Origin of the sequence: Blautia sp. 1033sp1_1033st1_G9_1033SCRN_220408, assembly GCF_040929965.1 — a bacterium.
In the GTDB taxonomy this organism is placed as follows: domain Bacteria; phylum Bacillota; class Clostridia; order Lachnospirales; family Lachnospiraceae; genus Blautia_A; species Blautia_A ammoniilytica.
In genome coordinates this window covers 57672-173014 of record NZ_JBFKZO010000002.1, presented here as the reverse complement: position 1 = coordinate 173014, position 115343 = coordinate 57672, and the positions used below count along the sequence as shown (strand labels likewise).

General features: G+C 44.6%; 91 protein-coding genes and 2 riboswitches (2 of these 93 cut by a window edge). Of the genes, 83 read left to right on the top strand and 8 right to left on the bottom strand.

Annotated features, from left to right (window positions below; genetic code table 11):
- From pheS to AB5916_RS02515, 5 genes are all read left to right on the top strand, one after another.
- Positions 1–308, top strand: the 3' end of a protein-coding gene (gene pheS / locus AB5916_RS02535; protein ID WP_158420537.1) for a phenylalanine--tRNA ligase subunit alpha. The gene continues 712 nt to the left of window position 1, outside the view; only the last 308 of its 1020 coding nucleotides appear in the window; the start codon falls outside the window, past its left edge; the stop codon is at positions 306–308.
- A gap of 36 nt (positions 309–344) precedes the next feature.
- Positions 345–2762, top strand: coding sequence for a phenylalanine--tRNA ligase subunit beta (pheT, locus tag AB5916_RS02530; protein WP_368189118.1), 2418 nt, complete (start codon positions 345–347; stop codon positions 2760–2762).
- A complete protein-coding gene (locus AB5916_RS02525) occupies positions 2762–3370 on the top strand; it encodes a histidine phosphatase family protein (RefSeq protein WP_173727365.1) in 609 nt (202 codons plus the stop codon). The genes pheT and AB5916_RS02525 overlap by 1 nt, the downstream gene beginning before the upstream one ends.
- A gap of 217 nt (positions 3371–3587) precedes the next feature.
- The gene (locus AB5916_RS02520) at positions 3588–5213 is read left to right on the top strand and encodes a MotA/TolQ/ExbB proton channel family protein (protein ID WP_368189117.1); all 1626 of its coding nucleotides are present in this window, start codon (positions 3588–3590) and stop codon (positions 5211–5213) included.
- A gap of 11 nt (positions 5214–5224) precedes the next feature.
- The gene (locus AB5916_RS02515; protein WP_368189116.1) at positions 5225–6172 is read left to right on the top strand and encodes an OmpA family protein; all 948 of its coding nucleotides are present in this window, start codon (positions 5225–5227) and stop codon (positions 6170–6172) included.
- Here AB5916_RS02515 and AB5916_RS02510 read toward each other — a convergent pair.
- Together AB5916_RS02510 and AB5916_RS02505 are read right to left on the bottom strand one after the other, a co-directional pair.
- Entirely contained in the window at positions 6152–6889 is a 738-nt protein-coding gene (locus AB5916_RS02510) for a 4'-phosphopantetheinyl transferase superfamily protein (RefSeq protein WP_368189115.1), read from the bottom strand. The genes AB5916_RS02515 and AB5916_RS02510 overlap by 21 nt on opposite strands.
- Positions 6868–7743 carry a methionyl aminopeptidase gene (locus AB5916_RS02505; protein ID WP_368189114.1) on the bottom strand — a complete coding sequence of 292 codons (876 nt, stop codon included), beginning with the start codon at positions 7741–7743 and terminating at the stop codon, positions 6868–6870. Before AB5916_RS02505 ends, AB5916_RS02510 begins: the two co-directional genes overlap by 22 nt.
- 221 nt (positions 7744–7964) lie before the next feature.
- Positions 7965–8102, top strand: a riboswitch (TPP riboswitch).
- On the opposite strand from AB5916_RS02505, the gene AB5916_RS02500 reads away from it, so the two are divergent.
- The 8 genes from AB5916_RS02500 (at position 8095) to AB5916_RS02465 (ending at position 14682) form a co-directional block, all read left to right on the top strand.
- The gene (locus AB5916_RS02500; protein ID WP_173727369.1) at positions 8095–8781 is read left to right on the top strand and encodes an energy-coupled thiamine transporter ThiT; all 687 of its coding nucleotides are present in this window, start codon (positions 8095–8097) and stop codon (positions 8779–8781) included. It overlaps the preceding riboswitch by 8 nt.
- 203 nt (positions 8782–8984) lie before the next feature.
- Positions 8985–9332, top strand: coding sequence for a 50S ribosomal protein L19 (gene rplS, locus AB5916_RS02495; protein WP_158420463.1), 348 nt, complete (start codon positions 8985–8987; stop codon positions 9330–9332).
- A 194-nt stretch (positions 9333–9526) separates the two neighbouring features.
- On the top strand, positions 9527–10162 hold the full coding sequence (gene lepB, locus AB5916_RS02490; RefSeq protein WP_158420462.1) for a signal peptidase I: 636 nt from the start codon (positions 9527–9529) through the stop codon (positions 10160–10162).
- Positions 10163–10282: 120 nt separating this feature from the next.
- The gene (ylqF, locus tag AB5916_RS02485; protein WP_368189197.1) at positions 10283–11143 is read left to right on the top strand and encodes a ribosome biogenesis GTPase YlqF; all 861 of its coding nucleotides are present in this window, start codon (positions 10283–10285) and stop codon (positions 11141–11143) included.
- The gene (locus AB5916_RS02480) at positions 11140–11895 is read left to right on the top strand and encodes a ribonuclease HII (RefSeq protein WP_368189113.1); all 756 of its coding nucleotides are present in this window, start codon (positions 11140–11142) and stop codon (positions 11893–11895) included. Before ylqF ends, AB5916_RS02480 begins: the two co-directional genes overlap by 4 nt.
- Before the next feature lie 103 nt (positions 11896–11998).
- A complete protein-coding gene (locus tag AB5916_RS02475; RefSeq protein WP_158420460.1) occupies positions 11999–12358 on the top strand; it encodes a YraN family protein in 360 nt (119 codons plus the stop codon).
- A gap of 30 nt (positions 12359–12388) precedes the next feature.
- Positions 12389–13246 carry a peptidoglycan editing factor PgeF gene (pgeF, locus tag AB5916_RS02470; protein WP_368189112.1) on the top strand — a complete coding sequence of 286 codons (858 nt, stop codon included), beginning with the start codon at positions 12389–12391 and terminating at the stop codon, positions 13244–13246.
- A 14-nt stretch (positions 13247–13260) separates the two neighbouring features.
- Complete coding sequence (locus AB5916_RS02465) at positions 13261–14682, top strand: alanine/glycine:cation symporter family protein (protein ID WP_173727372.1); 1422 nt, start codon at positions 13261–13263, stop codon at positions 14680–14682.
- Between the two features lie 141 nt (positions 14683–14823).
- Here the strand turns inward: AB5916_RS02465 and AB5916_RS02460 are convergent, their stop codons facing one another.
- Positions 14824–15993 (bottom strand): ribose-phosphate pyrophosphokinase, encoded by a 1170-nt coding sequence (locus AB5916_RS02460; RefSeq protein WP_158420457.1) that lies wholly within the window; start codon positions 15991–15993, stop codon positions 14824–14826.
- A 385-nt stretch (positions 15994–16378) separates the two neighbouring features.
- On the opposite strand from AB5916_RS02460, the gene AB5916_RS02455 reads away from it, so the two are divergent.
- The 11 genes from AB5916_RS02455 to AB5916_RS02405 all read left to right on the top strand — a co-directional run bounded on the left by AB5916_RS02455 (position 16379) and on the right by AB5916_RS02405 (position 40040).
- Entirely contained in the window at positions 16379–17032 is a 654-nt protein-coding gene (locus AB5916_RS02455) for a signal peptidase I (protein WP_368189111.1), read from the top strand.
- 169 nt (positions 17033–17201) lie between these two features.
- Positions 17202–17855: a hypothetical protein gene (locus tag AB5916_RS02450; RefSeq protein ID WP_368189110.1), complete on the top strand. Its 654-nt coding sequence runs from the start codon at positions 17202–17204 to the stop codon at positions 17853–17855.
- A 312-nt stretch (positions 17856–18167) separates the two neighbouring features.
- Positions 18168–19175, top strand: a complete 1008-nt coding sequence (locus tag AB5916_RS02445) for a hypothetical protein (RefSeq protein WP_368189109.1) — start codon at positions 18168–18170, stop codon at positions 19173–19175.
- Positions 19172–19924 (top strand): signal peptidase I, encoded by a 753-nt coding sequence (locus AB5916_RS02440; protein WP_368189108.1) that lies wholly within the window; start codon positions 19172–19174, stop codon positions 19922–19924. The genes AB5916_RS02445 and AB5916_RS02440 overlap by 4 nt, the downstream gene beginning before the upstream one ends.
- Positions 19899–20477, top strand: coding sequence for a hypothetical protein (locus AB5916_RS02435; RefSeq protein WP_368189107.1), 579 nt, complete (start codon positions 19899–19901; stop codon positions 20475–20477). The genes AB5916_RS02440 and AB5916_RS02435 overlap by 26 nt, the downstream gene beginning before the upstream one ends.
- Positions 20478–20499: 22 nt before the next feature.
- A complete protein-coding gene (locus tag AB5916_RS02430) occupies positions 20500–21291 on the top strand; it encodes a hypothetical protein (RefSeq protein ID WP_368189106.1) in 792 nt (263 codons plus the stop codon).
- A gap of 39 nt (positions 21292–21330) precedes the next feature.
- Positions 21331–35364, top strand: coding sequence for an InlB B-repeat-containing protein (locus tag AB5916_RS02425; protein ID WP_368189105.1), 14034 nt, complete (start codon positions 21331–21333; stop codon positions 35362–35364).
- Positions 35365–35610: 246 nt separating this feature from the next.
- Positions 35611–36996 carry a DUF512 domain-containing protein gene (locus tag AB5916_RS02420; protein ID WP_368189104.1) on the top strand — a complete coding sequence of 462 codons (1386 nt, stop codon included), beginning with the start codon at positions 35611–35613 and terminating at the stop codon, positions 36994–36996.
- Positions 36959–38284: a ribosome biogenesis GTPase Der gene (gene der, locus AB5916_RS02415; RefSeq protein WP_158420453.1), complete on the top strand. Its 1326-nt coding sequence runs from the start codon at positions 36959–36961 to the stop codon at positions 38282–38284. The genes AB5916_RS02420 and der overlap by 38 nt, the downstream gene beginning before the upstream one ends.
- Before the next feature lie 5 nt (positions 38285–38289).
- Complete coding sequence (plsY, locus tag AB5916_RS02410) at positions 38290–38940, top strand: glycerol-3-phosphate 1-O-acyltransferase PlsY (protein WP_368189103.1); 651 nt, start codon at positions 38290–38292, stop codon at positions 38938–38940.
- 86 nt (positions 38941–39026) lie between these two features.
- Entirely contained in the window at positions 39027–40040 is a 1014-nt protein-coding gene (locus AB5916_RS02405) for an NAD(P)H-dependent glycerol-3-phosphate dehydrogenase (protein ID WP_368189102.1), read from the top strand.
- A 128-nt stretch (positions 40041–40168) separates the two neighbouring features.
- Here the strand turns inward: AB5916_RS02405 and AB5916_RS02400 are convergent, their stop codons facing one another.
- Positions 40169–40993, bottom strand: a complete 825-nt coding sequence (locus tag AB5916_RS02400) for an aldo/keto reductase (protein WP_288219172.1) — start codon at positions 40991–40993, stop codon at positions 40169–40171.
- A gap of 284 nt (positions 40994–41277) precedes the next feature.
- Here AB5916_RS02400 and pckA point away from each other — a divergent pair, with 284 nt between their 5' ends.
- The 18 genes from pckA to spoIVA all read left to right on the top strand — a co-directional run bounded on the left by pckA (position 41278) and on the right by spoIVA (position 64216).
- Complete coding sequence (gene pckA, locus AB5916_RS02395) at positions 41278–42882, top strand: phosphoenolpyruvate carboxykinase (ATP) (RefSeq protein WP_368189101.1); 1605 nt, start codon at positions 41278–41280, stop codon at positions 42880–42882.
- A gap of 348 nt (positions 42883–43230) precedes the next feature.
- Positions 43231–43629: a cobalt transporter gene (locus tag AB5916_RS02390; protein WP_368189099.1), complete on the top strand. Its 399-nt coding sequence runs from the start codon at positions 43231–43233 to the stop codon at positions 43627–43629.
- A gap of 82 nt (positions 43630–43711) precedes the next feature.
- Positions 43712–43894, top strand: a complete 183-nt coding sequence (locus AB5916_RS02385; RefSeq protein WP_158420449.1) for a CooT family nickel-binding protein — start codon at positions 43712–43714, stop codon at positions 43892–43894.
- Positions 43895–44016: 122 nt separating this feature from the next.
- On the top strand, positions 44017–44949 hold the full coding sequence (locus AB5916_RS02380) for a methylenetetrahydrofolate reductase (protein WP_158420448.1): 933 nt from the start codon (positions 44017–44019) through the stop codon (positions 44947–44949).
- 41 nt (positions 44950–44990) lie between these two features.
- Positions 44991–45761, top strand: coding sequence for an AAA family ATPase (locus AB5916_RS02375; protein WP_158420447.1), 771 nt, complete (start codon positions 44991–44993; stop codon positions 45759–45761).
- A 138-nt stretch (positions 45762–45899) separates the two neighbouring features.
- Positions 45900–47792, top strand: a complete 1893-nt coding sequence (gene cooS, locus AB5916_RS02370; RefSeq protein WP_158420446.1) for an anaerobic carbon-monoxide dehydrogenase catalytic subunit — start codon at positions 45900–45902, stop codon at positions 47790–47792.
- A 24-nt stretch (positions 47793–47816) separates the two neighbouring features.
- Entirely contained in the window at positions 47817–48584 is a 768-nt protein-coding gene (locus AB5916_RS02365) for an AAA family ATPase (RefSeq protein ID WP_158420445.1), read from the top strand.
- Positions 48585–48654: 70 nt separating this feature from the next.
- Positions 48655–50784, top strand: coding sequence for an acetyl-CoA decarbonylase/synthase complex subunit alpha/beta (acsB, locus tag AB5916_RS02360; protein WP_368189097.1), 2130 nt, complete (start codon positions 48655–48657; stop codon positions 50782–50784).
- Between the two features lie 259 nt (positions 50785–51043).
- Positions 51044–53170 (top strand): acetyl-CoA decarbonylase/synthase complex subunit alpha/beta, encoded by a 2127-nt coding sequence (acsB, locus tag AB5916_RS02355; RefSeq protein ID WP_368189096.1) that lies wholly within the window; start codon positions 51044–51046, stop codon positions 53168–53170.
- 39 nt (positions 53171–53209) lie between these two features.
- A complete protein-coding gene (gene acsD, locus AB5916_RS02350; RefSeq protein ID WP_158420441.1) occupies positions 53210–54151 on the top strand; it encodes an acetyl-CoA decarbonylase/synthase complex subunit delta in 942 nt (313 codons plus the stop codon).
- Between the two features lie 21 nt (positions 54152–54172).
- A complete protein-coding gene (gene acsC / locus AB5916_RS02345; RefSeq protein ID WP_158420440.1) occupies positions 54173–55519 on the top strand; it encodes an acetyl-CoA decarbonylase/synthase complex subunit gamma in 1347 nt (448 codons plus the stop codon).
- Between the two features lie 44 nt (positions 55520–55563).
- On the top strand, positions 55564–56349 hold the full coding sequence (acsE, locus tag AB5916_RS02340) for a carbon monoxide dehydrogenase/acetyl-CoA synthase methytransferase subunit (RefSeq protein ID WP_158420439.1): 786 nt from the start codon (positions 55564–55566) through the stop codon (positions 56347–56349).
- An 84-nt stretch (positions 56350–56433) separates the two neighbouring features.
- Positions 56434–58377, top strand: a complete 1944-nt coding sequence (gene acsV / locus AB5916_RS02335; protein WP_368189094.1) for a corrinoid activation/regeneration protein AcsV — start codon at positions 56434–56436, stop codon at positions 58375–58377.
- Between the two features lie 19 nt (positions 58378–58396).
- On the top strand, positions 58397–59059 hold the full coding sequence (locus AB5916_RS02330) for a DUF3786 domain-containing protein (protein ID WP_173727391.1): 663 nt from the start codon (positions 58397–58399) through the stop codon (positions 59057–59059).
- An 89-nt stretch (positions 59060–59148) separates the two neighbouring features.
- Complete coding sequence (locus tag AB5916_RS02325) at positions 59149–60834, top strand: formate--tetrahydrofolate ligase (RefSeq protein ID WP_368189093.1); 1686 nt, start codon at positions 59149–59151, stop codon at positions 60832–60834.
- A 52-nt stretch (positions 60835–60886) separates the two neighbouring features.
- Positions 60887–61516 (top strand): cyclodeaminase/cyclohydrolase family protein, encoded by a 630-nt coding sequence (locus tag AB5916_RS02320; protein WP_368189092.1) that lies wholly within the window; start codon positions 60887–60889, stop codon positions 61514–61516.
- A gap of 37 nt (positions 61517–61553) precedes the next feature.
- Positions 61554–62405 carry a bifunctional 5,10-methylenetetrahydrofolate dehydrogenase/5,10-methenyltetrahydrofolate cyclohydrolase gene (locus AB5916_RS02315; RefSeq protein WP_158420435.1) on the top strand — a complete coding sequence of 284 codons (852 nt, stop codon included), beginning with the start codon at positions 61554–61556 and terminating at the stop codon, positions 62403–62405.
- Between the two features lie 344 nt (positions 62406–62749).
- Positions 62750–64216, top strand: a complete 1467-nt coding sequence (gene spoIVA, locus AB5916_RS02310) for a stage IV sporulation protein A (RefSeq protein ID WP_368189091.1) — start codon at positions 62750–62752, stop codon at positions 64214–64216.
- Positions 64217–64241: 25 nt separating this feature from the next.
- On the opposite strand, the gene AB5916_RS02305 is transcribed toward spoIVA, so the two are convergent.
- Positions 64242–64394 (bottom strand): hypothetical protein, encoded by a 153-nt coding sequence (locus tag AB5916_RS02305; protein WP_173727285.1) that lies wholly within the window; start codon positions 64392–64394, stop codon positions 64242–64244.
- A 313-nt stretch (positions 64395–64707) separates the two neighbouring features.
- Between AB5916_RS02305 and AB5916_RS02300 the strand changes: the two genes are divergently transcribed.
- The 8 genes from AB5916_RS02300 to AB5916_RS02265 all read left to right on the top strand — a co-directional run bounded on the left by AB5916_RS02300 (position 64708) and on the right by AB5916_RS02265 (position 73986).
- Positions 64708–65298, top strand: a complete 591-nt coding sequence (locus AB5916_RS02300) for a transglutaminase domain-containing protein (protein ID WP_368189089.1) — start codon at positions 64708–64710, stop codon at positions 65296–65298.
- A 93-nt stretch (positions 65299–65391) separates the two neighbouring features.
- The gene (locus AB5916_RS02295) at positions 65392–66696 is read left to right on the top strand and encodes an MBOAT family protein (RefSeq protein ID WP_368189088.1); all 1305 of its coding nucleotides are present in this window, start codon (positions 65392–65394) and stop codon (positions 66694–66696) included.
- Between the two features lie 13 nt (positions 66697–66709).
- Positions 66710–68122 (top strand): hypothetical protein, encoded by a 1413-nt coding sequence (locus tag AB5916_RS02290; RefSeq protein WP_368189087.1) that lies wholly within the window; start codon positions 66710–66712, stop codon positions 68120–68122.
- 52 nt (positions 68123–68174) lie between these two features.
- A complete protein-coding gene (locus tag AB5916_RS02285) occupies positions 68175–69068 on the top strand; it encodes an SH3 domain-containing protein (protein WP_368189086.1) in 894 nt (297 codons plus the stop codon).
- On the top strand, positions 69055–70014 hold the full coding sequence (locus AB5916_RS02280; RefSeq protein ID WP_368189084.1) for a transglutaminase domain-containing protein: 960 nt from the start codon (positions 69055–69057) through the stop codon (positions 70012–70014). The genes AB5916_RS02285 and AB5916_RS02280 overlap by 14 nt, the downstream gene beginning before the upstream one ends.
- A gap of 361 nt (positions 70015–70375) precedes the next feature.
- Positions 70376–71278 carry a S8 family peptidase gene (locus AB5916_RS02275; RefSeq protein WP_368189083.1) on the top strand — a complete coding sequence of 301 codons (903 nt, stop codon included), beginning with the start codon at positions 70376–70378 and terminating at the stop codon, positions 71276–71278.
- Between the two features lie 88 nt (positions 71279–71366).
- Positions 71367–72758: a 2-isopropylmalate synthase gene (locus tag AB5916_RS02270; RefSeq protein ID WP_158420428.1), complete on the top strand. Its 1392-nt coding sequence runs from the start codon at positions 71367–71369 to the stop codon at positions 72756–72758.
- A gap of 19 nt (positions 72759–72777) precedes the next feature.
- On the top strand, positions 72778–73986 hold the full coding sequence (locus AB5916_RS02265; RefSeq protein WP_368189082.1) for an NADP-dependent isocitrate dehydrogenase: 1209 nt from the start codon (positions 72778–72780) through the stop codon (positions 73984–73986).
- 38 nt (positions 73987–74024) lie between these two features.
- Here AB5916_RS02265 and abc-f read toward each other — a convergent pair whose 3' ends face one another.
- The gene (gene abc-f, locus AB5916_RS02260) at positions 74025–75932 is read right to left on the bottom strand and encodes a ribosomal protection-like ABC-F family protein (RefSeq protein WP_368189081.1); all 1908 of its coding nucleotides are present in this window, start codon (positions 75930–75932) and stop codon (positions 74025–74027) included.
- Between the two features lie 179 nt (positions 75933–76111).
- Between abc-f and AB5916_RS02255 the strand changes: the two genes are divergently transcribed.
- From AB5916_RS02255 to gltA, 9 genes are all read left to right on the top strand, one after another.
- Positions 76112–76777: a redox-sensing transcriptional repressor Rex gene (locus AB5916_RS02255; RefSeq protein WP_158420425.1), complete on the top strand. Its 666-nt coding sequence runs from the start codon at positions 76112–76114 to the stop codon at positions 76775–76777.
- Between the two features lie 107 nt (positions 76778–76884).
- On the top strand, positions 76885–78426 hold the full coding sequence (locus AB5916_RS02250; RefSeq protein WP_368189080.1) for an NAD(P)H-hydrate dehydratase: 1542 nt from the start codon (positions 76885–76887) through the stop codon (positions 78424–78426).
- A complete protein-coding gene (alr, locus tag AB5916_RS02245) occupies positions 78410–79546 on the top strand; it encodes an alanine racemase (RefSeq protein WP_173727303.1) in 1137 nt (378 codons plus the stop codon). Before AB5916_RS02250 ends, alr begins: the two co-directional genes overlap by 17 nt.
- Before the next feature lie 166 nt (positions 79547–79712).
- Entirely contained in the window at positions 79713–80060 is a 348-nt protein-coding gene (locus tag AB5916_RS02240) for a type II toxin-antitoxin system PemK/MazF family toxin (RefSeq protein WP_158420422.1), read from the top strand.
- Positions 80061–80219: 159 nt separating this feature from the next.
- A complete protein-coding gene (locus AB5916_RS02235) occupies positions 80220–81575 on the top strand; it encodes a hemolysin family protein (RefSeq protein WP_368189079.1) in 1356 nt (451 codons plus the stop codon).
- Positions 81545–82273, top strand: a complete 729-nt coding sequence (locus AB5916_RS02230) for a YebC/PmpR family DNA-binding transcriptional regulator (protein WP_158420420.1) — start codon at positions 81545–81547, stop codon at positions 82271–82273. The genes AB5916_RS02235 and AB5916_RS02230 overlap by 31 nt, the downstream gene beginning before the upstream one ends.
- Positions 82274–82330: 57 nt before the next feature.
- Positions 82331–83077, top strand: coding sequence for a ClpP family protease (locus AB5916_RS02225; protein WP_368189078.1), 747 nt, complete (start codon positions 82331–82333; stop codon positions 83075–83077).
- Positions 83078–83263: 186 nt separating this feature from the next.
- Positions 83264–84151, top strand: coding sequence for a sulfide/dihydroorotate dehydrogenase-like FAD/NAD-binding protein (locus AB5916_RS02220; RefSeq protein WP_173727306.1), 888 nt, complete (start codon positions 83264–83266; stop codon positions 84149–84151).
- Positions 84151–85548, top strand: a complete 1398-nt coding sequence (gene gltA, locus AB5916_RS02215; RefSeq protein WP_158420417.1) for an NADPH-dependent glutamate synthase — start codon at positions 84151–84153, stop codon at positions 85546–85548. Before AB5916_RS02220 ends, gltA begins: the two co-directional genes overlap by 1 nt.
- Before the next feature lie 124 nt (positions 85549–85672).
- On the opposite strand, the gene AB5916_RS02210 is transcribed toward gltA, so the two are convergent.
- Positions 85673–86374: a LytTR family transcriptional regulator DNA-binding domain-containing protein gene (locus AB5916_RS02210; RefSeq protein WP_368189077.1), complete on the bottom strand. Its 702-nt coding sequence runs from the start codon at positions 86372–86374 to the stop codon at positions 85673–85675.
- Positions 86375–86863: 489 nt separating this feature from the next.
- Between AB5916_RS02210 and AB5916_RS02205 the strand changes: the two genes are divergently transcribed.
- The 5 genes from AB5916_RS02205 to AB5916_RS02185 all read left to right on the top strand — a co-directional run bounded on the left by AB5916_RS02205 (position 86864) and on the right by AB5916_RS02185 (position 92168).
- Complete coding sequence (locus tag AB5916_RS02205; RefSeq protein WP_368189076.1) at positions 86864–89713, top strand: Ig-like domain-containing protein; 2850 nt, start codon at positions 86864–86866, stop codon at positions 89711–89713.
- Positions 89714–90043: 330 nt separating this feature from the next.
- Positions 90044–90439 carry a methylglyoxal synthase gene (locus tag AB5916_RS02200; protein ID WP_158420414.1) on the top strand — a complete coding sequence of 132 codons (396 nt, stop codon included), beginning with the start codon at positions 90044–90046 and terminating at the stop codon, positions 90437–90439.
- A complete protein-coding gene (gene rsmD, locus AB5916_RS02195) occupies positions 90436–90993 on the top strand; it encodes a 16S rRNA (guanine(966)-N(2))-methyltransferase RsmD (RefSeq protein WP_158420413.1) in 558 nt (185 codons plus the stop codon). The genes AB5916_RS02200 and rsmD overlap by 4 nt, the downstream gene beginning before the upstream one ends.
- 41 nt (positions 90994–91034) lie before the next feature.
- Positions 91035–91532, top strand: a complete 498-nt coding sequence (gene coaD / locus AB5916_RS02190; protein WP_173727309.1) for a pantetheine-phosphate adenylyltransferase — start codon at positions 91035–91037, stop codon at positions 91530–91532.
- Positions 91533–91544: 12 nt separating this feature from the next.
- The gene (locus AB5916_RS02185) at positions 91545–92168 is read left to right on the top strand and encodes an ATPase (RefSeq protein ID WP_158420411.1); all 624 of its coding nucleotides are present in this window, start codon (positions 91545–91547) and stop codon (positions 92166–92168) included.
- A gap of 31 nt (positions 92169–92199) precedes the next feature.
- Here AB5916_RS02185 and AB5916_RS02180 read toward each other — a convergent pair whose 3' ends face one another.
- Positions 92200–93141: a hypothetical protein gene (locus AB5916_RS02180; RefSeq protein WP_368189075.1), complete on the bottom strand. Its 942-nt coding sequence runs from the start codon at positions 93139–93141 to the stop codon at positions 92200–92202.
- A gap of 74 nt (positions 93142–93215) precedes the next feature.
- Between AB5916_RS02180 and AB5916_RS02175 the strand changes: the two genes are divergently transcribed.
- The 19 genes from AB5916_RS02175 to AB5916_RS02085 form a co-directional block, all read left to right on the top strand.
- The gene (locus AB5916_RS02175; RefSeq protein ID WP_368189074.1) at positions 93216–94670 is read left to right on the top strand and encodes an aminoacyl-histidine dipeptidase; all 1455 of its coding nucleotides are present in this window, start codon (positions 93216–93218) and stop codon (positions 94668–94670) included.
- Between the two features lie 155 nt (positions 94671–94825).
- Positions 94826–95632, top strand: a complete 807-nt coding sequence (locus tag AB5916_RS02170; protein WP_368189073.1) for a M23 family metallopeptidase — start codon at positions 94826–94828, stop codon at positions 95630–95632.
- 87 nt (positions 95633–95719) lie between these two features.
- Positions 95720–96532 carry a GTP pyrophosphokinase family protein gene (locus tag AB5916_RS02165; RefSeq protein ID WP_158420408.1) on the top strand — a complete coding sequence of 271 codons (813 nt, stop codon included), beginning with the start codon at positions 95720–95722 and terminating at the stop codon, positions 96530–96532.
- 30 nt (positions 96533–96562) lie between these two features.
- Positions 96563–98422 (top strand): YgiQ family radical SAM protein, encoded by a 1860-nt coding sequence (locus AB5916_RS02160; RefSeq protein ID WP_173727312.1) that lies wholly within the window; start codon positions 96563–96565, stop codon positions 98420–98422.
- The gene (locus AB5916_RS02155; protein WP_173727313.1) at positions 98382–99005 is read left to right on the top strand and encodes a hypothetical protein; all 624 of its coding nucleotides are present in this window, start codon (positions 98382–98384) and stop codon (positions 99003–99005) included. The genes AB5916_RS02160 and AB5916_RS02155 overlap by 41 nt, the downstream gene beginning before the upstream one ends.
- An 8-nt stretch (positions 99006–99013) precedes the next feature.
- On the top strand, positions 99014–100006 hold the full coding sequence (locus AB5916_RS02150; RefSeq protein WP_173727314.1) for an RluA family pseudouridine synthase: 993 nt from the start codon (positions 99014–99016) through the stop codon (positions 100004–100006).
- A complete protein-coding gene (lepB, locus tag AB5916_RS02145) occupies positions 100003–100560 on the top strand; it encodes a signal peptidase I (protein WP_158420404.1) in 558 nt (185 codons plus the stop codon). The genes AB5916_RS02150 and lepB (AB5916_RS02145) overlap by 4 nt, the downstream gene beginning before the upstream one ends.
- A gap of 68 nt (positions 100561–100628) precedes the next feature.
- Positions 100629–101162, top strand: a complete 534-nt coding sequence (locus AB5916_RS02140; RefSeq protein ID WP_158420403.1) for a Holliday junction resolvase RecU — start codon at positions 100629–100631, stop codon at positions 101160–101162.
- Between the two features lie 215 nt (positions 101163–101377).
- Positions 101378–102493, top strand: coding sequence for an ATP phosphoribosyltransferase regulatory subunit (gene hisZ, locus AB5916_RS02135; protein ID WP_158420402.1), 1116 nt, complete (start codon positions 101378–101380; stop codon positions 102491–102493).
- Positions 102494–102497: 4 nt separating this feature from the next.
- The gene (gene hisG / locus AB5916_RS02130; RefSeq protein ID WP_158420401.1) at positions 102498–103133 is read left to right on the top strand and encodes an ATP phosphoribosyltransferase; all 636 of its coding nucleotides are present in this window, start codon (positions 102498–102500) and stop codon (positions 103131–103133) included.
- 22 nt (positions 103134–103155) lie between these two features.
- Positions 103156–104469: a histidinol dehydrogenase gene (gene hisD, locus AB5916_RS02125; RefSeq protein ID WP_173727317.1), complete on the top strand. Its 1314-nt coding sequence runs from the start codon at positions 103156–103158 to the stop codon at positions 104467–104469.
- Positions 104466–105053, top strand: coding sequence for an imidazoleglycerol-phosphate dehydratase HisB (gene hisB / locus AB5916_RS02120; RefSeq protein ID WP_368189072.1), 588 nt, complete (start codon positions 104466–104468; stop codon positions 105051–105053). Before hisD ends, hisB begins: the two co-directional genes overlap by 4 nt.
- A gap of 21 nt (positions 105054–105074) precedes the next feature.
- Positions 105075–106355, top strand: coding sequence for a bifunctional phosphoribosyl-AMP cyclohydrolase/phosphoribosyl-ATP diphosphatase HisIE (gene hisIE, locus AB5916_RS02115; protein WP_173727318.1), 1281 nt, complete (start codon positions 105075–105077; stop codon positions 106353–106355).
- Between the two features lie 7 nt (positions 106356–106362).
- On the top strand, positions 106363–107793 hold the full coding sequence (locus tag AB5916_RS02110; RefSeq protein WP_368189071.1) for a VanW family protein: 1431 nt from the start codon (positions 106363–106365) through the stop codon (positions 107791–107793).
- A gap of 124 nt (positions 107794–107917) precedes the next feature.
- A riboswitch (cobalamin riboswitch) is annotated at positions 107918–108147 on the top strand.
- A gap of 186 nt (positions 108148–108333) precedes the next feature.
- Positions 108334–110103, top strand: a complete 1770-nt coding sequence (locus AB5916_RS02105; RefSeq protein WP_368189070.1) for an Ig domain-containing protein — start codon at positions 108334–108336, stop codon at positions 110101–110103.
- Positions 110104–110233: 130 nt separating this feature from the next.
- Positions 110234–112927, top strand: a complete 2694-nt coding sequence (locus AB5916_RS02100; protein WP_368189069.1) for a hypothetical protein — start codon at positions 110234–110236, stop codon at positions 112925–112927.
- Between the two features lie 23 nt (positions 112928–112950).
- Positions 112951–114138, top strand: a complete 1188-nt coding sequence (locus tag AB5916_RS02095) for an ABC transporter substrate-binding protein (RefSeq protein WP_368189068.1) — start codon at positions 112951–112953, stop codon at positions 114136–114138.
- Complete coding sequence (locus AB5916_RS02090) at positions 114138–115193, top strand: iron ABC transporter permease (RefSeq protein ID WP_244092937.1); 1056 nt, start codon at positions 114138–114140, stop codon at positions 115191–115193. The genes AB5916_RS02095 and AB5916_RS02090 overlap by 1 nt, the downstream gene beginning before the upstream one ends.
- Positions 115190–115343: the 5' end (the start) of an ABC transporter ATP-binding protein gene (locus tag AB5916_RS02085; RefSeq protein WP_368189196.1), read on the top strand. The gene runs 938 nt beyond the window's last position; the window shows 154 of its 1092 coding nt (coding positions 1–154); it begins with the start codon at positions 115190–115192; its stop codon lies beyond the right edge, outside the window. The genes AB5916_RS02090 and AB5916_RS02085 overlap by 4 nt, the downstream gene beginning before the upstream one ends.

Sequence of the window (115343 nt, the reverse complement as noted above, 5' to 3'; positions counted from 1 at the left end):
GGCCGGAAACTAAGACAAAATTCCGTCCTCATCATTTCCCGTTTACAGAGCCAAGTGCAGAGGTAGACGTTTCCTGCTTTAAGTGCGGAGGAAAGGGCTGCCGTTTCTGCAAAGGATCCGGCTGGATAGAGATCCTTGGCTGCGGTACAGTTCATCCAAATGTGCTGCGTATGTGTGGCATTGATCCGGATGAATATACAGGCTTTGCATTTGGGGTAGGTCTGGAACGTATTGCATTGCTGAAATATGAGATCGATGATATGCGTCTGCTGTATGAGAATGATATCCGATTCTTAAAACAGTTCTAAAAAGGGAAACCATAGTAAACGGAGGTTAATATACAGATGAATACTTCATTATCCTGGATAAAAATGTATGTGCCGGATCTGGATGTGACAGCACAGGAATATACAGATGCAATGACTCTTTCAGGAACAAAGGTAGAAGGCTTTGAAGAGCTGGATGCTGACTTGGATAAGATCGTGATCGGACAGATCACAAAGATTGACAGACACCCGGATGCAGATAAACTGATCATCTGCCAGGTGAATATTGGTAATGAAACCATACAGATCGTTACCGGTGCCCCTAATGTAAAAGAAGGGGACAAGGTTCCGGTTGTATTGGACGGAGGAAGAGTGGCCGGAGGTCATGATGGAAAGATGACGCCTGGTGGTATTAAGATCAAAAAAGGCAAGCTTCGCGGGGTAGAGTCCTATGGTATGATGTGCTCTATCGAGGAACTGGGCAGCAGCCGTGAGATGTATCCGGAAGCACCGGAATATGGTATCTATATTTTCCCTGAAGATGCAAAAGTAGGGGAAAGTGCCATCAAAGCTCTTGGCCTTGATGATGTGGTTTTTGAATATGAGATCACATCCAACCGTGTGGACTGCTATGGAGTACTGGGGATTGCAAGAGAAGCAGCAGCTACCTTTGATAAGAAATTCTACCCTCCGGAAGTGAAGGTTACAGGGAATGATGAAAAAGCTTCTGATTATGTAAAAGTAACGGTACAGGATCCGGATCTTTGCACCAGATACTGTGCAAGAGTGGTAAAAAATGTTAAGATCGGACCTTCACCAAAGTGGATGCAGAGATGTCTTGCTTCCAATGGAATCCGTCCTATCAATAATCTGGTAGATATTACAAATTATGTAATGGAAGAATATGGACAGCCAATGCATGCTTACGATCTTGATCACATTGAAGGCAGGGAGATCGTTGTACGCAGAGCTGCAAAAGACGAAAAGTTTGTTACTTTGGATGGACAAGAGCGTACCATGGATGATTCTGTTCTGATGATCTGTGACGGCAAAAAGCCTGTTGGCATTGCAGGTATCATGGGCGGCGAAAATTCCATGATCACAGACAATGTTCACACTGTTCTTTTTGAGGCAGCATGCTTTAACGGAACAAATATCCGTCTGTCCTCTAAGAAGATCGGACTTCGCACAGATGCTTCCGGTAAATTCGAGAAAGGCCTGGATCCAAACAATGCTCAGGCAGCTATCGACCGTGCATGTCAGCTGATGGAAGAACTGGGAGCAGGAGAGGTTGTAGGCGGCATGGTAGATGTATGTAATGAAGTACGTCTTCCTTCCAGAGTTAAATTTGAGCCTGACCGTATTAATGCACTTCTGGGCACCAGCCTTACAAAAGAGGAAATGCTTGGCTATCTCGCAAAAGTGGAACTGACCTATGATGAAGCTTCCGGTGAGATTGTAGCACCTACTTTCCGTCAGGATATCCACTGCATGGCAGATGTGGCTGAGGAGGTTGCAAGATTTTTTGGATATGACAAGATCCCTACTACACTCCCTACCGGAGAAGCTACTACAGGAAGACTTCCATTCAAGCTTCGCATTGAGAACCTTGCAAGGGATATTGCAGAGTACTGTGGATTCTCAGAGGGAATGACATATTCCTTTGAAAGTCCTAAGGTATTTGATAAATTGCGCCTGCCAGAAGATCATATGCTTCGCAGCGCCATTACCATCAGTAATCCGCTGGGCGAGGATTACAGCATTATGCGTACCAGCACCTTAAACGGTATGCTGTCTTCACTGGCTACCAACTATAACCGGCGAAATAAAGATGTAAGACTGTATGAGCTGGGAAATGTTTATCTTCCCAAATCACTTCCTCTTACGGAGCTTCCGGATGAGCGTACACTGTTTACGCTTGGAATGTATGGCAAAGGTGACTTCTTCGATATGAAGGGAGTATGCGAGGAATTTTTTGAAAAAGCAGGCATGAAGAAAAGAGTAGAGTACGATCCAGCAGACAAAAAGCCTTACCTTCATCCAGGACGTCAGGCAGATATGCTTTATGAAGGCAAGAAAGTAGGATATCTGGGTGAGGTGCATCCACTGACAGCAGATGCCTATGGCATTGGAGAGAGAGCATATATTGCAGTGATCGATATCTTAAGTGTACTGGAATTTGCAGGATTTAACCACAAATATACAGGCATTGCCAAATATCCGGCAGTATCCCGTGATTTAAGTCTTGTAGTGCCTCATCAGGTTCTGGCAGGCCAGATCGAGAATGTACTGATCCAGAGAGGCGGAAAGATCCTGGAAAGCTATCAGCTGTTTGATATTTACGAGGGCAGCCAGATCCAAGCAGGGTATAAGTCCATGGCATACTCTCTTGTATTTAGGGCCAATGACAAGACTCTTGAGGAAAGTGAGATCTCTGCAGCAATGAAGAAGATCCTGAACGGACTTGAGGATCTTGGAATCCAGCTGAGAAGCTGATGCTGATGTATATTATCCGCCATGGGGAAACAACATGGAATCATCTTCATAAGATCCAGGGAAGCGCAGATATTTCCCTGGATGAAGCCGGGATTTCCCTGGCCAGGCGGACCGGGGAAGCGCTGAAGGATGTGAAATTTGATCTTTGTTTTTCAAGTCCCCTCCTTCGTGCAAGACAGACGGCTGAGGCTGTGCTTGGAGAACGAAAGATTCCAATGATCCTGGATAAAAGGATTCAGGAGATTGACTTCGGTGTTTTGGAAGGTGTTGTGTGGCTGGATAAAGACGGCCATGCAATCAGCAAGGAGATGGAAGTGTTTTTTAACGATCCTGTTCATTTCCAGAAGCCAAAAGGAGGAGAAAGCCTGGAGGATGTACTTGCAAGAACCAGGGATTTCTGGCTGGAAAAAACAAGTGATCCGCAGCTTTCCGATAAAACCATCCTTGTTTCTTCTCATGGATGTGCAGTAAGGGCTCTTTTACAGAATCTATACAAGGATCCGGAGCATTTCTGGCATGGCTGTGTGCCGCCGAACTGCAGCATCAATCTTGTGGAAGTAAAGGACAAAAAAGCACGTTTTTTGGAAGAAGACAAGGTTTATGCCTGATGGCAGAAATGATTCATGATGCATAAAGAATTAAGACCTGAGAATTAAGAATTGAGAATTAAAAACTGAGAATTAAGAAAAGGGGATTTTTGCCTGAAAAGGCAGAAATTCCTTTTTCGCTGTTATACCTTGTCCTGTTTTGGAATTTGTGATATTATGATAAAAAATGTGGTTTTTAGCATCTTTACCATAAAAAGCAGCCAAAAGGAGGTACAACATGGCAAAAAAGACAACAAATACACTTCTGTTTGTGCTGGTGTTAGCAGCTGCAGCCGGGATGACCGTCTACGTTGCAAAGGGAACACCCAGCGTACTGATCTATAATTTTATTTTTCTTGGTACAATGTCCGTGATCTATATGATCACATTGTTTGGCGGCATGTTTCGTATGGATAATCTGGGAGAAGCTTTTCACAGGGCAGCAGATGAGCTGACAAAAATTTTTAGGACCCCTGGTAAGACAGACACCAAGAATCTGGCATATCTGGACGAGCTGTTTGATGATCGTTACCTTGATAAGAAGATGGGGAATTTCTCCGAAAGCATCAGCCAGAGCAAGGAAGGCATTGGGGATATTGAAGAGTATATCAATGATGATGAGCTGGATATCCATATACATAAAAGACTTCTGGAGATGGTGCCGGATATTTTTACCAGCCTTGGTATTTTAGGTACTTTCATTGGCCTTGTATGGGGACTTAAGAATTTCCAGCCTACCAATTATGAGGCTATGACAACTTCCGTATCTTCACTGGTAGATGGTATTAAGGTAGCATTCCTTACATCTATTTATGGTATTGCATTTTCCATTACTTATTCCTGGGGTATGAAGCGGGAATATTCCTTTATGTCTCAGAATCTTCAGAATTTCCTTGAGAAGTTCCATGCATACGTGATGCCCACTGCTGAGAATGAAGCCAGGAATCTTCTCCTTTCCAGCCAGAAGATGCAGACAAAGGCTATGGCCCAGATGGCAGAGCAGTTCTCTGTGCAGATGGCAGACAGCTTTGAAAAAGTGATCACTCCTACCTTCCAGAAGATGAACGATTCTCTGGATATGCTGGTGGCATCTGTGACAAGATGTCAGCAGGATGCTGTAAGGGATATCCTTCAGGAGTTCCTGAAGCAGATGCGAGGTTCCTTTGATACGGAATTTTCTGGATTTAATGAGGCTCTTGCCAGTCTGAAGCAGGCACAGAAGGAGAATACAGCCTATACCACTGCACTTTATCAGACCATGAGCCAGCAGCTGGGCCAGTCCTATGAGAAGCAGGAAAAGGCTATGCGGGATATGGTTACAGAGCTTGGAGGTATTTCCAGCCGCTATTTGGATACAGCTACAAGGATCACCCAGGAGAACAGGGAGATCCAGAAGATCCAGCAGCAGGATTATCAGCATGTGGTAGATTATATGAAGGATGCAGAGAAGTCTGCAGCCAAGTTCTGGGTAGCATGTAACCAGGCTATGCAAAAATATGTTGAGACAGCAGCAGCCGGCATGGAGAAGGCTTCTGCATCCAACCAGGCAGGTACAGATCTTCTGACATCAAACAGCAGGCTTGTTGAGCAGCTGGGCCAAGAGCTTCAGGAATTTACCAGATATCAGCAGCAGTCCTATAAGACTATGGAACAGGTACGCAGACTGCTTTCTGAGCTTTCGGCAGTAGGTGACAGAAGTGTTTATCTGATGAGCGGCGGCAGCAGCCAGGAGTCCATGGACAGAATGGAGAAGCTGATGGAGCAGCAGGCTGCAGACCAGCAGGCAGTTCTGGAGGAGATTTCCAGGAATATCAAAGAGCTTTCCAAAGGAGCACAGAAAGGAAAATTTGGTTTATTTAAATAAAGGAGAGAATCATGCACAAGAAAAGAAAATCAGAGGATGGAAGCTTTAATATCTGGCGCTCCTATTCCGATATGATGTGTGGTGTATTGCTTCTCTTCGTACTGATTATGTGCGTAACCCTTTTCCAGGCGCAGAAGAGTTATGACGAGAGTATTAAAGAGCAGCAAGAGAAGAATGAGATGCAGGCCAATTATATTGCTGAGATCACTGCACAGCAGAATACCCTGGACGATCAGGATGCAAAGCTGAAGACACAGGATGAGAAGCTGTCTGCCCTGGCACAGCAGCTGGCAGAGCAGGCACAGAAGCTTAAGGAACAGGAAGCAGCCCTGGCACAGCAGCAGGTGGATCTGGATGAGAAAACCCAGCTGATCAGCACCCAGCAGGCCAAGATCGATAATATCATCGGTGTAAAGGCAGAAGTTGTTGAGTCCCTGCAGCAGGAATTTGCCAAGAATAACCTGAATGTAAATATTGATTCCCAGACAGGAGCATTGACACTGGATGCCAGCGTTCTTTTTGCTTATGATGATGCAGAGCTTACTGAAGAGGGAAAAACAGCCCTTCGCAGTGTTCTGCCGATTTACTGCAAGGTGCTTCTGGAAGACAGCTACAAGTCTTATCTGGCAGAGATCATTATTGATGGTTATACTGATACAGATGGAGATTATGCTTATAACCTGGAGCTTTCTCAGCGCAGATCCCTGGCAGTTGCCCAGTATCTGCTGGAAATCCAGGGAGAATTTCTTACATCTGATCAGACAATTGATCTGCAGGATTATCTTACAGTCAACGGTCATTCTATGGCGAATCCTATCCTGGATGCGGATGGCAATGTAGACAAGGATGCTTCCCGCCGTGTAGAAGTTAAGTTCCGTTTGAAGGACGACGAGATGATTGATGAGCTGAGCAACATTATGACTACAGATCAGGCTTCATCAGATAATGCGCAAGAGTGATTCCGTAGAAAGCCGGCAAATATTAGGCTCTGTGGCAAGTGCAGAGCATACAGCGATCCGGTAATCATTAAATGCAAATTCCCGGGCTTGGCAGGTTCTGTCTGTAGAATATATAGTAGAAATACAAGTGGAAAGCCGGCCCCATTCAGAACCATCAGAAAGGATGTCATAAGAACCGGGATAAACCTGAAAGGATTTCAGGGGGAGGGATAAACCCTCCCCTTTATATTTTACATAGCTTTCCTTTAGTGCCCAGATCCGTGTAAACATGGAAACACCATATTTCTGTACAAGGGCATATTCAGATTCAGTAAAGAAAATACGGGCGATATTGGAACGGTCTTCTTTTTCTTTCTGGATATCGATCCCACAGGGGACAGAGCCAAAAGCACAGACTACATACCCATTGCTGTGGGAAAGATTAAAATGAAAATCATGATTTTTCAGGAACGGCTTACCCTTTTCGGAAACAGAAAGAGCCTCCAATGGAAGACTGTTTTCCAGAAGAAGAGTACGGAGCATAAGCCCTGCCACAAGGCTTTCCAGACGGCTTTCCTGGCGGCGCAGCCGGGAAATGGATTCTTTCCGTTCCCTCCAGAAACCGAAATCCGGAAGCAGTGCCAGTCCTTTTTGAAATAACTTTGGATCCTTAAATTCATCAACAGATGTGATCAAACATTGAATCTTATGGTTCATCACCAGCAGATCACCTCGCATCCGTTTTCTGTTACCAGCACGGTGACTTCCCACTGGGCAGAAGGCTGCCCGTCACAGGTGCGCACTGTCCAGTCATCCATCTCATCGGTATAAACTTCATCAGATCCCATATTTACCATTGGCTCAATGGTAAACATCATGCCTGGAACCATCAGTACACCGCTTCCTTCTTCAGAGGTGTAGCTTACCCATGGATCCTCATGGAATTCCAGCCCTATGCCATGGCCGCCGATTTCTTTTACGACTGAGTATCCATTTTCAAGCGCATGCTGGTGAACGGCGTGCCCCATATTTCCAATCGGTGTCCAGGGCTTTACCTGTGAAATGCCGATCTCTACACATTCTTTTACAACCTTTACCAGCTTTTCTTTTTCCGGGCTTACATTTCCGATACAGAACATACGTGAGGAATCAGAAAAATATCCATTATAAATGGTGGAAACATCTACATTGATAATATCTCCTTCTTTCAGGACCACATCTGTGGATGGGATTCCGTGGCAAACCACCTGGTCAATGGAGGTGCATACACTCTTTGGATAGCCTTCATAATTCAGCGGGGCAGGGATCCCGCCATGGCGGATGGTCTCTTCATGTACCCAGTCATCGATCTCCTGGGTAGTAATGCCTGGACGGATGTGCTCAGCCACATAATCCAGCACGGCAATATTGATCTTACAACTTTCTTTGATCTTCTCAATCTGCTCCGGGGTTTTGATCAGGTTGTGGTCAAGTACCGGATAGCCTTTTTGTTTCATTTGTTCCAGCTTTTCGTCAAATGCTTCGTGGCACTTTTTGTATTTTTTTCCGCTTCCGCACCAGCAGGGATCATTTCTTCCTATTTTTAAAGACATTTTACTCGCTCCTTATCCGATGATATATGGTGTAACTGTTCAGTATTCTTACAGTTACCGTATATAATTGTTTTTTCAGCAAATAGAATATCACAATTCAGAGGTAAAGTAAAATCTGATATGAGAGGAAAATATATGATATGAGAGGAAATTTATCGTTTACGGTCTTTTATAGAGGATGAAAATTGTGTTGTGTGAAGTGAAGGGGTGTGCTATACTGTAGAACGAACCAAGGGAGCTTGCAGGCGCAGGCTGAGAGGAAGCAATCACCAGGGAGGACATTCTTCCGGTGACCGGAGGCTTCGACCTTTTAACTTGATTTGGATAATGCCAACGTAAGGAGGAAAACAAATGATGGATTTTCTAGTAACTGCTGATGGTGGGCTGACCACTGCCGGCTATGTAACAAGTATTGCTGCCATGGTGATCCTGGTGGTGATCGCAGCTGTGCTTTTCCATAAGAAAAGCTCTTCAGGAAAGCTGACTACACAGCAGCTTGTAACCTGTGCAGTGGCACTTGCCCTTGCTTATGCCACATCTTACCTTAAGGTATTTTCTCTGCCATTTGGTGGCTCTGTAACCTTATGCAGCATGCTTTTTATCGTACTCATTGGATATTGGTACGGACCTAAGATCGGTATTCTGACAGGTCTTGTTTATGGTATCTTTCAGTTCCTGCAGGAGCCATATGTACTTAGCTTTTTCCAGGTATGCTGTGATTATATCCTGGCATTTGGCGCTATGGGTATTGCAGGCTTTTTCTCAAAATCAAAGAAATACGGTTTGCAGAAAGCATATGTGGCAGCGATTCTTGCCAGAGGTGTATTTCATGTTCTGGGCGGATATCTGTACTGGATGAGCTACATGCCTGAGAATTATCCTAAGTCATTATCTGCTATATATCCTATCGTTTACAACTATAGCTACATTCTTGCTGAGGGAGTTATAACACTGATCCTGATCTCTATTCCGGCTGTTTCAAAAGCACTGGTTCAGGTTCGTAAGATGGTGACTGTACCGGGAGAGCAGAACGCATAAATAAATAATGATATTGAATCTATCCAAATCCATAACAGCCGTCGGAACCCTTGTCCGGCGGCTTATTATAATAGTGAAACCATAGAAAAAACTCTTGCAATGGCAGGAGTTCTATAGTATAATCAATCATGTTGTGAAAAAAGATGGTCCTCTGTTACCTCATGTGTATTAAGAACATCCAATAGAAGAATAGGAGAAAGAACATGAACGACATTATTAAAAACATCGAAGCAGAACAGTTAAAAGCAGATGTTCCTCAGTTCAATGTAGGTGATACTGTAAGAGTACACGCACTGATCAAAGAGGGAAACCGTGAGAGAATCCAGGTTTTCGAGGGAACAGTATTAAAGAAACAGGGCGGAAGCACAAGAGCAACTTTCACAGTAAGAAAGAGCTCCAATGGTGTTGGCGTTGAGAAGACATGGCCGCTTCATTCCCCACACGTAAAGAGTGTAGAAGTTATTCGCCACGGTAAAGTACGTCGTGCAAAACTTAACTACTTAAGAGACCGTGTAGGTAAGGCTGCTAAGGTTAAAGAGCGTATTAAATAATCCATACCTGATTATGAGAATGACTGCCGTCGGATTGATTTCCGGAGGCAGTTATTTTTATGGCCTTACATATTTTGTGGAGATCATGTGGATTTATTTTATGGGTTTATATATTTTGGCGGATTCCTTGCTTCTACAGTTTAAAGTGTGTTATACTGTAACAGCTAATCGAAAAACAGGAGCATTTGAATAATATGTTAAAAAATAGAAGAAAGAAACGATCCAGGGAGCAATGGGAGAACTGGCGGGCTACCTGGAGAGAGAATAAATCTATAGCAGAAGCGAAAGAAAAACTGGAAGATAAGAAGGTCCGGGGTGTATTGCGCCTGGTTTTTGAAATTATTGTAACGCTGGCTTTTGCAGCACTGGTAGGGATCGCCATGTTTCAGTCTGTGACTATGCAGGAAAGTTCCATGGAGCCCACCATCTCTGTAGGAGACAGATATTTTATGAACCGGGTGATTTATCGTGTATCTTCCCCTAAAAGAGGAGATGTGATCGTTTTCCGTACAAACGCCAGTGATGATGCAGCATTGCATATCCGCAGGGTGATCGGGCTTCCGGGAGAGACTGTGCAGATCGTGGATGGACAGATCCTGATCAATGGAGAGACTTACAAAGAGGGCAGGGATTTTCCTGTGATCAGTAATCCGGGGATGGCATCCAGTCCGGTAACACTGGAATCAGGAGAATATTTTGTGCTTGGTGATAACAGGAATAACAGTGAGGACAGCCGGTATGGCAGTATCGGGAAGGTAAATAAGAAATATATTACCGGCAAGCTGTGGTTTAAACTTTTCCCTGTGAAATCCATAGGCTTTTTTGAATGATTTTGCAAGCTTATTTAAGTGATTTTGCAAGCGTATTTGAATGATTTTGAGGACTTATTTAAGTGATTTTGAAGACTAAAATGAATGGAAGTGACAAGAATGGATAATCGTGAAAACAGAATCAATATTAACTGGTATCCTGGTCATATGACCAAGGCAAAAAGGCAGATGCAGGAGGATATCCGTCTGATCGACCTGATCATTGAACTGGTGGATGCAAGAGTGCCTCTTTCTAGCAGAAATCCGGATATTGACCAGTTGGGAATGAACAAAGCCAGACTGATCCTTTTGAATAAAGCAGATCTGGCAGACGACAGGCAGAATGAAAGATGGAAGGAATATTTTCAGGAAAAAGGCTTTCACGTGGTAAAGGTGGATTCCAGAAATGGGGCAGGGATCAAGGCTATTCAGGCTGTGATCCAGGAAGCCTGCAAGGAAAAGATCGAAAGGGACAGAAGGCGCGGGATCAAGAACCGCCCGATCCGTGCCATGGTAGCAGGCATCCCAAATGTGGGCAAATCCACCTTTATTAATACCTTTGCAGGCAAAGCTTGTGCAAAGACCGGCAATAAGCCAGGTGTAACAAAGGGGAAGCAGTGGATCCGTCTGAATAAAGGTGTAGAGCTACTGGATACGCCGGGGATCCTCTGGCCCAAATTTGAGGATCCGGATACAGGAAAAAAACTGGCATTTGTAGGATCTATTAAAGATGATATTCTGAATATGGAAGAGCTTTCCCTGGAACTGATCGGTTTTTTAAGAGAGTATTATCCGGGAGCTATTCATAAAAGATATGATGTACCGGAAGAAGAAAGGGATGTGGAGATCCTGGAAGCTATTGCAAAAGTGCGAGGCTGTTTGAAAAAAGGAGAAGAGTTGGATTATGGAAAAGCATCTGGCATCCTTTTTGATGATTTCCGTTCCGGCAAGCTGGGCAGGATCACAGTAGAGTGGCCGCCGGTGAAAGAGGAAAAAGCATGAGTTCTATCGGGGAGATCAAAGGAGAATTTGAAAATGCCAGCCGGCAGGAATGGCCAGCACTTTATGAGAAATATGGCAGCGACAGCCGCAGTGGTGTGCAGAAGCTTCTGGAGCAATACCATAAAAAAGAGGCTGCTTACCAGGCAGAGCTTGTGCGTACAGAGTCCCTGAAGGTATATGAGCATAAATACGAACATTTGGGATATGTGTGTGGGATTGATGAAGTGGGACGGGGACCGCTTGCCGGTCCGGTAGTAGCCTGTGCCGTGATCCTTCCCAAAGATTGTCAGATCCTGTATCTGAATGATTCCAAGCAGCTTTCTGCAAAGAAAAGAGAAGTTTTGTATCAGCAGATCCTTGACCAGGCAGTGGCAGTGGGGCTTGGCATTGTAGGTCCTGCACGTATTGATGAGATCAACATCTTACAGGCTACTTATGAAGCGATGCGTCAGGCTATCAGCAAATTATCTGTGAAGCCACAGATCCTTCTGAATGATGCAGTAAGGATCCCGGGTGTGGAGATTCCTCAGGTATCTATTATCAAGGGAGATGCCAAAAGTGTATCCATTGCTGCTGCAAGTATTGTGGCAAAAGTTACCAGGGACCGGATGATGGAGGAATATGATCCTGTGATGCCGGAGTATGGCTTTGCTTCCAATAAAGGATATGGTTCCCAGGCACATATTCAGGCTCTTGAAAAGTATGGGCCATCCCCAATACACAGGGCTACCTTTATTAAAAATTTTATCTAGTACAGTGAAAATTAAGGCAAGTCAATATGGTGGTTACTTAATGTTCACTGTGCCAGGCCGGCTTACGTTGGCTGGATTTTTACTGACATCAGGAGAGTGTGTTTTGAAAAGATGTGTAAATCAAAGGAAAATAGGCAGCTGCTATGAAAATCTTGCAGCTGATTTTCTTACAGAACATGGCTTACACATAAGAGAAAGAAATTACAGGTGCCGGATAGGAGAAGTAGATCTGATTGCCATGGATGGGAAATATCTGGTGTTTGTAGAAGTGAAATACAGAAAAAACGGCAGCTATGGAAATCCGCTGGCTGCTGTAAACCTTAAGAAGCAGCAGACTTTGGGGAAAGTGGCAGAGTATTACCTATTGACCCATAAATGTACCGTAAATACGCCCTGCAGGTTTGACGTGATCGGGATCCTGGACGGAAAGGTGCAGTGGGTCCGGGATGCGTTTCAGCTATAAGATATACGACTATGGTGGAGGAAATGGCTTATGAAGATCCGTTGGCATAATGAACAACAGCCTAAAATGAAGATCAATGAAAATAACGGGGTTACGTACCTTACCTGGCCGGTGATCGATAAGATGCCATGGATCTGCCATGGCTTTAGTACCCGGCTTGGGGGAGTGAGCCAGGGATGTTTCTCTTCCATGAATCTGAGTTTTGCCAGAGGCGATGAAAAGGCGAATGTACTAGAGAATTATAACAGGATCACAAAGGCTATAGGATGCAGTATGGAGGATCTTGTGGTGTCGCATCAGACCCATACCACCAATGTGCGGGTGGTAACTGACAAGGACAGGGGGAAGGGTGTGTTATATCCCAGGGATTATCAGGATGTGGACGGTCTGGTGACGGACCAGCCTGGGATTGTACTTACTACATTTTATGCAGATTGTGTGCCCTTGTATTTGATCGATCTTGTACATAAGGCAATCGGATTATCCCATTCCGGGTGGAGAGGGACAAAAGGCAGGATGGGCCAGGCCACGATTAGGAAAATGAGGGAAGTTTATGGGACAAACCCGAAAGATCTGGTCGTTGCCATAGGACCATCCATTTGTCAGGACTGCTATGAGGTCAGTGAAGATGTGATCGAAGAATTTAAAATGGCCTTTCACAGTCGTCACTGGCAAAGCCTGTTCTATAAGAAGGAAAACGGCAAATATCAGCTGAATCTATGGGAGGCAAACCGGATCATATTTATGGAAGCAGGAGTTTTGCCGGAAAATATCCATATGCCTGATCTTTGCACCTGCTGCAATCCGGATTTCCTTTTTTCACACAGGGCTTCCGGCGGAAAAAGAGGGAATCTGGCAGCTTTTCTCGGAATATATAATAACAAATAAAGGGGAATTTACGTATGTTGATTACATTGATCGAAAAGGTATACCAGTTTTTATGGGGGGACCTGGTATATATACCGCTTCCAGGCGGAGGAAGTCTTGGGATTTCCCTTCTCATCTTATTTCTGATACCTGCAGGCATCTATTTTTCTGTACGTACACGGCTTCTGCCTGTTCGGCTGTTTCCGGATATGGTGAAAGCCCTAACAGAGAAAAAGACTCATAAAAGCAGTCTGTCATCCTTTCAGTCATTGTTGATTTCCACTGCTACCCGAGTAGGAATGGGGAATCTGGTAGGCGTTGTGGCGGCTATTTCAGCAGGAGGCGCCGGCGCTGTATTCTGGATGTGGGTGACAGCGATCATTGGTTCTTCCACTGCTTTTGTAGAGGCAACGCTGGCCCAGCTGTACAAAGAAAAAGATCCTCTTTATGGGGGATACCGAGGCGGCCCGGCTTATTATATCCACAGCTATATTGAACGGAAACAGGGGAAAAAGAGAAAGCATGTGGTAATTGCCACACTGTTTGCTATCTCAGGCCTGATCTGCTGGTGCGGGATCAGCCAGGTGATCAGTAATTCTGTGGTATCTTCTTTTAAAAATGCTTTTTCTGTACCGCCGATCGTAACAACCATTCTTCTGGTAGCCCTTGCGGCAGTGATCGTGCTTCGCAAAAATGCTACAGTAAAAGTTTTGGATATGATGGTTCCTTTTATGGCAGTGTGTTATTTTGCCATTACCGTTGTGATCATCCTGATGAATCTGGGAAACCTTCCGGGTGTGTTTTCAAGGATTTTTCAGGAGGCGTTCGGGATCCGACAGGTGGCAGCCGGAGGCTTTGGGGCAGTGCTTATGAATGGAGTAAAAAGAGGGCTTTTTTCTAATGAAGCCGGATCCGGCTCTGCTCCTTGCGCAGCAGCCGCAGTAGAGTGCAGCAGTCCTGTAAAAGCAGGTCTTGTGCAGGCGCTGGGAGTATTTATCGATACAGTTGTGATCTGCAGCTGTACTGCATTCATCATGCTTCTTGCTCCTGAAGACCTGACTGCCGGCCTTACCGGGATGGATCTGATGCAGAAAGCCATGGAGTACCATCTTGGCAGGTTTGGAGTAATATTTATTGCAGTAACCCTGTTCCTGTTCAGCTTTTCCACTTTTCTCGGGATTTTGTTTTATGCAAGAAGTAATGTTGCTTACATTTTCGGAGACAAATGGTGCTGGCAAACTGCTTATAAGGTACTGGCACTGGTAATGCTTTTTATTGGCGGTCTGGCAGCGTATACCTTTGTGTGGGATTTGGGAGATGTGGGAATCGGTTTGATGACGATCTTCAATATTATATTGCTTTATCCGCTGGGTGGGGAAGCATTGGCAGAATTGAAGAAATACGAAAAAGAGAAAAAGACGGAGAAAATATCTGGAGCTTATAAGGCGATGCAGTAACAAAGAACCTGCGTACAAGCAGATTCTTTAAACCAGCATCTGATTTGTTAGGTTTTGGTGGCAGAGGATACATGTAAAAAGGCACAGTCAACGGATTTGGTTACCGCAGACTGTGCCTTTAGTTTTAATCATTATATGGAATCATGCATTGACTCTTTTCATCAGGGACATGATCTTCTCATTGCTGGAACGTACCTTCTCAACGGATACATCATGGTTGATGATATCGATAATGCTTGCAAGGTATTTGCTCATATTTGCTTCTACATAGTATGGCTTTGTGAGAAGCTCTGGAATACGGTAATTCAGGTTGGTGGTGATTACTTTATCGATCCATCCCTTTTCGTAGTATTCATCAAATTTGGCAAGTCCATCTGTGAAAAGACCATAAGTGGTGCATACAAATACACGTTTTGCATGACGCTCCTTGATCTGCTTTGCCACATCCAGCATACTCTCGCCAGAGGAAATCATATCATCGATGATAACAACATCCTTGCCTTCTACAGAATCACCAAGAAATTCGTGGGCTACGATAGGATTCTTGCCGTTTACGATCACAGAATAGTCCCTGCGCTTATAGAACATACCCATGTCAACGCCCAGAATATTGGAGAAATATACGGCTCTTGACATAGCTCCTTCGTCCGGGCTGATGATCATCAGATGATCATTATCAACCTTGAAATCAGGAACACTTTTTACAAGTGCTTTCAGGAACTGATACGTAGGGAAGAAATTATCAAAACCACTTAAAGGAATGGAATTCTGTACTCGGGGATCGTGTGCGTCAAAGGTAATAATATTGGAAACACCCATCTCGCCAAGCTCCCGAAGTGCAAGTGCACAGTCTAAAGACTCTCTCTTGGAACGGCGATGCTGACGTCCTTCATAAAGGAAGGGCATGATCACACTGATACGATGTGCTTTTCCTGTGGCAGCGGAAATGATCCTTTTAAGATCCTGGAAATGATTATCCGGGGACATGTGATTCTCATGGCCGCATACGCTGTAGGTAAGGCTGAAATTAGTAACATCTACCATAACAAAAAGGTCTGTACCGCGGACAGATTCTTTGATGATTCCTTTGCCTTCGCCAGTACCGAAGCGTGGACATTCACAGTCTACAAGAAAAGTTTCTTCGCTGTAACCCTGTGGTATAATACTTAATTTCTTATTTTCCACCAGTTCTTTACGGAATTTTACCAGCTTTTTGTCTACTTCCTCTGCCAGATCCCGGCATCCTGCCAGTGCTGCGATCCGAATCGGGGCAACAGGTATAGATTTTTCAAGCAATTCAATATTGGGCATAATATTCCTCCTAAAGTATTAAGATGCAAAAAGAACGCTCATCTCTTATTTATAACATCAGAGCCAGGTAAGGTCAAGGCATTTGTTGATTTTTGTGCCTGAAAGCAGAAAAAACGGGGCACTGTTTTAAAAAAAGAACAAAACGAAAGACATATAATAAATGCGAATAGAATAATCAAATCTGTAAATAAATGATGTTTTTTGTATTTGCTGTGACGAAGAATTAAAGATAATTGATTATATTCAATGATTCTTATAAATATATGCGTTATAATTATTGAAAAATGGTACATTATATTGTAAAATACAAATAAAAGTGGGTCAGTTTATACTTTTTTAGAAATGGATCTGCTTGCTACAGAGCCACATAACAGGGAGGAATGAAATGAAGCAGACACAGGAAAAAGAGAAAAGTTCTCTTGGACATAAGATACTTACAGGCATTGGCATTATATTATGCGTGATCCTGATTCCTATATTGGTGATCAACTGTACACTGATCATCAAAAGTTATACGAATAAAGATCAGGTTCCCAGTATCAGCGGGATTTTTCCTATGATAATACTTACTGACAGTATGTATCCGGAGTTTGAATCCGGCGATCTGATCATTTGCAATACAGCTGAGCCGGAGGATATTAAGGCCGGTGATGTGATCTGTTTTTATGATCCGGAAGGAAATGGCACTGCCACAGTTACCCACCGTGTGCAGGAAGTTATTACAGATGATGAAGGCAATCTGGCATGGATCACCAAGGGTGATGCCAATAATACAGAGGATCTGCCTACCGTTCCAGCAAAAAATCTGATCGGTGTATATAAGACCCGCTTGAAAGGACTTGGCAATGTGGCCATGTTCATGCAGACTACCCAGGGCCTGATCATTTGTGTGATCTGCCCGATCATCCTTCTGGTGGCTTATGATGTGATTCGCCGCCGGGCATATGAAAAGTCCAAGAAGAAGGATACAGACGCACTTCTTGCTGAGTTGGAAGCATTGCGCGCCGAAAAAGAGAAAAACAATCCAAAGGATATTTGATTCCGGGATGCCACATCGGAATTAGATATAAATTAAATCCTGTTCCGGAAGGTGAGGAATGGTCTTGACCGTTCCGGCATTATCGGAATGGCGAACCGCCTGTTCTGTGGAACGGCGAGGAGCATTCCTGACAACAGGGAACGCGAGAAAGAAGGGAGAAATAAGAGCTATGAGAAAAAACAAAATGATGCGTGCTGCATCCGGTCTTCTGGTTGCAGTTCTTCTGAGCACATGTGCAATCTCCGGTACTTTTGCGAAGTATACTACTTCAGCAAATGGAACTGACAGTGCACGAGTAGCTAAATGGGGATTTACCGGTGGTTCTACCATTACTATCAGTGACTTATTTAAAAATACATATGATACTACAGTTAAGTCATCTACAGATGTGATTGCACCTGGAACAACTGGTTCAGCTGAGTTTGGATTCACATATGGTGGAGATGGTTCAGTTACTGCTCCTGAAGTTGCTTATACATTTAATGTAAGTACTGATGGAAGTTCTTGCGATCAGCCCATTCAGGATAATGCAAATATCCAGTGGAAACTTGATAAGGGTGAGTGGGGAACATGGGATCAGTTGATTGAAGCAATTAAAGCATTGGATGGTAATAATCTTAATGACAGATATGAGCCAAATACACTGCCAACAGCTTTTAATACACCTGGAGCAAATAAACATACTGTTTCCTGGCAGTGGTTGTTTGATACATCAGGAGAAGGCGAGGGCGCTCAGGATACAACCGATACCGATATGGGCAATGCAAATAAGCTTGCTGAAGTGAAACTGAAGATCACCGTTACCGCAACCCAGATCGACTAATCCATTTGTCTGCATTAGTAACAATGCGAAAGTGATTCCTACCAGAGAATCCTCTTCCCAGTGGCAGGGAAGAGGGACTTCTGGTTTTTCAAAGAAGGAGAGACATCTGCTTTTTTGAAAAGCCAAAAGCTACAGGAAAGAGAATAGATAACATAACAGATAATATAACAGATAACATAACAGATAACATAATAGATAACATAGCAGATAACACATAACAGATAATAACAGATACCATATAGAAGCAGCAATAAATCTGAAATAATAACAGAAACTATATAGAATGATCCGGGAACAGGAGGAAGGGACAATATGCCGGAGAGACAATTACAGAGAATAAAATTACATAATCAGGAGCGTATCCTCTGGCCTGCAGTTATTTTACTGGCAGTGATGGTGATCGCTACAGCAGCTCTGGTTGGCACCTATCTATTTCCTTTTACCAGAAAGAGCGATTGTGAGATCAGCCTGTACCAAGGACAGACTTATTCTGAAAAGCAGCAGCTGTCAAAGAATAAAGCAACCACAGGCAGCAGTACCGGAACTTCATCTGGCAGTATGACCGGCAGCGGTGCAGGAACGACTGTGGGAAATACCACTACAGGGAGCACATCTGCAGGCAATACCTCTAACGGCAGCACAGCAGGCAATGCAAATGCTGGTTTTCAGGTTTCAGATGACCAACAGATCTGGAGCACGGATACCTCCATTGATCTTTTTCATATCCGATATACCAATGGATACGGAGAGATTTCTGTGCAAGGTGAAAACGGTGATAAGATCGTAGCACCTGGTACAGATGGACAATATACATTTTCCCTGAAAAACACAGGGAGCAAAGAAGCGGATTATAAGGTCTGGATAGAGGCAGGTACAAGCTCAGGAGACATAGATTTTCCGGTGCTTACAAAAATGAAGAATACAGACGGATGGCTTCTTGGAAGTGATGATGTATGGGAGAATGCAGAAGACCTGAACGGTGTATCTGCCCAGGGACAGATGGAAGCTGGGAAAAGCCAGGATTACACCATTTATTGGCAGTGGCCGTTTGAGCAGGAGGAAGATGAAAGGGATACAGCTCTTGGAAATCTTAATGATGGACAGGAACTTACCTATACAGTAACCATCCACACACAGGCTTCTATGGATACAGACAGCGGCGCAGCAGACAGAAGCCAGGGCACAGCCATAAACTCAGTTAAGACAGGGGACTATACACCGGTTACAAGATGGATCCTGATCCTGACGGCAGCTGCAGCAGTGTTTGGCATGGGACTGTACTTTATATATAAAAGGAAGAAAGAACAGGACAGATCATGAAAAATGCAAAAAGAAAGACAAGTCCGGTTCTGAGAAGGATCCTGCTTGCGGTGATTGGTCTGATCTTGGGAGTGAATGTGTATTTTGCAAATGCATCCGGGATCGGAGGCAATCATCTGCCAATGCCCTTTGGCTATGGAATCGCCAATGTGCTTTCTGGCAGTATGGAGCCTACGTTTTCAAAAGGAGCCTTGCTTTTGGTAAAAGAAGAAAAACAGACAGAACCAGGACAGATCGTTGTATATCAGTCAGGTCAGGAGCTGATCGTCCACCGTGTGATTCAGATCGAGGGAAATCTGGTTACTACAAAGGGCGATGCCAATGAAGCAGCAGATCCGGTTTTTGATGCAAGCCAGATCAAAGGAGTGGTAGTGGGCTGGATCCCCTTTCTTGGAAGCCTGGTCAGTTTTTTGAAAACACCGGCAGGGATCATTTTGCTGCTGATATGTGCAGTGCTTTTGATGGAAGGCTCTTTCAGAAAGCAGAAGGTATCAGATGACCGACAGCTGGAAGGAATCAAGGAAGAGATCCGCAGGCTAAAAGAAGAGATGAACCAGGAAGAAGCAAAAAAAGTTATTCAGCAGGACGGATCAAAAAAAGCTACACAGCAGGAAGAAGCAAAGAAAGCCGTGCTGCAGGACGTACTAAAAAAGACCGTGCTGCAGGGCGAAACAATAAAGACAGAGAACACACAGGAATCCAAGAACAGAAAGGAGAGAGAAGATGGAGAAGGAAAACAGAATCAGTAGCCGGATCTATCAGGCTGTGGCAGTACTTTTGTGTCTGGTCATGCTTTCTCTCTGGATGCTGGGAAATGTATATGCCAGGTATACAACGGAAAGTTCCGGAGGCGATACCGCCAGGGTGGCGGCTTTTGTGTTTCAGCTTGCAGATGGCAGTGGGAGCCAGATGATCGATCTGAAAAACGTGCAAAAGCCAGGAGATACCTGTGAATACCATTTTACAGTAAGTAACGAGAAAGATAGCAAAGTGAATGAGGTCACTACGGAATATACCATCGGGCTGGAGCTGACAGGCAGCATGCCCCTTGAATGCAAAGTAACAGAAGTGGATCCTGAAGGATCCGGGATCAGCAAAGAAATGTGCAAGGTAAAAAGTTTTGGGGACGATGCAGTTCTGGCTCAGGAATCAGCTGCAGTTACCTTTGCACCGGCAGAAGCGTTGGAAAAGAATTATGTGTTAAGTGTAAGCTGGCCCAGTAAAGAAGCAGATGCAAAATACGCAAATACAAGCGGTACATCCTTGCTTGTATTAAATGTGAATGCAAAGCAGACAGACTAGAAGAGAGCGGTGAAGATTCAGAATGATGAAAAGAGAGATCAATACAAGCCGGACAGGCAATCATAAGAAAAGAAACAGATCCGGGAAGAAATGGCTGTGGCTGTTCCTTCTATTGGTTCTTGTGGGTATTCTGGCAGGAGGGGTTCTGGCCAGATACCGGTCAGATAATCAGAAACAGGAAGAAATGAAGTCATCCGATTTTCATATAACCTCCGATCTTTTGGAAGAAGAAGGAGCCTTCTATGATGTTACGGACTGGAGATCCGGAATTGACATTCTTCTATATAATTATGAAAAAGAGAATGTTGCCCTTATTGCAGGGGACGACATCAGCTATACAGTAAAAGTGGATGGAAAATGGGTATATAGTGATCCTAATAAAGGCGTTTTCAAAAAGAGTAAAGACCGCACATCCCAGACCATTCATCTTACTCCTGGTACAGATGTAAAGAAGGGTGATACAGTAACCATTACTGTAAATGTTACAGCACCTTATAAGAAAACACTTTCAGCTACTTTTAAGGTCGTATCGGAGGGCAGCCCATCTTATACAGTAAAGGATCAGTCAGATGGAACGGTACTTCTTACCATCTTGACCAATGACTACAGCGGGAATATTACAGTTAAATGGCAGACCGGGCAGCTGGATCCTGACAGCACCAACCAAGATATGGCAAACTGGTCAGATGCATCCGGACAAGGGATTTTTAAAGCAGAAGATAATACTACATATCAATTGCTATTTTTCAAGAATATTACAGATAACTTTACAGAACGATCCGGTATGGGGACTGAGATCAATCTGACAAAATAAAACGAGGAGGGAAAAGACTTGAACAGAAAAGACAGAAAAATGAACAAATTAATAAGTATCCTCCTCGCATTTGCAATGATCATGCAGAGTGTTTCAGGAACGGTTGTACTGGCTGATGATACCCAGCCGGAAATCATGGAAAGTACTCAGGTCATGGATGTGGAAGATACAGAAGAACCGGAGGAGGTACAGCTGCCACAGGAAGAGCAGCCCCAGGAAGAGCAGCCTCAGGAAACTGAGGGACCAGATGAGGCTGCAAAAGGAGAGGCAGATGCTTCTGCACCTGAGGAACCCCAGATCTCTGGAGAAACCGAGATATCCCAAGAAACCCAGATAGCAGAAGAAGGCCAGACAGAGGAGATTTTTACAGATCATCCGATGGCTGATCCGGTGCCGACTGCAGAGGAGGGACTTACAGAAATTAATTTAAGTACAGTATCTGTGGAACAGGTGTATCTTCTCACCAATGCACAGTTTGTTTCTACTTCTGCAGGCGACATTTTGACAGGTACTGGAAACGGATACCGTCTTACCGGAAGCGGACAGGATGCAGGTACAAGAACCGTTTATGTGGGTGACAACACATATAATGGGAATCCTTATTCCGGACAACAGGATATTTCCGTGGACCTTGCTGGTACAGGAAGTGAACTGTCTGTTTTGCAGATCAATCCCATTGCAAAAGGAGATGGGGGATTTGGCTCCGTCAGGCTTTCGGTAAGTAAAAGCTCCAGGATCGGCACTTTAAAACTGATGGAAAATGCACAGGCTGTGTTGACCCTTTCTGATGCTTTGGAGATCGGGAATATGGAACTGGCAGCAGGCAGCAGTCTGACTATCCAGGCTGGCAGCTATTCATTTACTGTAACAGGAAGTACCACAGGCAGCGGATCCATTGCCCTTTTTGGAAGCAGCCTGGTATTTCATGATCTGGATGTCGGCTCCATTACACTGGATAATGCAGTAATGGATGCCTCAGACTGCAAAGTGGCAGCAACAGACCATCTGATTGTAAATAGCAGTACAGTGCAGAACGCCTCTCTTCTTGGATTTGAAGAAGATGCAACCGGTGCAAAGACTGTGTCCTTTACAGGAAGTGGAAATGCACTTCATAATATAGGAGCTGTTGGAACTACTGAAAATGGAACAGCCAATGTGTCCATCACAGGTGCAGAGACCATTTCCAATGCTTCTGATACTAATTTTATCTGTGATTATGGAATTACTTATTTACATGATAAGGCTGAGCTTACAAAGGAAGACACATGGCCGGATACCTATCGTGTAAAGTATACCGGAACCATCAGCGGCACAGGAGAGATGATCGGATTTCACCAGGCATCCGGTACTTATGTTGGAACAGCAGATCAGATCCAGCTGCCTGTATATGTACAGAAAGGCTATACCTGCAAAGGCTGGACCTGCGGAGAGGATAGTACAGTTAATACGGTGCTACCTGCCGGATATGCCAGCAACCTTACCTTAAATGCAAAGATGGAACCAGCATCGGTAACAGTAAGTGTAGACCTGGGCTATATTCCGGATGAAAACAGCAATGATGACTACCAGACCCTGAATCAGGTGACTACATATGAGAATCGTGTCTGGGGAGAAATGGTAGCACTACCTGCACCTTATCGGTTTGGATACAAGTTCCAGGGATGGAAGATCCTGCCTGGTGATGAAAACAGTGCACTTATTAAGGACAGTTATACAGTATCTTTGGAGGATGCTACAGAATCGGAAGATGGTACTTTTTCTATAGCGCTTACGGCCGTATGGACAGCAGATCACTTTCCTATAAGATTCCTGATCTCCAGTAATGTAGATCTGACCAAACTGAAGGTTCAGACAGATGATACTACAATTTATGATTCGGTTTCTGCTTTTGCACAATCCAATTCATATGTGAAATGGGATGAGGCCAATCATCTGCTGCAATTTGACGATTTAGTATATGGGGAAAAGCTGTCCGATTATCTTACGGGAATCGGTCTTTCACAGCTGCCGATATTATTGGATCAGAGGGAAGGAGCAGAGAAACAGGAGTTTGCAGGCTGGTCTACACCTTCAGGAGCAATGCTTTTAGAAGACATGACCTTCTCTGCGGGAAGCATCCTGGATAATAAAGGAGAAGGGGAGTCCCTTGCTGACTATGAAGCCAAGATCAAAAGTACCCCGGTACTGCTTACAAGCTTATGGGGAACCGGCCAGTATAAGCTGACTGTGGATGTGGTTGATGGATGGGAGCTTCTGGTGAATGGTCAGGTTCAGACACCTAATGGCTCTGAAAAGACCATGACCATTTCTGTTACAACCGGCAGTGAACTGGTTTGGAGATGCAGCGCAACAAATCCGCTGAATTTCAGCAGGTGGACATTTACGGAAGGCTTTTTGCCAGAGGAAACCACCTATGATTCAGGTGCCAGTTATCTCACATGGAAGGCTGTGATGCCTTACAGAAATATTAAGGCAAGCTATACGTCTGATCTTTCCTCTTTATATGTGGATCTGTCTGTAAGTAAGATCACTTTTGAAGAGAAGGTGACTATGCCCAATGGCCGTACAGTGGACGGCTTCTGGTATACGCAGGTGATGATGCCTTCTGAATACGACGGCATGAAGGTAAATGCCTTAAGCCCTGCATTTCAGGCAGACGCTTCTTATGCAGGCCATCAGGACGAGTATTTCTATGTCTGGGATTATACAGATTCATTCCGTATTACAAGTAAAAATAAGGAAACTCAGAATCAGCTGACTCTTGTATCAGCCATGACCATTACCCTGAAAGACTGTAAGATGATTGCTACGGATGCTTACAGGGATCAGGCAGCAGGAACAAAGCTGGGCGGGATCGAACTGGAGAATCTGTATGACGATCAGGGAAAAAATATGAGTCAGGCCCTTGCAAATACAGATCTTACCCAGTATGCCAATGTGGTTCTGGATACAGATAAAACCAATCAGTATACGGTTTATTTGAATCTGAAAGGCGATAACAATGTGATCGCTGATATTTCCACTTCGGGATTTCATGCGGAGGCAAAATTCGGAGGAACCGTCTATGTACAGGGAATTGATACTGGAAACAGTAAAGCTGTACTGGGAACGATTTTCGGCGATTTTAGCTGCATGATTCAGAAGCTGGACGTAACTGCTTATGCGAAGGAAACTCCATTTCGTTATCTTACCTATACCTCACGGGTTGGATCAGTGTATTTCAACCAATCCAGTATTCAGGCAAAAGACAGGATTATATTCACCTACAGCATGTATATGAACGTGGCAGACAGTCAGTTATATGTAAAAGAAGCACGTGGATATTATTATGGCATAAACATAAGCGGTGCCAGCTATGCTCACATTTATGGGGATGTTTTGTCCAACCGTCACTCCATGTCTGTTAAGGGTTCTTCTTCTGTGGTTATTGATGGAAACGTATTGACCACAAATCAGGATCAGTATGCTTCCGGTGATATTAATACCAGTGGATATGTGATCGTAAAGGGTACCGTGTATGATGCATCCAATACCAGATTCACCAATGGAACAGTAATTTGTAATACACTGATTGTTGGTTCTTATATTACCACAAATGGATCTGCACGGCTGATCACCAACCTGATCACCACCAATACCTATTCAAACATCCGGTATGATAAAGAGACAAGCAGGTATTATCCATCTCTAAACAGTAGTGATAGTCGTATTTATTCTATTGCACAGGCAAATCAGAACGAGGATGATTATCCCTTCAGGGTATTCTCTTCCAGTGTTGCTACCACAAGAACCTATAGTTTTGGAGGAGACTCTACCAGGATTTATCTGTTCGGTTATTATAAAACCACAGCTGTAGGCGGAGTGGATTATTATGATCTGTCCATTACAGCCATGGATCAGGAGAACCCGGTTCGGGAGTATGTGCTTCAATGTCTGGATGACAATGGGGATTTGAGATCTCAGGTTTCACTTGATGATACGGCTTTGCAAAATGGGGTAAAAGCAGCTTCCGGTTATGCAAACAATGAATGTGTGATGCTTGGAAACAGTACTTATATACCAGGCACAAACACACCAAGGTTTGTGGCTTTTACCGGGGCACAGGTTTATGCAGCCGGCAATCTTACATTCTTTAATGAAACCACAGTATCTGATGGCTTGATCTGGTGCGACGGAAGCTTTGGTACAAAAAGTGATCTTACAATTTCAGGCGGACAGGTAACGGCAAAAACCGTAGGAAATGTGTATCATCTGAATATGGTTTATGCAGACGGTACCAAGCGCTGGAAAAAAACACTTATTACCGATGGTACCGTGAATGCAGATGAGATCGGCGCAAGAGCCAGTCATGGAACGAAAGGAAGCATTCAGCGAAGCCTGGTAGAAATTACCGGTGGCACGATCCAGAGTAAAACAACCCAGGGTAACACAACACTTCAAAGTGATGAATATATTAACTATATTTATGATAATACAGATTTTCCAGAGGCTTCCAATACATTTGCATCCATGCCGGATAATGTTCGTTTAGCTGCACAGGATACGGATGGAACTACAAAAAGCTGGCTCACAGATCCGATCAGCTTTAAACCGCCAGTGGCAGCCGATGGAACTAAAGGCTCCTGGCAATATGGTTCTCTTTCCGGACCAGAGACAACAGGCATTGATGCAGATGGATCCTTACTTCCTGAAAGCACCAATATTAATGTTAGTCAGAAAGATCAGCTTCTGTTATATGCTGCAAAAGATAAGTATAATCTGACTAAGGTTTATGGTACAGATCTGTATACTTTGACGGCGAAAGGTGATGATGCTGTATTTACATCTAATACCATGACGGATATTTCAAATCTGCAGCAGATTGAGGTACAGACGGCATCAGTATCCGGAGGCACTGAAATCACCATTACTGTACAGGAAGAGTTATACCGTACACGAACAGTAGTGTGGTATATTGATGGAAATGGCCAGTATCACAATGCACTTGCAGGGAAAAACTGGCAGGGGAACAGTATCACCTTTGATATGCCAAAGGGAAATACCTATATCTATGTGGTGGATGATGTACATGCCCTTCCATTAGATCTGTGGGTCAGCAGCTACAGCTTTGACAGCAATGGATTTGTAACTCAGCTTGTGGATGTAGACAGTTCCGGAAAACTGACTGCCACGGATGCGGATAAAAGATTTAATTATTCCGGAAATTATAGGATCGTGCAGTCTAATCTGAAAAATGACCAGATAAAAGATCCTGGTAAGGAAGCTCTTACGGGTGTAAATGCAGCAGATATGACAGGCAATCGGATCCGTTTTGCATCAGATTTTAATAATCAGACCACTTCCAATAATCAGATCATATTGTCCAGGATCTATCAAAAATGTCAGGACGATCAGTTTGGAGTTTTGGTGGAAGGCTCATCAGATGGAAGCCAAGGTGGAAATGTAAAGCTTCAGTTGGATGGGAAAATTGCTCTTTTCCGTTTCCAGCTGAAAGATCCTTCTTCCCTTACGCTTGCCGGGATGAATGGCACAGGTAAAGATGTGCTGTATTTTAACCGTGCACAGACCAATTCGCCTTCTGATTATCTGATCAATGCCGGGACGATCACAGGAAAACCTGGAAATCTGACACTTGAGAATCTTAAGCTTAATTATAAATCTGGTTATGGTGGATATCTGCTGTATGGAACACAAAAAGGCGGTTCCCTTACCATAAAAGACTGTACATTTTATAGTAAAGCATGGGGAGACAGCACCGGATTTGCAAGATATGTTGAAGACATAAAGATCCGGGAAAGTAACATTGATATTACCACCGGATATTCCTATACCACTGAATTGTTTTCCGGTTGTGGGAATGTGACAGTCAGTGATAATAGTAAGATTCAGTGGAAATCCATTGGAAGTGAAAGTACAGGGGGTTATCCTTTTGATTATGGAATTAGCGGCATTTTAACGGTTGATGATTCGGAAATTGTTACGAATTTTGATCCATCAGCTGACACAAGAACCCATACCATCAATGATTATGAAACAAGTAAGGCCAAAGAAGTGATTCTTAAAAACGGCGCTGTGTATACGGCAGACAGCCGCCTTCGCTTTACCAAGGTACGGGTTCTTACGAATGCTGTTTTAACAGTAAAATCTTTTGGAAGTGAAGAAAGCTATTTCTTTTCCAAGGATATTCTGGTGGATGGCGGTACCGTTAATGCAGATTATGTAGTTGTCAGTGGATTTTATTCGCCCCAAAGCAGTAGCTCTTCTAACTGTGCTTCTACAAAGGCTATACTGGATCAAAGAATCAGTAAGCAGACCAACGTAATCAATGGAAATGATTTCCCTGGTCTTGTGATCAGGGCAGGTACTGTAAATGCCAGGAAATTTGCAGGTGGTGACTGGAACGGAAAGGTTACAGTATCCGGTGGAACGTTAAATACGGCAGCAGTAGGTACATCCGGTTATTTGTACGGCTTTATACAGCAGCTTCCTGCGAACAAGCTGGACTACGTATACAAGTATCCCATCTATGATTACAGCAATTATCAACAGTCTGCTGCAGTAACCATAAATGGTGGTACTGTGAATATTAAAAATGGCGGATATCTGGGCGGCGCCAATACCACGGTTCAGGTTTCTGGCGGACAGGTGAATCTGGGAGAAAATGCTGTGCTTGGTATGACCCAGTCGCAGACAAAGGCTCTTTCCGATTACTATTCTGCAAAAGGGGATAGTATTAGAAATCACGTACCTGCAAGCACACTCCAGATTTCAGGAGGCAGCGTAGCCATGGCAAATGATGCTGCCACAGGCAGTATATGTGCACCCTATGGTCAGATCCGGATTTCAGGCAATGACACCAGCATTAAAGCAGCTAATATCAGTGCAGACTATGGGACTGTTGAGATTAAAGAAGCTAAGAATGCATTTGATAATCCATATCAGGGCAATGAGTCAAGTAGATACAAAAGCAATCGTATTGGTGTGTGGGTAACAGATTCCCTGTCAGCCCAGAACCTGACTATCAAAGATGGAGCCCAGGTCTATGCGCCAAATGCTTATGCCCAGATCACAGATGGACAGGGACGGCTGAGTGTGCGGGAGGCAGGTCTTTATTCTGCTGCTTATGGGGAAAAAGGTATTTCCAGAGCTGAGGGTGACAAGCAGTACAATGACAGATCCGGTGCTGAGGATCAGACCGTATTTGGCACCCATCTTGTATCTATTACATATGTGCTGAATCCACAGGGAATCCTTCTGGATGCTGATGAAAAGCTTGTGAATAATGAAAATCCTGAGAACTATACATCCACTGCAACAGATCAGCAGCTTCCTCTTAAGGACGGGTTCTGTGAAGGCTATTATTTCAGAGGCTGGTACAACAATCCGGAGTGTACAGGAAGTCCTTCCACCCAGGTCAATACTACAGTTGCAAATGACTTTACCCTGTATGCAAAGTGGGAAAAAGTCAAGGTGAAATTCCAGCTGAGGATGGATGAGAGCAGTGCTGCCGGGTATTATAACGAAGCAGAATTTGCAGGCAACAGTCATTGGCAAAAGGCAGAGGACGGCAATTCCTATGTGTCTTCTGAAATGGCTTATGTTACATATGGGGACAGGATCCTTACCGCTTCCGGTGTAAACCTGATCAATTATTCCACCAATACCCTTGGTGTGACGGAGGTGGAAATCCAGGAGGACGGCTACACAGGAGATCAGTCCATTAGTGCCAGCAGCACTGTGACAAAGGCACTGGCAGAATATTACAAAACAAAGTATACAAACGGGGATGGCACGGCAGTGATCATTCTTCATGTACATTTGGTACAGAAGAGATATGCAACGGTGATCTTTGATCTGAATCAGAAAAACGGCAGACCTGTGGATGCAGTATTTACTACAGGGGTTTCTGCTATCCGGGAAAATGTTGGAGTAGATAAAAAACTTGGAACAATTCCTGCATTTACAGATACAAGTGTAACACAAGGAAACAGTAAAGGTCTGGTACAGGCAGCAGCCAAAGGATATACCTTCTATGGATGGAATACCGACAAAGACGCTACAAAGGACAGTGCAGATGGCTGGGTAGACAAAGACAGCATTTTTACTGCCAATACCACTATCTATGCCATCTGGCAGGTGAATACCTACAAGGTACAGTTTTTAGCAGGAGAGGGCAGCTGGGTTACTGCAGGTCAGCAGGCACCATCTGCAGGTCAGCCACCAATCACTTCGCTGGAATGCTACTGGGTATATGATACGCCGGTAACAGAGGAACACAGCTTCTGGTATAAAGATGCACAGGGAAATCGTTACATGACAGAACTTCCTTATGCATGGAAAGAAGGAAGTACCTTTGATAATGAAAACGGATGGTTTTATTCGTATGAAGAGAATGGAACAACTGTAAAAGAAAAGATTTCTTCTGCCCAGGCCTTAAGCGCACTGCTGATCCGCACGCTGGATGTAACTCTTGGTTCTCCGGACGGAACCCCGGATCAGATAGCGCTAAGCGTTACAGCGGAATATACGCCGGTAAATGTAACCTATGACCTGAATGGCGGACACTGGACAGACAATACACAGACCAGCACCCAGAATCCGGCATATGGAGCCCCCCTTGCCGGTTATCGTACAGAAGCTTCAGATAACACTACCACGCAGGAACTTGTGAGCACTACCGGTGAGAATGGGACTACTTATCGTGTGCTTGGTACTACAGCAGCATATTATAATACTAACAAGAAGTATGCAGATGCGGACTACAGAACACTGCTTTCCAGAAAGGGCTATACCTTCCTTGGATGGTACACCAGCCTGGAAGATGCTGCAAAAGCAGAGGCAAACCCTTCCAAAGTATCTTCTGTAGGAACAACGCCAAGGTTTACAGATGTGAATCTGTATGCTGCATGGAAAGCCAATACCTATCAGGTGGATCTGTACAGCAAGGATACCAGCAAAACCTATAATTACACCTACTTTAATCAGGTGAATCCTGTAAGAGGGATATCCGTAACCGTTGGCCAGACCATAGATTCTAGTATCTGGCCCAGCAGGGACGGAAACTGGTATGCATATAACAGCAGCACAACAGGAACACCGGAGGAAAACGCCAAAAGATTTTTCCTGGGAGGAACCTTTGCCGCACTGGATCCTGGAACTACAGACCAGGCAATTGCTGCAGGGTATAAAACCTATCAGAATTATGCAGAGGCTGTAACTGCAATATCCAATAGCGGAACCCTGTACCAGGCAGGAAGTTCTTTGTTCTTCCTGCCTGAGGATGATGCTTATTCCAAAGACATTGCCGCAAATTATGGAAACAGTTATTCTGTGCCGGATTATCCGGACGGATCCACCATTTCCATGTACGCAGTTTACAGGGAAAGATCCCTTGTATTCGTGGAACGATATATTGATCCTGCCGGCCAGGAACAGCAGACCATCAAATACAGCGGTCCCTGGAATGTATGGTCTGATTATCCTACAAAGTACGGTACTGCAGGAAATTCACAGGTGACAAAACAGGGATACTCCCTTGTTGGTTGGTATGTAAACGGTCCTACCACAACTGCAGAAATATATCCTTCTACAGCAAAAGATTATGATGCTAAAAGTAGTTCCTTTAAAGAAGTAGCTAAGCAGCGTGGAACCTACGACATTATGGTTTACACTGTCTATGCAGCACAGGTAAACAGGAATGTGACCATGAATTCTAAAACAGATCCGGTTACTTCAGATCTGACAGTGGATTCCTATACACTGCCTGCAAGTATGCAAAATGGCAGAGTTACCATGAGCCTGACCATGGGATCGGCTGCGCTTCAGCTGGTATCCAAAGAAGTGATGGAAGCCCATGCTTATGACCCTGCCTGGACAACCGATGGCAAGCAGTACTGCGCAGAGAATACAGCGGCACTGCTTGTGACCCTTAGTAAAGGTACAGACACAAAGACCCTGGATCTGTCAAAAGCAGTAAATGGCACCCTGGACTTTGAAAAAGAAATCGAAGCAGGATGGCAGGTTACTCTGACCCTATATCACTCAAAGGTGATATCTGCAGATCATACCTACATCTTTGATCTTAAGATGAACTTTGCAAGCAGCGGATCCGGCGAAAACACGCTGAAGGATCAGTTCATCAATAACCATGTATCTGTACGGCTTCAGCCAACCGTTTATACGGTGAATTATTCTGTACAGCTTCCGGAAAAAGCAGGACTGCTTACGATAGGAAGCTGGGGAGACTTTAAACAGCCGGATGATACAGATGCAGTGGAAGTGACCAGACAGGTGAAACAGGCATACGGAAGCGACCTGATCAGCAATCTGATCCAGATCGAAGGCTATAAGCCTGCATCTGATCTGTGGATCTATGGGAATGGTACGACTGCTTACAAAAAAGCAGATATGCAGGTGTCTGCAGCAAATAACGGCCAGATCGATGTGGCGCTTTCTTATCAGGCAAAGATCTGGCGTTTGACAGCAGATGCAGATACTTTAAAATACTGGACCATTACATACGGCGACGGCGTAGGCAGCAGCACTATGAAAGAGCTTACCAGTGCAGGCGCTGATGTGAAATATCACTCTGATATTCGTTTTACACCAAAGGGCATTGGCTATGATTATGCACCGGAATTTGTAACGATTACCCGTACGCCGGATGGTCAGGGCAGTTTGCAGTATAAGCTTCCTGATTATGCACAGAAAGCAGCAGATGGAAGCTATGAGGTGCAGATGAATGCAGCATCCCTTGATGCCACTTATGTAACTGTGATGACCATGTATCTGGAAGAGGGAACCATTACCCTTGCACCGGATAAATATACCCAGGAAAGAGCCGAGGGCACAGTGACAAAGACCTGGCCGGGCACTTATGTAGTTCTCCAGAACAGGCAGAACAGCGGAGCAGCTGCAACCGCAAACCGTCTGATCATTGATGGAAATCTGGAAGGCAGGGAGATTGCTCTTGGAAACCTGAATATCAGCTCCAACAATTCTGTGGAACTGAAAGCAAATACAAAAGCAGCCCTTACACTGGACTATGATGGACAAGCATCTGCCCTTACAGGAAAGAATATTCTGGTACTTGGTGGCTCTGATGTACAGCTGAAAGGAACCAGTACAGCTCACGGAGCCATTACATTAACACCAGGGGTTGGTGATGCGGCCATTGGAGGCACAGCAGCACAGCCGGCAAACGGAAGGATTGCCTTGACCGATCTGGATATATCCTTAAATATGCCAGCAGGCTCTTCTGCCTCCGGCATCGGTGCAGCCGCTGATGGAACAGGTGCAGGAAACATCAGTATTACTGACTGTACCATGAAAGTAAAGGAAGGCTCTGATACGGATGTTTACTCCGGCGCATGGATCGGCGGCAAGGATGTACAGAAGGTGGATCTGAAAAATGTTACACTGTCAAAGATTGAAACCACTCATATGGCAGGCTCATCCATTACAAAAGGAAAGCATGTTACCATTGATTCCTGTAAGCTTGGAAGCGCAGACAGCAGTCTGACAGACCCGGTTTACGGAGAAGATATACTGACGATCACAAATTCTGAGATCTACCTGAACCTTCAGGATAATATTTCAGGAAAAGAAATATCTGCACCTGTGGGAAGCAGCAGTATTGGCAGCGTAACAGTGACCGATTCAAAAGTAAAAGCAATCTGCACCGGTCATGGTATTAATGGTATTTCGGATCTGTATACCGGCATCCTGTACATAAAGGATGCAGTGTCAGACGTAAATGTGGATGGTACCCAGATCCTGGAAATGACCAACGGATCCGTCACGATAGACGGAAACAGCTACACTCAGGCAGAAAAATCTCATGTTGCCGACAATGCAAGAAAAGATTATCTGCTGATCCAGGAAGGCACAAAGACAGCTGCACCTGACCTTACTGTTTCTCAGATCACCGGTACTCTGGAAGTGCGCACACCGAAAAATACAGCAAACACATCTGTGGATGTTGGGGATCTTGCAATTAACACAGATACACAGCTTCAGCTAAAAGGCATGCTCACTGTAAGTGGAACAGCAACAGTGTCAGCTAATACTGCAATCACAGCAACCGCTGATCCGGGTGCAGGCATCACCTTTACAGGTACGAACACCATATTTGCAAATGCAGATGGTTCTTCCTATACACAGGAAGGCGGTGTATTAAATGCAAGTGATGCATCTGCTGCAACAGGAAACTTTGGTGACGGAACTATGGATATCACCCTGAAGGATGTAACCGCAACTGTAACGAACCTGTATGCAAATGACCTGACCATTCAGGGCGGCAGCGCGGCAGCTTCTACAGGCGTTATTGGAAGCAAGCCGGCGGATGGCCAGGTGACTACAGTAACTCTGACAGATACTACAGTCACGGCATCAAAGATCGGTGCACTTGGAACTTATGAAAAGACCTTCACTAAAGTGACAGAAACAAACACCAGCCTGTCCGGCATTCTTGTACAGGATCATTACAGGATCACCTATGATGTAAAGGGTACAGGATTTAACACAGACAAACTTGAAAAAGTACTCCGCACGGAACAGAAGCATATGGCAGACGGCACTTTGGGGACAATCACCATCACACCAGCGTATGGTGTACCTGGAAAACCGGAAAATGATACGTCAAATATTTTTGCCGGTTGGTATATCAACCAAGATGGAAAGCGTACTGCCCTTGTAAAAGAAGGGGAACCACTTCCGGCAGGACTTACTGCCAGAACAACCCTTTTAGGAACAACCATTGAAACGGCTGACACCAAGGATGTTTCTGCTAATGCAGATGGCACAAAAACACTGACTGTACATGTATGGCTTCTGGCAACAGGAATCACATCCATAAAAGAAGGCCGTGTATTTACAGACTTTACAGATGGGAAAGCATCTGTAACCATCCAGACCAATCAGGCTTGGACTACGCGTCTTGCAAGCACAGGAACCTCCATCCAGGGAAGAGATTACATGGCATCATTTGGCCAGCCTCTTCCGGCAGGAACAAAGTTTACACTCACTGTGCCAAAGACAGCTGACAGTGCAGGACAGTATTACTATTACATAGTTCCTGATGGCGGCATATCCAGTGTAAGATTTTCTCAGTTTATTGTGATGGGTGGAACCTCAAAATTCCAGACCAAGGCCTACACAAACGATGCGCCGGATGAGGAAGTATTTCTTCTGTCTGCGGACTTTGCCGGAATGAGTATATCAAATGCAACATCCGGCAGCAGAAACGTAACCTTCACTCTGCTTCCAGACTCTGAAGGAACATCATCCATCAATATGGGAACAGCAGTAAGTTACAGCTACACAACCGTAACACAAGGCGCTGTATCTGCTAAATTATTCAACAAAGATCTGCAGGTAAATGTAACAAAACTGCCCACTGATCCGGCAAAACTGGCAGGACAGAACCTGTACCTGATGGCAGAACTGAAAACAGGAAGCGGAGGAGATGTATCCGTATCCTACAGGACAAAAGCTAGGTGGAACCAACAGGAAGGCATATGGATCAGCAAAGACAAAGTGCTGTTCCCTGTACCAGCAGTCACAAGTAATCAGACAGTGACCTTTACAGACCTGCCTGGCGGAACCTACACCATGAACTGGTGCCTTGTATATGGCAAAGACCCAAGAGGAAACATCGCAGGAAACAAAGTCAGCAACACAGCAAGCTTTACATACACCAACACCGTTCTTACAGACCGGCCACTGCTGGATGTAGTACTGAATCCTAAAGTTGACTCCTACGTGATCCCACAAGGCACCCAGACGAAGCTTCAGTTCCACCTTGAAACATCTTGCAATCAAAGTGAGACAGACAAAGCAGTTTCGATCACTATTGAAAAGCAGGATACACTGTGTAACTTTGTACCTGTTGATGAAATCAGTACGGGCTTCGTGGTATGGAAAGGCTCACTTATCCATCAGGAAACTACATCTACAAGAGAGGATGCTGTTACATTCACATCAGCTGTTGCACCAGGAACCTACAGGATCTGCTTCTCCATGGATCCGGCCTCAACAGAAGACAACGTATACTTTACATTTATTGTAAAATAAGATTTTGATGTTAAAACACCAAACGAAATGCCGCACAGCTAGACGTATACAGTTGTGCGGCGTTTTCGTTCCCTTTTTACTGCCGCCCGAATGCCTCACCCACCCTGGAAAATTTCAGGTTGTTTTTTGCCCTCAAAATTGGTATGATATATCAGATGTAACATGCCACCTACCTGCAAGTGGTGGGCAACAAATTAATATCAGAGATGGCAGCTGGTTCCGGATCTGATATAAACGGAGTTAATAATGAAAAAAAAGAAAAGACATGTGATCTCTCGTGTACTCCCAGGCAGCATTGCCCAGGAACTGGAGCTGGCTCCAGGAGACATCCTGTTATCGGTTAATGGACAGCAGGTAGAAGACGTATTCGATTATCGATATCTGATGAATGAAGAATACGTAGTCCTTCAGGTAGAAAAAGCAGACGGAGAGATTTGGGAACTAGAAGTAGAGAAAGAATACGAAGAAGATCTGGGAGTGGAATTTGAAAATGGTCTGATGGATGATTACAGATCCTGTTCCAATCACTGCGTCTTCTGTTTTATTGATCAGATGCCCCCGGGTATGAGGGAAACACTGTATTTTAAAGATGATGACTCCAGACTGTCTTTTCTCCAGGGAAACTATGTGACCCTTACCAATATGAGCGACCATGACATTGACAGGATCATCCAGTACCATCTGGAGCCTATCAACATATCCTTTCAGACCATGAATCCAGAGCTTCGCTGTAAGATGCTCCATAACCGTTTTGCAGGAGACGCACTAAAGAAAGTAAAGCGGCTGTATGAGGCAGGGATCACCATGAACGGCCAGATTGTACTTTGCAAAGGCTTGAATGACGGCGCAGAACTGGAATATAGCTTATCCAGGCTGGCAGAATACGCCCCGGTACTGCAAAGTGTTTCTGTTGTACCGGTAGGACTTACCAAATACAGGGAAGGACTTTACCCATTGGAACTGTTCGGCAAAAATGAAGCACTGGAAACCCTTAAGATCATTGAAAAATGGCAGGAGAAGATGAAAGAACAGTATAACATTCATTTTGTCCATGCTTCTGACGAATGGTACATCCTGGCAGAAAGAGAACTCCCAAATGAGGATTCCTATGATGGGTATCTTCAGCTAGAGAACGGTGTAGGCATGATACGGCTTCTGGATACAGAAGTACGTCAGGCATTAGACCAGCTTCCTGGTGACGACCGGAAGGTTACGGGTACAGTTGCAACCGGTGCTCTTGCAGCGCCTTTTATTGCCGGATTTGCGGACCTTGTACGGCAGCAATATCCGGGAGTACAGATCCAGGTACGAAAGATCACCAATGAATTTTTTGGGGAGAAGATCACGGTATCCGGCCTGATTACAGGACAAGATCTGCTTAAGCAGCTTAAGGATGTGGAACTTGGAGAAAAGCTATTGCTTCCATGCAGTATGCTTAGAAGTGAGACAGACGTTTTTCTGGATGATATGACTGTGGAGCAGTTATCCCAAAGCTTACAGGTAGAGATCGTAATTGTTGATGAAGGCGGGGCAGATCTTGTATCTGCAATGATCCAACCCCCTGACCATAAAAAACTTAGAAGGAGACAGATGTATGAGCAAACCGGTAGTTGCTATAGTGGGAAGGCCTAATGTAGGCAAATCCACACTTTTTAATGTACTTGCCGGGGGCAGGATTTCCATTGTACAGGATACCCCCGGTGTAACACGAGACAGGATCTACGCAGATGTTACCTGGCTTGATAGGACATTTACCATGATTGATACAGGCGGTATAGAGCCTGACAGCAGTGACCTGATCCTTGCACAGATGCGGGAGCAGGCCCAGATCGCCATTGATACAGCAGATGTGATCATTTTTATTACAGATGTACGCCAGGGACTGGTGGATGCAGATGCTAAGGTGGCAGATATGCTGCGCCGGAGTCACAAGCCGGTAATCCTTGTGGTAAATAAAGTAGACAGCTTCCAGAAGTACATGATGGATGTTTACGAATTTTATAATCTGGGTATTGGAGAACCATTTGCCATATCAGCAGCTAACCGCCAGGGGCTGGGAGATATGCTGGATGAGGTGGTGAAGCATTTTCCTGAAGACAGCACAGATGGTGAGGATGATGATATCCCCAAGATTGCCATTGTAGGAAAGCCCAATGTAGGCAAATCTTCTCTGGTGAATAAGCTTCTTGGAGAAGACCGTGTGATCGTATCGGATATCGCAGGTACCACCAGGGATGCAGTGGACACAAAAGTCACCTGGGAAGGCAGAGATTATGTATTTATTGATACAGCAGGCCTTCGACGAAAGAAGAATATCAAAGAGGAGATCGAGCGCTACAGCGTGATCCGTACAGTGACAGCTGTAGAGCGGGCAGATGTGGTAGTTGTGATGATCGATGCTTCCGAAGGGGTGACAGAGCAGGATGCTAAGATCGCAGGTGTTGCCCATGAAAATGGCAAAGGCGTGATCATTGCAGTGAATAAATGGGATGCTATTGTAAAGGATGACAAGACTATTTACAAGCATACCAACAAGATACGTGAGGTGCTTTCCTTTATGCCTTATGCAGAAATCGTCTTTATTTCTGCAAAAACAGGACTTCGTATTTCCAGACTGTTTGAAACATTGGATGCAGTGATCGAGAACCAGAATATGCGTATCCAGACCGGTGTGCTCAATGAGATTCTGTCCGAGGCAGTGGCTATGCAGCAGCCGCCTTCAGACAGGGGACGCAGGCTGAAGATCTTCTATATGACACAGGTGGCAGTAAAACCGCCTACATTTGTGATTTTTGTAAACGACAAAGAACTGATGCATTTTTCATACACCAGGTACATTGAAAATAAAATCCGGGACGCATTTGATTTTGGCGGGACTCCGCTGAAATTCATTGTACGGGAACGGGGAGAAAAGGAATAAAGATTATGGAACGATTAATTTGTCTGGGGATCGGTTATATATTCGGCATGTTTCAGACCGGCTATCTGGTAGGAAAATCTCATCATATTGACATTCGCCAGTGCGGCAGCGGCAATGCAGGCACCACCAATGCCCTGCGTACACTGGGCAAAAAGGCTGGAGCCATCACTTTGCTGGGAGATATGTTTAAGTGCGTGCTGGCTATCCTTCTGATAGATCATCTGTTTAAGAACAATTATCAGGATATACTTCCTCTGTTGGGAATGTACACAGCAGCAGGCTGTGTACTTGGCCACAATTTCCCTTTTTATCTTCATTTTAAAGGAGGGAAGGGAGTGGCTGCTTCTGCAGGGATGCTCCTTGCCCTTGACTGGAGGGTATTCTTGATCGCAGCTGGTGTTTTTCTTATCTTGTTCTTTACGATTCATTATGTATCAGTAGGTTCTATCAGCGCCTATGTAACTGCATGGATCTGTTTTGTGGTATTTGGAGCAATAGGATGTTATGGCATGGATTTATCCCATACTGTGGAGATGGATGTGGTAATGGGACTGATGACCGTGTTGGCTGTATACCGCCACAGATCCAACATATCCAGACTTCTTTCTGGTAAAGAAAGTAAGGTTTATCTTGGAAAAGCCAGCAAGAATAAATAAGGTTTATATTAGAATATTCGGCAAGAAAGAATAAATAAGGTTTATTTTGATTAAAAACCGGTTAGAAAATAAATGAGGTGAATGCTATGGCAAAAATCAGTGTAATGGGTGCAGGCAGCTGGGGAACTGCTCTTGCAATCCTTCTGAACAATAACGGACATCAGGTGATCCTTTGGTCTGCATTGGGGGATGAGGTTGCTCTTCTTTGTGAAAAAAGAGAAAATCCTGCAAAGCTTCCCGGTGTGAAGATCCCGGAGGGAATACTGATAACAAAGGATGAGAAACTGGCAATGGATCAGCCGGATGTGGTGATACTTGCAGTTCCTTCCCCTTTTACAAGAAGCACATCCAAACGGCTGGCTCCTTATGTGCGCCAGGGACAGATCATTGTGAATGTTGCCAAAGGGGTGGAAGAGAAGACGCTTATGACTTTAAGCGAAATTATTGAACAGGAGATTCCTTGTGCTAATGTATGTGTGCTGTCAGGACCAAGCCATGCAGAAGAGGTAAGCCGTGGTCTTCCCACCACCTGTGTGGTCAGTTCCCATAAAAGGGCGACAGCAGAGTATCTTCAGGAAATCTTTATGAGCCCTGTGTTCCGTGTGTATACTACACCGGATATCCTGGGTGTAGAGCTTGGCGGCGCTTTGAAAAATGTGATCGCTCTTGCAGCAGGTACTGCAGATGGCCTTGGTTATGGTGATAATACAAAGGCTGCTCTCATTACAAGAGGTATCGCTGAGATCGGGCGTCTGGGCGTAAAGATGGGTGCAAAGGCAGAAACCTTTGCTGGTCTTTCCGGGATCGGCGATCTGATCGTTACCTGTGCAAGTGTGCACAGCCGTAACCGTAAAGCCGGTTATCTGATGGGAAAGGGATACACTATGAAACAGGCCATGGACGAAGTGAAGATGGTGGTAGAGGGTGTGTATTCTGCCAAGGCAGCCAAAGAACTTGCAGAAAAGTATGAAGTGGAAATGCCTATTGTAGATGAGGTGAATAAGATCCTTTTTGAAGATAAGCCGGCAGCAGATGCAGTGATCGATCTGATGCTCCGTGATAAAAAGGTAGAGATTTCATCTCTTCCCTGGGTTGAATAAAGCTAAGAATGCCGAGGCATTCTTGAATTGCTATATGATTATTATAAAAACTGCTGTTTCTGGCGACAGTATAAGGTACCAGATAAAAGGCCTTATACCAGCTGCCAAAAAACAGCAGTTCTTTTGTTTTAGAAGATCACATCCCGCAGGTCTTCCGGTACGTGGGAGCTGTGGAAGTCTTCATCTAATGTGTCAATGATAGCCATATCTTCATCTTCAATGGTAAAATCAAAAACATTACCATTGGAAGCGATCCGATCCGGATGAACAGACTTGGGAATCACGCTGATGCCTTTCTGGATGGCCCACCGAAGACCGATCTGCGCTGGGGTGCGGGCATATTTCGTGGCAAGCACACACATCACATCATTGTCAAAATAAGCTCCTCTGGCCAGTGGGGCATAGGCCTGTACCTGTATGCCTTCGGATTCACAATATTCGATCAGCTCTTTGGGATAACATAATGGATGGCATTCGATCTGATTCACTGCCGGGATGATGCCGGAAACCTTCTTAAGCTCTTCCAGATGGTGGATCTGGAAATTGCTTACTCCAATAGAAAGGGCACGTCCGGAATCCAGAATCTTCTCCAAAGCCTGCCAGGTGCCAAGATAGCAGCCGGGTACCGGCCAGTGGATTAGATACAGATCCACATAATCCAGTTTCAGCCTTTCTAGGCTTCTGTAAAAGGCACCGTCAATATCACCCAGGCGCTGGGCAGTATTCCATACTTTACTGGTGATAAAAAGGTCCTTCCTTGGGATGCCGCATTTAGCAATGGCCTTGCCAACACTTTCTTCATTCTTGTATACAGAAGCAGTATCGATCAGTCGGTAGCCGGCCTTTACGGCGGCATTAATGGCAGTTTCTGCTTCTGAATCTTCTGTTTTATAAACGCCAAGCCCAAGAAGGGGCATTTCTCTGTCGTTGTTAAGAAAAACAGTTGTTCTCAAATCAATCAATCCTCCTCAATACATGTGCGGAAGCTGCACTAAATTCATGTATTAGTATAACATAGAAATGTGAAAGAGTTAACTCAATTCTATTAAAAAACTACTACAGTCAAATATAGTTGAAAGAAAAAAATGTATTTTTTGGTTGATTTTATTCTTTTATTATGTATAATAATAACCAAAGAAGGAACAAGGTACTTCTTTGCAATGATATCGTTAAAAAGATATCACATACCTGCGTAACAGGTAAATAAACAATATTTGAAGAAAGAGGTAAATGTAAGATGGCTGGAATCGATTTAACAAAATACGGCATTACAGGAACTACTGAGATTGTGTACAACCCTTCTTATGAGATGTTGTTTGAAGAGGAGACAAAGCCGGAACTTGAAGGCTTTGAAAAAGGTCAGGTCAGCGAGCTTGGGGCAGTGGACGTAATGACCGGTATTTATACAGGACGTTCTCCTAAAGATAAGTATATCGTTATGGATGAGAATTCCAAGGACACTGTATGGTGGACATCCGACGAGTATAAGAATGATAACCATCCTGCAACACAGGAAGCATGGCAGGCAGTTAAAGAGATCGCTCAGAAGGAGCTTTCCAATAAGAAACTGTATGTTGTAGATGCATTCTGCGGCGCAAACAAAGACACACGTATGGCTATCCGTTTTATCGTTGAGGTTGCTTGGCAGGCTCACTTTGTAACAAATATGTTCATTCAGCCAACAGAAGAAGAACTGAAAGATTTCGAGCCTGATTTTGTTGTTTACAATGCTTCCAAGGCAAAGGTTGAGAACTTTAAAGAGCTGGGTCTTAACTCTGAGACAGCTGTTATGTTCAACATCACAAGCCGTGAGCAGGTAATCGTTAATACATGGTACGGCGGAGAGATGAAGAAAGGTATGTTCTCCATGATGAACTATTATCTGCCGCTGAAGGGTATTGCTTCCATGCACTGCTCCGCAAACACAGATATGGACGGTGAGAATACAGCTATCTTCTTCGGACTTTCCGGAACAGGTAAGACTACACTTTCCACAGATCCTAAGCGTCTTCTGATCGGTGATGATGAGCATGGCTGGGATGACAACGGAGTATTCAACTTCGAGGGCGGCTGCTATGCAAAGGTTATCAACCTTGACAAAGAGTCTGAGCCGGATATCTACAATGCGATCAAACGTAACGCTCTTCTTGAGAACGTAACACTTGATAAAGATGGAAAGATTGATTTTGCTGATAAGAGCGTTACAGAGAATACCCGTGTATCTTATCCGATCAACCACATTAAGAATATTGTTCGCCCGGTTTCTTCTGCACCGGCTGCTAAGAATGTGATCTTCCTTTCTGCTGATGCATTTGGTGTACTGCCGCCAGTATCTGTTCTTACACCAGAGCAGACACAGTATTACTTCCTTTCCGGATTTACTGCTAAGCTTGCTGGTACAGAGCGTGGTATCACAGAGCCTACACCTACATTCTCCGCATGCTTCGGCCAGGCATTCCTGGAGCTGCATCCTACCAAATATGCAGAAGAGCTTGTTAAGAAGATGGAGAAGAGCGGCGCTAAAGCATACCTTGTTAACACAGGCTGGAACGGAACAGGTAAACGTATCTCTATTAAAGATACCCGTGGTATCATTGATGCGATCCTGAACGGTGACATCCTGAATGCGCCTACTAAGAAGATCCCATACTTCAACTTTGAGGTTCCTACAGAGCTTCCGGGAGTTGATCCGGCTATCCTTGATCCAAGAGATACCTATGCAGATGCTTCTGAGTGGGAGACAAAGGCAAAAGATCTGGCTGACAGATTTGTTAAGAACTTTGCTAAATATGAAGGAAATGCAGCTGGTAAAGCACTTGTATCTGCAGGTCCTGAGAAATAATGTGATTTCTGAATCGACACAGAATTGATAAAGGCCTTCCTTCCTCTGGCTGTCCTGGATATTTATCCGGGATACCAGTGGGGAAGGCTTTTTTTATGATGCTGCCGAATGCCGAGGCATTCTTGAATATTTTTTTGAAAAAGATTGTTAAAAAGAAAACGAACACATCAGCAAGGTAAAGTGATTAAGCAAAAAAGAATAGAAATGCACATTAAAAAATGCAATATTTGTTTAAAATTCAGTGAATATTCCTTGATAACGGGTTGAAAAGGTTGTATAATGATGATAATTGATAAAATTATGTCATAAGTCTGCCCTTTTGTGGGGCAAAGAGAAAGGAGCATACACATGCACTTGATTAAAGACGAAAATGGCAATCTTGTACAGCATGGACATGAGCATACACATGAGCATACACATGCGGACGGAGTGAGCCATTCCCATACACATACACATGAGCACGGAGAAGAGCATGACCATACACACGGGGAGGGTCAGCAGTGTGGTGACCATTGTACATCTTGCCAGGGAGGCGACTGCAAGAATGAAACAGTTGCACTTCTTACCTATATGCTGCAGCATAATGAACACCATGCAGCAGAGCTGGATCAGATGGCAGACAATTTAGAGAAGATGGGCATGGCTACAGCTGCAAAGACCATCCGCGAGGGAGTTTCTGATTTTCAGAAAGGGAATATGCGTCTTGGACTTGCCCTTACTCTTGTAAAAGAAGAGATCAGCAAATAACAATTATGACAGTGGGTGCATAAGCACGGTTGTTGCAAAGCGGCTGTTTTTGCAGCTGTGAATATTAAGGAGGCGTTTGACTATGTGTCTTGCAACCGTTTACAAACAGAGTGATGATTCAGTGATCTTCAAAAATGTAAGCCGTATTGATGTAGATGGCGATAAGCTTGTTCTTCGTGATATCATGGGGGATGAGCGTATTGTAGAAGGCAGTATCCTTATGGTAGATCTTGCCAACAGTATTGTTAAGGTAAAATGTGATTAGCCAGTCATGGCTTCCACATTCCTACAGGATCGCTGGGGCGAATGCGGATCATAATAACAGGTAATAAGGGCTTTTGGGCCTTTAGTTATATAAAGCAAATAATATACGTGGAGGTATGTAAAATGAAATTATCAGAAGCAATGAAAGAAAAGATGCTGCTGTCCTTCGAACTTTTCCCACCGAAGACGGAAAAAGGAATGGCAAATCTTCCTGGAACGATTGAGCACCTGATGAAATATCATCCGGAGTACATTTCCTGTACATATGGTGCAGGCGGCGGAAATGTAGGCGCCAACAGAGAAGTGTGTCAGATGATCAAGAATGCAGGTACTATCCCTGTAACACATTTTACAGTTATTAAGAATACAAAAGACGGTATCAAAGCTCAGCTGGATCAGTATCTGGAAGAGGGCGTTGATCATATGCTTGCGCTTCGTGGAGATATTCCCCTTGGCGAGACTACTACCTGCGGTGATTTTGATTATGCAACAGACCTTGTTAAGTTTGTTCGTGACCAGTACGGCGATAAATTTGAGATCGCTGTAGCAGGATCTCCGGAAGGACACATTGCATGTCGCAGCCTTGAGAGTGACATTGCAGTCCTCAGACAGAAACAGGACAATGGTGCTGATTATATCATGACTCAGCTTTGCTGGGATATGGAGCAGTTCAAATACTGGCTGGATGCTATCCGTAAAGCCGGTGTTACAATGCCTGTAGATGTTGGAGTAATGCCGATCCTTGATATGTCTGCTACCATTAATATGGCTCTTTCACGTAACGGCTGTGTAATGGATCGTGAGCTTTGCAGACTGATCTCCAGACATTGGCTGTTCCCGAATCCATTTGCAGCAAAAGATGCAGACGGCAAGCCATTTGATATGTTCTATGATGATAAGATCAAAGCATTCAAAGAAGAGGGTATTGAGTATACTATCAAACAGATCGATGAGTATCGTGCACTTGGTGTTGACGGTATCCATCTGTATGCACTTAACAAATGGAAAGATGTTTCTGAGATCATTGACAGATCCGGACTTCGCACACTTGTATAAGATTGCAGCATTATGATAATTGACAGGAGGCATTTAAAGTTATGGCACATGTTATTGCAGTTGCAGGTAAAGGCGGCGTTGGAAAGACCACATTATGCGGAATGCTGATCCAGTATCTCTGCGAACAGGGCAAGGGTCCTGTGCTGGCAGTAGATGCAGATGCCAATTCCAATCTGAATGAGGTTCTTGGCGTAAAGGTGGAGACAACTCTTGGCGATGTAAGGGAAGAGATCGCACAGGCAGAACTGGCGAAGGTTAGCCCGATTCCAGCCGGTATGTCCAAGGCTGACTATGCTGAAATGCGTTTTGAGGATGCACTTGTGGAGGATGATGATTTTGACCTTCTGGTTATGGGCAGGACTCAGGGCAAAGGCTGCTATTGCTATGTAAATGGCCTCCTGCAGACACAGCTGGCAAAATACCAGAACAATTATCCTTACTTTGTAGTAGATAATGAAGCTGGTATGGAACATATCAGCAGAGGCGTACTGCCCAGCATGCAGACGGCTATTCTGGTGAGCGACTGCTCCAGGAGGGGCATCCAGGCAGTAGGACGTATTGCAAAGCTGATCCAGGAGTGCAACATGCATCCTGATACAGTAGGACTGATCGTGAACCGTGCGCCGCAGGGTAAGCTGAATGAGGGGATCCAGGAAGAGATCCGGAATCAGGGTCTTACACTTCTGGGAGTGGTTCCGCAGGATGAGTCTGTTTATGAGTTTGACTGTGAGGGACGTCCCACGGTAGAGCTTCCGGAGGATAATCCTGTAAAGAAAGCACTTCGTGAAATTGCCGGCAAATTAAATCTTTGATTTTTTTTAAATAAAATATCCCATGGGTGGGGATGGGATGCCTGCCCTGGGATCATCTAATATACCCAAGAAGTACATCCATGGTTCTCTTTTGAAAATTGTTCATGCATGGATGTATGATCATTAAGGAGGTTAATAATGAGCGAATTTAAATTGACTACAGTGGAAGAGTTTGAAGCTGCCACAGCCCGTCTTCTTGAGACAGGTGCAAAGGTAGGCGCTGATGCATGGCAGATGCGTGTAAAGAATCAGACTCCTCACTGTAAATTTGGTGAGCAGGGTGTCTGCTGCCGTATCTGTTCCATGGGACCATGCCGTATTACACCAAAGGCATCCAGAGGTATCTGCGGATGTGACGTACACGGTATCGTAGGAAGAAACTTCCTTCGTTTCGTAGCTGGCGGTGCTGCTACCCATTCTGATCACGGCCGTGAGATCTGTATCACACTGAGCCATGCAAAAGAGGGCGGCGATTATCAGGTAAAGGATCCTGAGAAGCTGATCCGTATTGCAAAAGAGTGGGGCGTTGAGACAGAGGGAAGAGATATTTACGATCTTGCTCACGAGATGTCTGAACTTGCTCAGGAAGAATATGGAAAGATCAAAGGCTATTCCAGATGGCTTAAAAGAGCTCCTCAGCATACACAGGATCTGTGGCATGCAGCAGGCATTGAGCCAAGAGCGATCGACCGTGAGGTTTCCTGCGCTCTTCATATGACCCATATGGGTAACACCAGCAAGCCGGAGGCTCTGATCCGTCAGTCCCTTCGTAACGGACTTTCTGATGGATGGGGCGGTTCCATGTGCGGAACTGAGTTCTCTGACGTTCTGTTCGGAACACCAAAGCCAATTGACACAGAAGCAAATCTTGGTGTTATGGTTGAAGAGAATGTAAATATCGTTGTTCATGGTCATGATCCAAGCCTTTCTGAGATGATCTGTGAGTATGCAGACAGCAAGGAAATGATCGATTATGCAAAATCCATGGGCGCTAAGGGAATCACTGTATCCGGTGTATGCTGTACTTCCAATGAGGTTGCTATGCGCCGTGGTATTCCGATGGCAGGTAACTTCCTGCAGCAGGAGAACGTAGTGCTTACAGGCGCATGTGAGGCTATCGTTGTTGACGTTCAGTGTATCTTCCCGGCTCTTGGGCCTCTTTCCAAGTGCTTCCATACCAAGTTCATCACAACTTCTCCGATCTGCCAGATGCCAGACTCTGATTTCATTGAGTTCCATTCTGACAACGCAGGAGAGACAGCTAAGAATATCGTAAAGCTTGCCTGTGAGAACTTCAAGAACAGAAGACCGGAGCTTGTACATATTCCTCAGCTGAAGCATAAAGCAACAGTTGGATATTCTGTAGAAGCTATCGTTAAGACACTTGACGGTGTTACCAACTCTCAGGTTGATGAGACTGGTACAACCAAACCTCTTATTGAGTGCATTACTTCCGGTGTTATCCGTGGAGCAGTTGCTATGGTTGGCTGCAACAACCCGAAAGTAAGACCGGACACAGCACATATTGAACTGATGAAGAAGCTGATCGCAAATGATATCGTGATCATCGCTTCTGGATGTTCCGCACAGGCTGCAGCCCGTGCAGGCCTTATGGACAAAGCTGCAAAGGATCTTTGCGGTGCAGGTCTGAAACGTGTTTGCGAGCTTGCAGATATCCCACCAGTATTACATATGGGCTCCTGTGTTGATATCAGCCGTATGATGATCCTTGCAGCTGAGCTTGCAAAGGATTCCGGACTTAACATTTCCCAGCTTCCTGTTGTAGGATGTGCTCCGGAGTGGATGTCTGAGAAGGCTGTATCCATTGGTAACTATGTAGTAGCTACAGGTCTTGATACCTTCCTTGGTGTAGATCCTTATGTTTCCGGATCTACAGAGGTGGCAGAGCTTCTTACCAGCGGCGTTCGTGATTGGGTAGAGGCTGCTTATACCGTTGAAAAAGACATTGATAAATTAGGCGATCTGATGATCGAGAGAATCGAAGCAAAACGTGACGCTCTCGGAATCTGATAGCAGGAAAGGCGCGATTAACTTATGAAGATAGCAGTAACCGGTAAAGGCGGAGTAGGAAAGACAACTTTTGCGGCAACACTTGCCAGATTATACGCAGATGAGGGGAAGAAGGTTCTTGCAGCAGATGTGGATCCGGATGCCAATCTTGGCCTTGCCCTTGGTTTTGATGAGGATACACTGGATTCCATTGTACCGATATCAAAGATGCGTAAGCTTGTGGAGGAACGTACAGGAGCAAACAGCCGGAATCAGTTCTATACACTGAATCCTAAAGTGGATGATATTCCGGATACCTACGGAAAGACCTGCAACGGAGTAAAACTGCTTGTCCTTGGTACTGTGGAGACAGGGGGAGGCGGATGTGTCTGCCCTGAGCATGTAATGCTTAAAAGGATCATCAGCAATCTTGTGGTTCACAGAGATGATGTGGTGATCATGGACATGGAAGCCGGCCTGGAGCATCTGGGCCGGGGTACCACAGAAAGTATGGATGAGTTTATCGTGGTGATCGAGCCGGGTGCAAGAAGCGTACAGACTTACAAGAATGTTAAGCGTCTTGCAAAAGACCTGGGTGTATCCCAGGTGAAAGTGGTGGCTAACAAAGTGAGAAACTCTGAGGATGAGGAGTTTATCCGCTCCAGGATCCCGGCAGAAGATCTCCTTGGGATGATCCATTACAATACTGAAGTAATGGACGCAGACCGCCAGGGGAAATCCCCCTATGATTTCAGCCAGTCTGTGACGGATGAGATCAGAAAGATCAAGAATAAAATAGATGGGACCATCTGATAACAGATGAGCGATCGGAGGGTTTCCTGTAAATAATGATTCAAGTCTGTAAATAATAGGAGGTATGACAGTGACATTATTTGATAGAGTATTCAGCGGAAATGACGCTGTATATGGTTTAACAGAAGGTGCGATTGATGCTGCAATTGCTCAGTATGGCGAAGACAAAGCAGTAAGCTTTCCTGACACAGCTTACAGCCTTCCATGCTACTATTCAGTAACCGGTTCTAAGGTTACTACCTTAAAAGAATTAAAAGAAGCCCTTGGTGTTGTAAAAACACTGATGACAAGAGAAAAAAGACTGAATGATGCATTTATGTCCGGTGTTGCTACCGCACTTTGTGCTGAGTTCATCGAAGTCCTGAAATATATTGACGGTGCTGTACCATATGAAGAGCCATGCTATGGCCATCTTGCTGATGCAGTGATCCGTGAGCTGGGTGTTCCCCTTGTAACAGGAGATATCCCAGGCGTTGCAGTTATCCTTGGCACAGCTCCTTCTGTAGAAGAGGGTGTTGCTCTTGTAAAGAGCTATCAGTCACAGGGTATCCTTGTAACACTGGTTGGCGGCATCATTGACCAGGTAAAAGAAGCTGGTATGAATACTGGCGCAAATGTACGTGTTATCCCGCTTGGCAAGGATGTTACAGCAGTGATCCATGTAGTATCCGTAGCACTTCGTGCAGCCCTGATCTTCGGTAATGTAACACCTGGTGATGCAGGCACTCTTATGAAATATACCATGGATCGTGTTCCGGCATTTGTTAATGCTTTCGGACCTCTGGATGATGTTGTTGTTGCATGCGGTGCTGGTGCCATCGCACTTGGTTTCCCTGTTATCACAAACGAGACAGAGAACATTTTCCGTGTACCTAAGAGCCTGATCGTTCAGGAGGATGTTAGCAAATTTAATGCTACTTCCCTTGAGGCACGTGACATTAAGATCAAGATCACAAATATTGATATCCCGGTTGCATTTGCATCTGCATTCGAGGGTGAGATCATCCGTCGTAAAGACATGCGTGTTGAGTTTGACGGTTCCCGTGTAGACTGTGCAGAGCTTGTACATACCTGTGACGCTTCAGAGGTTGAGGACCACAAGATCACAGTTGTTGGACCGGAAGTAGACGAGATGGAAGATGGAAGCAAGAACAGCATTGCTTATGTTGTTAAAGTTTCCGGTAAGAACATGCAGCCAGACTTTGAGCCGGTTATCGAGCGTAAATTCCACAACTACATCAACTGTATCGAGGGTGTATACCATACAGGCCAGAGAGATATGCAGCGTATCCGTATCAGCCATGCAGCATTTGATGCAGGATTCCGTATCAAACATATTGGTGAGGTTCTGTATACACAGGTTAAGAATGAGTTTGATGCTGTTGTAGATAAGTGTGAGGTTGTGATCTATACAGATCCTGCTGAGTGTACAAGAATTCGTCATGAAGTTGCTATCCCGATCTTTGAGAAACGTGATGACCGTCTTGCAAATCTTACAGATGAGTCTGTTGACGTATATTACAGCTGTATCCTCTGCCAGGCCTTCTCCCCGTCCCATGTATGCGTGGTAACACCAGAGAGACTTGGACTTTGCGGTGCAGTTTCATGGCTGGATGCTAAGGCTACCTACGAGCTGGATCCGAATGGACCTTGCCAGGTAATTACAAAAGAGCGTCCGATCAACGAAGAACTTGGTGCTTATGAGGATGTTGATGAAGCAGTTCAGAAATTATCCCAGGGTGCTCTGGAGCATGTTACATTGTACTCCATTATGCAGGATCCTATGACTTCCTGCGGATGCTTCGAGTGTATCTGTGGTATCGAGCCATTCTCCAACGGTGTTGTTATCGCAAACCGTGAGTATGCAGGCATGACACCTCTTGGAATGACCTTCTCAGAGATGGCATCCATGACAGGCGGTGGTGTTCAGACACCTGGTTTCATGGGACATGGTAAGCATTTTATTGCTTCCAAGAAATTTATGAAAGCTGAGGGCGGTATCGAGCGTATCGTCTGGATGCCAAAAGAATTAAAAGAGTTTATCGCAGACAAATTAAATGCAACTGCAAAAGACCTTTACGGAATCGACAACTTCACTGATATGATCGGTGATGAGACAGTAGCAACTGATCCGGAGACTCTGGTAGGCTTCCTTACAGAGAAAGGTCATCCTGCACTTGCACTGGATCCAATGATGTAATTGCGGATTTGTCTTACCTGTTTTAACAGGACATGACGTAAAGCTTTGCAGCGGAGGGTAAAGTTTTGGTCTTGTGATCGGCAATCCGGGACAGGGGATATTTTCCCCTGCCCCGGTTTACGATATAGCCTCCGGCAGGATTGCAGAGGTGCGCAGGAGAAGTATGTCATGCAATTGCATGACGCGCACCTCGCAGCAAGAATGCCGAGGCATTCTTGATTCAGGTTTAGATTAACATACAAAAAAGGAGATGGAAACAATGTTAATCAACAGAATTTTCAGCGGAAATGACGCTGTTTACGGCCTTACAGAGAAGGCTGTAAACGATGCCGTACAAGCCAATGGCGCAGACAAGGCTGTAGGATTTCCACATACAGCATACTGTCTGCCGTGTTACTATGCTGTTACCGGTGTTAAGATCAAAACACTGGGAGAGCTTAAGGAAGCTCTTGGTGTAGTAAAATCCCTGATGAACAGGGAAGAGACCCTTGACAATGCTCTGATGTCCGGTGTTGCTACAGCTCTGTGCGCAGAGTTTATTGAAGCACTGAAATATCTGGATGGTGCAGAACCTTATCAGGAGCCATGCTATGGCCATCTTGCGGATTCAATCATCCGTGAGCTTGGTGTACCCCTTGTTACCGGCGACATTCCAGGCGTAGCCGTGATCCTTGGATCCGCACCTACAGCCCAGGAAGGCGTAGATCTGATCAAAAGCTACCAGGCACAGGGTATTCTTGTAACTTTGGTAGGCGGTATTATTGACCAGGCACAGGAACTGGGGCTTAAGATGGGATACAATCTCCGTATCGTTCCTCTTGGTAAGGACGTTACCTCTGTGATCCATGTGGTATCTGTTGCACTTCGTGCAGCACTGATCTTTGGTAATGTAACACCAGGGGATGCAGCATCACTGATTTCTTATACCGCTGAGAGGGTACCTGCATTTGTAAATGCCTTTAAGCCGGTAGATGACGTTGTACTGGCTGCAGGAGCCGGTGCGATCAAGCTTGGATTCCCGGTAATCTCCAATGAGACTGAGAATATTGAAGAAGTACCAGGCGCACTGATCGCATGCCCCAATGTAGCAGATTTCAATAAGGTTTCTTTGGAAGCCAGAAATATTAAGATCAAGATCACAAAAGTAGATATCCCGGTTGCATTTGCCTCTGCATTTGAGGGGGAGATCATCCGTCGTAAGGATATGCGTGTGGAATTTGACGGTTCCCGTGTGGACTGCGTAGAGCTTGTACAGACCAAGGCCATGGACGAGGTTGAGGATCACAAGATCACGGTCGTAGGCCCGGAAATCGATACCTTTGAACCTGGCAGCAAACATAGTCTTGCTTACCTGGTAGAAGTAGCAGGAAAGAAGATGCAGCCGGATTTTGAACCGGTTATCGAGCGTAAATTCCACAATTATATAAACTGCATTGAGGGTGTTTATCATACAGGCCAGAGGGATATGTTCCGTATCCGTATCAGTAATGAGGCTTATGAAGCAGGCTTCCGTGCGAAACATTTCGGAGAAGTACTGTATACCCAGGTGAAGAATGAATTTGAAGCAGTTGTAGACAAATGTCAGGTAACGATCTTTACAGATCCGGCAGAATGTACCAGGATGCGTCATGAAGTAGGTATTCCTACCTTTGACAAACGTGATGCCCGTCTGGAGACTCTTACAGATGAGTCAGTAGATGTGTATTACAGCTGTATCCTGTGCCAGGCATTTTCTCCGTCCCATGTGTGCGTAGTCACACCTGAAAGACTGGGGCTTTGCGGTGCTGTTTCCTGGCTTGATGCAAAATCTACGAATGAGCTTGATCCAAACGGACCATGTCAGGTGATCACAAAGGAACGTCCTATTGATGAGAACCTGGGGTCTTATGAAGATGTGGATGAGGCAGTTCAGAAGTTCTCACAGGGAGCTCTTGAGCATGTTACCTTGTATTCCATTATGCAGGATCCTATGACTTCCTGCGGATGCTTTGAATGTATCTGCGGTATTGAGCCATTTTCCAATGGCGTGGTGATCGCAAACCGTGAGTATGCCGGTATGACTCCTCTTGGAATGACGTTCTCCGAGATGGCATCCATGACTGGCGGCGGTGTTCAGACACCTGGATTTATGGGACATGGAAAACATTTTATTTCATCTAAGAAATTCATGAAGGCAGAAGGCGGTATTGAACGTATTGTATGGATGCCCAAGGAATTAAAGGACACAGTTGCAGAACGCTTGAATAAGACTGCAAAAGAGCTTTATGGGATTGACAATTTTACGGATATGATCGGGGATGAAACCGTTGCAACAGATCCGGAAGTGCTTGTTGCATTTTTAACAGAACATAATCATCCGGCATTGTCAATGGACCCGATGATGTAGTATAATTATTTTTGAATAATCTAAGGAGGCTTATTAGAAATGCCATTTAATCAGAAACCACAAAAATTTAATGCAAAGATCAATGCGGTTACGGTTGGAACTGGCGATAAAGCAGTTGTTATAGGAGGCAATTCCACATTCCCTTTCTATACATTTGATAATCCGACCGAGAACGCTCCGAAGATCGGTGTTGAGATCACCGATATGGGCCTTGATGATTTTGCTCCTGGAATCAGGGCATATTATGAAGGCTGCACCACCATGGCTGAGATTGCCAAGAAGGCAGCTGCTATGGAAGGTGGAGATTTTGTTGTGCTCAATCTGGATGGCGGAGATCCTAACGGAGCTAACAAATCTACAGAGGAACTGATCGCAGTTGTAAAAGAGGTTGCAGAGGCTATTGACTGTCCACTGGTTGTAGAGGGCTGCAAGAATGTGGAGAAGGATGCGGAACTTCTTCCTAAGGTTGCAGAGGCTCTTCAGGGCCGGAACATCATTGTTCTGTCTGAGAAGGAAGAGAACTACAAGGCAATCGGTGCAGCAGCAGGTCTTGCTTACGGCCAGATCGTTGGCGCAGAGTCTGCTGATGATATCAACCTTGCTAAACAGCTGAACGTTGTAACAACACAGTTAGGTGTTGATGCAAAGAAGATCGTTATGAATGTTGGAACAGCTACTGTAGGATATGGTTATGAGTATGTTGTTTCCACTATGGATCGTATCAAAGGTGCAGCACTTTCCCAGAATGATAATATGCTGCAGATGCCGATTATTACACCGGTAGCTTCTGAGACATGGGGCGTAAAAGAATCCGTTGCTTCCGAGGCAGATATGCCTGAGTGGGGATCTGAGGACGAGCGTGGAATTGATATGGAAGTTATGACAGCAGCAGCAGACCTGGCAGCAGGTTCTGATGCAGTAATACTGAGACATCCTCAGTCTGTGGCTACCATCGCCAAAATGATCAAAGCACTTGTGTAATAGTTAGGAGGAAGAAAAGATATGGCACTGAATGGTATTCAGATCTTTAAATTAACACCAAAGAAAAACTGTAAGGAATGTGGATGCCCGACATGTATGGCTTTCTCCATGAAAGTTGCACAGGGCGCAATGAAAATAGAGCAGTGTCCTCATATGTCTGAGGAAGCACTGGCATCTCTGTCTGAGGCTACCGCTCCGCCAATGAAAACCATTAAGATCGGTACAGGCGCAGAAGAGCTTACCCTTGGCGGTGAGACTGTTTTATTCAGACATGAGAAAACATTTGTTAACAAGACCAGATATGCTGTTGAGCTTTGCACAGGCATGGATGATGCCACTGTAGAAGCCAAACTGGCTGAGATCCCGAAGGTTGATTATGACCGTATCGGTGAGAGAATGTATGCTGAGGTTGTATATGTGAACTGCCACGAAGGCGCAGATGCAGCAGCCTATACTGCACTGGTTCAGAAAGCAGCAGGTCTTGGAAGAACTCTGGTTCTGGGATGTACAGATCCTGAGATCGCTAAAGCAGCCCTTGAAGTATGCAAGGACAGCAAACCGGTATTAAACGGTGCAAATGCTTCCAACTACGAGGCAATGAATGCAGTTGCAACAGCTGCTGGCGTTGTACTTGGAGTTTCAGGCAAAGACCTTAATGAGTTATATGATACAACAGCAGCTATCGAGAAGCTTGGCAACAAGAATCTTGTACTGGACGTAACAGGTGCTGATTTAAAAGAGACTTTCGGAAACGCTGTACAGGTTCGTCGTGCAGCACTGAAAGACCAGGACAGAACCTTTGGCTATCCGTCTATCGTTAATCTTGCAAAGATCGCAGGCGGAGATTTCCATCTGCAGGCAGCGCTGGCAGCTGTATTCACCATGAAATACGGTTCCATCATCGTTATGGAGCGTATGACTTATGCAGAAGCACTTCCTCTGTATGGTCTGCGTCAGAACGTATTCACTGACCCGCAGAAGCCAATGAAAGTTGAGCCAGGCATTTATCCGATGAATGGCGGCGATGAGAATTCTATTGTTGTTACAACAGTAGACTTCGCTCTTACATACTTCCTTGTATCCGGAGAGCTGGAGCGTTCAGGCGTTCCCCTTAACCTTGTGATCAATGATGCAGGTGGATTATCTGTACTTACATCCTGGGCAGCCGGTAAATTCTCCGGTAACAGCATTTCTCAGTTTATCAAAGAGAATGTTGAGCCAAAGGTTAAATGCAGAAAACTTGTTATCCCTGGTAAGGTAGCTGTCCTTAAGGGAGATCTTGAGTCCAAACTTCCTGGATGGGAGATCATTGTAGGACCAAGAGAAGCTGTTCAGCTTGTTAAGTTCTTAAAAGACCTTGAAGCTTAAGGCTGTGTACTGTAGAAATTAATAATGTAAAGGAGAACAATACAATGGCAAAATTTGTTACTATTGGTGAGAGACTTTCCACCACAGCTCCCATCGTAAATAAAGCATTTACAGAAAGAGATCCTGAGCCGATCTTAAAAAGAGCAAAACAGCAGCTGGATGCAGGTGCTGTATATCTTGATGTAAACATCGGACCTGCTGAGAATGATGGCGAAGACCTGATGAAATGGGCTGTAAAGCTTCTTCAGGAGAATTTCGACAATGTTCCGCTTGCTCTTGATACTTCCAATAAGAAGGCTATCGAGGCTGGTATTTCCGTATACAACAGAAGTAAAGGAAAACCGATCGTAAACTCTGCTGATGCAGCAGGAAGAATTGAGAACATCGACCTTGCAGCAGCTAACGATGCAATCGTTATCGCTCTTTGCAATGGCGAGGGTATCGCAAAAGACAATGATGAGCGTATGATGTACTGCCAGATGCTTCTTGAGAGAGGTATGGAGCATGGTATGGAGCCTACAGATCTGTGGTTCGATCCTCTGTTCCTGGTAGTAAAAGGTATGCAGGACAAACAGATGGAAGTTCTGGAAGCTATTAAGATGTTCTCTGATATGGGATTGAATTCTACAGGCGGTCTGTCCAACAACAGTAACGGTATGCCGAAGAACATCCGTCCGATCATGGATTCTGCACTGGTAGCCATGGCTATGATGCAGGGATTAACTTCCGCTATCGTAAACCCGAATGACCTTCGTCTGATGGAGACAATTAAATCCTGTGACGTATTCAAGGGCAACACCCTGTATGCAGATTCTTACCTTGAGCTGTAATTTACAGTCCGAAGATCTATATACAGAAATAACATGGGCTGGGGCTTCGGCCTCAGCCCTTTTTTTCGAGAAAGGTGGTTGCTGATGTTTAAGATAACATTTGCATTTGAAGATGGCAGTGTGGTAGAGACGTATGCCAATGCGGGGGATAATTTACTTGAGATCGCCAGAGATTCCAATGTGGCCATCGATGCACCATGTTCTGGAAACGCCTCTTGCGGCAAATGCCGGGTACAGTTAAAAGAGGGAGAGCTTGACAGTAAAAAGACATTACATATCAGTGATGAAGAGTATGATCTTGGATGGAGGCTTGCCTGTGTTAGTAAGATCATTGGGGATGTAACTGTTCTGGTGCCTGATATTGCATCTGCATATAAAAGCAGGATGAAGGTTGCTGACCTAAGCTCAAAGGAAGAAATCGCTATTTTTGAAAGAGCGAAAGAAGATGTTGAACTTACAGGAATTGAATTGAGAAATAGTCTGGATGTGATCGAAGTGTCCATGGATGAGCCCAGTCTTGAGGATACCATGCCAGACAATGAAAGACTTACCAGGGCATTAAAAAAATATATGAATCTGAAACAGGTACGGATCCCTTATATGGTGCTGAAAAAGCTTCCGGATGTATTAAGAGAGAATCATTTCAAAGTGAAATGTGTAGTCCGTACAACACCAAGTGATCTGTTTGTATATGATATTTATGGCATGGATGAAAAAGTGACCATCGGCGGACTTGCCATTGATATAGGTACAACCACAGTATCCGGTGTACTGATCAATATGGAAACAGGAGAGATCCTTGCAAAGGCATCCTCAGGTAATGGACAGATCCGTTTTGGAGCGGATGTGATCAACCGTATTATTGAGCAGCAGAAGCCGGGTGGAAAGAAGAAGCTTCAGGATGCAATCATCAAGGAAACCATTAATCCAATGATTGCCCAGATGTGTAAAAGTTCCGGGCTTCGTGCAAGTCAGATCTATCGGATGTGCGTAGCATCCAATACAACTATGAATCATCTTTTTGCAGGAGTGAATGCAGATCCTGTCCGTATGGAGCCTTATATTCCTGCATTTTACAAAACCAATTCCCTGTTTGCTTCTGATCTGGGGATTGCAGTTAATAAAGACGCACATATTATTATTGCGCCAAATATCGGAAGCTATGTTGGAGGAGATATTACAGCCGGTACATTGGTAAGCATGATCTGGAACAGACCGGAATTTTCCCTGTTTATTGACTTGGGTACTAATGGAGAGCTAGTATTTGGAAACTCTGACTTTATGATGAGCTGTGCTTGTTCTGCAGGACCTGCCTTTGAGGGCGGTGATATCAGTTGCGGTATGCGTGCCACTGACGGGGCTATTGAAGCCTGCACCATTGACAAGGAGACCATGGAGCCTTCTTACAGTGTGGTAGGAGAACCGGGCACAAAACCTGTAGGACTTTGCGGTTCTGGTATTATTGATGTGATCAGTGAACTGTTTATGTGCGGGATCATCAATCCTAAGGGCAAGTTTGTCCGTGAAGGTAGGAGGATCAGACATGACAAATATGGAATGGGCAGCTATGTGATCGCCTTTGAAGAAGAGGCCGGATCTGTTAAGGATGTGGAGATCACAGAGGTGGATATTGACAACTTTATCCGTGCCAAAGGAGCTATTTTCTCAGCTATCCGCACGATGCTCAGTTCCCTTGATTTTGATGTATCCATGATTGATGATGTATATGTTGCCGGTGGCATCGGAAGCGGGATCAATATGCGAAATGCAGTAAATATTGGTATGTTCCCGGATATTCCACTGGATAAATTCCATTACATCGGTAACTCTTCACTGACAGGTGCTTATTTGATGTTGCTTTCCACTGCAGCTGAGAAAAAGACATATGAACTGGCTTCCAACATGACATATATGGAGCTTTCTACAGTTCCCACTTATATGGATGAATTTGTAGGAGCCTGCTTTATCCCTCATACAGATACAGGAATGTTTCCGGACGTTATGAAGGATCAGCAGAACAGAAAGTAAGAGTTAGATGGAGGACAAAATGCCATTTACCATTGAAGATTTAAATTACGAAAAGGACAGCAAGGAGCGGATGCCCTGGGAGCACTATCTGGAACAGTATGGACAGGCAGATCCTCAGGTACTAGGGGAGAATCTGGGGATTCTTTATGATCAGGAGAACAGATGCTTTACACTTACATTCCTTGGCACTGTCTATCATATTACTTATCCGGATTTTCAGGTAAGCCACGAGGAGGATGACAAAGGCTTTTATCCGCTGGAGGAGATGATCTATGCCAAGATCCTTACCATCCGTTTCCTTTTGAACGGTATGAAGTCCTGTGGATCCGGTAATTTCAAAACCTACAGGGAAATGCCCTGGGGGGAGGTATATCTCCGCCAGTTTGACGGCAGATGTATCAAAAGGCTTGCTTTTACTTACGGGAACAGGATCGGTGATTTTAAGAAAATCATGGAGCATATCCATGCAGAACCTGTGAAATATGGGGATATTGCCTATGAAGTGGCTATTTACCCAGGCTATCAGATCCGTATGATCCTGTGGGAAGGGGATGAGGAGTTTCCGCCTTCTTCACAGATCCTGTTTTCAGATAATTTCCCAGTTTCTTTTGCAGCAGAGGATATGGCAGTGATGGGTGATGTGATCATTGGTTCTCTGAAAGCGTTTTTGAAAGTTGCTTGATTAAGACGGGGAATCCTGTTTTAATAAATTAGATATTTATGCGGAGGCGTTCCGATGAAAAGCGGAGCGTATAAAAAGGAGGTAATTCAATGGGGTTCAAAACTGACATTGAGATCGCACAGGAGTGCACCATGCAGCCGATCACTGAGATCGCAGAAAAAGCAGGGATTGATGACAAATACCTGGAGCAGTACGGAAAGTACAAAGCAAAAATCGATTACAATCTTTTAAAAGAATCTGACAAAGAAAATGGAAAGCTGATCCTTGTGACTGCTATCAACCCTACACCGGCTGGTGAAGGTAAGACAACAACTACCGTTGGTCTGGCTGATGCAATGCAGAAAATGGGCAAAAGTGTTATGGTAGCTCTCCGTGAGCCATCCCTTGGACCGGTATTCGGTGTTAAAGGCGGTGCAGCAGGCGGCGGATATGCACAGGTTGTTCCTATGGAGGATATCAACCTTCACTTTACAGGTGATTTCCATGCCATCGGTGCAGCGAATAACCTGCTGGCAGCAATGATCGACAACCATATTTTCCAGGGAAATGCACTGAACATTGACCCACGTAAGATCACCTGGAGAAGATGTGTAGATATGAATGACCGTCAGCTTCGTAATGTAGTAGACGGCCTTGGCGGAAGAACAAACGGTATGCCTCGTGAAGACGGATACGACATCACTGTTGCATCTGAGATCATGGCTGTTCTTTGCCTTGCAAGTGACATCAAAGACCTGAAAGAACGTCTTTCCAGGATCATCATCGGATATACATATGGCAAACCATCAGAGCAGAAGCCGGTAACAGCTGGTGACCTTCATGCAGAGGGCGCTATGACTGCACTTCTTAAAGATGCCCTGAAGCCAAACCTTGTACAGACACTGGAGCATGTACCGGCGATCGTACACGGCGGACCATTTGCAAACATCGCTCACGGATGCAACTCTGTAACTGCTACAAAAATGGCCTTAAAGCTGGCTGATTACACCATCACAGAGGCTGGTTTTGGTGCTGACCTTGGTGCAGAGAAATTCCTGGACATCAAATGCCGTATGGCAGGACTGAAGCCAAACGCAGTAGTGATCGTAGCTACTGTACGTGCACTGAAATATAATGGCGGCGTTCCAAAGGCTGACCTGAACAATGAGAACCTGGAAGCTCTGGAGAAAGGTCTTCCAAACCTTCTGAAGCATGTAAGCAATATCCGCAACGTATACAAACTGCCATGCGTAGTAGCTATTAACGCATTCCCAACAGATACCAAGGCAGAACTTGATCTTGTAGAAACAAAATGTAAGGAGCTTGGCGTAAACGTAGCACTTTCCGAAGTATGGGCAAAAGGCGGCGAAGGCGGTCTGAAGCTGGCTGAGGAAGTAGTACGTCTGTGTGATGAGCCAAACGACTTCACATATTCCTATGAGCTGGAAGGCTCCATTGAAGACAAGCTGAACCAGATCGTTCAGAAGATCTATGGCGGTAAGAGAGTTGTTCTTACAGCAAATGCCCAGAAACAGGCAAAACAGTTAGAGGCTCTTGGCTTTGGCAACTGCCCGATCTGTGTAGCTAAGACACAGTACAGCCTGACAGATGACCAGACCAAGCTTGGCGCTCCTACAGACTTTGAGGTAACAGTACGTAACCTGAAGATTTCTGCAGGTGCTGGCTTCATCGTAGCACTTACCGGCGAGATCATGACCATGCCAGGACTTCCCAAGGTACCGGCTGCTGAGAAGATCGATGTAGACGAAACAGGAAAGATCACCGGATTATTCTAAGGTCAAAATGAAATAATTTGGGAATATTCTAAAGGCAAAGGAGAACAAAAAGATGGGTTTTTCAACCAGTACATGTACTGAATTCGTGGAAGTATTAGCTTCCAAGGCTCCGGTTCCAGGCGGCGGCGGAGCATCAGCCCTTGTGGGAGCTGTTGGTACAGCTCTTGGCAACATGGTGGGCAGTCTTACTGTAGGCAAGAAGAAATATGCAGATGTAGAAGAGGAAATGTGGGAGCTGAAAGGGAAATGTGATCAGCTTCAGAAGGATTTCCTTCGTCTGATCGAGCGTGATGCAGAGGTTTTTGAGCCATTATCAAAAGCATATGGCATGCCCAAAGAAACAGAAGAAGAAAAGGCTGAGAAAGCAAGAGTTATGGCCATCGTATTAAAGGATGCCTGCTCTGTACCTATGGAGATCATGGAAAAGTGCTGTGAGGCACTGGATCTGATCAAAGAGTTTGCAGCAAAAGGTTCCAAGCTGGCGATCAGTGATGCTGGTGTTGCAGCTACCTTCTGCAAGGCAGCTTTAAAAGGAGCAAGCTTGAATGTGTATATCAATACAAAATCCATGGCTGACCGTGCATATGCAGAAGAGCTGAACGCAAAAGCCGATGCAATGCTTGAGAAATATACAAAGCTTGCAGATGAGACTTTTGACAGTGTGCTTGTCAGACTGAAATAATTTATAATTATTTATATAATATAAGGAGATAATCAAAATGGCAAAACAGTTATTAGGTAAAGAAGTAACTGCTGCATTAAATGAGCGTATTAAAGCAGATGTGGCAGCTCTTCAGGCAAAAGGTGTAAATCCTACTCTGTGCATTATCCGTGTAGGTGAGAATCCAAGTGATATTTCCTACGAGAGAGGCGCAACAAAAAGGTGTGAAACTCTTGGAGTTGCATGTGAGAAGATCCTTCTTCCGGAGGATGTGGCTCAGGAAGAATTGCTGAAAGTGATCGATGATGTAAACAAAAATGACAAGATTCATGGCGTTCTGTTATTCCGTCCTCTTCCAAAGCATCTGGATCAGGCAGTGATCGAGAACGCACTTGCACCGGAGAAAGATGTTGACTGTATGACAGATCTTTCCATGTCAGGTGTATTTACAGGCAAGAAGCTTGGCTTCCCACCATGTACACCACAGGCATGCATGGAGATCCTGGATCATTATGGTATTGACTGCACAGGCAAGAAAGCAGTTGTGATCGGAAGAAGCCTTGTTGTTGGAAAACCGGCAGCTATGATGCTTGTAAAGAAAAATGCAACGGTTACCATTTGTCATACAAGAACCGTAGATATGCCGTCTGTGGCAAGAGAAGCAGATATCATTATCGTTGCAGCAGGCCGTGCAGGTGTTGTTGGCGCTGAGTATGTAAGAGAAGGTCAGACCATTATTGATGTAGGTATTAACGTAAATGCAGAAGGAAAGCTTTGCGGAGACGTTGACTACCCGGCTGTTGAGCCAATCGTAGATGCCATCACACCGGTTCCTGGAGGAGTTGGAAGCGTGACTACTTCTGTACTTGTAGGACATGTTGTAGAAGCAGCAATGAGAAAAACAAAATAAAAGAATAGATCGAAGCCTTTTTGCATAAATATGTAACAAGATACCAGGATTGTGGAAGCGGATAGTACAAAGCAATCTGCAGGTGTTATCTCAGTCGAGAAGACTCCCACCTCTTTCAGGTGGTGAGTAACAGCAAGTTCGTCTCAGTGGGAGTCCAATCTCCGACTGAGATAAACGCTCCGCGAGGATGCGCAGTGATTCTGTTAAGAATATGTCAGCTTACGCTGACCAGAATCACGCGCCAAGTCTCGCGGCTGCTCGACTTGAACTTGGGGGCATTTGCCCCGGCATTATAACAGTACATGGGACTGTGTGTGAATGATTTGTGCAAGGGGGCTTTTTCTATGGAAAATTTTCAGGTGTACCGGGATATCCAGGCCAGGACCGGCGGAGATATATACATAGGGGTCGTAGGACCTGTCCGCACTGGAAAATCCACATTTATACGAAGGTTTATGGAACTGGTGGCACTTCCCGGAATGGAGGAAAAAAAGCAGGCAGAAGTACGGGATCAGCTGCCATTAAGCGGAATAGGTAAAATGATCACCACTGTGGAGCCTAAATTTATTCCAAAGGACGCAGTGGAAGTTACACTGGAAGGAGATCAGAAGGTAAGGGTACGGCTGATCGACTGTGTAGGATTTCTGGTAAAAGATGCTTCTGGCCATATTGAGGACGGTAAAGAGCGGATGGTAAAAACACCATGGTTCCCCAAGCCGATTCCCTTCCATGAGGCAGCAGAAGAGGGTACCAGAAAGGTGATCCAGCAGCATTCTACCATTGGACTTGTGGTCACTGCTGACGGAAGCTTTGGGGAGATCCCAAGGGAAAACTTCCGGGAAGCAGAGGAAGCTGCCGTTAAAGAATTGAAAAATCAGGGGAAACCTTTCCTGGTGATCCTGAATTCCCAGATGCCATATAAAGAAGAAACCATAAGGCTTGCAAAAGATCTTAAGGAGAAGTATCAGACAGCCGTTGTGCCTGCCAATTGTGAACAGCTGCGGAAAGAAGACATTACCAGAATACTGGAAAAGATACTGTATGAATTTCCAGTTAGTGAGGTGAGTTTTTTTATCCCCAAATGGGTTGAAATGCTGCCATTAGATCATCCGGTAAAAAGCCAGATCCTGGCACAGATCCGGGAGTTGATGAAAAAGATGACCCATATCCGTGATCTGTGTGGAGGCATTCATCTGGATGGGCCTTATGTAAGAGATACATTTCTGGAAGAATGCAGCCTTTCCAACGGAAAGGTATCTATACGGGTAGATGTGGATGATAAATATTACTATCAGATGTTAAGTGAGCTTTGCAAGGTTCCCCTGGAAAGCCAGTATGATTTGGTTAATACCATGAAAGAGCTTTCCGGCATGAGGGAAGAATATGTAAAAGTAAAAGAAGCACTGGAATCAGTACGCAGCTGCGGCTATGGGGTGGTAGTGCCTCAGCTTTCAGAAATCCGTCTGGAAGAACCGGCTGTGATCCGTCAGGGAAACAAATACGGGGTAAAGATCAGGTCTAAAAGCCCATCCATCCATATGATACGGGCAGAGATCGAAACCGAGATCGCTCCCATCGTAGGAACTGAGCAGCAGGCAAAGGATCTGATCACCTATATTGGCGATAATGCATCTGGTGAAGATGGGATCTGGGAAACAAATATATTCGGCAAATCCATTGAACAGCTGGTGCAGGATGGTATTCGCAGTAAGATTTCTTCTATCAGTCAGGAAAGTCAAATAAAGCTGCAGGACACCATGCAGAAGATCGTCAACGACAGCAAAGGCGGAATTGTCTGCATTATTATATAAAGGCTTTTCTCTGTGTGGCACGCCCCTAGCGGGGGGCGTGTTTTTTTGCCCATGCAGACAGAAATTCCATTTGTTCTCTGTCTGACAGAAGCTGGGAATCCAGGTCATTGCCGGCTGCAAGGCAGCAGCACAGAACCAGGGACTGCAGCAGAAAGAATAGAAAAAGAAACACTAGCATGCATATACCTCCTGAAAAATTCAAGTCGAGCAGCCTGAAAGAATCTGACTGTAATAAGCAGGTGACAGTTACAAATATTACTATTCATAAGATTTATTTCTAAGGGTTTCCTTTTCAGCATTTTTTATACATATGATACAGAAACAGGTGATTAAATACAAGAGTAATATAGTACACAATAAATTTACAACCAGTATAGACTTTGAGAAAACCCTGTGCTATAATTCATAAAAGATATGCCATGGTTTGCTGTTTATTGCTTTATGCCAGGCATTCTGTAATTGATAACTAAATTTTCAGGAGGGAAATGAACATGAAAAAGTTCAGCAAGAAACTTGCAGTATTGGTTCTGGTACTGTGCATGGTGTTTGGGACACTGGTACCTGTATCTGCTGCGACCCGTACATCCAAGGCTGACAAGCAGCTTCAGACTGCAGTTGCCAAGGTAATGAAGAACCGTAAGATCACATCTTCCACATCCAAGACAGTAGCACTTAACAGAGTGTTTACTTATGTATCAAAGCTTAAATATGGCAGAGCACCCCTTGGATTCAAGCCTGCCACTACTAAGAAATGGGAGATTAATTTTGCAAAGCAGATGCTGAAATCCAGAAGAGGAAGCTGTTATCATTATGCTGCAGCGCTTGCATTCTGTGCAAAGAAAGCAACCGGATATCCGGTACGTATTGGCTTTGGTACCAGCAACTTCATTAAGAAGACCAACTGGCAGCCTCATGCATGGGTAGAAGTGAAGATCGGACGCACCTGGTATGTTTACGATGCCAATGCAGCAGCTGTAGCATCCAAGCAGAAGATCAATGGTACCAAATGGTCCAAGGTTAAGCTTCCTACAGTGAAGAATAAAAAATACAAACCGACAAATTACATTAACGTGGAGATCTAAAAGATGGTTTTCAGCTCTATGATTTTTTTGTGTATTTTTTTGCCGGTAACATTTGGTCTGCATCTCCTTCTTCCGGGGATGCGGGCCAAAAACATGTTACTGGTTATTGCCAGTCTCCTTTTCTATGCATATGGAGAGCCGGTTTATGTACTGCTTCTTATAGGGTCATCCTTTTTTAATTATCTGTTTGCCTGGCTTGTAGAGCGGGATCCGGGTCACAAAAAGGTTTGGGTCGTGGCAGCTGTGCTTGCCAATCTTGCAGTTCTTATCATTTTCAAATACACAGGATTTTTAATCAGTTCATTTAATTCTATTACAGGTGCGGCAGTTCCAGTACCGCAGATACGTATGCCTATCGGTATTTCATTTTTTACTTTCCAGGCATTGTCTTATGTGATCGATGTATACCGCGGTACCACAAAGGCACAGAAGAATTTTGGCAAGGTACTTCTCTATGTATCCTTTTTCCCGCAGCTGATCGCAGGACCTATAGTAAAATACCATGACATAGAGGTTGAGGTAAATACAAGGACTCAGACACTGGAGGGAACCTTTACAGGGATCCGCAGGTTTGCAGCAGGTCTTTGTAAAAAGGTTCTGATCGCCAATACCATGGGACTTGTGGCAGATAACCTTTTCGGGGCGGCAGCGTCTCAGATCAATATCCTGGGAGCATGGGCAGGTGCCATTTCCTATATGCTGCAGATTTATTTTGATTTCAGCGGATACAGTGATATGGCTATCGGTCTTGGATGGATGTTTGGTTTTCATTTCAAAGAGAACTTCAATTATCCTTATATCAGCAGCAGCATTAAAGAGTTCTGGCGAAGATGGCATATTTCTCTTTCCGGATGGTTCAAGGAATATTTGTACATACCCCTTGGCGGCAACCGTAAGGGCCGCACCAGGACAGTGATCAACAAGATGATCGTATTTCTGGCTACCGGTATATGGCACGGGGCAGCCATCAACTTCCTTTTCTGGGGTGTTTATCACGGCTTGTTCCTTATGCTGGAAGAGTATGTACCAGCCATTGTGAAAAAGGGCGGTAAGGTAAAAGGCTTTTTCCAGCATATATATGCTCTGCTGGTAGTGTGCATCGGATTTGTATTTTTTAGGGCAGAAACTATGGGACAGGGTGTTTTCTGGCTTAAGCAGATGTTTACAGGATTTTCTTTTTCAACATCCGCTGTAAGCCTTGTACTTCAGCAGCTGACACCGGTTTATCTGGTAACACTGGTGTGTGCGGTTATTGCAGCTACCCCTGTAAATGCTTCCCTGAAGAAATGCAGGGGCTATGAGGTGTTTGTTTCCCTGCTTAGCTTTGCAGGACTTCTTCTTTGCATTTTAAGTCTTGCTGGCGGTACCTATAATCCATTTATTTATTTCCGTTTCTAGGAGGACATGACAAATGAAGAAAAGTAAAATATTATACAGTATTCTGTTTTTTGGAATCTGTCTTGTTCCTTCTGTGGGCATGTTTTTTACCCACCAGGAAAGCTCTTCAGAGAACCGTACCCTGGCAGAATTTCCTTCCTTCAAGACAGAGGATGGAAGTATTAATTTTGACTGGCTTTCTCAGGCAGGAGACTACTTCCAGGATCATTTTGCATTCCGTAATGAGCTGGTTACAGCCAATGCTGTGGTAAATGGCAAAGTTCTTGGTGTATCCACCGCGTCCGGTGTGATCCAGGGTACTGACGGATGGCTTTATTATAAGGATTCCCTTTCTGATTACCTGGGCACAGACCCGCTTTCTGAGAGAAGTCTTTTTAATATTGCACATACTCTTTCCATGATGCAGACCTATCTGGAAGGAAGAAATGTGGATTTTCTTTTTACAGTTGCACCAAATAAAAATTCGCTGTATGATGAACATATGCCTTACTATGATAAGGTAAAGGTTTCAGATGAGAAGAATCTGGACAGGCTGGTACCCTGGCTTTCCAGTGAAGGCGTCCATTACGCAGATCTGTACCATATGCTTTTGTCACAGGATGAAACTTTGTATCATAAGAGGGATTCCCATTGGAATAATAAAGGAGCTGCCATGGCTTCAGACCTGTTTTTGGATACTCTTGAAAAGGAGCATGATTCCTGGGATGAGGAGCCATATCAGGTACGTACAGACTTTGAGGGAGATCTGGATACTATGCTGTATCCCTCCATGCCTCAGCTTGAGGATGAGGTTTATTATGACCGTCAGACCACTTATGCGTATGTAGGAGAGGTGGGCAGCAATTTTGATCCTAAGATCACTACTGTCAATCCTGTGAAATCCGGAAGTCTGGTGATGTACAGGGATTCTTTTGGAAATGCACTGCTGCCGTTTATGGCAGATGCTTATGCCAATGCATATTTTTCAAGAGGTATCCCATATCAGCTTAGTGATATTGATACTACAGGGGCAGATACAGTTGTTGTGGAGCGGGCAGAAAGATTCCTGCCTGAGATGGCTGTGTCAGCACCGGTGATGGCCGGACCGGCGGTTGTACCGGAAAGCCTGCTGAACCAGGATGCTGAGGACGGAACTACTGATCTGGCATCCAAGAACGTTGGAAATATGGTACAGATCACAGGAAGGATCAAGCCGGAATATCTGGATACAGATACACAGATTTATCTGCGGATCAATCAGGCAGGGGTATATGAAGCTTTTCCTGTGGATGTGAAGCTGGAGGACGGCACACTGGATGATGGAGGCTTTTGTCTGTATCTTTATTCTGCATCACTGGCTCCGGGCGAAAACAACCTGGAGGTTGTGACCAAGGATGACCAGGGATATCATATTATTTACAGTTACACATTTGAGCCTGCAGCATAGGGCTTTGAAGGATTAAGCCTGCAAAAATAAGGCTCTAAAGGAGGAACAAATCATGAAGATGAAAAGCGTGAAAGCATTTTTAAGTATTGTGACAGCTGCTTCCCTTGCAGTTTCTGCACCGGTAGCCGTATTTGCTGAGGACGCAGCAGCACAGGAAGCGGAGGCACAGGACAGTGATGGAGAAGCAACCGCAGAGGATTTTACGATTGCCTTTGACGGAGGAGAGTTATCAGTAACCAATCAGACAACACAGACGATCAAGGAAGCAAAGCTGGTAGAAGCTGCAGCAGATGACAGCGAAGAAGCAGATAACAGCGAAGAAACTGCAGATGCTTCCAAAGAAGCAAAGATGGATCTTGTGCTTACAGAGGAAGATGGTACAGAGCATACTTTCCAGGATGTAACTGTAGACAAATGGAAAGATGCAGTCCTTGTGAATTCCTATGAATTTCTGTACATCAATTATAAGGATGAAAGCGGCAAGGATCAGGAAGCGGCAGAGACTGCAGACGAGCGTACCTTTGATGAGCCTATCACCATGTACGTATCTGCTAATGTGCATGTACGTAAAGAGGCTGACAAGGAGTCTGAATCCTTAAAGGTTGCAGCACTTGGCGATGAATTTAAAGTGATTGCAGCAGTTCCGGGATGGTTCAAGGTAGAGAATGGGGATGATACAGGCTATGTATTCCACAGCTATCTGACAGAGGACAAGGCAGCGGTAGATGCACTGGTAAAAGCAAAACAGGAAGCAGATGCAGCAGCAGCTCAGGCAGCAGCAGCGGCAGCAGCTCAGGCAGCACAACAGCAGGCAGCCGCAGCGGCAGCACAGCCGGCTCAGAAAACAGAAGTAAGCAGGCAGGCATATGATGACTGCGATGGAAGCGGGCACGGATATTATGAGATCACCTGGTCTGACGGAAGTGTGACATATGAGAACTATTGATTTTCACAGAAGCTTGAAGAGATGTTTTATGGTACTTTGCGGGGCAGTTCTTCTGCCCCTTGGTGCCGGCCAGGTTTATGCTTCAGAAGAAGCTCCCCAGGAAACCGTTTCCCAGGAAACACCTGTAGTAAAGAAGGGCCTTTTAAAAGAAGGCAGATACTACTGCTATTACAAAAAAGAAAAAAAGATCCGGAACCGGTGGGTGAATATTGGCTCTAACCGTTACTTTTTTAATGCAAATGGTCATGCAGTGACAAACAGCATGAAAAGAGGCCGGTATGTGTATGTATTTAATCTGGAAGGTAAGCTGATGCGCCCTAAGAAGCCCTCTGTTGTAAAGGTAGGGCAGAACCTGTACTATGTGGACCGCAAGGGTCATGCCACTGTGGGCTGGTTTGTGCTGAACAACCGTCTTTACAGAGGTGATCCTAAGGGCAGACTGTGTAAGAACCGTGTATATGACGGAATTACCTTTGGGAAGAAAGGCTATGCAGTAAACAATACCAATTCCCAGCTGAAGATGCAGACCATGAAGATCTTGTCCAGGATCACAAATGACAGCATGACCAGTTATCAGAAACTGAATGCCTGCTGGAATTATGTGGTAAATAACATTTATTATTATGGATGGTATCCGGGAACTGCGGCAGGATGGCAGAGAAGGTGTGCATTAAATACACTGGCTACCAGCAGAGGGAACTGTTATGGTTATGCCTGTGCTTTTGCAGCTCTTGCAAAAGAAGCCGGATTTAGCCCTAAGGTGGTAGCCGGCCGTGTTTCCGGTACAAGAGACGGTGCCGGAGATGGTATGACCCGTCATTGCTGGGTGATCATTAACGGAGCTTATTATGATCCGGAAGCCCATGCAGCAGGCTGGTATCGTGGAGTATACGGCAGCGGCAGCTATGATATTAATCATCAGATTAGCCAGATCGTGGATTTCTGACAGATCAGGTAAGACTTTCAAAAGCATCTGAGAAAATTTTTATAAAGATTTAAAAAGCATCCAGGAAGTTTTCTTCCTGGGTGTTTTTTGTAAGTATATCAGCTGGGAGATGACTCCCACCTCTATAGGTGGTGAGAAACAAGCTGGTATCAGTGGTGGGAGTCAATCCCCCAGCTGATATAGCCTCCGGCAGGATTGCAGAGGTGCGCAGGAGAAGTATGTCATGCAATTGCATGACGCGCACCTCGCAGCAAGAATGCCGAGGCATTCTTGAATTTACAAAAACTCAGGAAATGCAGTGCAGGTCACAACAGGGGAACTTTTTGAATATAATAATAAGAAGACCTTTCCGGAGAGGCTTATGACAGGCAGGACATATACTGGAAAAGGGATCGGAGTGGCAGTGCTGGATACCGGGCTTTTCCCCCATGCAGACTTTGACAGCCGTATCCGTTTTTTTTATGATTTCCTTTTTTATCGTAGACAGCCATATGATGATAATGGACATGGAACCCATGTTACCGGGATCCTGGCAGGAGATGGCAGAATGTCCTCTGGCAGGTATATGGGTGCAGCACCTGGCTGCAGCATTATTGCTTTAAAGGTATTAGACAGATATGGGAACGGAAGCAGAGAGGATTTGCTGCAGGCTTTTCGGTGGATCCGAAGCAATAGGGAGGAGTACCGGATCCGGGTGGTGAATATTTCTGTGGGAACCACCTGCAATACTTCTAATGAACAGGATGCGCTTCTTGATGCAGTGGATCAGCTGTGGGATGAAGGACTGGTAGTGGTAGCAGCGGCTGGAAACCAGGGGCCAAGGTCAGGCAGCATTACAGCGCCTGGCAGCAACAAAAAGGTGATCACTGTAGGTTCCAGTGACCTGTTGGAAGGAAAAAAAGCAGTTTCCGGACGAGGGCCTACAAAGGAGTGCGTATGCAAGCCGGATGTGGTTGCGCCGGGAAATCATATCGTATCCTGTATACCTTATACAAAATGGAAACCATTAGCAGGAGGCACCCCCGGGATCTACGGATATGGAGTCAAAAGCGGAACCTCTATGTCCACCCCGGTTGTTTCAGGAGCCATTGCCTGCGCTCTGGAAAAGAATCCCACCCTAACAAATGTGGCTATTAAAAGGATGCTGAAAGAAAGTGCAGACGATATGCAGCTGCCAAGGAATATCCAGGGATGGGGTCGCTTCAACCGTGAACGTTTTTTGAATTTGACAAAAAATTATCACTGTAACGTACAAAAGCGTTGACTTAGATCCTCTTTTTGAGTACAATGGAAACGATGTGAATACAATTCATAGAGTATGAATACTATTCGTGTTCATAGAGGAGGAAATTATGGAAAATAGACGAGTGACAATGAATCGGCATACGAATCTGCTTCAGTTAGAGGAGCATATGTATCCGCTGGTGGATGTAAAAACACCAAACGTATTCCGAAATCTTTTCCCTTATTCTGAAATACCGAAGATCGCATTTAATGACAGGGTGGTTCCCCATCATATGCCGGATGATATCTGGATCACAGATACCACATTCAGAGATGGACAGCAGTCCAGGGCTCCTTACACTACGGATCAGATCGTAAGGATTTATGATTACCTTCATAAGCTGGGCGGCCCGGAGGGAAGGATCCGTGCTTCCGAATTTTTCCTCTACAGCAAAAAGGACAGGGATGCAGTTGAAAAATGTATGGAACGTGGCTATGAGTTCCCGGAAGTGACCAGCTGGATCCGTGCAAATAAGAAGGATTTCCAGCTTGTGCGTGATATGGGTATGCGAGAGACTGGTATCCTTGTAAGCTGTTCTGATTATCATATATTTTATAAGATGAAGATGACCCGTAAGCAGGCCATGGAGCATTATCTCAGTATTGTGAAGGAATGTTTGGAGATCGGTGTTTCTGTTCGTTGTCACCTGGAGGATATTACAAGAGCAGATATTTACGGTTATGTGATCCCGTTCTGTCTGGAGCTTATGAAGCTGCGCCAGCATTATGGTATCCCGGTAAAGGTAAGATGCTGCGATACTATGGGCTACGGAGTCAACTACCCAGGTGCTGTGATCCCCCGTTCTGTACCTGGTATTATTTATGGTATTATGATTCATGCAGGTGTGCCTTCCGAGCTGATCGAGTGGCATGGACATAATGATTTTTATAAGGCTGTAAGCAATTCCACTACCGCATGGCTGTATGGTGCCTGTGGAGTGAATACCTCATTGTTCGGTATTGGAGAGCGGACTGGAAATACTCCGCTGGAGGCTATGGTATTCGAGTATGCACAGCTTAGAGGCAATCTGGGCGGTATGGATACCACAGTGATCACAGAACTGGCTGAATATTATGAGAAAGAGATCGGGTATCATATTCCGGAAAGAACACCATTTGTAGGCAAGAATTTTAATGTGACAAGAGCAGGTATCCACGCAGATGGTCTTCTGAAGAATGAAGAGATCTATAATGTGTTTGATACAGAGAAATTCCTGAACAGATCTGCTGAGGTAGCAGTATCCAATACTTCAGGAGCAGCTGGGATCGCCCACTGGATCGATACCCATTACCGTTTGAAAGGCGATAAGAAGGTTGACAAGAACAGCGAACTTGTTACAATGATCAAGGCATGGGTAGACAGCCAGTATGAAGACGGCCGTGTTACAGTACTGTCTGATAAGGAGTTGGAGGCTGTGATCGCAGAAACCTGTGAGAGACTTGGTATTACGTTGAAATAAGAAGAGGAGGAATATCTAAATGGCAAAAATTCAGATGAACACACCCCTTGTAGAGATGGACGGAGATGAGATGACCCGTATTCTCTGGAAGCTTATTAAGGATGAACTTCTGAATCCTTTTATTGACTTGAAGACTGAATATTATGATCTTGGCCTGGAGCACAGAAATGATACAGATGACCAGGTTACTGTAGATGCAGCAGAGGCAACCAAGAAATACGGAGTTGCTGTAAAATGTGCCACCATTACCCCAAATAAGGCAAGAATGGACGAGTATGACCTGAAGAAAATGTACAAAAGCCCTAACGGCACTATTCGTGCCATCCTGGATGGTACCGTATTCCGTGCACCTATTGTTGTAAATGGAATTGAGCCTTGTGTACGCAACTGGAAAAAGCCGATCACCATTGCCCGTCATGCATATGGGGATGTATACAAGAATACAGAGATGAACATTGAGAAACCGGGAGACGCATATCTTGTATTTGAAGGTACAGATGGAGAGACTAAAAAAGAACTGATCCATCACTTTGACAAGCCAGGTGTGATCCAGGGAATGCACAACATTGAGGAGTCCATTGCAAGCTTTGCAAGATGCTGCTTTAACTATGCACTGGATACAAAGCAGGATCTGTGGTTTGGAGGCAAGGATACAATCTCCAAGATTTATGACGGGAAATTCAAAGAAATTTTTGCAACGATTTATGAAGAAGAATTTAAAGAAAAATTCCAGGAAGCAGGGATCACTTATTTCTACAGCCTGATCGATGATATTGTAGCCCGTGTGATGAAAGCAGAGGGCGGTTTTATCTGGGCCTGCAAGAACTATGACGGAGATGTGATGAGTGATATGGTATCTTCTGCATTTGGCTCTCTTGCAATGATGACTTCTGTACTTGTTTCCCCTCACGGCTACTATGAGTATGAGGCTGCTCATGGTACGGTGCAGAGACATTACTACAGACATCTGGAAGGAAAAGAAACATCCACCAATTCTGTGGCAACTATTTTTGCATGGACAGGTGCTCTTCGTAAAAGAGGAGAGATGGATGGGATCCAGGAACTGCAGGATTTTGCAGACAAGCTGGACAAGGCTACACTTTCAACTATCGAAAGCGGAAAGATGACAAAGGACCTGGCTTTGATCACTTCCTTGAAGGATGTAACAGTACTGAACAGCAAAGAATTTATCCTTGCCATCCGTGAGAATCTGGAAAAGCTTCTCTGATAAAAAAGATATCATCATAACAAAGGAGGAGCCGGCCATCAGGCCAGCTCCTCCCACTTTTCGTATAATTCCTCTAATTCTGCTGCAATGGCAGCTTTTTCTTTACTTAATCTGGTACATTCTGCTACGTTGGTACAAACTTCAGGAAGAATCATGGTTTCATCAATTTCCTGATCACGGGCTTCTAGTTCTTCGATCCTTTTTTCGGTTTTCTTCAGTTCGTTTTCCCTTTTACGTTCTTTTGCCTGCTGTTCCTTTTGCTGCTGCCAGGAAAGCTTGTTATCTGAAACCTGGACGGCTTCTTCTTCCTGGGTTGTTAAAGGAGCATATTTGGCAGTAAGCTCTTCTTTCTTTTCCAGATAATAATCATAGTCCCCAATATAATTCACAATGGCCTGGTTGGTCAGATCCATGATCCGGGTGGCTGTCTGATTGATAAAATAACGGTCATGAGATACGTAAAGGACAGTACCTGTATAACTGTTCAGTGCTTCCTCCAGGATTTCCTTGGAAGCAATATCCAGATGATTGGTAGGCTCGTCCAGGATCAGAAAATTGGCTTCGGAGAGCATCAGCTTTGCAAGGGAAACACGGCCTCTCTCTCCACCGGAAAGAGAGGAAATCACCTTGAATACATCATCCCCTGTGAACAGAAAGGCTGCCAGCATATTGCGGATCTGTGTTTCTGTAAGAGTAGGATAGGTATCGGAGATTTCCTGGAATACTGTTTTTTCCATATGGAGTACATGATGTTCCTGGTCATAGTAACCGATCTGTACCTTGGAACCAAGGGTAAACTTGCCGGAATCGGCAGGAATCACCTGGTTCAGGATCTTAAGTAATGTGGTTTTTCCTGTTCCGTTATTCCCAATAAGGGCTACTCGTTCACCACGCTTGATCTCAAAAGAAATATTCTGGAAAAGGGTCTGTCCCGGAAAAGTTTTGGAAAGCTCTTCCACAGTCAGCACATCATTGCCGCTGATGAAGCGAGGCTCCAGGGTGAGACGCATCTGATCGTTTATTTCAGCAGGTTTATCCAGACGCTGCATTTTATCCAGCATTTTTTCACGGCTTTCCGCACGGCGGATGGACTTTTCACGGTTAAAGGACTTCAGCTTTGCAATCACCGCTTCCTGATGCTTAATTTCTCGTTGCTGGTTCAGATAGGCTTTATACTGAGCATCACGAAGCTGGGCTTTTTTCAAGGCATAGGCTGAGTAATTGCCACTGTACATCCGTACATATCCGGCTTCGATCTCTACCACTTTTGTTACAACTTTATCAAGAAAGTATCTATCATGAGATACGATCAGTACAGCTCCAGGGTAGGTGAGCAGATAATTTTCCAGCCAAGCGATGCTTTCCATATCCAGGTGGTTGGTAGGCTCATCAAGAAGCAGGATATCCGGCTGGGACAGAAGAAGCTTGCCAAGAGCGACCCTTGTTTTCTGGCCTCCGGAAAGGGTTTCTATCTGCTTGGTGAAATCCTCTTCTGAAAAGCCCAGGCCTTTCAGTACGCCTGCAATCTGGCTTTTGTAGGCATAGCCATTTTCCAGCTCAAACTGGTGGGTCAGGCGGGAATAGGTCTGCATCAGTTTTTCTAACTGCTCTCCCTGGGAATTTTTCATTTCCTGTTCCAGAGTACGAATTCTGTTTTCCATATCTATGATGTGCTGTTTGGTGGAGCTAAGCTCATCATAAATGGTTTGATGACCGTGAATATCCTGATACTGAGCCAGATAGCCGATCTTTTTGTCCCTGGAGATCACTACAGAACCGCTATCCGCAGAAAGCTCGTTCATAATGATCCGCAGCAGGGTGGTTTTACCTGCACCATTGTTGCCGATCAGTGCTGCTTTCTCTTTTTCTTCAATATGAAAACATGCATCTTTGATAATTTCTTCTTCACCAAATGCTTTACATATGTTCTGACATGATAAAATCATAAAGGTTCCTCCAAAAAAATAAGAAATCCACAAATCAATCTATTATATAATAAAAAGGCATCGGGTGTCAAAAAATAAATAAAGTAGTCACAAAGTAAGTAACTTAGATTGACAATAAAATATCATTTGAGTATAATTGAGATATAAATTTTAGATATGGGCAGCAGGAGGAAGAGTTGGTGGAAGCAAAGGAGATATCAAAGGCGGTTATTAAAAGGCTGCCCCGGTATTATCGTTATTTGGGAGAGTTGATCGAGGAGAATGTGGAAAGGATTTCCTCCGGTGATCTCAGTAAAAAAATGCATGTGACTGCATCTCAGATCCGTCAGGATCTTAATAATTTCGGCGGTTTTGGGCAGCAGGGCTACGGATATAATGTGCATTATCTGTACATGGAGATCGGCAAGATCCTGGGACTGGATACCATCCATCCTATGATCATCGTTGGAGCAGGTAATCTGGGTCAGGCACTTGCCAATTACAGTGATTTTGAGAAGAGAGGATTTCGTCTGGTGGGGATCTTTGACGTGAATCCGGTTCTGGAGGGGATTTCTGTAAGGGGTATTGGGATACAGATGATAAATACACTTCCTGAGTTCCTTAAGGAGAATCCGGTTGAGATTGCCATACTTACCCTTCCCAAGCATAAAGCAAAAGAAATGGCCAATGTGCTGATCAAAAATGGTGTAAAGGCTATTTGGAATTTTGCACACATTGATCTGGATGCTCCGGAGGATGTGATCGTAGAAAATGTTCATCTTTCCGAGAGCCTGATGACTCTGTCTTATAATTTAAGCCAGTATCGGAAAGAGCATGTAGAAGAAAAAAAGGAAACAGAGAATTAAGGGAAAGAGTTTTTCCCTTTTGGTTAAAGGCTGCTGCCTGCTGCCGCATGATTCGGCGGTTCAGGGCGGCTTTTTCCATTTAAAAAGACAAAGGAGAGTGGGCGTATATGAAAAAGGTAGTAACAAGCAAAGAAATGGCCAGTCTGGACGCGTATACGATTCATGATGTAGGGATTCCCTCCATGGTGCTGATGGAACGGGCTGCTTTGGCTGTGGCAGCTCAGATCCAGAAGATTTCTGCCGACAGGGAACGGATCCTGGTTGTTTGCGGAAACGGCAACAATGGTGGAGATGGTGTGGCTGTAGCCAGGCTGTTGTATCTGAAAGGATATCATGTAGATCTGTTTCTTACAGGAAATTCCCAGAAATATTCTGCTCAGATGGCTCAGCAGATTCAGATTGCAAGGCATTATCACGTACCTGAGGTGAATAACCCGACATGGCACGAATATACTACTATAGTAGATGCCGTTTTTGGCGTAGGTCTGACCAGGCCGGTGGAGGGAAGATACAAGGAGATCATTCAGAGGATGAATGAGACAGATGCCAAAAAGGTGGCAGTAGATATTCCTTCCGGCCTTGACGGAAGCACAGGCAGAGTGCTTGGAACCGCATTTTGTGCAGATCTTACCGTTACTTTTGCTTTTATGAAGCAGGGAATGTGCTTCTATCCCGGCAGGAGTCTGTCCGGGAAAGTTGTAGTAGCAGATATCGGGATCTATGATTATCCTGGCAATTACGGCAGACCGGTGTGGCAGCTGGAAAGAGAAGATATGAAGCAGCTGCCACAGAGAGTTCCCTGGGGGAATAAGGGGACTTTTGGCAAAGTGCTTTTGGTGGCTGGCTCAAAGGGCATGTGCGGAGCTGCATATTTTGCTGCCTGTGCAGCCTTAAATACAGGAGCTGGTATGGTAAAGGTACAGACAGTGGAAGAAAACCGGATTCCGCTTCAGTCTCTGCTTCCGGAAGCAATGGTGGAAAGTGTATTTTCAGAAGAAATAAATCAGCAGCTGTTAAGCTGGTGTGATGTACTGGTGATTGGACCAGGTCTTGGATGCCAGGATGAAAGCCGGGAACGGGCCAATTGGTTTCTGGCCCATGGGAATCAGGCGGGGAAGCCGGTGATCCTGGATGCAGATGGTTTGAACCTGCTATCCATGAATCCGGGCTGGAAGCAGTATCTGAAAGGAAATACTGTGCTGACCCCGCATATGGGGGAGATGGGCAGGCTTACAGGGCTTTCCATTTCAGAATTGAAGGAAGACCCGGTAGGAGCAGCGTCTGATTATGCAAAAGAAACAGGGGCTGTGTGTGTGTTAAAAGATGCCGGTACAGTTACTGCAGGCTGCAGGGATGAAATATATATTAATATGTCTGGAAATGCGGGAATGGCAGCAGCAGGAAGCGGAGATGTGCTTTCAGGGATGCTGGCTGGTGTGTTCTGCATGTATCTGAACAATATAAAGGTACCGGATCCGGCAAGGATGGCAGCTCTTGGCGTGTTTCTCCATGGACTATGTGGAGACAGGGCGGCAGATGCTGCTGGTACAAGAGGGATGAATGCCCGCAATATCCTGGATGCGATCCCACTGGTACTTCGGGATTTTGAAACAGGAAACAGGGAGGAACATTATGGAAAAATTCAGTAGAGTAAAAGCACTGGTGGACCTGGACGCAGTTGCCTATAATTTTGAAGCTATGCATAAAAATATTAAACCAGGCACAAAGATGATCGCTGTGGTAAAAGCGGATGCTTATGGACACGGAGCTGTGCCCATTGCCAGGTTGGTCCAGGACTATGATTATATCTGGGGCTTTGCGGTGGCTACCGAGGAGGAGGCTCTTTCCTTAAGGGAGGCAGGCATCCGCAAGCCAATCCTGGTGCTTGGTCTTGTATTCCCGGAATGTATGGAGGAGCTTGCAAAAAATGATATCAGCATTGCTGTAAGCAGCATCAGCCTGGCAAGAGAATATGCAAAAGCAGGCAGGAAACTTTCCAAAACTGTAAAGATTCATCTGGCAGTAGATACTGGAATGACCAGGATTGGATTTCATGATGGATCTCAAAGCCTGGAAGAAATAAAGAATATCAGCAAGCTTCCTTATCTGGAGATAGAAGGCATGTTTACCCATTTTGCAAGAGCAGATGAGTATGATGTAAGTCCTGCAAAGACTCAGTTGGATCGTTTCCTGGCTTTTGCCAGTCTTTTAGAGGAAAACGGTATACATATTCCTATGAAGCATTGTTCTAACAGTGCAGGGCTGATACGGATGCAGGAGGCCAATCTGGATGCTGTACGTGCAGGGATCACCATTTACGGGGTGTACCCTTCCCAGCAGGTGGAGAAGCATATTGTAGAGCTTAAGCCTGTTATGGAACTGAAAAGCCATGTGTCTTTTGTGAAGAAGATCACAAAGGGAACGGCCGTAAGCTATGGCGGCACCTTTATTGCACCAAAGGATATGCAGCTGGCCACCATCCCGGTAGGATATGCAGATGGATATTCCAGGCAGCTATCCGGAAAAGGCTGGGTGCTGATCCATGGGAAAAAGGCACCTATCTGCGGAAGAGTCTGCATGGATCAGTTTATGGTAGATGTTACAGAGATTCCGGGAGTAAAAACAGGTGATGAGGTAACACTGCTGGGAAAAGACGGTCAGGAGAGGATCGATATAGATACCCTGGGAGATCTGTCCGGACGGTTCTCTTACGAATTCCTCTGCCAGATATCCAGCCGTGTGCCCAGAGTATATATAGGAAAACAGTAAGGATCCAGCAGAAAACTGTTTCTTTAAGCAGACAAAACCACGCATGTATACACGAAAAAAATATGGAAATACTGTAACTATTCAGTAGGAAATAACTGTGAGGGTACTGAACAGTTACGAAATACTCAGTTAAACCATAATAAAGGTGAGTTGGAGTGTGAATTGTGTGGTTATTAAAAGAGGCGATATATTTTATGCAGATTTAAGACCTGTGGTAGGCAGTGAACAGGGCGGGATCCGGCCTGTACTGATCATACAAAATGATGTGGGAAACAGACACAGCCCTACTGTGATCTGTGCTGCCATTACATCCAAGATGAATAAGGCAAAGCTGCCTACACATATAGAGATTGATGCATCTGCTTATGGAATAGAGAAAGATTCCGTGATCCTTCTGGAGCAGCTTCGCACCATTGATAAACGAAGGCTGAAGGATAAGGTATGTCACCTGGATGATGCTTTGCTTGACAAAGTGAACCATGCCTTGGAGATCAGTCTGGAGCTTACTTTTTAACACCTGCGTCAGGGTCTTTGGAGCTTTTTAGGCTGTGACACAAGGCTTCTGAGGCTGTGGTGAAGGTATTGACGAAACCGGTTTTCAGTGTTATATTAAAAAAACAGCTGCAAAAATAGTTTTTACAGTTTTGTATTTGGAGGACAAAGATTTATACTTATGGAAGATGGCAGTAGTCTGCCCCTATGGGGCCTTATAATTTTATTTTTTCTGTTATGGCTGAATGGCATTTTATACGGATTTGCTGCAGCACTCCAGAATCTTAGCGAGAATGATGTAGAGAAGAAAGCAGAAGAGGGAGACCAGAAGTCCATCCGGCTTCTGAAGCTGATCCGCCAGCCCTCTCGCTATGTGAATGCCATTCCTCTTATGGTTATGGCTTCCGGAGTAAGTGTGGGAGCGTTCTTTATGCCCTGGGCAGCCCGGGTATTTCATCCGTACATAAAACATGTACCTGTGCTTATTCTTCTTGTTGCAGTAGGGATCCTTCTTCTTGCGTCCCTTGGAATCCTTACATTCCGCAGGGTGGGTACTTATTCTTCTGAAAAATATGCCTACCGTTATCTGGGGATCGTAAGTACTGCCTGCAGCTTTTTGTATCCGTTGACCCTGTTGACTACCAGGCTTGCCAGACTGGTGGCAGCAGCCTTTGGGATCGACCGGAACCAGGAAGAAAAGGCTATGAGCGAAGAGAAGATCATTTCTATTGTAGATGAGGCTCATGAAAAGGGTGTGATTCAGGAATCAGAAGCGGAGATGATCCAGAATATCATTTATTTCAATGAGACAGAAGCTCATGATATCATGACCCACAGGAAGGATGTGACAGCCTTTGACCAGGAAGTGCTGCTGCGGGAGATGGTTGATATTATGCTGGAGGAAGGCTATTCCAGGTATCCCGTATATAAAGAAGAACCGGATAATGTTATAGGAGTGGTGCATTATAAGGATGCACTGAAGTTCATTACCAAGAATCCCTGGGCCAGATTTAAGCCATTAAAGGAGCTGCCCGGGCTTTTAAGGGATGTTACATTGATTCCTGAGACACGCAGTATCGGTGACCTGTTCCAGTTTATGCAGGCAAAGAAGATCCATATGGCAGTGGTTGTAGATGAGTACGGTCAGGCAGCCGGTGTGATCACTATGGAGGATATCCTGGAGGAGATCGTAGGGGATATTCTGGATGAATATGATGAAGACCAGGTTACATTCCGCCTTTTGAAGGACAACAGTATGATCATCCAGGGACTTGCTCCTTTGGAGGATGTGGAAGAGAAGCTGGGAATAGAATTTAAGGCCAGTGAGTTTGAAACATTAAACGGGTATCTTACTTCTGTTCTGGGGCATATCCCTACAGAAAAGGACCTGGACAAAGTGATCCATGTAGGAGGGTACACTTTTAAGATACTTTCCCTTGGCAATAAGACCATCGGCAGAGTAAAGGCCGAGAAGATAAAAAATGAGATAAAAGGAGAAAAGGAAACATGTCAGGACATTCAAAATTCGCAAATATAAAGCACAAAAAAGAAAAAAATGATGCAAAAAAGGGAAAGGTATTTACCATTATTGGCCGTGAGATCGTTATGGCTGTTAAAGCCGGCGGACCGGATCCTAACAACAACAGCAAGCTTCGTGATGTGATCGCAAAGGCAAAAGCAAACAACATGCCTAACGACACCATTGACCGTGGCATCAAGAAAGCAGCAGGAGCTGATTCCGCAGACAATTACGAAAAAGCCATATACGAAGGATATGGACCGAACGGAGTTGCGATTATCGTAGAAACACTGACAGACAACAAGAACCGTACAGCAAGCAACGTAAGAAATGCATTCTCTAAAGGAAACGGAAGTATTGGTACACAGGGCTGCGTATCCTTTATGTTTGACCAGAAGGGTCAGATTATCATTGACAAAGAAGAATGTGAAATGGACGCTGATGAGCTGATGATGACTGCTCTGGATGCTGGTGCAGAGGATTTCAACGAAGAAGAAGACAGTTATGAAGTCCTGACAGCTCCGGATGATTTCAGTGCAGTAAGAGAAGCACTTGAAGCTGCAGGAGTACCTCTTCTTGAGGCACAGGTTGCCATGATTCCTCAGACAACGGTCGAACTGACAGATGAGAAGGCTGTTAAGGATCTTCAGAAGACCCTGGATCTTTTGGATGATGATGATGACGTTACAGACGTATGGCACAACTGGGATGAATAAATAATTAGCTTTTTGCAAAAAATATCTTCTGGATCATGATTCAGGAGGTATTTTTTTATGGAGAAAAAACCAAAAAGCGAAAAGCCGGTGGATAGTCAGGAAAAAAAGGATGAGCTGGATAATCAGAACAGCCAGAATCAGCAGATCAGGGAAATGGGACAGGTGCTTCTTTCTGAAAACCAGGAAGACATCCGTGTGGAGCTTCTTACCATCATTGGTGAGGTGGAAGGACATGAGTCAGCTCCTTCACACAGCAAAACAACCAAGTATGAGCATGTACTTCCAAAGCTGGCCATGATTGAGGATGATCAGAGTATTGAAGGCCTTCTGATCCTTTTGAATACAGTAGGTGGAGATGTGGAGGCGGGGCTTGCCATAGCGGAGATGATCGCATCCCTTAGCAAGCCTACCGTGTCCCTGGTGCTTGGAGGAGGCCATTCCATAGGAGTGCCAATGGCAGTATCTGCAGATTATTCCTTTGTGGTACCCAGTGCTACTATGGTGATCCACCCGGTACGTTCCAGCGGTATGTTTATCGGGGTAGCTCAGACCTATCGTAATATGGAAAAGATCCAGGATCGGATCACCGGGTTTATTTCCCGGCATTCCGGCATTTCAAAGGAAAGGCTGGAGGAACTGATGCTGGATACTACACAGCTGGTAAAGGATGTGGGAACCATGCTGGAAGGGGAGGAAGCAGTAAAGGAAGGGCTGATCGACGAAGTGGGCGGCATAAGCAGTGCATTACAAAAATTGTACAGTATGATACACACAAAAAAGAAAAAAAGAAAAGAAAATCTGTAATTTTTTGCGAATTTCTGTTGTATTAATTCCTTTTCCTGTGCTATAGTTATACGGATAGAGTAGAAAAGGAACTGTTGCATAAATGCACATCCATGAATAAATATGCATCTGATCTTACAGGCATACTTATTCAGGATGGGTGTGTCCCGCACCAGCCCCTGTAAATATTTATACCAGGAGGGAATTATGTATAAGATTCTGAGAGCAGAAAAACTGTCTTCCAATGTTTTCCTTATGGATGTGGAAGCACCTCGGGTAGCAAAGCATTGCCTGCCGGGGCAGTTTGTGATCGTTAAGATGGACGAAGTAGGCGAGAGGATTCCGCTTACCATCTGCGACTATGATTCTGAGAAGGGAACTGTGACTATCGTATTCCAGCCCATTGGAGCATCTACCACAAAGATGTCAGAGCTGAAAGCAGGAGACGCTTTTGAAGATTTTGTAGGACCACTTGGCCAGCCGTCTGAGTTTGTCCATGAGGACATTGAAGAACTTAAGAAAAAACGTATTGTATTTGTTGCCGGTGGTGTTGGTACAGCACCTGTTTATCCACAGGTTAAATGGCTCCATGAGCATGGTATCACTGCGGATGCTATCGTAGGAGCAAAGACAAAAGATCTTCTTATCCTTGAAGACGAAATGAAGAAGGTATGTAATCTTTACATAACAACAGATGATGGATCCTATGTACGCAAAGGTATGGGTACAGACGTACTCCGTGACCTTGTGCAGAACCAGGGCAAACAGTATGATGTATGTGTTGCCATCGGACCTATGATCATGATGAAATTCGTATGTCTTCTTACAAAAGAACTGAATATTCCTACTGTTGTCAGCATGAACCCGATCATGGTAGACGGTACCGGTATGTGCGGAGCCTGTCGTCTGATCGTTGATGGCGAAGTGAAGTTTGCATGTGTGGACGGACCTGAGTTTGACGGCCACAAGGTTGATTTTGACCTTGCCATGAAGAGAATGCAGATGTATAAGACAGAAGAAGGCCGTGCCCTTCTGAAGCTGAAAGAGGGAGATACCCATCACGGCGGATGCGGCCATTGCGGAGGTGACAAATAATGGGAGACGTATTAAAGAAAGTACCAGTCAGAGAGCAGCAGCCTAAGGTTCGTGCAACCAACTTTGACGAAGTATGCCTGGGTTATAATAAAGAAGAAGCAATGGAAGAGGCAGAGCGCTGCCTGAATTGTAAAAAAGCAAAATGCGTTGAGGGATGCCCTGTATCCATTAACATTCCTGCATTTGTACATGAAGTTAAAGAAGGCAATTTTGAAAAAGCATATCAGATCATCAGTGAGTCCAGTGCCCTTCCTGCAGTGTGCGGCCGTGTATGTCCGCAGGAGACACAGTGCGAGGGTCAGTGTATCCGCGGCAAAAAGGGTGAAGCTGTTTCCATTGGTAAGCTGGAGCGTTTTGTTGCTGACTGGGCAAAAGAGAATGGTATTAAGCCGGCAGCTGCAAAAGAGAAAAATGGTCATAAGGTAGCAGTGATCGGTTCTGGTCCATCCGGACTTACCTGTGCTGGAGACCTTGCAAAGCTTGGTTATGATGTAACTATTTTCGAGGCTCTTCACAAAGCAGGCGGTGTTCTTGTTTATGGTATTCCTGAGTTCCGTCTTCCTAAGGACAAAGTAGTTGCTGCAGAGGTTGAGAATGTTAAATCTCTTGGCGTTAAGATCGAGACAAATGTAATCATCGGTAAATCTGTTACCATCGATGAACTGTTACAGGATGAAGGCTTTGAGGCTGTATTTATCGGATCCGGTGCTGGTCTTCCTATGTTCATGGGTATTCCAGGAGAGCAGGCCAACGGCGTATTCTCTGCAAATGAGTTCCTGACCCGTAACAACCTTATGAAAGCATTCCGTGAGGATTATGATACACCTATCGCACATGGTAAGAAGGTTGCTGTTGTAGGCGGTGGTAATGTTGCAATGGATGCAGCCAGAACAGCACTTCGTCTTGGAGCTGAGGTACATATTATTTACAGACGTTCTGAGGCAGAGCTTCCTGCCAGAGCAGAGGAAGTACATCATGCAAAAGAGGAAGGCGTAAACTTCAATCTTCTTTGCAATCCTGTTGAGATCCTTACAGATGACAAAGACTGGGTAACCGGTATTAAATGCATCCGTATGGAATTGGGTGAGCCTGATGCATCCGGCAGAAGACGTCCGGTAGAGATTCCTGGTTCTGAGTTTACCATTGATGTAGACACAGTGATCATGTCTCTTGGAACAAGCCCGAACCCGCTGATCTCTTCCACTACCATTGGTCTGGATATTAATAAGAGAAAATGTATTATCGCTGACGAGGAGTTCGGCAAGACCTCCAAAGAGGGCGTATATGCAGGCGGTGATGCTGTAACAGGCGCTGCAACTGTTATCCTTGCTATGGGTGCAGGTAAGGCAGGCGCAAGAGGAATTGACGAATATATCAAGTCCAAATATGCCAAATAAATAATAATCAATCGATAATAATCAATAAAAAGAAAGCCGATGGAAGGGAGCTCCTTTCATCGGCTTTTGCAGTGCGCCTTTCGGCGCACGTTTCTTTATAAGTGATGATTTACGTGAAAACAGATCATTCCTGCACCAGAACACAGGCACAGTATCCATCCGCAGGCTGATAACAGTAAACATTCATGGACTTCTCAGGATCCGGTCCGATATCCCGGATCACACGCTGCCCGCCATTTAAGGCAACATCTGCATAAGTGATCATCCATTTTTTATCGCCATTGGAAAAAATCTCATAAAATGAGTGGTCGATCATGGCCTCGGATGAAAAACTTGTAAGAGTAGACATGGCCTTATTGCAGTAGCGGAAAATAAAATCAATCCCCTTACCTGCCTTGTCAAATACCAGTTCGATCACACAGTAGGGCAGGGGAAGATCATCTAAAAGACTGCATTTTTCCAAAAGTCCCATAGGGGGATAAAAGTTACCTTCTGCATCTGCTACATGCAGTGCAAGAGCAGCACGCCGATTCTTGTGTTCACTGAGATAACGCTTTCTGCCCTGGATGATCTTGCCGTCTGTCATAGTATATACTCCTGAATTAGAGATATCTAAGATCTGCTTGACTGCAACGATCACGCCTTTCTGAATGCTGACAAAATCCTTCTCCGGGAGCATTGTCATGATCTCTTTCATAGGAATGCTGGTAGAAATCTTCTGATTATCCATAAAATATATAACACTTCTTTTGTCTTCACGTACAATGTATTTGATAGTATCCGGTATAATATTACGGGAACGAAAAAGATACTGAACTCTGCTCATAATTGCCTCCACACATATTGTCATAAGTTGCTTTAAGCATAACATAATATGCATAAAAATACAATCAAAAGTCTTAAAATAAAATAATAAAATGAAAATGCAGCGAGAAATGTAAATAAACAGCATTAATGCTATGCATATAATCTTCGCCTATGAAGACGGAATGAGAATAAAACACACTTAAAATAAAAAGAAACACAAAAAAGCACCCTTGTGGGCATAATTCTGCAAGGGTGTTGATTCAATGACTTGTTTTAAGATTATTTAAATAATAATATCATTAATCAGTTTAGTATGATTCAGTATAGCATTTGAATTCGGCAAAATCAAGGGGAGTGATGTTAATGACTCGTTTTTAACGATGAATGACTTGTTTTCTTGCCTACTGAAAGTTGTGTATTGCGAAATTAAGTTTGATATGCTATTATCACGTTAGCGGTATATAATATATATAAGCACACACTAACAATATGAAAGAGGTACGAACAAATGAAGAAGAAAATAGCACTCCTTGGAGCTGTGGCATTGCTTGTCAGTTCTTTTGATCAGGGGCTGCTTCTGGCAGCAGAACAGGAAACAGATACACAGCTGGTTGATGTACAGGATGAAGAGATTTTTACAGATGATTCAGAAGCATCCGCATCTGTTGATACAATACAGTTTTCTGATCAGGATGAGCCGTCTGTAAAAGAGCAGCCTGACGGCCCTGAAGAAACAGTATTTGAAGATAGTGATTCAGATCTTTTCAGTTCAGGGGAAGCTTCTTTGGAGTTGAAAACACCACCCAATTTTACTGGTATTGTAGATGGTTCCGGATATAATGACAGTCAGGTATTATATGCTGGAGAATCCGGATATGTGGATGGGATCAGCAAGATACTTGTAAATGGCAAGGAATGGAGAAAAACAGATTCTAAACTTGGTCTTTTTTCGTCTGAAGCTTATTATCTGGCTCCGTCCGAAAATAAAATATATTTTGATGGAAGTGGAAGCGGCATGCTGAAAAGCGGTGATCTGATCACCATTTCCAATCTGCAGTATAAAGATCTTGTGCTCCAGGTAAAAGGGCAGGGAAATACTTTTGGGGTAGTTGTTTATGATGCACAGGCGGGTAATGACAAGGAAGGTCCTTCAGATGGAGAAAATACTTTGTTTGTCAGATTGGTAGGCAGCTTTGAAGGAGCACTGACAGGACAGCAGAAATACGATGCGATCAGTGGCGCATCTACCTCAGTTTCCTCCAACAAAAACAGTAATGTGGAGGTTCAGGCTGCCATCCTTCCAGATGGAAATGAGCCTGCAGAAGATGACTGGAAGCCTCTTAGCACTGTTGTAAGTGTTAATTCTAAAAGAACAAAGGTTAATATTGATACAGATTCCTGCGGAATGTCTGGTGTGTATTCTATCTGGGACAGTTCTCTTTCCTTAAGCGGTGTACCGGATAAAGTAGGTACCTATCCGGTAAGTGTAACAGTTACAGATGAAACAGGCAGAACTGCAGTAAGTAATGAATTATATTTTAAAATATTTGCAAGAAATGAAAAGCTGGAGGATTATCTGAAACTGGAAAACGCAGTACAGACAGCCGATGGCAAATACATGTATGATATGGAGCCGTGGGCGATTCCTAATTTCGGAGGGGTAAATGAAACTGTAACGGTACCAACACAGATCAAGGCATGGTACGGCTCCCATACAAGTGGTACTTACGGAGAACTGGGATATTCAGTGGAAAAGGATCCGGTACAGACGCTGATCGTTCCCAATGGATGTACATTGACCATGGTAAATATGAAAATCCTAAGCAGTGTGAAGATTCTGGTTGAAAATGGTGGTATGCTGAATCTTCGGGATTCTTCTCTTCATGGACAGGTAGAAGTGATGGATGGAGGAAGGCTTTCTGTTAACTACGATGATTATTCTGGGAAATTCCTTACAGGAACTTCTATTAATGGACAGATCATCCTTGATACAGGCGGAATCCTGGAAAGCTCCATCATCTATTCAAATACAAACTTTCTCGCTAACGGCAGCTGGATACGTCAGAATATTTCACCTGTAATACAGGTAAATGGGAATGGGGTGATCCGGGGAGAGGTTTATGTACGTGGAGATGACGCTCCCACAGGAACAGATCCCGCTACAAAGAAAAGCTACAGCGGACAGCCTGCCATAAAGGTATCCTCCGGAAGTCTGAACATTGAGAAGAATAGTGTGTTGGCTGTATTTGGCGGCGGAAAAATCGCTACCACTTCGGTAGGCGGAAATGCGCTGATCCTGGAAAACAGTCAGGTAACAGGAGAAGGTAAGCTGATCGCTGTAGGAGGAACAGGCCACAGTGATCAGGGTGGCCATGGAGTTGCGGGAAACGGCACCATTAATACGAAAGAAGCATATCTGGAAGGCGGCGCAAGCCAGATGCCGGGAAACAGCAGTGTTACAGCAGGTGCAGCTTATACAGAAGGGATTTTGGTGGGTAATGGTGTCCGCCTAAAAGTTATGCAGGGAAAAAGAATCACTACTAATTATGACAGTGTAGGGGAAACCTACTGGCGCGATACTACCCAGAAGCCGGATCTGAAGCTTTATGAGACCACAGATACACCACAGCCTACCAGTGCGCCGAAGCCCACCACAGTCCCACAACCTACTGCAGCTCCACAGCCTACTGCAGCTCCACAACCTACTGCAGCTCCACAACCAACTGCTGCTCTACAGCCTACTGCAGCTCCACAACCTACTGCAGTTCCGCAGCCATCTGATAAGCCACAGTCAGATATTTCATCGGATAAGAGCCAGACGAATGAAGGAACCCAGGGGCAGGAAGGAACTTCTGGTGCAAGCTTTAAGCCTGTGATCCGTGTAAATGTAAAAAATGTTCCCTTAAAAGTGGGGCAGACCACAAATAAGGTAAAGGTTACATATGCAAAAGGAGATTCTGTAAAATCTTGGAAATCCAGCAATAAAAAAGTTGTTACAGTCAATAAAAAGGGCATTCTGAAAGCAGGGAAAAAGACCGGGAAAGCAACGGTAACCGTAACATTGAACAGTGGACTTCAGGCAAAGATCCAGGTGAAGGTACAGAAAGATCCAGTGCAAACAGCAAGTATTCGCATATCGAAAAAGAATCTACTTATAAAGAAAGGCTTTAGACAGAAGCTAACACCTGTGATCTTGCCGATTACTTCCAGGGAAACAGTAAAATATACCTCCTCGTCCACATCAGTGGTAAGAGTAAGCAAAACCGGAGTGATCGCAGCCAGAAAAGCAGGAAAAGCAAGAATCAACATTCGTTCGGGAAAGAAAAAAACAGTGGTTTATGTGACAGTGAAAAAGTAAACGATAATTATGATTGTGGCGGTGATAACTAGTACATCGTTATTCGGTTGTTTTTGTATGATGTACGAAAATTCAAGTCGAACTGTTACTCGCCACCTGAAAGAGGTGGGAGTTTTCTCGACTGAGATAATTTATTGCTGTGAAGAGGAAAAATATCAGCTAAAAATTTGCCTAATTTTTCAAGATTTAATTGCACTTCTTTTATACATTTGTTATAATAAAACGGAAAAGAAGAATTTTAATAAAGAATCGTGATGAGAATCTGTATGGAGACTGCAGTTTGCAGACCTGTATGTCTTGGAAGATTTGGACATGAGAAAGGGAGTAACCATGAATTTAGGAATCATCGCACATAATAGTAAAAAAGTTTTGATCGAAGATTTTTGCATCGCCTACAAGAATATCCTGGCAAAGCATGAAGTATATGCTACAGGCACTACAGGCCGCAGGATCGAGGAGGCTACCAGCCTTCATGTACACAAATTCCTGGCAGGAAGCATTGGCGGTGACAAGCAGTTTATGGAGATGGTAGAGCGCCAGGATCTGGATATGGTCATTCTGTTCTACAATCCTGTTATGATCGATCCAAAGGAACCGGATATCACAGCTATTGTGAGACGCTGCGACCAGTACAATATTCCTGTTGCTACCAATATCGCTACAGCAGAGCTTCTGATCCTTGGACTTGCAAGAGGTGATCTGGATTGGAGACTGAATCTGAAATGAGAGTGATCGCAGGAAAAGCAAGACGTTTAAACTTAAAAACAGTACCTGGGATGGAGACCCGTCCTACTACAGACCGTATCAAAGAGACTCTTTTCAATATGCTGCAGCCTGAGATCCCGGATTGCCGTTTTCTTGATCTGTTCAGCGGTAGTGGAGCCATTGGTATTGAAGCATTAAGCCGTGGCGCAGCATTTGCAGTCTTTGTTGAAAAGAATCCCAAGGCTTGTGCATGCATCAGGGAAAATCTTTCATTTACAAAACTTGCAGATAGTGGTAAACTGCTTTCCATGGATGTGTTGCAGGCATTACGATCCCTGGAAGGCGGAGAGAGTTTTGACTGCATTTTTATGGATCCGCCTTACAGACAGGATCTGGAGCAGCAGGTTCTGGCTTATCTTGCAGACAGTAGTCTTGTAGATGAGCATACGCTGATCATTGTGGAGGCTGATCTGGATACTGATTTTGATTATCTTGATTCCATGGGATTTGCACAGCTGCGTTCCAAGGAATACAAGACCAATAAGCATGTATTCATAACCAGAAAAGAGAACTGAACACATCTGTAAATCCTGAAGAGAGTGAGAGAACATCATACATGGTAGTTGCAGTTTATCCGGGAAGCTTTGACCCGGCAACTTATGGGCATCTGGATGTGATTCAGAGAGCCAGTGTTTCCTTTGACAAAGTGATCGTGGGAGTTTTGCATAATTCTGCAAAAAGTCCGTTGTTTTCTGTAGAAGAACGTGTTAATATACTAGAAAAGGCTACGGAACATATCTCAAATGTTGTCATTAAGCCTTTTAACGGACTTTCCGTTAATTTTGCCAGAGAAAATAAGGCACAGGTCATTGTTCGCGGGCTTCGGGCTGTTACGGATTTTGAGTATGAGCTTCAGATGGCACAGACTAATCGTGTGCTTGCACCGGATGTGGATACAGTATTTCTGACTACCAGTCTGGAGTATGCATATTTAAGTTCTACGATTATGAAGGAAGTGGCCATGTTCGACGGGGATATCAGCAAGTTTGCCCCGCCTCAGATCACAGAGGCAGTAAGAGCGAAGATGTACCAGTTAAGAAATAGAGAAAAATAAGGAGAGTGTACTATGAGCAGCAGAATTGAACAGATCATTGAAGAGATTGAAGAGTATGTAGATAGTTGTAAATACCAGCCTCTTTCTACAACCAAGATCGTTGTCAATAAAGAGGAGATCGAAGAACTTCTTCGTGAACTCAGACTGAAGACTCCAGATGAGATCAAACGTTACCAGAAGATCATCAGCAATAAAGATGCTATTCTGGAGGATGCACAGTCCAAGGCAGATGCACTGATTGCAGATGCACAGGCAAAAGCACAGGAGCTTGTTACCCAGCATGAGATCATGCAGAAGGCATATGCTCAGGCTAACGAGACCATTAATGCAGCGAACCGCCAGGCACAGGAGATACTGGATTCTGCTACACAGGACGCTAACAGCATTCGTTTAAGTGCCATTACTTATACAGATGATATGATGGCTAATATCGGTTCTGTACTGAATCAGACCCTGGAAGATGCAGGCGGCAAATATAAAGGTTTTCTCGAAGCTCTCCAGAGTTGTCTGGATGTGGTTAATCACAACCGTCAGGAGCTTGCTCCTCAGACAGCACAGGCAGCAGCTATCTCCAATTCCTATCAGGCACCTGAGCAGGAGTCAGAGACACTGGATGATCTTGGAGAAGATCAGTAAATTAAATGGATACGTTTCTTTGCCCACTGTGTCATGTCCCAATCAGGAGGATGCAGAGGGTGAGGATTGTACTGAGACATTTGGCAGAGGCGTAAGGGAAGAAAGAAAGTCTTCCATCCAGTACGCTTTTTGTCTGTGCGGCTACGCACAGTCCTCCAAAAGAGGATAAAGTCATTGCCGCCAGGTATATGGTACGTTCAGGCAGGTTTGAGGATGCAATCCTGTTAAGGCCTGTAGTCAGTTCCATGATACATAGCAGGATTTCTTTGAAAATATCAGGGATAAGAGGACACTGGCTGATGCAAGGGGACAGCACAGAGAAAAGCAGGATATAGCCGCCCAGCCTGGTTATGGTTTCAAATCCATTCATAATACAGACATCCAGAAGGGCTCCGGTGGAGCATGCCTGGGATGTCTTTTTTTCTGCTATTGCATCAGGATCAGGCCGCATGTGATCGGTTGCAGTACAGCCTTTGTATACAAAGAATCTGAAAAACAGCATGCAGCAAAGATCTGCCAGAAACAAAGGAATAAGCAGATTTCTCGCAGGGTAACGTCCTTTCAAACAGGTTTGCCCCAGAAAGGTGAGCAAAAAGACCAGACTTGGATTGCTGCAGAAGGTAAGAAGATATTCCCCCTCCTGTCTGCAGATCTTTCCTGAATATGTAAGGTCAGAGGCCAGCTTGGCGCCTACAGGGAATCCTAGCAGCTTTCCGAAAAGGAAGGCATACATTCCCCAGGGGGACAGTCCGAACAGAGTCTTGCACAAGCGAATGCCAGGTTTCGGGATTTGACATGAGATCTTTATATTCATCAGCAATCCTGTAAGGATCAGAAAAGGCAGCAAAGTGGGCAACAGGGTATTAAACCACAGGGAAAGTCCATCTCTTGCAGCAAGAAGGGCAGTTTCAGGATTTGCCAGCAGGAAAACAAGCAGGAAGCAGATTCCTGCAAAAAACAGCTTTTTTTTCAAGCCCTTACCCCTTTTTCTTTTAGTATATGGGGGCCGGGGAATGATCATTCATAAATTAAGGAGGTAAGAAAACTATGGCAGTATTAGAGAATTGCAGTCCATCCAGAGTTTTTCATTATTTTGAGGAAATTTGCGGTATTCCACACGGATCCGGGAATACACAGGCCATCAGCGATTATCTTGTTGATTTTGCAAAGGATCACAGCCTTGAATACGTACAGGATCACCTGGGCAATGTGGTGATATACAAAAATGGTACAGCAGCCTATGAACAGTCACCTACAGTGATCCTTCAGGGACATATGGATATGGTGTGTGAGAAACGTGCAGATGTAGCACATGATTTTTTGAAAGACGGTTTGAATCTTTCTGTAACAGAAGATGGATATGTAACTGCTAATGGCACTACCCTTGGTGGAGATGACGGGATTGCTGTAGCCTATGGTCTTGCCCTTCTGGAAAGCCAGGACATTCCCCATCCTCCATTAGAGGTACTGATCACAGTTGATGAGGAAATCGGACTTCTGGGGGCTATGGATTTCGATTGCAGCGTGCTGAAAGGCCGTAGATTGATCAATCTTGATTCAGAGGCAGAAGGCAGCCTGTGGGTCAGCTGTGCCGGCGGCATGGGAGGATACAGTAGGATTCCTGTAAAGCGTGTAGCAGGTGAAGGAGAAGGTATCAGGGTCCGCATTTTTGGACTTACCGGAGGACATTCCGGAGCTGAGATTGATAAAAACAGAGCCAATTCCAATATTCTGATGGGAAGAATGCTTTATGAGATGAAGAAGCAGGCAGATTTTGCCATTATTTCCCTGGATGGTGGCACAAAGGACAATGCCATTACAAGAGAATCAGAATTTCAGGTTCTGGCAGCATCGGAAGATGTTCTGAAGATCCAGCAGCTTGCTAAGAGATTTCAGGCTGATCTTCGTAAAGAATACGCAGGCACGGATGAAGGGATTACCATTTCTGTGGAGCTTCTTGGCCACATGGAAAAAGAAGTGCTTCATCCGGTCAGTGGTGAAAAGGTAATTTTTTTCCTGATGAACATGCCTTATGGTATCCGCAAGATGAGCGGTTCCATTCCCGGACTTGTAGAAACCTCTTCCAACCCTGGGATCGTTGCCCTTCACAAAGACGAATTTGAATCTGTAAGCAGTGTACGCAGTTCTGTAGGCTCTGCAAAGGATGCATTGTCTGACAAGCTGGAGTATCTGACTGAATTCCTTGGAGGTGAATATGAGATCCAGGGGGCTTATCCTGCCTGGGAGTACAGGGAGGATTCCCCATTAAGAGATAAGATGGTTGCTGCCTATAAAGCACTCTATAAAGAAGAACCAAAGGTTGTAGCTATTCATGCAGGTCTGGAGTGCGGACTCTTCTATGAAAAGATGGAGGGGCTGGACTGTGTATCTATCGGACCGAATATGAAGGATATCCATACTTGTGAGGAGCTTCTTGATATAGCTTCCGTTGAACGTGTATGGAAGTATCTTCTGAAAGCACTGGAAGATCTGAAGGATTGAAAATCAGAGAATCTTAAATCAAAGAATCTTAAATCAAAGAATCTCAAATCAGAAAGTTTTAAATCAGAGATTCTGAAAACCTGAGATTCTGAAAAATGCATAAAGCTTTGTCTGTGGGCATACTCTGATAAAGATGGTTTTTCGGAGGTGCAAGGGTGAAGCAAAGACCATGCAGATCATGGATCCTCCTTTTATTTCTGATGCTGTGGATGATGGCACTGATGCTAGTGCTGGAAGAACGAAGCCGTGTGTCCGAGGTCAATGAAAACAGCATCTATCAAGAAGCTTTTCGCAGGCAGAAGATGCCCGCAGGGCTTTATCGGCAGATCATGGAAACAAATTCCGAAGATATGTGGGAGGTATTTACCGCCACTATGATTAGTGGGTCCTTTGCACCGGACAGGATCTATGCAGATTATCAGCCTTTTCTGAAATACAAAAAGAAGGCATACCTGCAGCTGTGCCGAAGTTATCAGGCCATATGGGCAGATCTTAAATGCTTTCCTGTAGCAGGAGAGGATATCTGTTTTGAAGATACCTACGGTGCATCCAGGGAGTATGGTGGATCGCATACCCATGATGGAACGGATTTGTTCGGCCCTGTTACAGAGCCGGGATATTATCCTGTAGTTTCTGCTACGGATGGTGTGGTAGAAAGGACAGGGTGGCTGCCTCTTGGCGGATATCGTATGGGGATCCGTTCTCCTCACGGTGGTTATTTTTATTATGCTCATTTGTCAGAATATGACCACAGCTTCAGAGAAGGAGAACGGGTTCATGCCGGAGATATTTTAGGTTATATGGGGAATACCGGCTATGGGTCCAAAGGTACAAAAGGCAGATTTCCGGTACATCTTCATATGGGAATCTATATAAAGACGCCTAAAGCACAGGAGATGAGTGTAGATCCGTATCATATTCTGAAAATGCTTCAGGAAAGTACAGGCAGATTTGATCTGTAAGATAAGGAAGCAAGGGTATGGCAGTATCATCTGATATAGCCTCCGGCAGGGAGTGCCGAGGTATTCTTAAATTAAGGAGCGGTTTGAATGGAAATACAGTTATGGAGAAGCATTTTATGTCCTTATGAACTGGCTGTCAAAGAACTGACTGTAAAATTCCAGCATATTATAGAAGAACACAGGGAAAATGACAGATATTCCCCTATTGAACAGGTAAGCGGCAGGGTAAAAAGTGTGACCAGCATCCTGGAAAAGATGCAGCGGAAGCAAATCCCTATGGAGCGGATGGAAGAGGAAGTAGAAGACATCGCAGGGGTTCGTATCATCTGTCAGTTTGAAGAGGACATTGAGACGGTGGCGGCCCTGATCCAAAGCCGGACAGATATGACGGTGAAAAGTGAAAAGAATTATCTGAAGCATATTAAGCAAAGCGGATACCGCAGCTATCATCTGATCATTTATTATACTGTGGAGACGTTAGACGGTCCCAAAAGGCTGCAGGCAGAGATACAGATTCGTACTATGGCCATGAATTTCTGGGCAACCATAGAGCATTCCCTGCAGTATAAGTACAAAGGGGATATGCCGCCCCATGTTACGGAGCGGCTTAGCAATGCAGCAGAAGCAATTATTTCCCTTGACAGGGAGATGTCACTGGTGCGAAGCGAGATCATGGATGCACAGAATTCTTCCCAGGTACAGTCTAATCTGGTAAAAGATATCCTGAATAATATTGAGAATCTTTACAGGTTGTCCAATCAGCGTGAAGTCCTCAAAATACAGTCAGAATTTCTTCGTGTGTTTAAGACAAAGGATCTGCGTCAGCTGGAACGTTTTCACAGACAGCTGGATATTATTGCGGAAGGGTATCGTGCCCAGGCCGTATATTTTCAGAATTAAATCACACATAAAGCATATAAGGAGCACCAGATGCAGGATTTTTTACCGGTAACAAGAGAAGAAATGAAAAAAAGAGGGTGGGAACAGGTAGATTTCGTCTATGTAAGTGGCGATGCCTACGTGGACCATCCTTCTTTTGGTGCGGCCATTATCGGACGGCTTTTGGAAAGCAGAGGATATAGGGTGGGGATGATCCCCCAGCCCGACTGGCGCAAGAAAGAAAGTATCCAGGTATTTGGACGTCCCCGGCTTGGATTTCTTGTTACAGCCGGAAACATGGATTCTATGGTCAATCATTATACAGTTTCCAAAAAGCACAGACAAAAGGATGCTTATTCTCCGGGAGGACAGATGGGTCTTCGACCTGACCGGGCAGTGGTGGTATACAGCAACCTGATCCGTCAAAGCTATAAAGACAGTCCTGTGATCCTGGGCGGGATCGAGGCCAGCCTTCGCCGGATGGCTCATTATGATTACTGGGAGAATAAAGTTAAGCACAGTATTCTTATTGACTCTGGGGCAGATTTGATCTCTTATGGTATGGGAGAGCATTCCATCCTGGAGATCGCAGAAGCACTGGATAGTGGGATTCCCATTGAAGAGATCACCTATATTGCAGGCACTGTCTACCGGACAAAGGATCTTTTACGAGCCTATGAGCCTATTATTCTTCCATCTTTTGAAGAGGTTAAAGAAAATAAGGCAGTGTATGCGGAAAGCTTTGCCACCCAGTATAGGAATACAGATCCTTTTACTGCAAAGGCAATGGCAGAAAGCTACGGGAACCGTGGCTATGTGATTCAAAACCCGCCGGCAATGCCTTTATCTACCCAGGAAATGGATGATGTGTATGATCTTCCCTTTACAGGGGAATACCATCCTATGTATAAGAAAAAAGGCGGTATTCCTGCACTGGAGGAAATCAAATTCAGCCTTACCAGCAACAGAGGATGTTTTGGAGGCTGTAATTTCTGTGCCCTTACTTTTCACCAGGGCAGGATCCTTCAGACAAGAAGCCACGATTCCATTATCCGGGAAGCTGTAAAGATGACAAAAGCACCGGATTTTAAAGGTTATATTCATGATGTTGGCGGGCCTACTGCAGATTTTCGTCATCCGTCCTGCAAAAAGCAGCTGACAAAAGGGGTGTGCCAGAACAGGCAGTGTCTTTTCCCTACGCCCTGCAAGAATCTGCAGGCAGATCATAAGGATTATGTGCTTCTTCTCCGGAAGCTTCGGGACATTCCCGGAGTAAAAAAAGTGTTTGTCAGGTCTGGAGTGCGTTTTGATTATGTGCTGGCAGATCCGGATAAAACATTTTTACGGGAGCTGGTAAAATATCATGTAAGCGGACAGCTGCGTGTGGCACCGGAGCATGTGTCGGATCAAGTGCTTCACTACATGGGTAAGCCTTCTCATCAGGTGTACCTGCGCTTCCTGGAAGAATTTGATAAAGCAGATAAACAGGCACAAAAGGATCAATATGCCATACCTTACTTCATGTCCTCCCATCCTGGGTGTACCATGAAAGAGGCAGTGAAGCTGGCAGAGTATGTAAGGGATCTGGGATATACTCCGGAGCAGGTGCAGGATTTTTATCCTACACCATCTACCCTTTCCACCTGTATGTATTATACAGGGATCCATCCCATTACAAAGGAAAAGGTATATGTACCGAAAAATCCCCATGAAAAAGCCATCCAGCGTGCACTGATGCAGTACAAAAATCCGGCCAACAGGGAGTTGGTGCTGGAGGGACTAAAAATGGCAGGCCGTATGGATCTGGTAGGGTTTGGCCCCAAATGCCTGATAAGGCCTGAAAACAGCAACAGAAAAAAGGAGCAGTTTCATGAAAAAAACAAAAAAACGAAAAAAAATCGAAAAAGGTGAATTTGGCTATTTTAAAAGCGAGAAGAAACGGAGACTGATCCTTACAGCCATTCTTCTTGGCGTGCCTCTTTTTATTTTTGCAACCATGTGGGCATATCATGGAACAAGAAATACCATCTGGACAGTGATCGCAGCAGTAGGATGCCTGCCTGGCTGTAAATCTATGGTAGGACTGATCATGATCTGGATGCGTAAGCCTATGGATTCTGCTCTTTATAAAAAGATTCGAAAACACCAGGGAGATCTGGAAATGGCCTACGAAATGTACATGACTTTTTACGAAAAAAGCGGATATCTGGATGCTTTTGCTGTATGCGGCAACACAGTGGTAGGCTACACCAGTGATCCGGCTGTAGATACTGCTTATATGGAAGAGCATGCCCAGAATATTGTAAGGGGTAATGGATATAAAGTAGATGTAAAGATCCTGAAGGATATCCGGCCATTTCTGGAGAGACTTGATTCCATGAACCTTCATCAGGATTCCTTGAGGGAAGGGATCAAATTCCGCCCGGACAGCAAGTATCCGGATCTGAACAGAGATCAGTTGGTAAAGCATACATTGCTTGCACTTTGTCTGTAGGAGCTGCCATGAAGGAATTTAGGATCAGGGAAAATGAAGCAGGGCAAAGATTTGACAAATATTTGGCCAAGCTGCTGGAAGAAGCACCAAAAAGCTTTTTTTATAAAATGATGCGGAAAAAGAACATTACCCTTAATGGAAAAAAAGCCCAGGGCAATGAAATGCTTTGTACAGGAGATATGGTAAAGCTGTTTTTAAGTGATGAAACTTTTGAGAAATTTTCATCCGCAAAACAGGCATCTCATGCAAGAGCCAAGCTTCAGATCATATACGAGGATCAGGATGTATTGTTTATCAATAAACCGGCAGGCATGCTTTCGCAGCCAGCAGGGGATGGTACTCCTTCCCTTGTGGAGTATCTTACAGGCTACCTTTTGGATACAGGGGCATTGAATGCTGCTGATCTGGTTACTTTCAGGCCAGGGGTGTGTAATCGGTTGGACCGGAATACCAGCGGATTGGTGGCAGCAGGTAAAAGCCTTACAGGACTGCAGGACTTATCAGCAATGTTCCATAACAGGAATATGGAAAAGTTTTACCTTTGTCTGGTAGTTGGTGTAATAAAAAATGAAAAATATATTAAAGGATATTTGCATAAAGACGAAAAATGTAATAAAGTAATAATATCTGCTGACAGAACAGAGGATTCCCAGCCAATAAAGACCAGGTACAGACCTGTATGTGACAATGGGAAGTATACGCTTCTGGAAGTAGAACTGATCACAGGACGGACCCATCAGATCCGTGCCCATCTTGCCAGTGAGGGACATCCTGTGGCAGGTGATCAGAAATATGGGGATAAGAAGGCTAACCAATATTTCCGGGACAGATATCAGCTGAAATACCAGCTGCTTCACAGCAGGCGGATAGTATTTCCAAAGGACTGCGGCCGTCTGAAGGCTTTGGAAGGCAGGACTGTAACAGCACCCGTTCCCGGACTTTTTGGGCAAGTGCTTCAGGGAGAGAAAATAGACATAACCAGGAGGAATGAAATATTATGAAAGTGTGGCATGAAATATGGGACTACATAAAAATGATCATTATTGTGGTTGTTGTAGTTCTTTTGATCAACAATGTGGTACTGATCAATGCAAAGATCCCTTCCGCATCCATGGAAAAGACGATCATGACCGGCGACCGGATCTTTGGTTTCCGGCTGGCATATGGTGTGAACCTGGATCTGTTTGGCCATGAGATTTCTAAGAAGGTAAAAGACCCGGAGCGGTTCGATATTGTGATCTTCAAATATCCGGATGATGAAAGCCAGCTGTTCATCAAGCGAGTGATCGGCCTTCCAGGTGAGACTGTGGAGATCAAAGATGGCAAGGTATATATTGACGGTTCAGAAACACCGCTGGATGATTCCTTTATTCCTGAGACCATGAAGGGCAGTTTCGGACCATATCAGGTTCCGGAGGATTGTTATTTTATGCTGGGTGACAACCGGAATAATTCTAAGGATTCCAGATACTGGAAGAATACTTATGTACGTTTCGATCAGATCGTAGGCAAGGCTGTAATTCGTTATTATCCATCCATTAAGCTAGTACAGTGATTATAAGTGATCACCATATTGATTTGCCTTAATTTTACTGTACTCGTAGACTATAGGGAGGACAAAAGATGGCAACCTGGAACAGCAGAGGCCTTCGGGGATCCACCCTGGAGGAACTTGTAAACAGGACTAATGAGCAATACAGGGAAAAAGGACTGGCATTGATTCAGAAGATCCCCACCCCCATCACACCTGTGAAGATGGACAAGGACAGCCGCCATATTACATTGGCCTATTTTGACCAGAGAAGTACCGTAGATTATATAGGAGCAGTACAGGGGATCCCTGTCTGCTTCGATGCAAAAGAATGCTGTGCCCATACCTTTCCTCTGGCCAATATCCATCCTCATCAGGTGGCGTTCATGAAGGATTTTGAAAAGCAGGGGGGCATTGCATTCTTTCTTATTTTCTTCAGCTCCAGGGATCTTTTCTATTATTTGCCTTTTCGGGAATTACTGGTTTTCTGGCAGCGGATGGAAGAGGGAGGGCGTAAAAGCTTCCGTGAGGATGAGCTTCGCCAGGAATATTATCTGCCTGTAAAAAGCGGTATTCTTGTTCCTTATCTGGAAGGGATCCAGAAGGATCTGCAATTACGGGATTGACAACCTGCAGAAAATCCTTTATAATCTTGCTTGTTTCGTATAGTAGTATGCTAACATGGTAGCATACTAAAGTGCAAAGATTGTAGGAGTGCATATCACGGAATAATCCGTGTAATCATGATTTTGGTATTTTGCACCAAAATCATATCATGCTCCACACAGCAGATCTTTTGGGGCATACATCATGTGAAAGCATAAATGGAGGTAAATATAAGATGCAGCGTATATTTCACACGCCGGAAGGAGTCCGGGACATATATAATGACGAATGCAGCCAGAAACGGAGCCTGCAGGAGAAACTACACTGCGTGTTCCGCAGATATGGCTATGAAGATATTGAAACACCTGGTTTTGAATATTTTGAAGTATTCAGCAGGGAAGTAGGTACGATCCCTTCTAAAGATCTTTATAAATTTTTTGACAGAGAAGGCAATACTCTTGTGCTGCGTCCTGATTTTACCCCGTCTGTAGCAAGAGCCTGTGCCACTTATTTTTCTCCTGAAAAGGAAGTGGTAAGCCTTTGCTATACAGGCAACACTTTTATTAATAATTCCAGTTATCAGGGCAGGCTGAAAGAGTCCACTCAGATGGGTGTTGAGCGAATGGGTGACGATTCTGCGGAAGCAGATGCAGAGCTTCTGGCAATGACTGTGGAGTGCCTTCTGGCTTCCGGCCTTACAGATTTTCAGGTGAGTGTGGGACAGGTGGATTATTTCCGCTCTCTTCTTGAGCAGGCCAGGATGAGCCCTGAAGATGAGGAGCAGCTTCGCAGCCTTGTTTCCATGAAGAATTATTTTGGTGTAGAAGAGCTGGTAGAACGTCTTGGGATTGACCAGAAGGTTGGCAATGCACTGGCACAGCTGCCGCGTATGTTTGGGTCTTCTGATGTACTTGAGAAGGCAAAAGCCCTCACTCAGGAGCCAAAAGCCCTTCAGGCTGTGGCAAGACTGGAAGAGATTTACCAGATCCTGAAGATTTACGGTTATGAGAAATATATTTCTTTTGACTTTGCTATGGTAAGTAAATATCATTATTATACAGGCATTATTTTCCAGGCATATACTTATGGTACAGGCGAGCCGCTTGTAAAGGGAGGCCGGTACAATGACCTTCTTAGGCATTTCGGGAAGGCTGCACCATCTATTGGATTTGCCATTGTTGTAGACAGTCTTTTAACTGCTCTTTCCAGACAGAAGCTGCAGATCCCTGTGGAGGATACTGTGGAAGTGATCACCTACAAACCGGAAGGACGCAAAGAAGCCATCCGGCAGGCACAACAGCTTCGCAGCCAGGGCAAAAACATAGCACTCAGACCTGAGAAGGAGGACTAGAACAGTGAGATATCTGACATTTGCCCTGACAAAAGGGCGCCTTGCATCAAAGACAATGGATATGTTTGAAAAGATCGGCATTACCTGCGAGGAAATGCGGGATAAGGATTCCAGGAAGCTGATCTTTGTCAATGAAGATCTGAAGCTTAAATTTTTCCTTGCAAAAGGACCGGATGTGCCTACTTATGTAGAATACGGTGCTGCTGATATCGGAATCGTTGGTAAAGATACCATTATGGAAGAAGGCAGGAAGCTTTATGAGGTGATGGATCTGAAATTTGGTGCCTGCAGGATGTGCGTATGCGGGCCTGAAAGCGCACGGAAGCTTCTGGATTCCAACCAGCTGATCCGGGTTGCTACCAAGTATCCTGTGATCGCTAAGGATTATTTCTACAACAAGAAGCACCAGACAGTGGAGATCATCAAGCTGAACGGATCCATTGAGCTGGCTCCTATTGTAGGACTATCTGAGGTGATCGTAGATATTGTAGAGACCGGAAGCACTCTTCGTGAGAATGGGTTAAAGGTTTTAGAAGAGGTATGCCCTTTGTCTGCCAGGATGGTAGTTAATCAGGTAAGCATGAAAATGGAAGATGAACGTATCCGGAAGCTGATCGATGACCTGCGTAAAGTGATCTGATAGGAAAGGAAATGATAAACCAATGCGTACAGTAACATTAACAAAAGAATCCACCAAAGATATCCTTGAGAATCTGTTAAAGAGAAGTCCTTCCAGTTACGGAAAGTATGAGATGGCAGTTGCCCAGATCCTGGATAAAGTTAAGCAGGAGAAAGATCAGGCTCTTTTTGGCTATACGAAGGAATTCGATAAGGCCGATATTACAGCAGAGAATATAAAGGTAACGGAAGAAGAGATCAAAGAAGCATATGAGCAGGTAGACCCGTCCCTTCTTGCAGTGATCCGTAAGGCACTGGTAAATATCCGTACCTATCATGAGAAGCAAAGGCAGAACAGCTGGTTTACCAGCTCAGAAAACGGTACTATGCTGGGTCAGAAGGTAACTCCACTTTACAGGGTGGGCGTTTATGTACCTGGGGGCAAGGCGGTTTATCCGTCTTCTGTACTGATGAATATTGTTCCTGCTAAGGTTGCAGGAGTTCCTAATATTGTGATGTGTACCCCTCCGGGAAGAGATGGGAAGGTTTATCCTACCACACTGGTTGCTGCAAGGGAAGCCGGCGCAGATGTGATCTATAAGGTGGGCGGCGCCCAGGCTGTTGCAGCGATGGCTTTTGGTACAGAAAGCATCCCTAAGGTAGATAAGATCGTAGGTCCTGGCAATATTTTTGTTGCACTTGCCAAAAAGGCTGTATATGGACATGTAAGCATTGATTCCGTAGCCGGCCCAAGTGAGATCCTGGTTCTTGCAGATGATACAGCTAATCCCCATTATGTAGCGGCAGACCTTTTGTCCCAGGCAGAGCATGATGAGATGGCTTCTGCCATTCTGATCACCACCAGTACAGAGCTGGCAAAGAAGGTTCAATCAGAAATCGAAGGATACCTGAAGGTGTTATCAAGAAGAGAGATTATCGAGAAATCCCTGGAGAACTTTGGCTATATCCTGATCGCAGAGGATATGGATGAGGCTATCGAAGCTGCTAATGAGATCGCTTCTGAGCATCTGGAGATCGTAACAGCCAATGCCTTTGAGGTCATGATGAAGATCCGTAATGCAGGAGCCATCTTTATCGGAGAATACAGCTCCGAGCCTTTGGGAGATTATTTTGCAGGACCAAACCATGTGCTCCCAACCAACGGAACAGCCAAGTTTTTCTCTGCACTTTCTGTGGACGATTTTATTAAGAAATCCAGTATAGTATATTATTCCAGAGAGGCATTAAAGGAGATCCATAAGGATATTGTACAGTTTGCAACTGCTGAGCAGCTGACAGCACATGCCAATTCTATAGCAGTACGTTTTGAAAAAGAAGATGAAGGGGATTCATTATGATACGAGAGGTTTTGGCACAGAGAAATACCAAAGAGACACAGATCCAGATGAAGCTGAATCTGGACGGAACCGGAATTTCAGATATTTCTACAGGTATCGGATTTTTTGATCACATGCTGGAGGGATTTACAAGACATGGCCTTTTTGATCTTCAGCTGCGTGTGCAAGGGGATCTTCAGGTGGATGACCATCATACCATCGAAGATACTGGGATCGTCCTTGGCTCAGTGATCCGGGAAGCAGTGGGAGACAAAAAAGGGATCCGCAGGTATGGCAGCTTTATCCTTCCCATGGATGAAACATTGGTGCTTTGTGCAGTAGATCTGTGCGGCAGGCCTTATTTTTCCTGGGACGCACAGTTCCCCACAGAGAAGATAGGGGGCATGTCTACAGAGATGGTGCGTGAGTTTTTCTATGCAGTTTCTTACAGTGCACAGATGAACCTTCATATTAAGGTACTTACCCCTGGCAACAGCCATCATATGGCAGAAGCTATGTTTAAAAGCTTTGCAAAAGCCCTGGATATGGCTTTATCCTTTGATCCCCGTATTACAGATGTTTTATCTACAAAAGGAAGCCTATAAAAAGGAGAATAAAAATAAATCATGAAGAAAAAATTGATTCCCTGCCTTTACCTTCAGTCTGAAAAGGCAGTAACCGGTTTCGGACAGAGAAATCTGTTAGGTGACGGAGATGTGGAAAAGCTGGCAAGGTTTTACAGCGATAACGGCGGTGATGAACTGCTTGTATTTGACTTCTCCTCTCAGGACGAAGAGCATGACAAAGCCATCGGCAAGATCCGCGACATTTGTGCAGCTTCTGAAGTTCCGGTAATGGCTGCCGGCAATATTAAGCGTATGGAAGATGTGAAAAAGCTGATCTACGCAGGCTGTGCCTGTGCTGTGCTGAACTTTTCCAAGGAGAGCAATGTAAAGCTTCTGGAAGAGGTATCCAAACGTTTTGGGAAAGAAAAGATGGTTGTATGTATTTCTTCCATTGAAGAATTTACTGCAAATAAAGAACTGATCGAGAATTATGCATCTGCAGTGCTTGCCCTGGATATGGTGCAGGATCAGGTGGCTGAGATTTCCTCCATCCCTGTGATCCTTCATACTGATGAACAGGATGAAGAGAAGCTTACTAAGCTTCTTGGGTCAGACGCTGTAAGCGGTGTTTCCGGTGCCTTTGTAAGCAATATAGAAAAGGAACTGTTGGATTTTAAGGACAGATGCAAAGGTATGGGGATTCCTGTAAATACCTACGAAAGCAATATTGCCTGGAGTGAATTTAAGCTGAACAGTGACGGGATGATTCCTGTGGTTGTTCAGGATTATAAGACAGATGAAGTGCTGATGGTAGCTTATATGAATGAGCAGGCATTCCAAACCACTTTGAAAACAGGAAGGATGACTTACTGGAGCAGAAGCAGAAATGAGCTTTGGACGAAAGGCCTTACCTCCGGACATTTCCAGTATGTAAAGTCTCTCACCCTTGACTGTGACAATGATACTATCCTTGCAAAGGTGGATCAGGTAGGTGCAGCATGCCATACAGGCAGCAGAAGCTGTTTCTTCCAGCCTCTTATGAAAAAGGAGTATGATGACACCAATCCACTTCATGTATTTCAGGATGTGTATGATGTGATCATGGACAGGAAGAAGCATCCAAAGGAAGGCTCTTATACTAATTATCTTTTTGATAAGGGAATCGACAAGATCCTGAAAAAAGTAGGTGAGGAGTGTACGGAGATCGTTATTGCTGCAAAGAATCCGGATAAAGAGGAGATTAAATACGAGATTTCCGATTTTTTGTATCATGCAATGGTATTAATGGTGGAGAAGGGCGTTACCTGGGAGGACATTACCAGGGAACTTGCCAGACGGTGATTTACATATGAAAAGAAAAGCAAAAAAAGCTTTCAGTATTACAGCGGCTGCAGTGTTTCTGGCAGCCGTATTGTATCTGGTCTGGTGTGTACTTCTAAATGATTCCGTGATCTGGAAAAATGTTCAGGTCAATGGGATTTCCATCCAGGGAAAGACAAAAGCCCAGGCCAGAGAAGCAATCCTGGCAGATTTTAAAGAGACTTATGAGGATAAGGCTATCCAGGTGAACCTGTCCGACGAAGTTTATCAAGCTTACATATTTCCTATGCTTGGCATAGATCCTGGGAAAGTGGTGGAGCAGGCCTATCAGCTTGGCCATGGTGCCTGGTATAAAAGAGGTCTGGACCGGATACGTCTGATGACAGATGATAATGCAGAAGAGATCACGCTTCTTCCCCAGGTGACCCATCCGGAGACAGTGTCTTCTGTGATTTCTTATATGGAAATCGAAAAGGTAGATACAGTGGTACAGCCTGTATGCCGGATAACAGACGACAGTCTGATCATAAAGAAGGGAAAAACTGGTATTAAGGCAGATACAGATGCTTTAAAGGAGCAGCTCCTGCATGCAGCTGCCAGCCTGGATCTTGATACACAGATCCAGTGTGCAACCATCAGTGTTACACCAGAGGAGCCGGATTTCAAGGCTTATTATAGGCAGATCTATCAGGAGCCGGAAGATGCATATATGGATGAAAAGAATGATTATGAGATCGTTCCTTCCAAGACAGGGATATCCTTTGATGTTGCAAAGGCGGTCAAAGAATATGGACAGGCCAAAGAAGGCAGTGTGTTTACAGTGGCTTTTGAACAGATCCTGCCGGAGGTGACAACCGGGGATCTGACCAGCCGGGTATTCCGGGATGTGCTGGGAAGCTATAATACTTATGGAGGCGGTACTGACAACCGGATCACCAATCTGACTCTTGCTGCAAAGGCAATTGATGGAATTGAACTGATGCCTGGTGAGACCTTTTCTTACAATGAAACCTTAGGAGAGCGTACAGCCGAAAGAGGGTATAAGGCTGCCGGTGTGTTTGTAAACGGACAGCATGCAGAAGGGATCGGCGGAGGCATCTGTCAGGTTTCCACCACCTTGTTTAATGCATGCCTATATGCAGATCTGGAAATTGTAAAGCGTACCAATCATTCCGGCAGGGTAGATTATGTGCCAGCTGGGCTGGATGCTGCTGTATCCTGGGGAGATCCTGACTTTCAGTTTTGCAATAATACTGAGTATCCTATCCGGATCTCTGCCACTTATGCAGATGGTTCCGTTAATGTGAAGATCTATGGTACAAAAACAAATTCCAATACAGTAAAGGTGACTACCCAGCAGCTGGATGCACAAAGCTACAAAACTTATCGTCATGTATATGACCAGGATGGAAATCTTCTGGAAACGGAGGAAATCTGCAGCAGCCATTACATCAGCTGATCTTGCGTGGCGGCCACAGAGCTGTAAACAGGCATCATAAGAATGTGTGATTTTGTTTGATTTTTCACAATTTTAAAGGAAATCGTATTGATTTCAAAAAATGCTTTTGCTATAATACAGGAAATGAATAAAGACCGTTTACAGTGTCAGCCAGGAGGCAACGATTCCGGCTGTTAAAGGGAATCAGGTGGAAGTCCTGAACGATCCGGTCACTGTGAGCAGGGAGGATACTGCAGGGGCCATTGAGAAGAAGCCTGGATCCGATAGGACTCATGGAAGCCGTCTCTTCTTGAGAAGGAGCAGATATCTGTTGATCTGTGAGCCAGGAAACCTGCTGTGAATGCTGAAGATGGAAGCTTCCGACGAAAGCGATTCATTGCTATTTCTTGTATTGTTTTATTGCACATATGTTTTTTGGCTATGCATATAATGATATGAGCAATTGTGATGCCTGTTTCCAAGCCGGAAGCAGGCTTCTTTTTTGTACAGCAGTACATGTCTTCATTCAAATTGATTGGAAATAACAGGAGGATAAAGATCATGAAAAAACGAAAAATCATTCTTGCAATGCTTCTTTGCGCTGCAATGACAACAGGGAGTGTGCTTCCTGCATTTGGGGAAGATCTTGCAGCAGTAGTGGATGTACAGGATGTAACAGAGGATGAGGCTTTTGATGAGTCTGAGGAGGCAGATTTTGTTGAGTTTACAGACCAGGAGGAAGTGACCTCTGATGTATTAGATGGTGCATTTACCGCTTATCCGGAGGAAGCCGCACCGGTAGCTGAAGATGCAGAGAATCCGGGAACCGTTGCAGCACAGGGATATTATACCTTTGATTTTTCTGATGCAGCTGCACCGGGAGTGACCTGTACTGGCGATATGTTCCGGGTAGTAGCAGCTACTTTATATAGTGACAAAGATGGAGTAATGACAGCTACCATTACTCTTTCCGGCACTGGCAGGGATAAGCTTTATTTTGGAACAGCAGAGGCGGCAGAGGCAGATACTGCTAATCAGATGATTTATTCATCTGTAGTAAAGGATAGTAATGGTAAAGAACAGTATGTATTCGGACCGTTTGCAGTTGCCAAACTGGATAAGGTTATTAATGTGGCTGCACATTCTGTCAAGGGAAATAAATGGAAAGATTACACGATCACCTTCAACTCATCCAAGCTTCTTGCAGCTGCTACAGATGCTGTAGATAACAGCACAGCACTTCCGGATGGTACTTATACACCGGAGAATTTCACAGCTACAGGCGGTACAGGTAAAGTGACCATTACCTGTCCACAGGTTATTGTTGAAAATGGCAAGGCATTTGCAGATGTTACATTCAGCAGCAAGAAATATGTTTATGTAAAGGCAAATAATCAGTTATTTAACGGTACAGTGAATACTTCCGGCGTTACATACAGGATCCCGGTTGACCTGAATGAAGATGTGAAGATCCTTGCACTGACTACAGGTATGAGCATGGCACATGAGATCGCCTATACTCTTCATGTAACATTGAATGAGACACCGGCACCTACTGCTACACCAACACCTACTGAGACGCCGGCTCCCACACCTGCAGCAGTTGCAGCAACTTCATTAAAGGTTTCTGTTTCCAAGCTTACCTTAAAGGCAGGAGCCTCCAGGACAGTCAGTGCCATTGCAGCACCTGCAAATACCACAGACAAGGTGGTATACACTTCCCAGAATCCTTCCGTTGCTACAGTAAACGATGCTGGTAAGATCACTGCAAAAGCAGCAGGTAAGACCAAGATCACTGTAAAAGCAGGATCTAAGGAAAAGACCATTGCTGTAACAGTAACCAAAAAAGCAGTAAAAGTAAAATCTCTTAAGATGAAAAAGGCAGCCCTTACCATGAATAAGGGAACTCAGACTTATGTTTCTTATAAAGTGAATCCAACAGGTGCAACCACAACCCTGAAATGGAAATCTTCTAATAAGAATGTGGCAGCAGTAGACCAGACAGGTAAGATCGTTGCAAAGAAAGCCGGCAAAGCTACGATTACAGTAACAGCAAACGGCAAGAAGGCAACCGTGAAGGTTTCTGTTGTGGATCCATGCACCAGTGTAAAGGTACAGAGCAAGCTTACCTTAAAAGCTGGCAAGTCTGCCAAATTAAAAGTAACAACCACTCCCAAAACAACCGGACAGAAAGCAGCATTTAAGTCAAGCAACAAGAAAGTGGCAACCGTAGATTCCAAGGGAAAAGTAAAAGCCCTGAAAAAAGGAACTGCTAAGATCACTGTTACTGTAGGCAAGCAGAAAGCAACCTGCACAGTAAAAGTAAAATAAATGTAAATGTTCCGTATTTTTACAGTTACAAATAAACAATAGTAGATACAGATAAAGAAAACTGTCCTGTGAAGCATTGTGTGGCACAATATTTTGCAGGGCAGATTCCTGTTTAACAGAGGAGATTCATATGAAACGTAATTCAACAAGATTTCTTGCACTTTTTTTAACCGCTGCCATGTCCGTCACTCCAGCTGTGGCAGCTTTTGGTGAGAATCAGGAGAACAGTGATCAGATCCCTGCCATTTCCCTGGCTCCCCAGCCATCAGAAATGCCGGAGATATCTGTTTCACCTACAGCTGTGCCAGAAAAAGAAGCACTAAATAATGCAGAAACCGATAAAAAGGAAGCTGTTAATGAGTCTAAAGACTCTGAAGGAGAAGATCCGCAAAAGAAAGATTCCCAGGAAAAGGAATCCGAAAAGAAGGATACTGAAAAGAAAGATACTGAAAAGAAAGATACTGAAAAGAAAGATACAGAATCCAAAGATTCGGAAAAGAAAGATCCTGAAAAAGAAGATACAGAAAAAAAAGACCCGGAAGAAAAAGATCCGGAAGAAAAAGATCCGGAAGAAAAAGACCCGGAAGAGGAAGATATTTTCAAGGATAAAGAGTTCAGACCAAGCATTACAGACTATACAGCAGCTGAAGGCAAGATCACCCTGGTGGTGAAAGGCAATGACAGTGTGTTTGACAGACTGTATGTAGGAAAAAAAGAAGATGCAGATAAATCAAAGGTAATAACAGGAACTGCTGATACAGATGGAACCTATCGCTTTACCTTTGATGTTCCTGCAGAAATGAAAAACCAGGCTCTTTCTGTTGTGCCGGGAAACAGCAATAACGGCGGAGAGATTAAATGGTATACAGCCAAAGACTGTACCATTACAGTCCCGGATGTGGTGCCGGCTCCCACCAGTATTCCCCAACCCACAGATAGTCCCCAGCCTACTGCCATACCGGAACCGACCGCTATCCCAGAGCCGACCCAGATACCTTCTCCAACCCCAACTCAGACACCAGCTCCGGCTATTCCAAATGGAGTATATAAGATCAATGTTACCTCCAGCGCATTTATGTTCCGTGTGGTAGACTGTCAGCTTACCTCCAAAGATGGTGTGATGACAGCAATCCTTACACTTAGCGGTGTAGGCTATGATTATCTGTTTATGGGCACAAAAGAAGAAGCAGATCAGGCTGACCGCTCCACCTGGATTCCTTTTACTCCAAATGCAGCAGGCAAATACACATATCCGGTACCTGTTTCTGCCCTGGATACAGGCATTGCAGTAGCCGGACATTCCAAGAGCCATAATCTGTGGTATGACCGTATCCTTACTTTTAATTCCGGCACTTTGGAAAAGATCGCAGATCTGAATGTTCAGGAGGATCCATCCAATCCAGATCAGGAAAATAAGGATAATAGCAGTGATCCGAACAAAAAGAAGGATGACAAAAAGAAAAACAATAAAAAGGATAAAAATAAAAAAGACAAAAAAGATAAAAACAAGAAAAACAATAAGGTACAAACACCGGGAAAGGATGTGGACAAGGAATCTAAATACGAATCCGATCTTAGCGGCGGTACATCTAAGGTGGACAGTTCTACAGGTCTGAAGGATGGTTCTTATGTACCGGATAAGTTTTCCTGGTCCGGTGGAACCGGTAAGGTGCAGATCAGCTGCAGCAAGGTATCCATTACAGGTGGTCAGGCATATGCGACCATTACTTTCAGCAGTGATGCATACGGCTATGTGAAAGCTAACGGAAATATGTACTATCCGGATCACAGCGGCGGCGGTTCCACATTTGTGATTCCTGTAGCCTTAAATAAAAATAATTCTATCATTGGTATGACCACCAGAATGTCTGTGCCTCATGAGATCCAATACAGTATATTTGTATATCTGAATGGTGCAGATAACAAAAGTGACAAAGACAAAGAAAATCCTTCTTCTTCTGACAGTATGGTTTCCACCGGCAATAAAAAACTGGACGACAAAGCACCGGAGATCACCGGTCTTGAGTACAAGGATGAAACTACTTTGGAACATGCAAAACACCTGAAAGTGTATCATTATGAAAATGACATTACACTTCTTGAGGTGGATATGACCACTGATACTGCCCGTACAAAAGAATCTGTTCAAGCAGAAGGCGAAGCAAATACAGAAGAAACAGCAGCAGGCAATGAAGAAACAGCAGCAGTATCTGAGGACGAAGAAACAGCAGCTGTGACTTCTGATGAGGAACAATCCATGGCAGCAGCTCCTGAAGAGGAAAGCGGTTCTTCTGCTCCTGCAGAGTCTACAGGGGATAAGATCGAACAGCTTTATATGGGAAATGTGATCAAATATCTGATCGTTCCGGAAGATGCAGATGTTCCGGCAGGTCTTGATAAAGATGTGATCCTGATCCGGAAGCCTGTAGAGAAAACTTATGTGGACTCTGCAAATGCAGCGGAGGCCATGGATAAGCTGGGATTGACAGACAAGATTTCCATGATAGGATCAGATCTTACCGATCTTCCTGAAGCTCTGTCATCTGCTGTGGAAGCAGGAACTTTGGAAAGCACAGGGACTTATACAGACCTGGATTATAAGACGATGCTGAAAAGCCAGTGTACCCTTGCTATTCTGCCATCCGATATCCTTCCTAAGACAGAAGAGGATCTGGATGCAAAAACAGAAGAACTAAGGAGCACTGCCCAGAGATTTGCACTTCTTGAGATCCCGTTCATCGTTGACCGATCTTCAGATGAAGAAAATGATGAGGCAGTGGCAGAATGGGAAGAAGTTTACAAGACAATCTTTGATGTGAAATAACAACAGAAAGGAGAAACAGATCCATGTTTAATAAAAAAATGAAACAGAGGATATGTGCTGTCTTGCTTACTGCTGTGATGGCATTTACTACAGCAGGCATCCCTGTAATGGCAGAAGAAATTGCTTCAGACACAGCAGCGGATGAGGAGTTTAAGGATGAGGCACCTCAGATCCCTGGACTTACCTATGAGTCAGAAATGGAACTGAAATATGCGCAGTGTTTTCATGTGTTTTATTACAATGACGGATATGCGCTGATTGATATTAAAGATGACGGTCAGTTCCTTGTGGTTCCGGAAGGCAAAGAAGCTCCGGCAGATATGGACAAAAGCATTACTGTGATCCAGAAGCCGGTTTCCAGGATCTACCTGGCTGCAACTTCAGCAATGGCTTTGTTCAATGCCATTGACGGGCTGGACAGCATCCGACTTTCAGGGACACAGGCCTCCGGCTGGTATGTGGATGATGCAGCTCAGGCTATGGAAGATGGAAAGATCCTTTTTGCAGGAAAATATGATGAACCGGATTATGAGCTTCTGATCAATGAGGATTGTGATCTTGCTATTGAATCTACCATGATCCTTCATTCTCCAAAGGTGGCTGAGATGATCAAAGAACTGGGGATCCCGGTTATGATCGATCACTCCAGCTATGAAACACATCCGCTGGGAAGAACGGAATGGGTGAAGCTTTACAGTGTGCTGCTTGGTAAAGAGAAGGAAGCAGCGGCATTCTTTGATGATCAGGCAAAGGTGATCGAGGATTTAAGCGGGTTTACCAACACAGAGAAAACCGTTGCTTATTTCTATATCAATACTGACGGATCCGCAGTAGTTCGTACCAGTGATGACTATATTCCCAAGATGATCGAGATTGCAGGGGGAAGATATATTTTCCCTGATCTGAAAAATACAGAAGGCACAGGATCTTCTGTCCGCCTTACCATGGAGGAATTCTATAATCAGGCGGTGAATGCAGACTACCTTATTTATAATGCATCCATTGACAGCCCTATTACAAGCATTGACGATCTTCTTGCAAAAAGCGATCTGTTTGCAGATTTCAAGGCTGTAAAAGACGGCAATGTGTGGTGTACAGGCAAACAGCTATATCAGGCTACAGACATTGTAGGAGAACTGATCAAGGATGTGCATCTGATGCTGACAGACGGAGATGAGAAGGATATGACCTTCCTTACAAGGGTGAGCTGATGGAGAGATCAACAGAAAATACAAGCTTTCATATGGAAAATTTCCGGAGACGATCCAGATATGCAGTGGTTTTTATAGGCCTGATCTTTGCATTTTGCCTGATCACTGTACTGAATATTAACACAGGAAGTGTACACATATCAGTCCCGGATATTTTCAAGATCATTTTCACTAAAAGCGGTGATGCTACAGCATACAATATTATTTGGAAAATCCGTTTTCCCAGGATCCTGATGGCAGCCATCCTGGGAGGAGGGCTTTCTCTTTCCGGATTTTTATTACAGACCTTTTTTTCAAATCCTATTGCAGGTCCGTTTGTGCTTGGGATTTCCTCCGGAGCGAAGATGATGGTTGCTTTGACTATGATCGTATTCCTTCAAAGATTCCATGTGGTTTCTTCCTATACACTGGTTGTGGCGGCTTTTATTGGTTCGCTTATATCGGTGGCTTTTATCCTTCTGTTTTCCAGAAGGCTGCACAGCATGGCCACCCTTCTGGTAGCCGGGATCATGATCGGATATATCTGTTCTGCCATCACAGATTTTGTGATCACCTTTGCAGAGGATTCGGACATTGTAAATCTTCATGGATGGTCCCAGGGCAGTTTTTCCGGAATGAGCTGGAGCAATGTGCAGGTTTCTGCCATTATCATAGGGATTACCTTTTTGATCCTGTTTTTCATGGCAAAGCCTATTGGTGCATTCCAGCTTGGAGAAGCTTATGCCCAGAGTATGGGAGTAAATATTAAAGTATTTAAGATTGCTCTGATCCTTTTGTCAAGTATCCTTTCCGGATGTGTTACTGCTTTTGCCGGACCGATCTCATTTGTGGGAATCGCAGTGCCTCATCTGGTAAAGCTGGCGTTGAAAACAGCCAGGCCACTTGTGGTGATTCCAGGCGTGTTCCTGGGAGGCGCTGTGTTCTGTATGATGTGTGACCTGATCGCCAGAATGGCCTTTTCACCATTGGAACTGAATATCAGTACAGTAACGTCCATTTTCGGTGCCCCGGTAGTAATCGTAATGATGCTCCGCAAGAAAGGAAGGCAGGCCTGATGAATTATTATTTTCAGATGAAGGATCTGGCAGTAGGTTATCACAAACAGCCCCTGATCCATGATATTAATATTAACATTGAAAAAGGTGAGATCGTTACTCTCATCGGGCCTAACGGATCTGGTAAATCTACCATTTTGAAAAGTATTA

Excerpts from the sequence above, each read along its gene's own strand:
- pheT (WP_368189118.1), top strand. The coding sequence starts at position 345 with ATGAATACTTCATTATCCTGGATAAAAATGTATGTGCCGGATCTGGAT.
- AB5916_RS02525 (WP_173727365.1), top strand. The coding sequence starts at position 2,762 with ATGCTGATGTATATTATCCGCCATGGGGAAACAACATGGAATCATCTT.
- AB5916_RS02520 (WP_368189117.1), top strand. The coding sequence starts at position 3,588 with ATGGCAAAAAAGACAACAAATACACTTCTGTTTGTGCTGGTGTTAGCA.
- AB5916_RS02515 (WP_368189116.1), top strand. The coding sequence starts at position 5,225 with ATGCACAAGAAAAGAAAATCAGAGGATGGAAGCTTTAATATCTGGCGC.
- AB5916_RS02510 (WP_368189115.1), bottom strand. The coding sequence starts at position 6,889 with ATGCGAGGTGATCTGCTGGTGATGAACCATAAGATTCAATGTTTGATC.
- AB5916_RS02505 (WP_368189114.1), bottom strand. The coding sequence starts at position 7,743 with ATGTCTTTAAAAATAGGAAGAAATGATCCCTGCTGGTGCGGAAGCGGA.
- AB5916_RS02500 (WP_173727369.1), top strand. The coding sequence starts at position 8,095 with ATGATGGATTTTCTAGTAACTGCTGATGGTGGGCTGACCACTGCCGGC.
- rplS (WP_158420463.1), top strand. The coding sequence starts at position 8,985 with ATGAACGACATTATTAAAAACATCGAAGCAGAACAGTTAAAAGCAGAT.
- lepB (WP_158420462.1), top strand. The coding sequence starts at position 9,527 with ATGTTAAAAAATAGAAGAAAGAAACGATCCAGGGAGCAATGGGAGAAC.
- AB5916_RS02480 (WP_368189113.1), top strand. The coding sequence starts at position 11,140 with ATGAGTTCTATCGGGGAGATCAAAGGAGAATTTGAAAATGCCAGCCGG.
- pgeF (WP_368189112.1), top strand. The coding sequence starts at position 12,389 with ATGAAGATCCGTTGGCATAATGAACAACAGCCTAAAATGAAGATCAAT.
- AB5916_RS02465 (WP_173727372.1), top strand. The coding sequence starts at position 13,261 with ATGTTGATTACATTGATCGAAAAGGTATACCAGTTTTTATGGGGGGAC.
- AB5916_RS02460 (WP_158420457.1), bottom strand. The coding sequence starts at position 15,993 with ATGCCCAATATTGAATTGCTTGAAAAATCTATACCTGTTGCCCCGATT.
- AB5916_RS02455 (WP_368189111.1), top strand. The coding sequence starts at position 16,379 with ATGAAGCAGACACAGGAAAAAGAGAAAAGTTCTCTTGGACATAAGATA.
- AB5916_RS02450 (WP_368189110.1), top strand. The coding sequence starts at position 17,202 with ATGAGAAAAAACAAAATGATGCGTGCTGCATCCGGTCTTCTGGTTGCA.
- AB5916_RS02445 (WP_368189109.1), top strand. The coding sequence starts at position 18,168 with ATGCCGGAGAGACAATTACAGAGAATAAAATTACATAATCAGGAGCGT.
- AB5916_RS02440 (WP_368189108.1), top strand. The coding sequence starts at position 19,172 with ATGAAAAATGCAAAAAGAAAGACAAGTCCGGTTCTGAGAAGGATCCTG.
- AB5916_RS02435 (WP_368189107.1), top strand. The coding sequence starts at position 19,899 with ATGGAGAAGGAAAACAGAATCAGTAGCCGGATCTATCAGGCTGTGGCA.
- AB5916_RS02430 (WP_368189106.1), top strand. The coding sequence starts at position 20,500 with ATGATGAAAAGAGAGATCAATACAAGCCGGACAGGCAATCATAAGAAA.
- AB5916_RS02425 (WP_368189105.1), top strand. The coding sequence starts at position 21,331 with ATGAACAAATTAATAAGTATCCTCCTCGCATTTGCAATGATCATGCAG.
- AB5916_RS02420 (WP_368189104.1), top strand. The coding sequence starts at position 35,611 with ATGAAAAAAAAGAAAAGACATGTGATCTCTCGTGTACTCCCAGGCAGC.
- der (WP_158420453.1), top strand. The coding sequence starts at position 36,959 with ATGAGCAAACCGGTAGTTGCTATAGTGGGAAGGCCTAATGTAGGCAAA.
- plsY (WP_368189103.1), top strand. The coding sequence starts at position 38,290 with ATGGAACGATTAATTTGTCTGGGGATCGGTTATATATTCGGCATGTTT.
- AB5916_RS02405 (WP_368189102.1), top strand. The coding sequence starts at position 39,027 with ATGGCAAAAATCAGTGTAATGGGTGCAGGCAGCTGGGGAACTGCTCTT.
- pckA (WP_368189101.1), top strand. The coding sequence starts at position 41,278 with ATGGCTGGAATCGATTTAACAAAATACGGCATTACAGGAACTACTGAG.
- AB5916_RS02390 (WP_368189099.1), top strand. The coding sequence starts at position 43,231 with ATGCACTTGATTAAAGACGAAAATGGCAATCTTGTACAGCATGGACAT.
- AB5916_RS02385 (WP_158420449.1), top strand. The coding sequence starts at position 43,712 with ATGTGTCTTGCAACCGTTTACAAACAGAGTGATGATTCAGTGATCTTC.
- AB5916_RS02380 (WP_158420448.1), top strand. The coding sequence starts at position 44,017 with ATGAAATTATCAGAAGCAATGAAAGAAAAGATGCTGCTGTCCTTCGAA.
- AB5916_RS02375 (WP_158420447.1), top strand. The coding sequence starts at position 44,991 with ATGGCACATGTTATTGCAGTTGCAGGTAAAGGCGGCGTTGGAAAGACC.
- cooS (WP_158420446.1), top strand. The coding sequence starts at position 45,900 with ATGAGCGAATTTAAATTGACTACAGTGGAAGAGTTTGAAGCTGCCACA.
- AB5916_RS02365 (WP_158420445.1), top strand. The coding sequence starts at position 47,817 with ATGAAGATAGCAGTAACCGGTAAAGGCGGAGTAGGAAAGACAACTTTT.
- acsB (WP_368189096.1), top strand. The coding sequence starts at position 51,044 with ATGTTAATCAACAGAATTTTCAGCGGAAATGACGCTGTTTACGGCCTT.
- acsD (WP_158420441.1), top strand. The coding sequence starts at position 53,210 with ATGCCATTTAATCAGAAACCACAAAAATTTAATGCAAAGATCAATGCG.
- acsC (WP_158420440.1), top strand. The coding sequence starts at position 54,173 with ATGGCACTGAATGGTATTCAGATCTTTAAATTAACACCAAAGAAAAAC.
- acsE (WP_158420439.1), top strand. The coding sequence starts at position 55,564 with ATGGCAAAATTTGTTACTATTGGTGAGAGACTTTCCACCACAGCTCCC.
- acsV (WP_368189094.1), top strand. The coding sequence starts at position 56,434 with ATGTTTAAGATAACATTTGCATTTGAAGATGGCAGTGTGGTAGAGACG.
- AB5916_RS02330 (WP_173727391.1), top strand. The coding sequence starts at position 58,397 with ATGCCATTTACCATTGAAGATTTAAATTACGAAAAGGACAGCAAGGAG.
- AB5916_RS02325 (WP_368189093.1), top strand. The coding sequence starts at position 59,149 with ATGGGGTTCAAAACTGACATTGAGATCGCACAGGAGTGCACCATGCAG.
- AB5916_RS02320 (WP_368189092.1), top strand. The coding sequence starts at position 60,887 with ATGGGTTTTTCAACCAGTACATGTACTGAATTCGTGGAAGTATTAGCT.
- AB5916_RS02315 (WP_158420435.1), top strand. The coding sequence starts at position 61,554 with ATGGCAAAACAGTTATTAGGTAAAGAAGTAACTGCTGCATTAAATGAG.
- spoIVA (WP_368189091.1), top strand. The coding sequence starts at position 62,750 with ATGGAAAATTTTCAGGTGTACCGGGATATCCAGGCCAGGACCGGCGGA.
- AB5916_RS02305 (WP_173727285.1), bottom strand. The coding sequence starts at position 64,394 with ATGCTAGTGTTTCTTTTTCTATTCTTTCTGCTGCAGTCCCTGGTTCTG.
- AB5916_RS02300 (WP_368189089.1), top strand. The coding sequence starts at position 64,708 with ATGAAAAAGTTCAGCAAGAAACTTGCAGTATTGGTTCTGGTACTGTGC.
- AB5916_RS02295 (WP_368189088.1), top strand. The coding sequence starts at position 65,392 with ATGTTACTGGTTATTGCCAGTCTCCTTTTCTATGCATATGGAGAGCCG.
- AB5916_RS02290 (WP_368189087.1), top strand. The coding sequence starts at position 66,710 with ATGAAGAAAAGTAAAATATTATACAGTATTCTGTTTTTTGGAATCTGT.
- AB5916_RS02285 (WP_368189086.1), top strand. The coding sequence starts at position 68,175 with ATGAAGATGAAAAGCGTGAAAGCATTTTTAAGTATTGTGACAGCTGCT.
- AB5916_RS02280 (WP_368189084.1), top strand. The coding sequence starts at position 69,055 with ATGAGAACTATTGATTTTCACAGAAGCTTGAAGAGATGTTTTATGGTA.
- AB5916_RS02275 (WP_368189083.1), top strand. The coding sequence starts at position 70,376 with ATGACAGGCAGGACATATACTGGAAAAGGGATCGGAGTGGCAGTGCTG.
- AB5916_RS02270 (WP_158420428.1), top strand. The coding sequence starts at position 71,367 with ATGGAAAATAGACGAGTGACAATGAATCGGCATACGAATCTGCTTCAG.
- AB5916_RS02265 (WP_368189082.1), top strand. The coding sequence starts at position 72,778 with ATGGCAAAAATTCAGATGAACACACCCCTTGTAGAGATGGACGGAGAT.
- abc-f (WP_368189081.1), bottom strand. The coding sequence starts at position 75,932 with ATGATTTTATCATGTCAGAACATATGTAAAGCATTTGGTGAAGAAGAA.
- AB5916_RS02250 (WP_368189080.1), top strand. The coding sequence starts at position 76,885 with ATGAAAAAGGTAGTAACAAGCAAAGAAATGGCCAGTCTGGACGCGTAT.
- alr (WP_173727303.1), top strand. The coding sequence starts at position 78,410 with ATGGAAAAATTCAGTAGAGTAAAAGCACTGGTGGACCTGGACGCAGTT.
- AB5916_RS02235 (WP_368189079.1), top strand. The coding sequence starts at position 80,220 with ATGGAAGATGGCAGTAGTCTGCCCCTATGGGGCCTTATAATTTTATTT.
- AB5916_RS02230 (WP_158420420.1), top strand. The coding sequence starts at position 81,545 with ATGTCAGGACATTCAAAATTCGCAAATATAAAGCACAAAAAAGAAAAA.
- AB5916_RS02225 (WP_368189078.1), top strand. The coding sequence starts at position 82,331 with ATGGAGAAAAAACCAAAAAGCGAAAAGCCGGTGGATAGTCAGGAAAAA.
- AB5916_RS02220 (WP_173727306.1), top strand. The coding sequence starts at position 83,264 with ATGTATAAGATTCTGAGAGCAGAAAAACTGTCTTCCAATGTTTTCCTT.
- gltA (WP_158420417.1), top strand. The coding sequence starts at position 84,151 with ATGGGAGACGTATTAAAGAAAGTACCAGTCAGAGAGCAGCAGCCTAAG.
- AB5916_RS02210 (WP_368189077.1), bottom strand. The coding sequence starts at position 86,374 with ATGAGCAGAGTTCAGTATCTTTTTCGTTCCCGTAATATTATACCGGAT.
- AB5916_RS02205 (WP_368189076.1), top strand. The coding sequence starts at position 86,864 with ATGAAGAAGAAAATAGCACTCCTTGGAGCTGTGGCATTGCTTGTCAGT.
- AB5916_RS02200 (WP_158420414.1), top strand. The coding sequence starts at position 90,044 with ATGAATTTAGGAATCATCGCACATAATAGTAAAAAAGTTTTGATCGAA.
- rsmD (WP_158420413.1), top strand. The coding sequence starts at position 90,436 with ATGAGAGTGATCGCAGGAAAAGCAAGACGTTTAAACTTAAAAACAGTA.
- coaD (WP_173727309.1), top strand. The coding sequence starts at position 91,035 with ATGGTAGTTGCAGTTTATCCGGGAAGCTTTGACCCGGCAACTTATGGG.
- AB5916_RS02185 (WP_158420411.1), top strand. The coding sequence starts at position 91,545 with ATGAGCAGCAGAATTGAACAGATCATTGAAGAGATTGAAGAGTATGTA.
- AB5916_RS02175 (WP_368189074.1), top strand. The coding sequence starts at position 93,216 with ATGGCAGTATTAGAGAATTGCAGTCCATCCAGAGTTTTTCATTATTTT.
- AB5916_RS02165 (WP_158420408.1), top strand. The coding sequence starts at position 95,720 with ATGGAAATACAGTTATGGAGAAGCATTTTATGTCCTTATGAACTGGCT.
- AB5916_RS02160 (WP_173727312.1), top strand. The coding sequence starts at position 96,563 with ATGCAGGATTTTTTACCGGTAACAAGAGAAGAAATGAAAAAAAGAGGG.
- AB5916_RS02155 (WP_173727313.1), top strand. The coding sequence starts at position 98,382 with ATGAAAAAAACAAAAAAACGAAAAAAAATCGAAAAAGGTGAATTTGGC.
- AB5916_RS02150 (WP_173727314.1), top strand. The coding sequence starts at position 99,014 with ATGAAGGAATTTAGGATCAGGGAAAATGAAGCAGGGCAAAGATTTGAC.
- lepB (WP_158420404.1), top strand. The coding sequence starts at position 100,003 with ATGAAAGTGTGGCATGAAATATGGGACTACATAAAAATGATCATTATT.
- AB5916_RS02140 (WP_158420403.1), top strand. The coding sequence starts at position 100,629 with ATGGCAACCTGGAACAGCAGAGGCCTTCGGGGATCCACCCTGGAGGAA.
- hisZ (WP_158420402.1), top strand. The coding sequence starts at position 101,378 with ATGCAGCGTATATTTCACACGCCGGAAGGAGTCCGGGACATATATAAT.
- hisD (WP_173727317.1), top strand. The coding sequence starts at position 103,156 with ATGCGTACAGTAACATTAACAAAAGAATCCACCAAAGATATCCTTGAG.
- hisB (WP_368189072.1), top strand. The coding sequence starts at position 104,466 with ATGATACGAGAGGTTTTGGCACAGAGAAATACCAAAGAGACACAGATC.
- hisIE (WP_173727318.1), top strand. The coding sequence starts at position 105,075 with ATGAAGAAAAAATTGATTCCCTGCCTTTACCTTCAGTCTGAAAAGGCA.
- AB5916_RS02110 (WP_368189071.1), top strand. The coding sequence starts at position 106,363 with ATGAAAAGAAAAGCAAAAAAAGCTTTCAGTATTACAGCGGCTGCAGTG.
- AB5916_RS02105 (WP_368189070.1), top strand. The coding sequence starts at position 108,334 with ATGAAAAAACGAAAAATCATTCTTGCAATGCTTCTTTGCGCTGCAATG.
- AB5916_RS02100 (WP_368189069.1), top strand. The coding sequence starts at position 110,234 with ATGAAACGTAATTCAACAAGATTTCTTGCACTTTTTTTAACCGCTGCC.
- AB5916_RS02095 (WP_368189068.1), top strand. The coding sequence starts at position 112,951 with ATGTTTAATAAAAAAATGAAACAGAGGATATGTGCTGTCTTGCTTACT.
- AB5916_RS02090 (WP_244092937.1), top strand. The coding sequence starts at position 114,138 with ATGGAGAGATCAACAGAAAATACAAGCTTTCATATGGAAAATTTCCGG.